The organism is Pseudomonas sp. rhizo66 (genome assembly GCF_031931925.1).
Taxonomy (GTDB): Bacteria; Pseudomonadota; Gammaproteobacteria; order Pseudomonadales; family Pseudomonadaceae; genus Aquipseudomonas.
In genome coordinates this window covers 1-101,923 of record NZ_JAUJWZ010000022.1, presented here as the reverse complement: position 1 = coordinate 101,923, position 101,923 = coordinate 1, and the positions used below count along the sequence as shown (strand labels likewise).

At 59.5% G+C, this 101,923-nt stretch carries 86 protein-coding genes and 1 tRNA gene; 38 read left to right on the top strand and 49 right to left on the bottom strand.

Features of this window, described 5'->3' with window-relative positions; genetic code table 11:
- Nucleotides 1-116 precede the first annotated feature (116 nt).
- Both QZR14_RS23830 and QZR14_RS23825 read right to left on the bottom strand, forming a co-directional pair.
- The gene (locus tag QZR14_RS23830) at nt 117-824 is read right to left on the bottom strand and encodes a 3'-5' exonuclease (protein ID WP_250608354.1); all 708 of its coding nucleotides are present in this window, start codon (nt 822-824) and stop codon (nt 117-119) included.
- The gene (locus QZR14_RS23825; RefSeq protein ID WP_311997903.1) at nt 821-2,755 is read right to left on the bottom strand and encodes a putative nucleotidyltransferase substrate binding domain-containing protein; all 1,935 of its coding nucleotides are present in this window, start codon (nt 2,753-2,755) and stop codon (nt 821-823) included. Before QZR14_RS23825 ends, QZR14_RS23830 begins: the two co-directional genes overlap by 4 nt.
- A gap of 259 nt (nt 2,756-3,014) precedes the next feature.
- Between QZR14_RS23825 and QZR14_RS23820 the strand changes: the two genes are divergently transcribed.
- On the top strand, nt 3,015-3,461 hold the full coding sequence (locus tag QZR14_RS23820; RefSeq protein WP_250608358.1) for a response regulator: 447 nt from the start codon (nt 3,015-3,017) through the stop codon (nt 3,459-3,461).
- Nucleotides 3,462-3,784: 323 nt separating this feature from the next.
- Here the strand turns inward: QZR14_RS23820 and QZR14_RS23815 are convergent, their stop codons facing one another.
- Nucleotides 3,785-5,962, bottom strand: a complete 2,178-nt coding sequence (locus QZR14_RS23815) for a malate synthase G (protein WP_311997902.1) — start codon at nt 5,960-5,962, stop codon at nt 3,785-3,787.
- Nucleotides 5,963-6,465: 503 nt separating this feature from the next.
- On the opposite strand from QZR14_RS23815, the gene QZR14_RS23810 reads away from it, so the two are divergent.
- Nucleotides 6,466-6,984 (top strand): glycine cleavage system protein R, encoded by a 519-nt coding sequence (locus tag QZR14_RS23810; protein ID WP_311997901.1) that lies wholly within the window; start codon nt 6,466-6,468, stop codon nt 6,982-6,984.
- Nucleotides 6,985-7,207: 223 nt separating this feature from the next.
- On the opposite strand, the gene rarD is transcribed toward QZR14_RS23810, so the two are convergent.
- The 5 genes from rarD to QZR14_RS23785 all read right to left on the bottom strand — a co-directional run bounded on the left by rarD (nt 7,208) and on the right by QZR14_RS23785 (nt 13,058).
- Nucleotides 7,208-8,095 (bottom strand): EamA family transporter RarD, encoded by an 888-nt coding sequence (rarD, locus tag QZR14_RS23805; protein WP_250607881.1) that lies wholly within the window; start codon nt 8,093-8,095, stop codon nt 7,208-7,210.
- A 160-nt stretch (nt 8,096-8,255) separates the two neighbouring features.
- The gene (locus QZR14_RS23800) at nt 8,256-9,230 is read right to left on the bottom strand and encodes a serine/threonine protein kinase (protein WP_110720743.1); all 975 of its coding nucleotides are present in this window, start codon (nt 9,228-9,230) and stop codon (nt 8,256-8,258) included.
- A 167-nt stretch (nt 9,231-9,397) separates the two neighbouring features.
- Complete coding sequence (locus QZR14_RS23795; protein WP_250607883.1) at nt 9,398-11,299, bottom strand: PhoX family protein; 1,902 nt, start codon at nt 11,297-11,299, stop codon at nt 9,398-9,400.
- A 70-nt stretch (nt 11,300-11,369) separates the two neighbouring features.
- A complete protein-coding gene (locus QZR14_RS23790; protein WP_250607885.1) occupies nt 11,370-12,134 on the bottom strand; it encodes a TOBE domain-containing protein in 765 nt (254 codons plus the stop codon).
- Nucleotides 12,135-12,323: 189 nt separating this feature from the next.
- Nucleotides 12,324-13,058, bottom strand: coding sequence for a ComF family protein (locus QZR14_RS23785; protein ID WP_311997900.1), 735 nt, complete (start codon nt 13,056-13,058; stop codon nt 12,324-12,326).
- 91 nt (nt 13,059-13,149) lie between these two features.
- Here QZR14_RS23785 and bioB point away from each other — a divergent pair, with 91 nt between their 5' ends.
- The 10 genes from bioB (at nt 13,150) to QZR14_RS23735 (ending at nt 25,560) form a co-directional block, all read left to right on the top strand.
- On the top strand, nt 13,150-14,205 hold the full coding sequence (bioB, locus tag QZR14_RS23780) for a biotin synthase BioB (RefSeq protein ID WP_007910031.1): 1,056 nt from the start codon (nt 13,150-13,152) through the stop codon (nt 14,203-14,205).
- A gap of 131 nt (nt 14,206-14,336) precedes the next feature.
- Nucleotides 14,337-15,515 carry an 8-amino-7-oxononanoate synthase gene (gene bioF / locus QZR14_RS23775; RefSeq protein ID WP_311997899.1) on the top strand — a complete coding sequence of 393 codons (1,179 nt, stop codon included), beginning with the start codon at nt 14,337-14,339 and terminating at the stop codon, nt 15,513-15,515.
- Nucleotides 15,508-16,239: an alpha/beta fold hydrolase gene (locus tag QZR14_RS23770; protein WP_311997898.1), complete on the top strand. Its 732-nt coding sequence runs from the start codon at nt 15,508-15,510 to the stop codon at nt 16,237-16,239. The genes bioF and QZR14_RS23770 overlap by 8 nt, the downstream gene beginning before the upstream one ends.
- Nucleotides 16,232-17,038: a malonyl-ACP O-methyltransferase BioC gene (bioC, locus tag QZR14_RS23765; RefSeq protein ID WP_311997897.1), complete on the top strand. Its 807-nt coding sequence runs from the start codon at nt 16,232-16,234 to the stop codon at nt 17,036-17,038. Before QZR14_RS23770 ends, bioC begins: the two co-directional genes overlap by 8 nt.
- A complete protein-coding gene (bioD, locus tag QZR14_RS23760; RefSeq protein ID WP_250607895.1) occupies nt 17,035-17,715 on the top strand; it encodes a dethiobiotin synthase in 681 nt (226 codons plus the stop codon). The genes bioC and bioD overlap by 4 nt, the downstream gene beginning before the upstream one ends.
- A gap of 107 nt (nt 17,716-17,822) precedes the next feature.
- Nucleotides 17,823-18,119, top strand: a complete 297-nt coding sequence (locus QZR14_RS23755) for a pyrroloquinoline quinone biosynthesis protein PqqE (protein WP_093429944.1) — start codon at nt 17,823-17,825, stop codon at nt 18,117-18,119.
- Between the two features lie 274 nt (nt 18,120-18,393).
- Nucleotides 18,394-20,199, top strand: a complete 1,806-nt coding sequence (locus tag QZR14_RS23750) for a phenylacyl-CoA dehydrogenase (RefSeq protein WP_250607897.1) — start codon at nt 18,394-18,396, stop codon at nt 20,197-20,199.
- Between the two features lie 192 nt (nt 20,200-20,391).
- Nucleotides 20,392-21,681, top strand: a complete 1,290-nt coding sequence (locus tag QZR14_RS23745) for a GGDEF domain-containing protein (protein ID WP_250607899.1) — start codon at nt 20,392-20,394, stop codon at nt 21,679-21,681.
- Between the two features lie 90 nt (nt 21,682-21,771).
- The gene (locus QZR14_RS23740; RefSeq protein ID WP_311997896.1) at nt 21,772-23,568 is read left to right on the top strand and encodes an acyl-CoA dehydrogenase C-terminal domain-containing protein; all 1,797 of its coding nucleotides are present in this window, start codon (nt 21,772-21,774) and stop codon (nt 23,566-23,568) included.
- Nucleotides 23,569-23,781: 213 nt separating this feature from the next.
- A complete protein-coding gene (locus tag QZR14_RS23735; protein WP_311997895.1) occupies nt 23,782-25,560 on the top strand; it encodes an acyl-CoA dehydrogenase C-terminal domain-containing protein in 1,779 nt (592 codons plus the stop codon).
- A gap of 227 nt (nt 25,561-25,787) precedes the next feature.
- Here QZR14_RS23735 and QZR14_RS23730 read toward each other — a convergent pair whose 3' ends face one another.
- On the bottom strand, nt 25,788-26,702 hold the full coding sequence (locus QZR14_RS23730; protein WP_311997894.1) for a LysR family transcriptional regulator: 915 nt from the start codon (nt 26,700-26,702) through the stop codon (nt 25,788-25,790).
- A 169-nt stretch (nt 26,703-26,871) separates the two neighbouring features.
- On the opposite strand from QZR14_RS23730, the gene QZR14_RS23725 reads away from it, so the two are divergent.
- Both QZR14_RS23725 and QZR14_RS23720 read left to right on the top strand, forming a co-directional pair.
- Nucleotides 26,872-28,155 (top strand): aspartate aminotransferase family protein, encoded by a 1,284-nt coding sequence (locus tag QZR14_RS23725; protein ID WP_311997893.1) that lies wholly within the window; start codon nt 26,872-26,874, stop codon nt 28,153-28,155.
- Nucleotides 28,156-28,349: 194 nt separating this feature from the next.
- Nucleotides 28,350-28,508, top strand: a complete 159-nt coding sequence (locus QZR14_RS23720) for a YqaE/Pmp3 family membrane protein (RefSeq protein WP_003228885.1) — start codon at nt 28,350-28,352, stop codon at nt 28,506-28,508.
- Between the two features lie 111 nt (nt 28,509-28,619).
- On the opposite strand, the gene QZR14_RS23715 is transcribed toward QZR14_RS23720, so the two are convergent.
- From QZR14_RS23715 to rpsU, 17 genes are all read right to left on the bottom strand, one after another.
- Nucleotides 28,620-30,431 carry an alpha/beta hydrolase family protein gene (locus QZR14_RS23715; protein ID WP_311997892.1) on the bottom strand — a complete coding sequence of 604 codons (1,812 nt, stop codon included), beginning with the start codon at nt 30,429-30,431 and terminating at the stop codon, nt 28,620-28,622.
- The gene (pqqE, locus tag QZR14_RS23710; RefSeq protein WP_442967421.1) at nt 30,397-31,536 is read right to left on the bottom strand and encodes a pyrroloquinoline quinone biosynthesis protein PqqE; all 1,140 of its coding nucleotides are present in this window, start codon (nt 31,534-31,536) and stop codon (nt 30,397-30,399) included. The genes QZR14_RS23715 and pqqE overlap by 35 nt, the downstream gene beginning before the upstream one ends.
- Complete coding sequence (gene pqqD, locus QZR14_RS23705) at nt 31,529-31,804, bottom strand: pyrroloquinoline quinone biosynthesis peptide chaperone PqqD (RefSeq protein WP_311997890.1); 276 nt, start codon at nt 31,802-31,804, stop codon at nt 31,529-31,531. Before pqqD ends, pqqE begins: the two co-directional genes overlap by 8 nt.
- Nucleotides 31,801-32,553, bottom strand: coding sequence for a pyrroloquinoline-quinone synthase PqqC (gene pqqC / locus QZR14_RS23700; RefSeq protein WP_311997889.1), 753 nt, complete (start codon nt 32,551-32,553; stop codon nt 31,801-31,803). Before pqqC ends, pqqD begins: the two co-directional genes overlap by 4 nt.
- Before the next feature lie 135 nt (nt 32,554-32,688).
- Nucleotides 32,689-33,600, bottom strand: a complete 912-nt coding sequence (gene pqqB / locus QZR14_RS23695) for a pyrroloquinoline quinone biosynthesis protein PqqB (protein WP_311997888.1) — start codon at nt 33,598-33,600, stop codon at nt 32,689-32,691.
- Between the two features lie 81 nt (nt 33,601-33,681).
- A complete protein-coding gene (gene pqqA / locus QZR14_RS23690) occupies nt 33,682-33,756 on the bottom strand; it encodes a pyrroloquinoline quinone precursor peptide PqqA (RefSeq protein WP_003422658.1) in 75 nt (24 codons plus the stop codon).
- Nucleotides 33,757-33,912: 156 nt separating this feature from the next.
- Nucleotides 33,913-36,327: a pyrroloquinoline quinone biosynthesis protein PqqF gene (gene pqqF / locus QZR14_RS23685; protein WP_311997887.1), complete on the bottom strand. Its 2,415-nt coding sequence runs from the start codon at nt 36,325-36,327 to the stop codon at nt 33,913-33,915.
- Between the two features lie 38 nt (nt 36,328-36,365).
- Nucleotides 36,366-37,160: a carbon-nitrogen hydrolase family protein gene (locus QZR14_RS23680; RefSeq protein WP_250607920.1), complete on the bottom strand. Its 795-nt coding sequence runs from the start codon at nt 37,158-37,160 to the stop codon at nt 36,366-36,368.
- 12 nt (nt 37,161-37,172) lie between these two features.
- The gene (locus QZR14_RS23675; RefSeq protein ID WP_311997886.1) at nt 37,173-38,855 is read right to left on the bottom strand and encodes a flavin monoamine oxidase family protein; all 1,683 of its coding nucleotides are present in this window, start codon (nt 38,853-38,855) and stop codon (nt 37,173-37,175) included.
- Between the two features lie 223 nt (nt 38,856-39,078).
- A complete protein-coding gene (locus QZR14_RS23670) occupies nt 39,079-39,540 on the bottom strand; it encodes an Lrp/AsnC family transcriptional regulator (RefSeq protein WP_007910086.1) in 462 nt (153 codons plus the stop codon).
- Nucleotides 39,541-39,685: 145 nt separating this feature from the next.
- The gene (gene ptaA, locus QZR14_RS23665; protein ID WP_311997885.1) at nt 39,686-40,780 is read right to left on the bottom strand and encodes a pyoverdine biosynthesis transaminase PtaA; all 1,095 of its coding nucleotides are present in this window, start codon (nt 40,778-40,780) and stop codon (nt 39,686-39,688) included.
- A gap of 175 nt (nt 40,781-40,955) precedes the next feature.
- The gene (locus tag QZR14_RS23660) at nt 40,956-42,059 is read right to left on the bottom strand and encodes an acyltransferase family protein (protein ID WP_250607925.1); all 1,104 of its coding nucleotides are present in this window, start codon (nt 42,057-42,059) and stop codon (nt 40,956-40,958) included.
- Between the two features lie 211 nt (nt 42,060-42,270).
- Nucleotides 42,271-42,347, bottom strand: a tRNA-Ile gene (locus tag QZR14_RS23655).
- A 15-nt stretch (nt 42,348-42,362) separates the two neighbouring features.
- A complete protein-coding gene (locus QZR14_RS23650; RefSeq protein ID WP_311997884.1) occupies nt 42,363-46,109 on the bottom strand; it encodes a bifunctional diguanylate cyclase/phosphodiesterase in 3,747 nt (1,248 codons plus the stop codon).
- Nucleotides 46,110-46,235: 126 nt separating this feature from the next.
- Nucleotides 46,236-48,080, bottom strand: coding sequence for an RNA polymerase sigma factor RpoD (rpoD, locus tag QZR14_RS23645; RefSeq protein ID WP_250607927.1), 1,845 nt, complete (start codon nt 48,078-48,080; stop codon nt 46,236-46,238).
- 67 nt (nt 48,081-48,147) lie between these two features.
- Complete coding sequence (dnaG, locus tag QZR14_RS23640) at nt 48,148-50,112, bottom strand: DNA primase (protein WP_250607928.1); 1,965 nt, start codon at nt 50,110-50,112, stop codon at nt 48,148-48,150.
- Between the two features lie 485 nt (nt 50,113-50,597).
- The gene (gene rpsU, locus QZR14_RS23635) at nt 50,598-50,813 is read right to left on the bottom strand and encodes a 30S ribosomal protein S21 (protein WP_002551877.1); all 216 of its coding nucleotides are present in this window, start codon (nt 50,811-50,813) and stop codon (nt 50,598-50,600) included.
- A gap of 199 nt (nt 50,814-51,012) precedes the next feature.
- Here rpsU and tsaD point away from each other — a divergent pair, with 199 nt between their 5' ends.
- A complete protein-coding gene (gene tsaD, locus QZR14_RS23630; RefSeq protein ID WP_311997883.1) occupies nt 51,013-52,038 on the top strand; it encodes a tRNA (adenosine(37)-N6)-threonylcarbamoyltransferase complex transferase subunit TsaD in 1,026 nt (341 codons plus the stop codon).
- A gap of 23 nt (nt 52,039-52,061) precedes the next feature.
- Here tsaD and plsY read toward each other — a convergent pair whose 3' ends face one another.
- Nucleotides 52,062-52,631, bottom strand: a complete 570-nt coding sequence (gene plsY / locus QZR14_RS23625) for a glycerol-3-phosphate 1-O-acyltransferase PlsY (protein ID WP_064390790.1) — start codon at nt 52,629-52,631, stop codon at nt 52,062-52,064.
- Nucleotides 52,632-52,705: 74 nt separating this feature from the next.
- Between plsY and folB the strand changes: the two genes are divergently transcribed.
- Nucleotides 52,706-53,062, top strand: a complete 357-nt coding sequence (gene folB, locus QZR14_RS23620) for a dihydroneopterin aldolase (protein WP_064390789.1) — start codon at nt 52,706-52,708, stop codon at nt 53,060-53,062.
- Nucleotides 53,053-53,568: a 2-amino-4-hydroxy-6-hydroxymethyldihydropteridine diphosphokinase gene (folK, locus tag QZR14_RS23615; protein ID WP_250607929.1), complete on the top strand. Its 516-nt coding sequence runs from the start codon at nt 53,053-53,055 to the stop codon at nt 53,566-53,568. The genes folB and folK overlap by 10 nt, the downstream gene beginning before the upstream one ends.
- A 90-nt stretch (nt 53,569-53,658) precedes the next feature.
- On the opposite strand, the gene QZR14_RS23610 is transcribed toward folK, so the two are convergent.
- The 11 genes from QZR14_RS23610 to QZR14_RS23560 all read right to left on the bottom strand — a co-directional run bounded on the left by QZR14_RS23610 (nt 53,659) and on the right by QZR14_RS23560 (nt 67,752).
- Entirely contained in the window at nt 53,659-54,882 is a 1,224-nt protein-coding gene (locus tag QZR14_RS23610) for a multifunctional CCA addition/repair protein (protein ID WP_250607930.1), read from the bottom strand.
- A 63-nt stretch (nt 54,883-54,945) separates the two neighbouring features.
- The gene (locus QZR14_RS23605; protein ID WP_311997882.1) at nt 54,946-56,508 is read right to left on the bottom strand and encodes a SpoVR family protein; all 1,563 of its coding nucleotides are present in this window, start codon (nt 56,506-56,508) and stop codon (nt 54,946-54,948) included.
- The gene (locus QZR14_RS23600) at nt 56,505-57,776 is read right to left on the bottom strand and encodes a YeaH/YhbH family protein (RefSeq protein ID WP_250607932.1); all 1,272 of its coding nucleotides are present in this window, start codon (nt 57,774-57,776) and stop codon (nt 56,505-56,507) included. Before QZR14_RS23600 ends, QZR14_RS23605 begins: the two co-directional genes overlap by 4 nt.
- 117 nt (nt 57,777-57,893) lie before the next feature.
- A complete protein-coding gene (locus tag QZR14_RS23595) occupies nt 57,894-59,816 on the bottom strand; it encodes a PrkA family serine protein kinase (protein ID WP_007910115.1) in 1,923 nt (640 codons plus the stop codon).
- A gap of 298 nt (nt 59,817-60,114) precedes the next feature.
- Nucleotides 60,115-60,444, bottom strand: a complete 330-nt coding sequence (gene glpE, locus QZR14_RS23590) for a thiosulfate sulfurtransferase GlpE (protein ID WP_311997881.1) — start codon at nt 60,442-60,444, stop codon at nt 60,115-60,117.
- A 33-nt stretch (nt 60,445-60,477) separates the two neighbouring features.
- Nucleotides 60,478-61,359, bottom strand: a complete 882-nt coding sequence (locus QZR14_RS23585) for a symmetrical bis(5'-nucleosyl)-tetraphosphatase (protein WP_250607934.1) — start codon at nt 61,357-61,359, stop codon at nt 60,478-60,480.
- Entirely contained in the window at nt 61,359-61,739 is a 381-nt protein-coding gene (gene apaG / locus QZR14_RS23580; RefSeq protein ID WP_250607936.1) for a Co2+/Mg2+ efflux protein ApaG, read from the bottom strand. The genes QZR14_RS23585 and apaG overlap by 1 nt, the downstream gene beginning before the upstream one ends.
- A gap of 113 nt (nt 61,740-61,852) precedes the next feature.
- The gene (rsmA, locus tag QZR14_RS23575) at nt 61,853-62,671 is read right to left on the bottom strand and encodes a 16S rRNA (adenine(1518)-N(6)/adenine(1519)-N(6))-dimethyltransferase RsmA (protein WP_122604309.1); all 819 of its coding nucleotides are present in this window, start codon (nt 62,669-62,671) and stop codon (nt 61,853-61,855) included.
- Nucleotides 62,668-63,657, bottom strand: coding sequence for a 4-hydroxythreonine-4-phosphate dehydrogenase PdxA (pdxA, locus tag QZR14_RS23570; RefSeq protein ID WP_311997880.1), 990 nt, complete (start codon nt 63,655-63,657; stop codon nt 62,668-62,670). The genes rsmA and pdxA overlap by 4 nt, the downstream gene beginning before the upstream one ends.
- Nucleotides 63,654-64,970, bottom strand: coding sequence for a peptidylprolyl isomerase SurA (gene surA, locus QZR14_RS23565; RefSeq protein ID WP_442967420.1), 1,317 nt, complete (start codon nt 64,968-64,970; stop codon nt 63,654-63,656). Before surA ends, pdxA begins: the two co-directional genes overlap by 4 nt.
- Complete coding sequence (locus QZR14_RS23560) at nt 64,951-67,752, bottom strand: LPS-assembly protein LptD (protein ID WP_311997879.1); 2,802 nt, start codon at nt 67,750-67,752, stop codon at nt 64,951-64,953. Before QZR14_RS23560 ends, surA begins: the two co-directional genes overlap by 20 nt.
- Before the next feature lie 130 nt (nt 67,753-67,882).
- Between QZR14_RS23560 and QZR14_RS23555 the strand changes: the two genes are divergently transcribed.
- The 3 genes from QZR14_RS23555 to QZR14_RS23545 are packed head-to-tail and all read left to right on the top strand — an operon-like array spanning nt 67,883 to nt 70,339.
- Entirely contained in the window at nt 67,883-68,902 is a 1,020-nt protein-coding gene (locus QZR14_RS23555) for an aminoglycoside phosphotransferase family protein (protein WP_311997878.1), read from the top strand.
- A complete protein-coding gene (murU, locus tag QZR14_RS23550) occupies nt 68,899-69,570 on the top strand; it encodes an N-acetylmuramate alpha-1-phosphate uridylyltransferase MurU (protein ID WP_311997877.1) in 672 nt (223 codons plus the stop codon). Before QZR14_RS23555 ends, murU begins: the two co-directional genes overlap by 4 nt.
- A 1-nt stretch (nt 69,571) precedes the next feature.
- On the top strand, nt 69,572-70,339 hold the full coding sequence (locus tag QZR14_RS23545) for a TerB family tellurite resistance protein (RefSeq protein WP_250607945.1): 768 nt from the start codon (nt 69,572-69,574) through the stop codon (nt 70,337-70,339).
- Between the two features lie 123 nt (nt 70,340-70,462).
- On the opposite strand, the gene QZR14_RS23540 is transcribed toward QZR14_RS23545, so the two are convergent.
- Nucleotides 70,463-71,446 (bottom strand): alpha/beta hydrolase family protein, encoded by a 984-nt coding sequence (locus QZR14_RS23540; protein WP_311997876.1) that lies wholly within the window; start codon nt 71,444-71,446, stop codon nt 70,463-70,465.
- Between the two features lie 73 nt (nt 71,447-71,519).
- On the opposite strand from QZR14_RS23540, the gene QZR14_RS23535 reads away from it, so the two are divergent.
- From QZR14_RS23535 to trpE, 10 genes are all read left to right on the top strand, one after another.
- Nucleotides 71,520-73,913, top strand: a complete 2,394-nt coding sequence (locus tag QZR14_RS23535; RefSeq protein WP_311997875.1) for a PAS domain-containing sensor histidine kinase — start codon at nt 71,520-71,522, stop codon at nt 73,911-73,913.
- Nucleotides 73,914-74,017: 104 nt separating this feature from the next.
- Nucleotides 74,018-74,647 (top strand): response regulator, encoded by a 630-nt coding sequence (locus QZR14_RS23530; protein WP_093441901.1) that lies wholly within the window; start codon nt 74,018-74,020, stop codon nt 74,645-74,647.
- 287 nt (nt 74,648-74,934) lie between these two features.
- On the top strand, nt 74,935-76,059 hold the full coding sequence (locus QZR14_RS23525; protein ID WP_311997874.1) for an ABC transporter ATP-binding protein: 1,125 nt from the start codon (nt 74,935-74,937) through the stop codon (nt 76,057-76,059).
- Between the two features lie 48 nt (nt 76,060-76,107).
- Nucleotides 76,108-77,151, top strand: coding sequence for an ABC transporter substrate-binding protein (locus QZR14_RS23520; RefSeq protein WP_123454004.1), 1,044 nt, complete (start codon nt 76,108-76,110; stop codon nt 77,149-77,151).
- A 178-nt stretch (nt 77,152-77,329) separates the two neighbouring features.
- Nucleotides 77,330-78,577, top strand: coding sequence for an ABC transporter permease (locus tag QZR14_RS23515; protein ID WP_311997873.1), 1,248 nt, complete (start codon nt 77,330-77,332; stop codon nt 78,575-78,577).
- A gap of 12 nt (nt 78,578-78,589) precedes the next feature.
- A complete protein-coding gene (locus QZR14_RS23510) occupies nt 78,590-79,414 on the top strand; it encodes an ABC transporter permease (RefSeq protein WP_093097808.1) in 825 nt (274 codons plus the stop codon).
- 391 nt (nt 79,415-79,805) lie between these two features.
- Complete coding sequence (locus QZR14_RS23505) at nt 79,806-80,954, top strand: iron-containing alcohol dehydrogenase (protein WP_311997872.1); 1,149 nt, start codon at nt 79,806-79,808, stop codon at nt 80,952-80,954.
- Nucleotides 80,955-81,068: 114 nt separating this feature from the next.
- A complete protein-coding gene (gene rpe / locus QZR14_RS23500) occupies nt 81,069-81,743 on the top strand; it encodes a ribulose-phosphate 3-epimerase (protein WP_311997871.1) in 675 nt (224 codons plus the stop codon).
- Complete coding sequence (locus QZR14_RS23495; protein WP_250607950.1) at nt 81,740-82,558, top strand: phosphoglycolate phosphatase; 819 nt, start codon at nt 81,740-81,742, stop codon at nt 82,556-82,558. Before rpe ends, QZR14_RS23495 begins: the two co-directional genes overlap by 4 nt.
- 71 nt (nt 82,559-82,629) lie before the next feature.
- The gene (gene trpE, locus QZR14_RS23490; RefSeq protein ID WP_311997870.1) at nt 82,630-84,111 is read left to right on the top strand and encodes an anthranilate synthase component I; all 1,482 of its coding nucleotides are present in this window, start codon (nt 82,630-82,632) and stop codon (nt 84,109-84,111) included.
- Between the two features lie 170 nt (nt 84,112-84,281).
- Here the strand turns inward: trpE and estP are convergent, their stop codons facing one another.
- Nucleotides 84,282-86,189 carry an esterase EstP gene (gene estP / locus QZR14_RS23485; protein ID WP_250607954.1) on the bottom strand — a complete coding sequence of 636 codons (1,908 nt, stop codon included), beginning with the start codon at nt 86,187-86,189 and terminating at the stop codon, nt 84,282-84,284.
- Between the two features lie 408 nt (nt 86,190-86,597).
- On the opposite strand from estP, the gene QZR14_RS23480 reads away from it, so the two are divergent.
- From QZR14_RS23480 to QZR14_RS23465, 4 genes are all read left to right on the top strand, one after another.
- On the top strand, nt 86,598-87,191 hold the full coding sequence (locus tag QZR14_RS23480) for an aminodeoxychorismate/anthranilate synthase component II (protein WP_311997869.1): 594 nt from the start codon (nt 86,598-86,600) through the stop codon (nt 87,189-87,191).
- Nucleotides 87,192-87,200: 9 nt separating this feature from the next.
- Nucleotides 87,201-88,250 carry an anthranilate phosphoribosyltransferase gene (gene trpD, locus QZR14_RS23475; RefSeq protein WP_096817925.1) on the top strand — a complete coding sequence of 350 codons (1,050 nt, stop codon included), beginning with the start codon at nt 87,201-87,203 and terminating at the stop codon, nt 88,248-88,250.
- Nucleotides 88,247-89,083, top strand: coding sequence for an indole-3-glycerol phosphate synthase TrpC (trpC, locus tag QZR14_RS23470; RefSeq protein WP_311997868.1), 837 nt, complete (start codon nt 88,247-88,249; stop codon nt 89,081-89,083). The genes trpD and trpC overlap by 4 nt, the downstream gene beginning before the upstream one ends.
- A 142-nt stretch (nt 89,084-89,225) precedes the next feature.
- Nucleotides 89,226-89,927, top strand: a complete 702-nt coding sequence (locus QZR14_RS23465) for a lipoate--protein ligase family protein (protein ID WP_250607956.1) — start codon at nt 89,226-89,228, stop codon at nt 89,925-89,927.
- Between the two features lie 9 nt (nt 89,928-89,936).
- On the opposite strand, the gene crp is transcribed toward QZR14_RS23465, so the two are convergent.
- On the bottom strand, nt 89,937-90,581 hold the full coding sequence (crp, locus tag QZR14_RS23460) for a cAMP-activated global transcriptional regulator CRP (protein WP_095122650.1): 645 nt from the start codon (nt 90,579-90,581) through the stop codon (nt 89,937-89,939).
- A 238-nt stretch (nt 90,582-90,819) separates the two neighbouring features.
- Here crp and QZR14_RS23455 point away from each other — a divergent pair, with 238 nt between their 5' ends.
- The gene (locus QZR14_RS23455) at nt 90,820-91,242 is read left to right on the top strand and encodes an OsmC family protein (RefSeq protein ID WP_016772921.1); all 423 of its coding nucleotides are present in this window, start codon (nt 90,820-90,822) and stop codon (nt 91,240-91,242) included.
- Nucleotides 91,243-91,626: 384 nt separating this feature from the next.
- Here the strand turns inward: QZR14_RS23455 and coq7 are convergent, their stop codons facing one another.
- The 6 genes from coq7 to hemJ form a co-directional block, all read right to left on the bottom strand.
- A complete protein-coding gene (gene coq7 / locus QZR14_RS23445) occupies nt 91,627-92,274 on the bottom strand; it encodes a 2-polyprenyl-3-methyl-6-methoxy-1,4-benzoquinone monooxygenase (protein ID WP_250607957.1) in 648 nt (215 codons plus the stop codon).
- 128 nt (nt 92,275-92,402) lie between these two features.
- Nucleotides 92,403-92,741, bottom strand: a complete 339-nt coding sequence (locus tag QZR14_RS23440; protein ID WP_053124353.1) for a histidine triad nucleotide-binding protein — start codon at nt 92,739-92,741, stop codon at nt 92,403-92,405.
- A gap of 57 nt (nt 92,742-92,798) precedes the next feature.
- Nucleotides 92,799-93,587, bottom strand: a complete 789-nt coding sequence (locus QZR14_RS23435; RefSeq protein WP_250607958.1) for an SDR family NAD(P)-dependent oxidoreductase — start codon at nt 93,585-93,587, stop codon at nt 92,799-92,801.
- 61 nt (nt 93,588-93,648) lie between these two features.
- A complete protein-coding gene (locus tag QZR14_RS23430; protein WP_311997867.1) occupies nt 93,649-94,599 on the bottom strand; it encodes a DUF805 domain-containing protein in 951 nt (316 codons plus the stop codon).
- Between the two features lie 78 nt (nt 94,600-94,677).
- Complete coding sequence (locus tag QZR14_RS23425) at nt 94,678-95,646, bottom strand: NAD(P)H-dependent flavin oxidoreductase (protein ID WP_250607960.1); 969 nt, start codon at nt 95,644-95,646, stop codon at nt 94,678-94,680.
- 33 nt (nt 95,647-95,679) lie between these two features.
- Nucleotides 95,680-96,108, bottom strand: coding sequence for a protoporphyrinogen oxidase HemJ (gene hemJ / locus QZR14_RS23420; RefSeq protein WP_123453979.1), 429 nt, complete (start codon nt 96,106-96,108; stop codon nt 95,680-95,682).
- Between the two features lie 134 nt (nt 96,109-96,242).
- On the opposite strand from hemJ, the gene argC reads away from it, so the two are divergent.
- Complete coding sequence (gene argC / locus QZR14_RS23415; RefSeq protein WP_090286789.1) at nt 96,243-97,277, top strand: N-acetyl-gamma-glutamyl-phosphate reductase; 1,035 nt, start codon at nt 96,243-96,245, stop codon at nt 97,275-97,277.
- Between the two features lie 168 nt (nt 97,278-97,445).
- Nucleotides 97,446-97,796 (top strand): iron-sulfur cluster insertion protein ErpA, encoded by a 351-nt coding sequence (gene erpA, locus QZR14_RS23410; RefSeq protein ID WP_007918905.1) that lies wholly within the window; start codon nt 97,446-97,448, stop codon nt 97,794-97,796.
- 71 nt (nt 97,797-97,867) lie between these two features.
- Here erpA and QZR14_RS23405 read toward each other — a convergent pair whose 3' ends face one another.
- Nucleotides 97,868-98,959: an anhydro-N-acetylmuramic acid kinase gene (locus QZR14_RS23405; protein WP_311997866.1), complete on the bottom strand. Its 1,092-nt coding sequence runs from the start codon at nt 98,957-98,959 to the stop codon at nt 97,868-97,870.
- 3 nt (nt 98,960-98,962) lie between these two features.
- The gene (locus QZR14_RS23400; RefSeq protein ID WP_250607963.1) at nt 98,963-100,381 is read right to left on the bottom strand and encodes a peptidoglycan DD-metalloendopeptidase family protein; all 1,419 of its coding nucleotides are present in this window, start codon (nt 100,379-100,381) and stop codon (nt 98,963-98,965) included.
- Nucleotides 100,382-100,593: 212 nt separating this feature from the next.
- Between QZR14_RS23400 and tyrS the strand changes: the two genes are divergently transcribed.
- The gene (tyrS, locus tag QZR14_RS23395) at nt 100,594-101,793 is read left to right on the top strand and encodes a tyrosine--tRNA ligase (protein ID WP_311997865.1); all 1,200 of its coding nucleotides are present in this window, start codon (nt 100,594-100,596) and stop codon (nt 101,791-101,793) included.
- Nucleotides 101,794-101,923 lie beyond the last annotated feature (130 nt).

Below are 101,923 nucleotides of genomic sequence, written 5' to 3'. Positions count from 1 at the left end.
AATCGACTCGATTTCTCAGGTCGATGAAAAGCCCGAGACACCTCGGTCGGCTCCCTCTCCCTCCGGGAGAGGGCTGGGGTGAGGGTGATGGATCTTGGACTAAACTCAACTCAACTTCAGAACGACGGCGCCTGCTGCCGCCGCTTCCACTGACTCAACCGCTGCTGCAAATTCAACGGACTATGAATCTGCTGCCCCCGCGCCCGGCTGAACAGAATCAACGCCAACTCCGCAGTGGCCAGTGCGTCGGCGCTCGCGTTGTGCCGCTCGAACACCTCAAGCTTGAACCAGTCGATCCACTCATCCAGCCCGGCCTCACGAATGTTCGCTTGCGGACACAGCAGCGGTGCAATGTCGGCGACATCCAGAAACACCGGCTGCAACTTGTGCCCCAGATGTTCCTTCAAGGCACGCCCGAGCATGTGCTGATCGAACGGCGCATGAAACGCCAGCACCGGGCTGTCGCCGATAAATTCCATGAGCTCCAGCAACGCCTCGGCTGGTTCACTGCCCGCCGCAATCGCGTTCGGCCCCAAGCCGTGAATCAACACGCTGGGACTGAGCTTCAGCTCGCGACATTGCAGCGTGCGTTCGAACTGCTGGCTGAAGTCGATCGCGCCATCCTCGATCACCACCGCCCCGATCGACAACACCCGGTCCTTGTTCAGATTCAGCCCGGTGGTTTCCAGATCCAGCACCACCCAGCGTTGTTCACGCAGGCTGCATTCGCTGAGTTCGCGGTGCACCGGCAGCTTCGCAAGACGCTGTTGCAGTTCCACCGGCAACACCGGGCTGGCCGGACGCAGCCACGAGAACAGGCTCATAGCTGATACCGCAAGGTCAGGCTGCTCTGCAGGCGCTGGGCCTGGCGCAGGGATTCACGCAGGATGCGCCGGTCGAGATGGTTGAGGCTGTCCGGGTCGACACGGTTGGAGTAGGGCAGGTTCTCCCGGGTCTGCAGTTGATGCTGTTGCATGCGCGTTTGCTGAATGAAGTGGTACGCCTCTTCATACGCCGCGCCATCCAATCGTTCGATGACTTCTTTCTCGACCAACTGACGGAAGCGCTCGAGGGTATTGTTGGCGTCGATACCGTTGGCCAGCGCCAGCAATCGCGCGCCATCCACGAACGGCGTCAGGCCCTGTACCTTGAGGTCCAGCGTGGCTTTCTCGCCATTCTTGCGTGCCAGCACAAACTCGCGGAAACGTCCCACCGGCGGACGATTGCGCAGGGCGTTCTCGGCCATCATGCGCTGGAACAAACGGTTGTCGCCGACCTGATCGAGAATGCCGCGGCGCAATTGTTCGCAGCTTTTTTCATCGCCCCAGACCACGCGAAGATCGAAATAGATACTCGAGCCAAGCAGATTCTCCGGCGTCGCCTCACGAATAAACGCTGCAAAACGCCGCGCCCATTCCGCCCGCGACAGACACAGCTCGGGATTGCCGGCCATGATGTTGCCCTTGCACAGGGTGAAACCGCACAGCGCCAGGCTTTGGTTGATCTGCTGGGCAATCGGCAGCAGCTTGCCGCGAATCTCCGCCGCGTGTGCTGCGTCCCGCGCGTCAAACAGAATGCCGTTGTCCTGATCGGTGTGCAGCGTCTGCTCGCGGCGACCTTCGCTGCCGAAACACAGCCAACTGAACGGCACACCGGGATCGCCTTTTTCCGCGAGGGTCAGCTCGATCACGCGGCACACGGTGTGGTCGTTGAGCAGGGTGATGATGTGAGTGATCTGTGTTGAGGACGCGCCGTGGGCGAGCATGCGTTCGACCAGTTGGCCGATCTCGCCGCGCAGGCTCACCAGTTGTTCGACGCGCTGGGCGCTGCGGATGGTCCGGGCCAGATGCACCAGGTCGACCCGCTGCAGCGAGAACAGATCGCGCTCGGAGACCACGCCGCACAGGCGCTGATCCTTGACCAGACAGACGTGCGCGATGTGCCGTTCGGTCATGGCAATCGCCGCATCGAACGCGCTGTGATCCGGCGACAAGTAGAAGGGCGCGGGCGTCATGTGGCGCTCGATGGCTTCGCTGAAGTCGCCGACGCCGGCGGCCACCACATGCCGCAGATCGCGCAGGGTGAAAATCCCCAGTGGGGCTTTGTGTTCATCCACCGCCACGATGCTGCCGACCTGCTGCTCGTGCATCAGTTTCACTGCTTCACGCAATGGTGTGTCGGGGCCGCAGGTCACCGGGTGACGCATCGCCAGTTCGCCCAGTCGGGTATTCAGCGAGTACTGCGTGCCGAGGGTTTCCACGGCTTTCTGCTGCACTTGCTGGTTGACTTGATCGAGCAGGCTGCTGACCCCGCGCAAGGCGAAGTCGCGAAAGGCGTTGGAGAGGGCGAACAGTTTGATGAACGCCAGTTTGTTCAGTTGCAGGCAGAAGGTGTCTTCGCCGGCCAGGTGTTCGGTGCGGGTTGCGCGTTCGCCGAGCAGCGCGGCCAGCGGAAAGCATTCGCCGGTGGTGATTTCAAACGTGGTTTCGGTGCCGGGTTTGGTGATGTGCTGACGTTCGCCGACCACCCGACCTTGCTTGACGATATAGAAGTGTTCGACCGGGCCGTCGGCGGGTTTGATGATGCTTTCGCCCTGGCCGTAGAAACGCAGCTGACATTGCTCCACCAGATAGGCCAGGTGGGCGTGTTCCATTTGATTGAAAGGCGGGAATCGCTGAAGGAATTGCAGGGTGCCCTGGATGTTTTGCAATACCGCGGTTTTCCCTGCCTGGGTGAAGGCGTCCGCTTTACTCATAACCATTACCGCAGTCTTTTTCGAATTGTTGTTGTCGGATCGTTCTGGCCATGGTCGACCCCTGCGAGCGGAGTGCCCATTGGACGTAAGTCTAGGTTTGAGCTGCCGTTGGGCACATTTGGGAAGTGCCCTACAAAAACAGTCGGAAATTCGCCCGTGAGCCTATTGGAAAAAAATCCGACGAAGTGCACATTGAAGCTCTGCTTAGCGATGTCTGACGACTGTGCCAGGTGATTGATTTGAAAACGTAGAGAATGCCATGTCCGACCACGATATTTTGAGCGACGCCGAGCGTGAAGCGCTCAGCGCTGTAATGCTCGAACCCGACTTGCCGCCGCAGCGTGTACTGATCGTCGATGACGACAAGGATGCCCGGGAGCTGTTGTCGGAGATTCTCGCGTTGGATGGCATTCGGTGCATGACCGCGGCCAGCGGCGAAACGGCACTGAAGATGCTCGATGAAAAACCTTCGATCGGGTTGGTGATTACCGATTTGCGCATGGGCAATGTCGATGGCCTTGAGCTGATTCGGCAGGTGCGTGAATCGGTGCGGGCGGCGCTGCCGATCATCATTGTGTCCGGCGATGCGGATGTGAAAGACGCGATTGCGGCGATGCATCTGAGCGTGGTGGATTTTCTGCTCAAGCCGATTGATACGGGCAAGTTGTTGGCGTTGGTGAAGCATGAACTGGGGATAGAACCCTAAGAGCCCCTCACCCTAACCCTCTCCCAGAGGGAGAGGGGACTGACCGGGGTGGATGTACGAGGTACACCGACTTGATCGTCCTCAGTCGAACTCCGGTTTTGAAAAGCACAAAGATCGGCCCCCTTTCCCCTCTACCCTGGCAATTCCTGAGCCGAACTCAGATTTTGAAAAGCATATAAATCTGCTCCCTTTCCCCCTCTACCCCCTGGGGGAGAGGGTTGGGGTGAGGGGGATGGATCTCAAGCCGACTACAAACCCAATCCCAGCGCACAAACAAAAAAGCCCTGATCTTTCGATCAGGGCTTTTTCACATCTACGCAAATTTACAGGCCGTTGGCAGCCTTGAACTCGCGACGACGACGGTGCAGCACCGGCTCGGTATAACCGTTCGGCTGTTTGGTGCCTTCGATCACCAGTTCGACCGCCGCCTGGAAGGCGATGTTGCTGTCGAAGTCCGGTGCCAGCGGACGGTACAGCGGGTCGTTGGCGTTCTGACGGTCCACCACTGGCGCCATGCGCTTGAGGCTTTCCATCACTTGCGCTTCGGTGACCACACCGTGGCGCAGCCAGTTGGCGATGTGCTGGCTGGAGATACGCAGCGTGGCACGGTCTTCCATCAGGCCGACGTCGTTGATATCCGGCACTTTCGAGCAACCCACACCCTGGTCGATCCAGCGCACCACATAACCGAGAATGCCCTGGGCGTTGTTGTCCAGTTCGTTCTTGATCTGCTCCGGCGTCCAGTTCGGGTTGACCGCCAGCGGGATGGTCAGGATGTCGTCCACCGAAGCACGAGCACGTTTGGCCAGTTCGGCCTGACGGGCGAACACATCAACCTTGTGGTAGTGCAGCGCGTGCAGCGCAGCCGCAGTCGGCGACGGCACCCAAGCGGTGTTGGCACCGGCCATTGGGTGAGCGATTTTCTGCTCAAGCATCGCGGCCATCAGGTCGGGCATCGCCCACATGCCTTTACCGATTTGCGCGCGACCTTGCAGGCCAGTGCTCAGACCGATATCGACGTTCCAGTTTTCGTAAGCGCCGATCCACTTTTCAGCCTTCATGTCGGCCTTGCGTACCACCGGGCCGGCTTCCATGGAGGTGTGGATTTCGTCGCCGGTGCGGTCGAGGAAACCGGTGTTGATGAACACCACGCGCTCGCTGGCTGCCTTGATGCACGCCTTGAGGTTGACCGTGGTGCGGCGCTCCTCGTCCATGATCCCGACTTTCAGGGTGTTGCGCGCAAGGCCCAGCACGTCTTCGATGCGACCGAACAGCTCGTTGGTGAACGCCGCTTCTTCCGGGCCGTGCATCTTCGGTTTAACGATGTAGACCGAGCCGGTGCGGGTGTTACGACGCGAGGTGTTGCCGTTGAGGTTGTGCATCGCCGCCAGACAAGTGACCAGACCGTCGAGGATGCCTTCCGGCACTTCGTTGCCTTGACTGTCGAGGATCGCGTCGATGGTCATCAAGTGGCCAACGTTGCGCACGAACAACAGCGAACGGCCATGCAGAGTTACTTCACCGCCATTCGGCGCGGTGTAGGTGCGATCCGGGTTCATGGTGCGGGTAAAGGTCTGGCCGCCCTTGGACACGGATTCCGCGAGGTCGCCCTTCATCAGGCCGAGCCAGTTGCGGTAAATCACCACTTTGTCGTCGGCATCGACGGCAGCCACGGAGTCTTCGCAGTCCATGATGGTGGTCAGGGCCGCTTCCATCAGGATGTCTTTGACGCCGGCGGCGTCGGTCTGGCCGACCGGGGTGCTGGCGTCGACCTGGATTTCGAAATGCAGGCCGTTGTGTTTCAGCAGGATGGCGATTGGCGCATTGGCGTCGCCCTGGAAACCGATCAGTTGCGCGTCGTCGCGCAGGCCACTGTTGCTGCCGCCCTTGAGGGTGACCAGCAGTTTGCCGTCAGCGATTTTGTAGGCGGTCGAATCGACATGGGAGCCAGCAGCCAATGGCGCAGCTTCGTCGAGGAACGCACGGGCGAAGGCGATGACTTTGTCGCCACGCACCTTGTTGTAGCCTTTGCCTTTTTCCGCGCCACCGTCTTCGCTGATCGCGTCGGTGCCGTAGAGGGCGTCGTACAGCGAACCCCAGCGGGCGTTCGAGGCATTGAGAGCGAAGCGGGCGTTCATCACCGGTACAACAAGTTGTGGGCCGGCGGTGCGAGCGATTTCGTCATCGACGTTTTGCGTCGTTGCCTGGAAATCAGCCGCTTCTGGCAGCAGATAACCGATTTCCTGCAGGAACGCTTTGTAGGCTACGGCGTCGTGCGCCTGACCGGCGCGTTCCTGGTGCCAGGCATCAATGCGAGCCTGGAAGTCATCGCGTTTGGCGAGTAGGGCTTTGTTCTTCGGCGCCAGGTCATGAATGACCTTGTCGGCACCTTCCCAGAATTTGTCGGCGGTGAGGCCGGTACCGGGAATGGCTTCGTTGTTCACGAAGTCGAACAGGACTTTGGCGACCTGCAGGCCACCGACTTGAACGTGTTCAGTCATTGCTTGCCTCACTCTGCTCAGCTATTTCGCTTTTCAGCTCTTCAATTTGACAATGAAGCCTCTGGCCATTTAAACCACAAACCTGCCGACCAGTACATGCCATTGCGGGCGGCTGGGCTGGGACCAATCAACGGCTTGGGGCCTTGCTGACGGGGCTTTCAGGGTTGCGAACAGGCCTTGGGCAGACATCGATCCGGCGTTATGTAGTGCGCGCTGCGGCATACTACATGATGAGTTGCGCTTGTGAAAATCAGACTAATTACGTCGTTCTGCGACCTCATGTCGCATTGCGGTCACATCGCGGAACGGGATGTTCTCAAAAAACCATTGGATTGTTCCAGCTAAATATAAAAAGTTGTACACATAAATGGTATTTGGCTGCTATGGCGCCGGTTTATGTGGGAGCGAGCCTGCTCGCGAAAGCGTCGGTCGCCTCAACGCAAAATCGACCCTTGCCTATACTTGCCCTTCTACAACAAAAGTCATGACAAGAGGGCTGCGCCATGGACCATCTCGTACTCACCGTATTCGCCCCGGACAAACCCGGGCAGGTCGAGCGCATCGCCCAATGCATCGCCGAACACGGTGGTAACTGGCTGGAAAGCCGCATGTCGCGGATGGCCGGGCAGTTCGCCGGGATTCTTCGCGTGGGGGTGCCGGCAGAGGCTTACGACGAATTAGTCGATGCCCTACAAGCGCTGTCGGCTCACGGCATCCGCGTGCTGATTGCCGAGAGCGGCATCGAGCAGTCCTGTACCTGGAAACCGATCGCCATGGAATTGGTGGGTAACGATCGCCCGGGGATTGTGCGCGACATCACCCGGCTGTTGAGCGAGCAGGGCGTTAATCTGGAAAGACTGGTAACAGAAGTGCGCCCGGCGCCAATGAGCAGCGAGCCGCTGTTTCACGCCGAAGCGATTCTCGCGGTGCCGCTGACCCTGTCGCTGGATGTATTGCAGTCGCGGCTGGAAACCCTGGCCGATGATTTGATGGTCGAACTGGTGTTACGCACAGACATTTAAGCCCTGACCGGGTTATCCAGTTTTAACGTGCACCTGCCTGTGGATAACCTGTAGAGACCGGGCGCAGCGCCACGCCGGCCGGGGCTTGTGTGAAACTGATCAAAAAACCGCCAACATTCAGTGACTTGCGCACAAACGGCGGGGATCACGCTGTGGATAACCTTGGGAAGGAACGATGCAGGCCACGAGAACCGTGGCCTGTGAAGGTTTGTGTGTTTTTTGATCAGCTGCGCCGACGCAAACTGATCACCGCATCGACGCTGTAAACGGCCAGACCGGCCCAGATGAAGATGAACGCGATCAACGTGCTCGACGACAAGTGTTCGCCGAACAGCAGCACCGCTTGCAGCAGCACCAGGGTCGGCGCCAGGTATTGCAGGAAACCGATGGTGGTGTAGGGCAGGTGTCGGGTGGCGGCGTTGAAGCACACCAGCGGCACCAGCGTCACCGGGCCGGCCGCTACCAGCCACCAGGCTTGCGAGGTGGTCCAGAACTCTGGCTGCGCACTGGTGGCGGTCTGGTTGAACAGCAGCCAGGCCAGCGCTATCGGCACCAGCATCCAGGTTTCCACCACCAGCCCCGGCAATGCCTTGACCGGCGCCTGCTTGCGGATCAAGCCGTAGAAGCCGAACGTCAGCGCCAGCACCAGCGACACCCAGGGCAGACTGCCGACCTGCCACACCTGTTGCGCCACACCAACCGCCGCCAGGCCGACCGCGAGCCACTGCATGCGGCGCAGGCGTTCGCCGAGAATCAACATCCCCAACAGCACGTTTACCAACGGGTTGATGTAGTAACCGAGGCTCGCCTCCAGCATGCGTCCGTTATTCACCGACCATACGTAGGTCAACCAGTTGGCCGCGATCAATGTGCCGCTCAGGGCCAGAATCGCCAGGCGTTTGGGGTTGTCGAGCAGTTCGCGCAACCAGCCCGGGTGTTTCCACACCATCAGCAACAGCGCACCGAACAGCGCCGACCACAGCACCCGATGGATGATGATTTCGACGGCCGGCACTTCGGCGATGGCTTTGAAGTAGATCGGGAACAGGCCCCAGATGATGTAGGCACTCAGGCCCAGAATGTACCCGCGACGCGGGTTGGCGGCTTGCATGCAGAATCCTTGCTTAGGCAGCTAACAAAGGAGGGATTGTAAGGAGGTTGTATAGATGTGTCGTGTCAGAAAGCGAAAAGATCGCAGCCATCGGCAGCTCCTACAGGGGAATGCGATCCATGTAGGAGCTGCCGAAGGCTGCGATCTTTTGATCTTTAATTCAGAACAACTTCAAAGGTTCTTCGTTAAGCGCTGATAGCTGCTCACGCAACGCCAGCACCTGATCGCCCCAATAACGCTCGGTGCCGAACCACGGAAAGCTGTGCGGGAACGCCGGGTCGTCCCAGCGCCGCGCGAGCCAGGCGCTGTAATGCATCAGGCGCAACGCGCGCAATGGTTCGATCAGCGCCAGTTCGCGCGGGTCGAAGTCATGGAATTCGTTGTAGCCGTCCATCAGTTCCGACAACTGCCCCAGGCATTCCTGACGATCACCGGCGAGCATCATCCAGATGTCCTGCACCGCCGGGCCCATGCGGCAGTCGTCGAGGTCGACGATGTGGAACATCTCGTCGCGGCACATCATGTTGCCGGGGTGGCAGTCGCCGTGCATGCGGATGTTCTGGTGCGGTGTGTTGGCGTAAGCATCTTCCACGCGTTTAAGCAGGTCGCGGGCGACGGACTCGTAGGCCGGCAGCAGGCTTTTCGGAATGAAATTGCCTTCGAGCAAAGTATTCAGCGAAGCGTGGCCGAAGTTCTGCACAGCGAGGGCTTCACGATGTTCGAACGGCTTGGTCGCACCGACCGCGTGAATACGTCCGAGTAACTGACCGAGGCGATACAGTTGATCGAGATTGCCCGGCTCCGGCGCGCGGCCGCCGCGACGCGGGAACAGGGTGAAACGGAAACCGGCGTGTTCGTGCAGGGTTTCGCCGTTGTGGATCAGCGGCGCCACCACCGGGATTTCGACGTCGGCCAGTTCAAAGGTGAATTGGTGTTCTTCGAGTATGGCCTCGTTGGTCCAGCGTTGCGGGCGGTAGAACTTGGCGATCAGCGGTTCGGAGTCTTCGATGCCGACCTGATAGACGCGGTTTTCGTAGCTGTTGAGCGCCAGAATGCGCGCATCACTGAGGAAGCCGATGCTTTCAACGGCATCGAGCACGAGGTCGGGGGTGAGGGTTTCAAACGGGTGGGCCATGCTGACTCCTGCGCGCAGCAGGCTGCCGCGTCCGGCCCAGCATGGTAGCGCAGATGGCAGCGGGGGAGGTGGTTGGTGTCTTCGCTAAAGCCATCGCGAGCAGGCTTACTCCCACATTAGGAAAGCGATCCCCCTGTGGGAGCGAGCCTGCTCGCGAAAGCGGTTTATCAGGCGCCGACGATCCCGCCATCCTCGCGGGTAATCGCCATCACCGAAGATCGCGGCTTGCCATTCGGCAAATGCTCAGGGAAGGTCGAACCACCGTTCTCTCCCGGATGCTGAATCCCGACAAACAGGGTTTTCTGATCCGGCGAGAAGCTGATCCCCGTCACTTCACAACCAATCGGCCCGACCATGAAGCGGCGGATCTCACCGGTCTTCGGATCGGCGCAAAGCATTTGGTTATTGCCCATCCCGGCAAAGTCGCCGGCGTTGCTCGAATCACCGTCAGTGAGAATCCACAGGCGCCCGGCCTTGTCGAAGCCCAGACCATCCGGGCTGTTGAACATGTTCTGCGGGGTGATATTCGACGAGCCGCCCTTCGGCGTCCCGGCATGTACGCCCGGATTGCCGGCGACCACGAACAGGTCCCAGGCAAACGTCTTCGACGCGTGATCGTCGCGGTCGGTGCGCCAGCGCAGGATCTGCCCGTAGACGTTCTTCTCACGCGGGTTTGGTCCGCCTACCGGCTGACCGTCTTCGCCGCGCTTGGCATTGTTGGTCAGGGTGCAATAGACCTGGCCGTCTTTCGGACTGACGACGATCCACTCCGGACGGTCCATGCGCGTCGCGCCAACGACGCTGGCGGCGAGGCGCGCATGGATCAGCACTTCGGCCTGATCGGCGAAGCCGCTGCTGGCGTCGATGCCGTTCTTGCCGTGGGTCAGTTCGATCCACTGGCCCTGGCCTTTCGGGTGATCAGGGTTGCCGTCGCCGGCATCGAACCTGGCCACGTACAAGGTGCCGTGATCGAGGATGTCGCGGTTGGCCTTGGCGTTGCGATGGTTGATGCGATCGCGGCTGACGAATTTGTAGATGAACTCGCCACGCTCGTCGTCGCCCATGTACACCACGGCGCGACCGTCGTCGGTCTCGGCGAGGGCGGCGTTCTCATGCTTGAAGCGGCCCAGCGCCGTACGTTTGACCGGGGTCGATTGCGGATCGAACGGATCGATCTCGACCACCCAGCCGTGACGGTTGAGTTCGTTGGGGTTCTTCGCCATGTCGAAGCGCGGGTCGTACGGGTGCCAGTTGATCTCGCGGCTGGCGACCGAGACGCCGTAACGCTTCTGCGCCGGGTCGAACTGCTGCTGGGCATTGCTGCTGCCGAAGCAGTCGGTGAAGTTTTCTTCGCAGGTCAGGTAAGTGCCCCACGGGGTTTTGCCGTTGGCGCAGTTCTGGAAGGTGCCGAGGACTTTCTTGCCGTGTTTGTCGGCGGCGGTTTTCATCAAGTCGTGACCGGCCGCCGGGCCGCTGATGCGCAGCGGCGAGTTGCCGTGAATCCGGCGGTTGTAGCGCGAGCCCTGGACGAACTGCCACTGACCGTTCTTGCGCTGCACTTCAATCACCGACACGCCCTCGCAGGCCAGTGCCTTGCGCACGTCTTCGGCCGATTGCGGCATGCCGCCATGCGGGTAGAGGTAGCGGTAGTTGGTGTATTCGTTGTTGATTGCCATCAACGCGCGGTTGCGGTCGTCGGGGAAGGCGAACAGGCTCATGCCGTCATTGTTGTCGCCGAACTGCACTTCCTGGGCGGCGGCGGTGCCGTTGCCGCTCGGGTCGAAGGCCGGGCCGTTCTTGTGCAGGGGCTGGCCCCAACTGATCAGCACCGAAGACTTGTAGCCTTTGGGCAGGCTGATCACATCAGTGGTTGCCGCCGGAATACTCTCGAAACCGAGCAGACGGCTGTTGCCGGCGCTGACGCCAGTGGCCAGCGCGCTGCGGCTCAACAGGCTACCGCCGAGGAACATCGCCGCGCCGCACAGCGCGCCGGCGCCGATGAAACCGCGACGGCTGAGGCCGACCATTTTTTCCAGGTCTGTGGATTGGTTTTCTTCTAATAGGCTCACATCAGGCTCCCTGCATGGTTTTGGCAGCCACCTTAATGAGCGTCGATGACGCTTTCGTTGCAGCGCCCGATTACAGCGGTGTGCCGATCAGCACATTGGACGGCGAAAACTGCACCTGCACCGGTTGTGCGACGCCCAGCCCGCGAGTGCGCAGGTCCAGCGGTTCCGCCAGGGCACAGAGGGTATGGCCGTTGGGCAGGGTAATGCGCACTTCGCTCGGGCCATCCTCGGCGTCGAGAATCGCTTCGATGATGCCGCTGAGAAGATTGTGACCAGACGTTGCAGGCTGCTCGTTGCTGAGCAATTCCAGCCAACCGGCCTTGATCAGCGCCACCACTTCGGTGCCGGCTTGCAGCTCCAGGTGCACGGTGCTGTCGTGGGTGATCTGCGCGTCGAGGCACAGCCCTTCGGCCAGTTCGAGGCGGATCAGGTCATTGCGGCCCTGCGCTTTGATCGCCACGACCTTGCCGTGCAACTGATTGCGCGCACTGGTTCTGAGCATCAAACGACCGAGCAGATCGAGGTCGCTGGCGTCTTCCGCTGCCTCCAGCACCTGGGCCTGCAAGGCCTGCAGTTTTTGGTACAGGCGCAAAACGCGCTCGCCTTCGCTGGACAGTTTCGCGCCGCCGCCACCCTTGCCACCGACGGCGCGTTCGACCAATGGTTTTTGCGCCAGGTTGTTCAGCTCATCGATGGCGTCCCACGCCGCTTTGTAGCTCAGACCAGCGCTTTTCGCCGCGCGGGTGATCGAACCCTGTTCGGCGATGTGTTGCAGCAAGGCGATGCGCTGCGGACGACGGACGATGTGCTGGGAGAGCAGGGAAGGCATGGACATGGATGGATGCTTTTTTTTGCTTTGGCGGTGAGGAGGGAAGTTGGCCGCTTGCAACGGGAGAGTCAAGCCCGACACAGAACCCTGTGGGAGCGAGCCTGCTCGCGAAGGCGGCGTGTCAGTCAACATTGATTTTGAATGTGCTGGCCACTTCGCGAGCAGGCTCGCTCCCACATGAGGATCGCGCTGACCTCAGCTACCGGGTTTCGGCGTGCGGGCCAGGCAATAGACATCAACCCGCGCCGCCCCGGCGTTCATCAGCAAGCGGGCGATTGCCTCGGCGGTGGCACCCGTAGTCAGCACATCATCGATCAACGCCAGATGCCGGCCTTTCACATCGGAGTCGGGTATCAGGCTGAAGGCATTGCGCAGATTACCTTTACGCGCCTTGGCATCGAGAACCTGCTGGGCGTCGGTATCCTTGGTTCGTCGCAAAAGCTGTTCTTCGCAGGGCAGATCCAGCGACTCACTCAACCAGCGCGCCAACATTGCGGCCTGGTTAAACCCGCGTTGGCGCAGACGTTTGTTCGCCAGCGGCACCGGCAACAACACATCAGGCCTCGGCAAGCCCTCATCGAAGCGATGTTGCAGGTATTGCCCGAGAACGTCGGCGAGCAGGTGACCAAACGGCCATTTTGCGTTGTGTTTAAAACGCGTAATCAAACTGTCGACCGGGAAGCCATAGCGCCACGGCACTACCACCTGCTCGAACGCCGGCGGCTCTAGCAGGCACTCGCCACAGGTCAGGGCGGCGGCGCAGAGTGGCAGGGCGCAGGTCTGGCAGTGGTCGCCGAGCCACGGCAAATCAGTTTCGCAAGCCACGCAGATTGGCATTTCTGCTTCTGCCGGCTCATCGCAAAGCAAGCAGCTCTGTACATTATTTAAACAGATGTAAACCTGTCCTTCGTATCGTGGTTGACAGCGCATCACTCTTCCTTAAATATGCCGAACATCCGTGTCGCGCCTGTGGGTATTCCATTCCCGCAGCCGCCAGCCAAGCATAACCAAGGAACTCCCCATGAGCGCGAGCACCACTGCCACCCTGCGTCACGACTGGTCTCTGGCCGAAGTCAAAGCACTCTTCGTACAGCCATTCAACGACTTGCTGTTCCAGGCGCAGACGGTGCACCGCGCACATTTCAACGCCAACCGCGTTCAGGTTTCGACCCTGCTGTCGATCAAGACCGGCGCCTGCCCGGAAGACTGCAAGTACTGCCCGCAGTCCGGTCACTACAACACCGGTCTTGAAAAAGAAAAGCTGATGGAAGTGCAGAAGGTCCTCGAAGAGGCTGCACGCGCCAAGGCCATCGGCTCGACACGTTTCTGCATGGGCGCGGCGTGGAAGCACCCGTCGGCGAAAGACATGCCGTACGTGCTGAAAATGGTTGAAGGCGTAAAGGCCATGGGCCTGGAGACCTGCATGACCCTCGGCCGTCTCGACCAGGATCAGACCGAAGCACTGGCCAAGGCCGGTCTCGATTACTACAACCACAACCTCGACACGTCGCCCGAGTTCTACGGCAGCATCATCACCACCCGTACTTACAGCGAACGTCTGCAAACGCTGGCCTATGTGCGTGAATCGGGGATGAAGATCTGCTCCGGCGGCATCCTTGGCATGGGCGAGTCGCTGGATGACCGCGCCAATCTGCTGATCCAGTTGGCCAATCTGCCGGAGCATCCGGAATCGGTGCCGATCAACATGTTGGTGAAGGTCGCCGGTACGCCTTTGGAAAACGCCGAAGACGTCGACCCGTTCGACTTCATCCGCATGCTCGCCGTGGCCCGCATCCTCATGCCGCAATCCCACGTGCGCCTGTCCGCCGGCCGCGAAGCGATGAACGAGCAGATGCAGGCCCTGGCCTTCTTCGCCGGCGCCAACTCGATTTTCTACGGCGACAAGTTGCTGACCACCGCCAACCCGCAGGCCGACAAGGACATGCAGCTGTTTGCGCGTTTGGGTATTCAACCGGAAGCCCGTGAAGAACATTCCGATGAGGTTCACCAGGCCGCAATCGAACAGGCGCTGGTGGAGCAGAAGAGCAGCGAGCAGTTCTATAACGCTGCCGTCTGATCGCCATACGGATTCCATGTAGGAGCTGCCGAAGGCAGCGATCTTTTGATCTTGTCTTTTAAAAAAACAACATCAAAAGATCGCAGCCTTCGGCAGCTCCTACACAGTCATTTTTCAGATGTGAGGCCTGCATGTCTTTCGATCTCGCCGCACGCCTTGCTGCCCGTCGTGCCGAAAACCTCTATCGCCAGCGGCCGCTGCTCGAATCCCCGCAGGGGCCGCAAGTGGTGGTCGACGGCCAACCGTTGCTCGCCTTCTGCAATAACGATTACCTCGGTCTGGCCAATCACCCGCAAGTGATCGAAGCCTGGCGCGCCGGCGCTGAGCGCTGGGGTGTCGGCGGTGGCGCCTCGCATCTGGTGATCGGCCACAGCGGCCCGCATCACGCGCTGGAAGAAGCACTCGCTGATCTCACCGGGCGCCCGCGTGCGCTGCTGTTCACCACCGGCTACATGGCCAACCTTGGCGCGGTCACGGCGCTGGTCGGGCAGGGCGATACGGTGCTGGAAGATCGCCTCAACCACGCTTCGCTGCTCGACGCGGGGCTGTTGTCCGGCGCGCGTTTCAGTCGTTATCTGCACAACGACGCAGTGAGTCTGGGCAAACGTCTGGAGAAAGCTACCGGTAATACACTGGTGGTCACTGACGGTGTGTTCAGCATGGACGGCGATCTCGCTGACCTGCCGGCGCTGGCCCGTGAAGCCAAGGCCAAAGGCGCGTGGTTGATGGTCGATGACGCTCACGGTTTCGGCCCGCTGGGTGCGAACGGCGGGGGCATCGTCGAGCATTTCGGTTTGAGCCAGGAGGACGTGCCGGTGCTGGTCGGCACCCTCGGCAAAGCGTTTGGCACGGCGGGGGCATTTGTTGCCGGCAACGAGGAGCTGATCGAGAGCCTGATCCAGTTCGCCCGTCCGTACATCTACACCACCAGCCAGCCACCGGCGCTGGCCTGCGCGACCCTGAGAAGTCTGCAGTTGCTGCGCACTGAACACTGGCGCCGTGAACATCTGCAGACCTTGATTCGCCAATTCCGCCAGGGCGCCGAGCAGATCGGTCTGGAGTTGATGGACAGCTTCACGCCGATCCAGCCGATCATGATCGGCGATGCCGGCCGCGCGGTGCGGTTGTCGCAAATGTTGCGCGAGCGCGGGCTGATGGTCACCGCGATTCGTCCGCCGACCGTGCCCGCCGGCAGCGCGCGCTTGCGCGTGACCCTGACCGCCGCCCACAGCGAGGCGCAGGTGCAGCTATTGTTAGAGGGACTGGCCGATTGCTTTGCCCAACTGTCGTCGGAGCCAAGCCATGCGTAATCGCCTGATTCTGCTGCCCGGCTGGGGCCTCGGCGTGTCGCCGATGGAGCCGCTGGCCGCCGCTTTGCAAGGACTCGACGAACATCTGAAGGTTGAAATCGAGCCATTGCCAGAGCTGGATTCCAGCGACCTGCAAGACTGGCTGGATGAACTCGATGAACGCATTCCTCAAGACGTCTGGCTGGGTGGCTGGTCCCTGGGCGGCATGCTCGCGTCCGAATTGGCGGCGCGCCGTGGTGAGCGTTGCTGCGGTTTGCTGACACTGGCGAGCAATCCTTCCTTCGTTGCCCATGAGCAGTGGCCGAACGCGATGCCGGGCGAGACCTTCGATGCATTTCTCGCCGGTTGTCAGGCCGATCCACGGATGACCCTCAAACGGTTTTCGCTGCTCTGTGCTCAAGGTGCGCAGGACCCGCGCGGGTTGTCGCGGTTGATGGCGGGCGGCGCGCCGAATACCGCGCCGTCGGCGTTGATGGCGGGATTGGAATTGCTTGCGCAAATGGACACTCGCGAAGCGCTGCAGGCTTTTCGTGGCCCGCAGTTTCATTTGTTCGCCGGACAGGACGCTCTGGTCCCGGCGGAAGCGGCGGGGGCGTTGTTCGCCCTGTTGCCGGATATCGAAATTGGCCTGATCGAACAGGCCAGCCATGCCTTTCTTCTGGAAGACCCCCACGGACTGGCGGGCGCTATCCAGGCTTTTCTCCATGAGTGCGGTGATGACTGATTTGTCTCTAGTGCTGCCTGGCGGCTTGCCTGACAAACGTCAGGTCGCGGCCTCTTTCTCCCGCGCGGCGGCCAGTTACGACAGTGTCGCCGAGTTGCAACGTGATGTCGGTACACAGCTGCTTCAGCGCCTGCCGCCATTCGTGCCCGCGCGTTGGCTGGATCTGGGCTGCGGCACCGGTTATTTCACCCGGGCACTGGCCGCGCGTTTTGCCGAGGGACAAGGCCTGGCGCTGGACATTGCCGAGGGCATGCTGACTCACGCACGGCCACTGGGCGGCGCCGAACATTTCATTGCCGGTGATGCGGAGCGGCTGCCGTTGCAGGATTCGACCTGCGACCTGATTTTCTCCAGCCTCGCCGTGCAGTGGTGCGCGGACTTCGATGCGGTGCTCAGCGAAGCCTTTCGCGTACTGAAACCGGGTGGGATTTTTGCGTTTGCTAGTCTTTGTGTCGGGACGTTGTTCGAGTTGCGCGACAGCTGGCGGCAGGTCGACGGGCTGGTGCACGTCAACCGCTTCCGCGAGTTCGCCCGTTATGAGCAACTGTGTGCGGCCAGTGGCTTGCGTACGTTGAGCCTGGAGAATCAGCCTCACGTGTTGCATTACCCGGATGTGCGCAGCCTGACCCATGAATTGAAGGCCTTGGGTGCGCACAATCTGAATCCCGGGCGGCCGGGCGGTTTGACCGGGCGCGCGCGGATTCTCGGGCTGGTCGATGCTTACGAGCAGTTCCGTGAGGCGTCGGGGTTGCCGGCGACTTATCAGGTGGTCTACGCCGTGTTGGAGAAACCCGTATGAGCACAGCCTATTTCATCACCGGCACGGACACCGATGTCGGCAAGACCACGGTGGCCGCCGGACTGCTGCATGCGGCGCGTTCGGCGGGGCTGAGTACTGCGGCGGGCAAACCGGTGGCGTCCGGATGTGACGTCACGCCCAAGGGGTTGCGCAATGCCGATGCGCTGGCGCTTTTGGCTGAGTGTTCTTTGCCGCTGACTTATCAACAGGTCAATCCGGTGGCGTTCGAGCCGGCGATTGCTCCGCATCTGGCGGCGCGCGAAGCGGGTGTGGCGCTGACCGTACAATCGTTGCTGGCGCCGATGCGCGAGATTCTGGCGATGAATGCCGATTTCACCTTGATCGAAGGCGCGGGTGGCTGGCGCGTGCCGTTGGCGGATCAGGACAATCTGTCGGATCTGGCAATTGCGTTGAAGCTGCCGGTGATTCTGGTGGTGGGCGTGCGGCTGGGATGTATCAGTCATGCCTTGCTGACGGCCGAGGCGATTGCCCGTGATGGGCTGCAACTGGCCGGGTGGGTGGCGAATATCATCGATCCGAAGACTTCGCGGCTGGAGGAGAACCTCGCCACATTGGCCGAGCGGATTCCGGCGCCGTGCCTGGGGCGCGTGCCGAAGCTCAAGGCCTTGACCGCAGAGGCGGTGGCGGATCATTTACAACTGGATCTGCTCGACTAAGCTTTTCTCTATGGGCAGGCACTGTGCCATTAGTGTTTTTGACGGGTGTTTTTCTGGCGCCTCTGGTTCAATGGCGCCATTGATCCTTCCCAAGGATGAGAACTGTTATGGAAATCTCCGGTAACACAGCTTTTTATGCAGGTCTGAGCTCGATTCAGAGCGGGCAGAACCGCGTCGATCAGGCCGCCAGCCAGATTGCCAACAACACCATTGAGCGTTCGGTCACCAGCCAGTCTTCGGAAGCGCAGGTCGACCGTCTGCGCGGCGTTGATCGCAGCCAGCAAATGGATCTGGGCAGCGACATGGTTCAAATGGCTCAAGGCAAATTTCAAGTGGAACTGGGCGTGAAAGTCGCCAAAGCTTCCGACGAAATGCTCGGTACGATCATCGACACCTTCGCCTGATTTTTCGCCAACTGCATTCTGAACGCCGCGCTTTGTCGCGGCGTTTTTCGTTGTAAGTCCTTCTCCCTCAACTAATCTTTTTTCAGCGCCCGTGGCTCGTTCGAGCGCATGGCGGTTTGCTGTGTCCGACGTTTGAAAATTCTGATGACGAACGGCAAAAGATCGACGCTTGACAAGATTTCAGCGTAAACGTATGTTTCAAACAACTGTTTGACCGTCACAACAAATCAACACGGTCGTTCATTCCCGGTTACATCAGCAGAGGTTTATCGCTATGCCTGACTACAAGGCCCCCTTGCGTGATATTCGCTTCGTTCGTGACGAACTGCTCGGCTACGAAGCGCACTATCAGAGCCTTCCGGCTTGCGCAGACGCAACTCCGGACATGGTTGACGCCATTCTCGAAGAAGGCGCCAAGTTTTGTGAGCAGGTACTGGCGCCGCTGAACCGCGTGGGCGACCTCGAAGGTTGCACCTGGAGCGAGTCCGGCGTGAAAACCCCGACCGGCTTCAAAGAGGCTTACAAGCAATTCGTTGAAGGTGGCTGGCCAAGCCTCGCTCACGACGTTGAGCACGGCGGCCAAGGCTTGCCTGAATCGCTGGGTCTGGCAGTGAGCGAAATGGTTGGCGAAGCCAACTGGTCGTGGGGCATGTACCCAGGCCTGTCGCACGGCGCGATGAACACCATCTCCGAGCACGGCACCCCTGAGCAGCAAGAAGCCTATCTGACCAAACTGGTTTCCGGTGAATGGACCGGCACCATGTGCCTGACCGAACCGCACTGCGGCACCGACCTGGGCATGCTGCGCACCAAGGCCGAACCTCAGGCTGATGGCTCCTATAAAGTCTCCGGCACCAAGATCTTCATCTCGGCCGGTGAACACGACATGGCCGATAACATCGTCCACATCGTGCTGGCACGCCTGCCGGATGCACCGGCTGGCACCAAAGGCATCTCGCTGTTCATCGTTCCAAAGTTCCTGCCGAACGCCGATGGCACCGTCGGTGCACGCAACGCAGTGAGCTGCGGTTCGCTGGAACACAAGATGGGCATCCACGGCAACGCCACCTGCGTGATGAACTTCGACGGCGCTACCGGTTTCCTGATCGGCCCGGCGAACAAAGGCCTGAACTGCATGTTCACCTTTATGAACACCGCTCGCCTGGGTACCGCGCTGCAAGGTCTGGCCCACGCCGAAATCGGGTTCCAGGGTGGCCTGAAATACGCTCGCGATCGTCTGCAGATGCGCTCCCTGACTGGCCCGAAAGCGCCGGACAAAGCCGCTGACCCGATCATCGTGCACCCAGACGTACGCCGCATGCTGTTGACCATGAAGGCGTTCGCCGAAGGTAACCGTGCGATGGTGTACTTCACCGCCAAACAGGTCGACATCGTCAAATACGGCGTCGATGAAGAAGAGAAAAAGAAAGCCGACGCACTGCTGGCCTTCATGACTCCGATCGCCAAGGCGTTCATGACCGAAGTCGGTTTCGAAGCCGCCAACCACGGCGTACAGATCTACGGCGGTCATGGTTTCATCGCCGAATGGGGCATGGAACAGAACGTTCGCGACAGCCGCATTTCGATGCTGTACGAAGGCACCACCGGTATCCAGGCTCTCGACCTGCTCGGCCGTAAAGTGTTGATGACGCAAGGCGAGGCTCTGAAAGGCTTCACCAAGATTGTCCACAAGTTCTGCCAGAACAACGAAGGCAACGAAGCGGTTAAAGAGTTCGTCGCACCGCTGGCTGCCATCAACAAGGAATGGGGCGAGCTGACCATGAAGGTTGGTATGGCTGCCATGAAAGATCGCGAAGAAGTCGGCGCGGCCTCCGTGGACTACCTGATGTACTCCGGTTATGCCTGCCTGGCTTACTTCTGGGCCGACATGGCACGTCTGGCAGCTGAAAAGCTGGCAGAAGGCACTGGCGACGCAGCGTTCTACACCGCCAAGCTGCAAACCGCGCGCTTCTACTTCCAGCGCATCCTGCCACGTACTCGTACCCACGTGGCCACCATGCTGTCGGGCGCCAACAACCTGATGGACATGAAAGAAGAAGACTTCGCACTGGGCTACTAAGCTTTAGCGCCGTCTCATGAAAACCGCTGCTCCTGTTAGGGGGCAGCGGTTTTTTTGTTGGTGAATCGCTCAGATAGTCGGGCTTCCGGCCGTTAAAGAGACAGTGTGTGATCTGGATCACATTGTGTGGGCTTGGTCGCACTTTGCAGGCACAATGCCATCTCTTTGCTATGACGGGTCGGAGCTTTACCCTTGCCGCGTTCTTCCGCTGTACGTTTCAGCCATTTCCTGCCATCACTGCTGTTGTTACTTGCGGGGTTGGCGGCTGCGTACGTCAAAGACCTCAGTGTGTTCTTCACTTCGCTGTTCAACGTGTTGCCGACGTTGGTGCTGTTGTTGGGCGGTGCGTATTGCGCGGTTTACCGACGTCAGCGCGAACTGTTTCTGATGCTCACGGTGTACATCGCCTACTTTCTGCTCGACACCCAGACCGACTATTACCGCGACAACGGCAAGGTCCGCGAAGACGCTGCGGTGGTGTTTCATCTCGTGTGTCTGCTGTTGCCGTTATTGTTCGGCCTGTTCGCCGCATGGCAGGAGCGCACCCACCTGTTTCAGGACATGGTCGCGCGGTTTGCTGTGTTGCTGGCCTTCGGCAGCGTGGCGTTGGGGCTTGAGCAAAGTTATCCCCAGGCATTGCTGATCTGGCTGTCGGAGATCCGCTGGCCAGCACTGCACGGCGCGTGGATGAGTTTGATTCAGTTGTCCTATCCGGTGTTTATCTCGGCGTTCCTGCTCTTGGCCTGGCAGTACTGGCGCAACCCGCGCCCGCTGCACGCGGCGCAGCTGGTCGGCCTGCTCGGCGTGTTCTGGATGCTGCCGAAAACCTTCATTCTGCCGTTCACACTCAACATCATGTGCAGTCAGGTGATGTTGATGATCGCCGCGGCGGTTGCGCACGAGGCTTATCAAATGGCCTTCCGCGATGAGCTCACTGGTCTGCCGGGCCGTCGCGCGCTCAATGAACGCATGCAGCGCTTGGGTCGCAACTATGTATTGGCGATGAGCGACGTCGATCACTTCAAGAAATTCAACGACACCCATGGTCACGATGTCGGTGACCAGGTGTTGCGTCTGGTCGCCAGCAAGCTGTCGAAAATCGGTGGCGGTGGTAGGGCATATCGCTATGGCGGTGAGGAATTCGCTTTGGTGTTTGCAGGCAAAACCCTTGAGGAGTGCATGCCGCACCTTGAGGTGATCCGCGAATCGATTGCTTCCTACAACATTCAACTGCGCAATCAGGAAAATCGCCCGCAGGATGACCAACAAGGTCGGCAGCGCCGCGCCGGCTCCGGTGCCTCCAGCGTTTCCGTCACGGTGAGCATTGGCGTCGCCGAACGAGTGGAGCAGCGCAACCCGGAACAAGTGCTCAAGTCTGCCGACGAGGCGCTCTACGCCGCGAAAGGCGCGGGGCGTAACTGCGTGATGGCGTACGGACAAAACCGCCGTGGCGCGGTGCGCATGGACGCTGCCGCAGGTTGAGTGATAACGGCGCATTCAGCGTCTGCACAATGATTGTGGGGTGTGGTGTCCGGCAGTAGGTTGAAGAAATCTGCTGACGGAGAAGCCACCATGCCTGAGTACAAAGCTCCCCTGCGCGACATGCGCTTTCTGATCGACCACGTTTTCGACTTCCACAGCAACTACGCCGCCCTCGGCGCGCACGACGCCAGCCCGGACATGATCAACGCGATCCTCGAAGAGGGCGCGAAGTTCTGCGAGAACGTTCTGGCGCCACTCAATCGCAGCGGTGACGAAGAGGGCTGCCATTTCGACAACGGTGTGGTGACAACGCCTACAGGCTTCAAGCAAGCCTTCGCACAATACGTCGAAGGCGGCTGGCACGGTCTGGCGGCAGATCCGGCTTACGGTGGCCAAGGCCTGCCGAGTTCGCTGGGGCTGGTGATCAGCGAGATGGTTGGCTCGAGCAATACGTCCTGGGGCATGTACCCAGGCCTGACCCACGGCGCGATGTCGGCGATCCATGCCCATGGCAGCGCCGAGCAGAAAGACACCTACCTGAGCAAACTCACTGCCGGCCAATGGACCGGCACCATGTGCCTGACCGAAGCTCATTGCGGCACTGACCTGGGGATCATCAAGACCCGCGCCGTGCCCCAGGCCGACGGCAGTTATGCGGTCACCGGCAGCAAGATTTTCATTTCTGCCGGCGAGCACGACATGAGCGACAACATCATCCATCTGGTGCTGGCAAAACTGCCGGATGCGCCGGCCGGGACCAAAGGCATTTCGCTGTTTATCGTGCCGAAGTTCCTGCCGGACGCTGCCGGTGAGGCGGGCGTGCGCAACGATGTGTCCTGCGGTTCGATCGAACACAAAATGGGCATCAAGGCCTCGGCCACCTGCGTGCTCAATTTCGACGGCGCCAAGGGCTACCTGATCGGCGAGCCGAACAAGGGCCTCAACTGCATGTTCACCATGATGAACCACGCACGCCTCGGCACCGGCATGCAGGGTTTGTGTCTGGGCGAAGCGAGCTTCCAGGGCGCGATCAAATACGCCAACGACCGCCTGCAGATGCGCGCGCTGACCGGCGCCAAAGCCCCGGATAAACCTGCCGACCCGATCATCGTCCACCCGGACGTGCGGCGCATGCTGCTGACCATGAAGGCCTTCAACGAGGGCAACCGTGCGCTGACCTATTTCACCGCGCAATTGCTCGATGTCGCGCATCTGAGCAGCGATGCCGAGGCGCGTCAGGAGGCCGACGACCTGTTGGCGTTCCTCACGCCGATCTGCAAGGCGTTCATGACCGACACCGGCCTGGAAGTGACCAACCACGGCATGCAGGTGTTCGGTGGCCACGGCTTCATTCGTGAATGGGGCATGGAGCAACTGGTTCGCGATTGCCGGATTGCGCCGATCTACGAAGGCACCAACGGCATTCAGGCGCTGGACCTGTTAGGTCGCAAGGTTCTCGGCAGTCAGGGCAAGTTGTTGCGCGGCTTCACCAAAATCGTCCATAAGTTCTGCGCGGCCAACGCCGAACACCCGCAACTGGGCAGTTTCGTTGCGCAGCTCAACGAGCTCAATCAGCAGTGGGGTGACCTGACCATGAAGGTCGGCATGGCGGCGATGAAAAACCCGGATGAAGTGGGCGCGGCATCGGTGGATTATCTGATGTACAGCGGTTACATCATCCTTGGCTATCTCTGGCTGCGCATGGCACTGGTGGCGCAGACGCAACTGGAGGCGGGCGAGGGTGAGGCGGATTACCTGCGGGGTAAATTGGCGACGTGCGAATTTTACTTCAAGCGCCTGTTGCCGCGTACGGCAGCGCATCGGGCGGCGATTGAGGCGGGTAGTGATTGCCTGATGAGACTGCCTTCCGAAATGTTTGCGCTTTAAGGAAGATCAAAAGATCGCAGCCTGCGACAGCTCCTGCACGGGATCGAGTTTTACCTGTAGGCGCTGGCGAAGGCTGCGATCTTTTTCTGGTGACTAAAAATAACAAATCGGTCACCGGTTGACCCTATGTGTCGCAAAAGTTGTTGAGGTACACTCAGGCTCAACGAAAACATCATTCCACGAATCACCTGTTTAGATCTTGCGAGGTTTGCCATGGCTGACTACAAAGCGCCGCTGCGCGATATGCGCTTCGTCCTCAATGAAGTGTTCGAGGTCGCCAAACTCTGGGCTGAACTGCCAGCCCTGGCGGAGACTGTCGACGCCGAAACCGTTGAAGCCATTCTCGAAGAGGCCGGCAAGGTCACCAGCAAAAGCATCGCGCCACTGAGCCGTGCCGCTGACGAAGAAGGCTGCCACTGGGCAGACGGTGCCGTGACTACCCCGGCCGGTTTCCCACAGGCTTATCAGACTTACGCTGAAGGCGGTTGGGTCGGTGTCGGCGGTGATCCGGCCTACGGCGGCATGGGCATGCCCAAAGCCGTATCGGCGCAGGTTGAAGAAATGGTCAACTCCGCCAGCCTGTCCTTCGGTCTGTACCCGATGCTGACCGCCGGCGCCTGCCTGTCGATCAACGCTCACGCCAGCGAAGAGCTGAAAGCTGCGTACCTGCCGAACATGTACGCCGGTGTCTGGGCAGGCTCCATGTGCCTGACCGAGCCGCACGCCGGTACTGACCTGGGGATTATCCGTACCAAGGCCGAGCCTCAGGCCGACGGTTCCTACAAGGTCAGCGGCACCAAGATCTTCATCACCGGTGGCGAGCATGACCTGACCGAAAACATCATTCACCTGGTGCTAGCCAAACTGCCGGACGCCCCGGCGGGCCCGAAAGGCATTTCGCTGTTCCTGGTACCGAAGTTCATGGTCAATGCCGACGGCAGCCTGGGCGCGCGCAACCCGGCGAACTGCGGTTCGATCGAACACAAAATGGGTATCCAGGCGTCCGCGACCTGTGTGATGAACTTCGACGAAGCCGTGGGTTATCTGGTCGGCGAGCCGAACAAAGGCCTGGCCGCGATGTTCACCATGATGAACTACGAGCGTTTGGGCGTGGGCATCCAAGGTCTGGCCACCGGCGAGCGCTCCTATCAGAACGCCGTCGAATACGCCCGTGACCGTCTGCAAAGCCGTTCGCCAACCGGCGCACAGAACAAAGACAAAGCCGCTGACCCGATCATCGTCCACCCGGACGTGCGGCGCATGCTGTTGACCATGAAAGCCTCGAACGAGGGCGGCCGTGCGTTCTCCACCTACGTGGCGATGCAACTCGACACCGCCAAGTTCAGCGAAGACGCCACCACCCGCAAGCGTGCGGAAGACCTGGTCGCGTTGCTGACACCTGTGGCCAAAGCGTTCCTCACCGACCTGGGTCTGGAAACCACCGTACACGGCCAGCAAATTTTCGGCGGCCATGGCTACATCCGCGAGTGGGGCCAGGAGCAACTGGTGCGTGACGTGCGCATCACCCAGATCTACGAAGGCACCAACGGCATTCAGGCGCTGGACCTGGTCGGTCGCAAGATCGTCGGCAGCGGTGGCGCGTTCTACAAGCTGTTTGCCGACGAGATCCGCCATTTCACCGCGACGGCCAGCGCCGATCTGGGTGAATTCACCAAGCCGCTGAACGCCGCCGTCGACACCCTCGACGAACTGACCTCGTGGTTGCTGGACCGGGCAAAAAACAACCCGAACGAAATTGGCGCGGCCTCGGTCGAATATTTGCAAGCATTCGGATACACGGCGTATGCCTACATGTGGGCATTGATGGCCAAAGCTTCGCTGGGCAAAGAAGCGCAAGACGATTTCTATGCCAGTAAACTGGGCACCGCGCGCTTCTACTTCGCCCGTTTGCTGCCGCGTATTCACTCGTTGAGTGCGTCGGTGAAGGCCGGTAGCGAGTCACTGTTCCTGCTGGATGCGGCGCAATTCTGATGCGATGACGTCATGTAAGCATTGTCTTACATGACGTGCTGCTGTTCTCCCATAGGCGTAGATTGGATCCACGGCTAATCTACATTTCATGGACGTCGCGCAGGAAGCGCAAAGCAACAACACGGACACGTAGGATTCTGCCAGGGTGGCGGAGTGAAATGGATGTCAGGGAAACAGTCTGCAAAGCCCCGCTTCGGCGGGGTTTTCTTTTGCCCGAAGAAAAGTGATCAGGCCAAGGGATCCAGCGCCGGTCTCACCTCACGCTCCATCACTTCTTCGAGCAGCGTCCGCAGTAACGCCAAAGACGCCTGCTGGCGTTGCACATCACGACACACCAGACCCACCTTTAGCGGCACCCGTGGTTCGCTCAGCGGTTTCCACAGCAGATCCTGATCGTCGTACTCCTTTTGCGAACGCCCCGGTAGCACCGTCGCCAGTTTGGTATGCGGCAGGCTGTCGAGAATCCCCACCATATTGTTCAACTCGGCCTGCACCTGCGGACGTCGTCCGAGGTTTGTCAGTTGCGCCTGCCAGATCTGGCGGATCTGAAACTCCTCGCCCAGCAGTAACATCGGCAGCTCGGCAGCCTGGCGCATCGAGACTTTCTTGAATTCACGCAGCGGATGATCCGCCGGAATCACCAGCGTCAGCTCATCTTCGTAGAGCATCACGCCGTGCAGGCCAGGTTGGCGCGGCGGCAGGTAACTGATGCCAATGTCCAAAGAACCATTGAGCAGCCGCCGTTCGATCTCAAGTCCGGTCAATTCATAGATCTGCACCACCAGATGTGGCTGTGCCTTGCGCACCCGCTCAAGCATTTGCGGCACCAGACTGGTGTGAACCGTTTGCAGCACGCCGATCGCCAGCGTGCGCAAGGCCTGGCCCTTGAAGTTGCCCAACGCCTCACGCGCCCGCTGCAATCCGTCGAGCAGCGGCAGGGCGTGGTTGTACAAGGTGTGCGAGGCGAGGGTCGGCAGCAGGCGCTTGCTGCTGCGTTCGAACAGGGTGACATCGAGGTTCTGCTCGAGTTGGCGGATCTGCTGCGACAGTGCCGGTTGCGAGATCGACAGCCGTTCAGCGGCGCGCCCGACATGGCCTTCTTCGTAGACCGCGACGAAATAACGCAGTTGTTTGAAATCCATAAGTAACGCTTATCGAAAATGCTGAAAAATCGAAATGGCCCGTAGGCCTCCGTGAGCCTAGTCTAACCGCATTCACAAGGCTTACAGGGCCAGAAAGCGCGATGAATAGCGTTCGCTTCGACAGTGTTTGCATAGGCAGTTCAAAACACCTTCAACGAGGTGTTTTTCAATGAATCTGTTCAGTCTGCGGCGTCAGGCGCCGAGTCTTGATGACCTCGCCTTTGAGGTTGATCCTTCTGATATCAACGAAAATCTGGGCACCGAACGCCTGATGCCCAGCGTCGAACGGCCGCAACAGGTGTTCGTGCGTGGTCAGGGTTCGTGGCTGTGGGACAGCAATGACCGCGCGTACCTCGATTTTTCCCAGGCCGGTGGCGCCAACAGTCTTGGTCACAGCCCATCAGCGCTGGTCAAAGCGATTGCCAGCCAGGCGCAGGCGCTGATCAATCCCGGCTTCAATCTGCACAATCGCGGCATGCTCAGCCTCGCTGAACGGCTGTGCGCCAGCACCTCCAGCGATCAGGCCTATCTGCTCAACAGCGGCAGCGAAGCTTGTGAAGCGGCGATCAAACTGGCGCGCAAATGGGGCCAACTGCATCGTGGCGGCGCTTCGCGAATCATTGTGGCGAAGCAAGGCTGTCATGGCCGCAGTCTGGCGACGATTTCCGCGTCGGACAGTTGCAATCTGCACAATCGTTTTGCGCCGTTGCTGCCGGGTTTCGATCTGGTGCCGTTTAATGACTTGCCGGCGCTCCACGCGACGGTCGATGCGCAAACCGTGGCGATCATGCTTGAGCCGATCCAGAGCGACGCCGGGGTAGTGCCGGCGACCGAGCATTACCTCAAAGGTGTTGAGCGGTTGTGCCGTGAATTGGGCATTTTGCTGATTCTGGACGAAGTGCAAACCGGCATCGGCCGTTGTGGCACCTTGCTCGCCGAACAGTCCTACGGCGTACGCGCCGATATCGTCGTGCTCGGCAAAGGCTTGGGCGGCGGCGTGCCCTTGGCGGCGCTGCTGGCGCGGGGCAAGGCATGCTGTTTCGACGCTGGCGAACTCGGCGGCACTCATCACGGCAACGCACTGATGACCGCGGCGGGACTGGTGGTGCTCGACAGCGTGCACGACCGCAGCTTCCTGCAGCAGGTCAACGATAATGGCCAGCATCTGCGCGAAGGCCTGGCACGATTGGCGCACCGCTACGACCACGGCGAACTGCGCGGCCAAGGCCTGTTCTACGGACTCACCCTGTCGGACGATTCCGCCGAGGCCGTGGTCCACGCCGCCCTGCACGAAGGCCTGCTGCTCAACGCCCCGCAAGCCAACTGTCTGCGCTTCACCCCGGCGCTGACCGTCAGCAAAACCAATATCGACGAAATGCTCCTGCGCCTGGGCCGCGCATTCTCGCGAGTGCGCACCGCACAACTGCAATGCCGCAAAGGGATTGCCGTCTGAGCTGAAGTTTCCTACCCGTTTTCCAGAACCGTCTCGCGGTATAACGCACGCCCTACGCCTGATTTTTTTGGCGTGGGGCGTTTTTTTGTGAGGTGGTGGCGATCAAATGGCAGTTGCACTGAACCCTGACGAACGGTGCAGGTCGATTAGCTTGTATGGCTCATGTGAGCCAACCCCCATTCAGGAGCTGACCTATGGACTTCATTCGCATCATCATCGCCATTCTGTTGCCGCCGCTGGGTGTGTTTCTGCAGGTCGGGTTTGGCGGGGCGTTCTGGTTGAACATTCTGCTGACGCTGTGCGGGTACATTCCGGGGATCGTGCATGCGGTGTATATCATCGCCAAGCGCTGAGTCAGCGGCATAAACCTGTAGGAGCTGCGGCACGCTGCGATCTTTTGATTTTAATTCGAGGATCAGGATCAAAAGATCGCAGCGTGCCGCAGCTCCTACAGGAAGAGGGTTTCAGTCTGTAAATCCCATCACCCGCCGATAGAACTTCCATTCCTGCTCCAGCGCATGCGCCTGATTGGCGGCGCGGCGGAAGCCGTGGCGTTCGTCGGGGTAGTAATGCGCTTCGACCGCGATGCCGTTCTGCTCCAGCGCCGTGACCATGTCGCGGGTCTGTTGCGGCACGACCACGGCGTCCAGTTCACCCTGAAAGAAGATCACCGGCACGCGGATGTTGCTCGCGTGCAGCAAGGGGGTGCGGGCGGCGTAGCGTTCGGCGTCTTGCTCGGGATCGCCGATCAGCCAGTCCAGATAATCACCCTCGAATTTATGTGTTGCCCGAGCCAATGCAACCGGGTCGCTGACGCCGTACAAACTCGCTCCAGCGCGGAAGACTTGCTTGAACGCCAGCGCACATAACGTGGTGTAGCCACCTGCGCTGCCGCCACGAATGAATGCGCGATCACCGTCGATCAAACCCTGGCCGGCGAGATGACTCACCACGGCGCAAGCATCCTCGACATCCACCTCGCCCCAGCTCAGATGCAAGGCCTGCCGATATTCGCGGCCATAACCGCTGCTGCCGCGATAGTTGAGATCGGCGACGGCAAAGCCGCGTTGCGTCCAGTACTGGATGCGTGGATCGAGCATCGGGTAGCAGGCCGATGTCGGGCCGCCGTGGATGAACACCACCAGTGGTGGTTTTATCTCGCCGCTCATGGCCGGATAAAAGAACCCGTGTGCTTCGCTTGAACCGCTTGGATAACGCAGTGTTTGCGGGCGGCTGATGCGATCTGCGGGCAAGGGCGCTACGCCACCGGCCAGTACGTTCACTTTGCGCGTCGCCCGATCAATGGCGATGACCGCTGCTGGGCTGATCGGCGAGGCGGCAATGCAGTAGATAAATTGTGCATCCAAAGCGAGATGACGGAAGCGGCTGTAGTCGCCGGTGAAGTCTTCATCACCGAGGGTCAGGCGACCAAAACCGCCTTCGCTCCAACTGGCGATAAACGAATCGCCAACCGGTAACCAGGTGCAGCCGCCCAGTTGCCACGGCGCGGGCGCATGATCGGCCGGCGCAGCGGGCATGGGTTTCAAACCGTCGGCAGTCTCTAGCCACGGTTGCCAGAATCCACCGCGATCGGTCAGGCAATACAGGCGACCTTCGGCATCGAAGCGCGGTTGTTGAATGGATTCTTCAAGCTCAGCACCGGCAATGCATCGCGGCGTATTAAAAGCGCCATCAGTTGAACGCTTGGCCACCATCAACCGGGTCGACGTCCACGGCTGATGTGGTCGACTCCACTCGATCCACGCCAAGCGCTGGCCATCCGGGCTGAGGGTTGGCGCCGCATAAAAATCCGCGCCCTCAGCCAACAAATGCCGCATACCGTCTGCCAGATCAATCGCTATGAGTCGATGTTGATCCTGCTGTTCTTCCACCGCCAGAACCTGGCCAAAAGCAAAATGGAGATCGCCATAACGGCACTCTCCCGACGTCAGCGCCTCTGGCTCACCACTCAGCGTCTGGTGATACAACTGCTGATCCGCCTCAGCAACGAAAACCACCCCCTCCGGCGTCAGACAAAACGCCCCACCGCCATATTCGTACACGCGACTGCGCACACTGAAACCATTCGGCGTCAGACATTTCGCCACGCCATCGCGCCAATGCCAGATCCGGCACGCGGCATCTTCAGGACGATATTCATTCCAGAACAGCCCGTTGGCGCCAAGTTGCAGTTCGGCAAAGTCCATCCCGGCCGCGACGGCTTGCGAGGCGCTGAAAGGTTCAGCCCTTGGCGATGAGGCGCGAGTTTCGTTCATTGCGGAAGGCCAGTTGTTCGATGGTTTGAGTGGCAGTCTCGGCTTCTTCGCGGGCCTTGAGAATCACGCCGTGATGTTCGGACTTGCTGCACACCGGGTCGGCATTGCTCGCATCACCGGTGAGCATGAACGCCTGACAGCGGCAGCCGCCGAAGTCTTTTTCTTTCTCGTCACAGGAGCGGCACGGCTCGGGCATCCAGTCGTAACCGCGAAAGCGATTGAAGCCGAACGAGTCGTACCAGATGTGCTGCATGCTGTGATCGCGCACATTGGGGAATTGCACCGGCAGCTGTCGGGCGCCATGACAGGGCAGGGCGGTGCCATCCGGGGTGACTGTCAGAAAGATGCTGCCCCAGCCATTCATGCAGGCTTTCGGGCGTTCTTCGTAGTAGTCGGGGGTGACGAAAATCAGTTTGCACGGATGCCCTTCGGCTTCCAGTTTCGCCCGATATTCGTTGGTGACGCGTTCAGCGCGCACCAGTTGTTCCTTGGTCGGCAACAGGCCGACCCGATTGAGCTGCGCCCAACCGTAAAACTGGCAGGTGGCGAGTTCGACAAAGTCGGCCTCAAGCGCAATGCACAGCTCGATAATGCGGTCGATCTTGTCGATGTTGTGCCGGTGGGTGACGAAGTTCAACACCATCGGATAGCCGTGGGCCTTCACCGCGCGGGCCATTTCCAGTTTCTGCGCGAAGGCCTTTTTAGAGCCAGCGAGCAGGTTGTTCACTTGCTCGTCGCTAGCCTGGAAACTGATCTGGATGTGATCGAGGCCGGCCTTCTTGAAGTCGCTGATTTTCTGTTCGGTCAGGCCGATGCCGGAGGTGATCAGGTTGGTGTAGAAACCCAACTGCCGCGCCTCGCGGATCAGCTCGGCCAGGTCCTGACGCACCAGCGGTTCGCCGCCGGAAAATCCCAGTTGCGCCGCACCCATCTCCCGCGCCTCGCGGAACACCTTGATCCATTGTTCGGTGCTCAACTCCTTGCCCTGCTCGGCAAAATCCAGCGGATTGGAGCAGTACGGGCATTGCAGCGGGCAGCGGTAGGTCAGCTCGGCGAGCAGCCACAGCGGCAGGCCGACCTCGGGCTTGGGCGGCAGATCAGTCAAGGGTGATCCAGTGCTGCGCACGGGCAACCTCCATGAATTGCTCGATGTCGTCACCGAGCTCGGGCACGCCGGGGAACTGCTCATCGAGTTTGGCGATGATTGTCGCGACATCGCTTTGACCGTCAATCAAACCACCGATCAGCGCGGCGCTTTCGTTGAGCTTGATCATGCCCTCGGGGTACAGCAGCACGTGGCCTTTCTGCGCCGGTTCGAACTGGAAGCGGTAGCCGGGACGCCAGGTTGGGGTCTTGCTGCGATCGAAACTCATAGGGTGATTCCTTTATGCCAGACGCGTTGTTCGGTCACGCTGTGATACGGCGGGCGGTTCAGTTCGTAAGCCATGCTCATGGCATCGAGCATGCTCCAAAGAATGTCCAGTTTGAACTGGAGAATTTCCAGCATGCGCTCCTGGCCTTCGCGAGTCTTGTAGTGCTCGAGCGTGATCGCCAGACCGTGCTCGACATCACGCCGCGCCTGACCGAGGCGGGTGCGGAAGTATTCGTAACCGGCCGGGTCAATCCACGGGTAATGCTGTGGCCAACTGTCGAGGCGCGATTGGTGGATCTGCGGCGCAAACAGTTCGGTCAGCGAGCTGCTGGCGGCTTCCTGCCAACTGGCGCGACGGGCGAAATTGACGTAGGCATCGACAGCGAAACGCACACCGGGCAGCACCAGTTCCTGGGAGCGCAATTGATCCGGGTCGAGGCCGACCGCTTGACCGAGGCGCAGCCAGGCTTCGATACCGCCATCCTCACCGGGAGCGCCGTCGTGGTCGAGCAAGCGTTGAATCCACTCGCGGCGGATTTCCCGGTCGGGGCAGTTGGCGAGAATTGCCGCGTCTTTCAGGGGGATGTTCACCTGGTAGTAGAAGCGGTTGGCGACCCAGCCCTGAATCTGCTTACGGGTGGCGCGGCCTTCGTACATTGCCACGTGGTACGGGTGGTAGATGTGGTAATAGGCGCCCTTGGCGCGCAGGGCCGCTTCGAATTCGCTGGGGGACAGCGGTTGGTCGGTCATTGCGGTTCTCCGGGGAACAACCGTTGAAATCTTTGGTGTCTATTCGGACGTCATCGCTGGCAAGCCAGCTCACACAGTTTTTGTGTACGCCACAGAACCCTGTGGGAGCTGGCTTGCCAGCGATGAGGCGATCAGTTACAGCACAATACTCATGCCATCGAACGCCACTTCAACATTACGCCGCGCCAGTTCCGCGCGCTCCGGCGAATCCTCATCAAGAATCGGATTGGTGTTGTTGATGTGGATAAGTACTTTGCGCTGCTCAGGCAGTTGCTCCAGCACTTCGAGCATGCCGCCAGGCCCGTTCTGCGCCAGGTGGCCCATCTCGCGGCCGGTGCGGGTGCCGACGCCACGACGCTGCATCTCGTCGTCATCCCACATCGTGCCGTCCACCAGCAGGCAATCGCTGCCGGCCATGATCTCCAGCAACGGCGCATCGACCTTGCCCAGGCCCGGCGCATAGAACAATTTGCCGCCGGTGTTCAGGTCTTCAACAATCAAACCGATGTTGTCGCCCGGGTGCGGGTCGAAGCGGTGCGGCGAGTACGGCGGCGCGGCGCTGCGCAAGGGCAGCGGGGTGAAACGCAGGTTCGGGCACGCGGCCACGGTGAAGCTTTGGTCGAGTTCGATGCGGTTCCAGTTCAACCCGCCATTCCAGTGGGTGAGCATCTTGAACAGCGGGAAACCGGTGCTGAGGTCTTCGTGAACCATGTCCGTGCACCAGACCTGATGCGGGCAGCCTTCGCGCAGGCTGAGCAGGCCGGTGGTGTGGTCGATCTGGCTGTCCATCAGGATGATCGCGTTGATGCCGGTATCACGCAGAGCGCGGCCCGGTTGCATCGGGGCGAAGCTTTGCAGCTGCGCGCGAATGTCTGGCGAGGCGTTGCACAGCACCCAGTTCACGCCGTCATCGGAAATCGCGATGGACGATTGGGTGCGGGCCTTGGCATTCAGGCTGCCGTCGCGAAAACCTGCGCAATTGACGCAGTTGCAGTTCCACTGCGGAAAACCGCCGCCAGCGGCCGAACCCAGAATCTGGACGAACATGAACGCTCCATCATTTCAACGCGGAAAATAAAACGCCCCGGCGAGCCGAGGCGTTGCACTGCAATTCTACGTACGCAGAACTCAGCGGCTGGCGAAGTACATGGTGACTTCGAAGCCGATACGCAGGTCGGTGTAAGCCGGTTTAGTCCAGGACATAGGGTGTCTCCTCAGGTTGGGTGGGATAGCGCTATCCATAGGTATAGTCCACGGCAGCGCGAAGATGTTCCAAGTAGTTAGGCGGCTATGTTACTCAAAATTTCACAGGGTTTGCCCGTGAATATTCGAGAAAGCTCCTTGCAGCCTCGGTAATGATCAATTTGTCGTTTGCCATGGGGTGCCGGGCGCGGGGTCGCTGGCGAGACAGAGCCAGCCACCTTCGGCGTTGATCAAGCGCTGCGCAGCGTTATACAAAGCCTGGCGCTGGAGTTGGCCGATGGCGGCGAGCAATCGCTCAAGATAATCCGACGAGTGGCCAGCGAGTCTTGCCTGCCAGAGCAGTTCGGCAGCGTCTTTGCTGGACAGATTGGCAACGTCGAATTGATCCGCGAGGTTTTGCCGCTGCTGGTTGAGGCTGGCCTCATCAAGCCGTTCGATCAGCGCGGGCATACCGTTGAAGTACTGTTGAATGTGCTCAAACAACTCCGCAGTTCTGGCACTCGGGGATTGCACGCCAAACAGCAGAGCGGTTTGGCCATTCATCTGGCGAAGCGCACTGAAAACCGCATAGCCCAATTGCAATTCGACGCGCAGGCGCTGGTAGAACGGCGTCTGGCACACCTGCGCCAACAGTCGCCACGCTGCTTCGTCGGCGATGTCGTGACTGGCGGCCGGACAGAACAGCAGCACGGCGTGTTCGCTGGAGGCGGTATCGACATGGCGCCAGTGTTTTTGCGCGGTGATCGTCGCCGGTACTGCCAGCTGGTTGTCCGGGATTCCGGGAACCCGGCTCAGGGCCAGGCCCATGGCGGATTGAGTCTGTTGGTTCAGTCCCAACGCGAGGCCGTCCCAGTGCGAAGTTGTCCACAGGCGTTTGGCGTCGTCGCTGGTTTTAGATGATTCCTGCGTCTGTTCCGGCAGCGCTTTAAGCAACTGGCGAATGGGAATCAGCGGCTGTTCCTGCTCACTACGCGGCGAATTGGCGTCAACGTGCGTCAGGCATTTCAGCGCATGCTCAAGGACGCTGGGCATTGGCTCCTGCAGGCCGGTGAGCTTGAGCAGCCATTGATTGTTGGCAGCATTGAACGACAATTCGACCCCGGCCTCACGGGCATCTTGCTGCGTTTGCCGAAGGCTGCGTTGCAGGCGCGATTGCAGATCAGCACTGGCGGCGGCCTCGACCTGCCAACGCAGGTAAATCGCACCATCTTCGCCGTTGTCCGGCAGCGCCTGACTGAACTGCATCGGCGATCGTTCGCGCCGGCCGCGCGAACGATCCTGAGCAAACGTGCGCAGGCCGCGGTGAGCGCTGGTCTGGCCACGGATCAGGCCCGCATTGGCAAGCGGTTCGCTGGCGCGCAGGAATGGATTGGCAGCGGGTAAGCGCCAGTGGGCGCTGAAGTTATCCACAACGCCAATTTCACGGAGCAAATGTTGGAGGGCGCAGACGCCGCTATCGGACAGACCCCTCTCTTGTTGCTCGCAGTCGAGTCTTGCCAGTTGCAGAGCGCCGCTGACTTGCTGCTGGCGCTGAAGCAGGGCTGCATATTGCGCACGCAGCGACGTCCAGTCCTGTTGCGCGAAGAAGCTCAGCCAATCCGAAACGTGCTCGCCAATCGCGCTCATTGATTTGGCGGGAGCGGTGAACTGCAGATGCAGCAAGGCTTGTCCGGCAAAGCAATACAGCGGTGCGGCTTTCAGATCATCCGCCAGATGCTGTTCCTGCAGATGCGCCAGCAACCCACCGGGCTTGGCACTGTTCAGCCAATGGCAGAGGAATGCCATTGCCTCGCCGGAAGACTCCGGCAAATCTTCAAAAGCAAATAACAGATTGCCGTGTCGCTCACCGACCTGTTGATAACTTTTCACCGCTAACGGCGGGGGCGCAGCCTGCGTAATTTTATCCCCAACCGGCAACGTCGCTGCGAACTGCTCGGCCAGCGCGTGCAGCTCTTCAAGGCTCTGCGGCCCCACCAGGCTCAGGGTCATTTGCCCGGTTTGATAGAACTGCTGGTGGAAATCCTTCAACGCCTGTTGAAACGCCGGCGACTCCACTTTCAGGCTGTCCCGATTCCCCGCATGAAATCCGCGCAACGGGTGCTCTGCCGGTAGACCCTCATACAACGCAAACTGTTGCTGAGCCGCAGGATCCTGTGACCAGGCGACAAATTCCGCCTGCAGCACTTCCCGTTCCCGCAATTGATCGTCCGGATTCATACGCGGCCTGGTGAGCATGTCTGACAGACGCTGCAGCCCGGCGCTGAACGAACACGTCGGCAGTTCGAAGAAAAAGTCAGTGGTGCGTTCGCGAGTGCTGGCATTCACCTGGCCACCGTGCCGCTGTACGTAGGCCATCAACCCTTCGTCCGCCGGAAAACGCTCAGTGCCGAGAAACAGCAAATGCTCAAGGAAATGCGCCAGCCCCGGCCACGCCAATGGCACGTCATGGCTACCGGCAGCCACCCGCAGGGCAGCGGCACTGCGCTTGAGGCCTGGCGCATGACGCAGGGTCACGCGCAAGCCATTGGCCAGGGTTTCGGTATAAGGGCGGGGGTGAGTCGGCGCAGGCATGGGCACTTCCAGAACAGTGAAGTGCCCATGCTAGCGGATTAGCGCTTGTTCAGCGCGCCGTAAAGCTCCGGGCGGCGGTCGCTGAGGTAGCGATTGGCCGCGCGTGAATCGATCATCAACTGCCGATCCAGTTCGCCGACAATCAACGCTTCGTCAAGACCCGCCTGGGCGATGCGGCTGCCGTCCGGCGCGGCGATGCTGCTTTGCCCACAGTAATGGATCTCGCCTTCATGGCCGCAGTAGTTGGCGTAGGCCACATAGCACTGGTTTTCGAAAGCCCGGGAACGCACGGTGACGTCGGCGACGAAATCAAATGGAATCATGTTCGCCGTCGGCACCAGAATCAGCTCGGCGCCGTCGAGGGCCAGGCGTCGGGTGTTTTCCGGGAATTCCAGGTCGTAGCAGATCAGGAAACCGAGTTTCCAGCCGTTCAATTCAACCACCGGAAAATCGCCTTCGCCGGGGCTGAACATCGAGCGATCAAGATCACCGAACAGATGCGTCTTGCGGTAGTTGCACAGGCGTTCACCGTTGGCGTCGATCAACTGCACGGCGTTGTAGATCTGCCCGTCCGCCGTCCGTTCTGGATAGCCATAGACAATCGCCAGACCGGCTGATTTGGCGATGCGGCCGATCTGTTGCGCCCATTCCCCGTTGTAGACCTCGGCCAAGGTGCTGACCGCTTCGGCGCCAATGTTGTAGCCGGTCATGAACATCTCCGGCAGCACCAGCAGATCGGCGCCCTTGGCCTCCATCGCCACTTGATGCAGGCGTTGCAGGTTGGCGGCGGGGTCCAGGGGCAGCGGTGGACATTGATAAAGGGCTACACGCATCAGGGATTCCTCTTACTCGGGCAGGGCGATAGGGCCGATGTCTTTGAACACATCACCCGGGCCCGGGTTCGCTTTATGTGTCGAACCGCCGAAATGCTTCATGATCCCCCACACCGCGTTGAGCGACGTCTGCACCGCGCCTTCAACCCACGCGGGTGTCCACGACACATCGTCACCGGCGATGAAAATCCCACGCTGCTCGGCGGGCATCTCGTCCTGCATGAAGTGCGCGTACATGCGCTGGTTGTAGCGGTAGTGGCCGGGCAGGGCGCCCTTGAACGCACCGAGGAAGTACGGATCGGCTTCCCACGACACGGTGATCGGATCGCCGATGATGCGCGCGGCGATGTCGACTTTCGGGTAGATCTTTTTCAACGCGTTCAACGCCAGCTCAACGCGCTTTTCCACCGGGTGCGGGAGCATCTTCAACGCGTCGCTCATCCACGAGTACGACAGGCAGATCACCCCCGGTTTGTCGTCGCCGTTGTCGAACAGATAGGTGCCACGGGTCAGGCGATCAGTGAGGGTCATGCTCATCAGGTCGCGGCCGGTTTCCGGGTCTTTGTCTTTCCAGAATGGCCGGTCGACCATCACGAAAGTCTTCGACGACTGCATATAGCGGGTGCGGTCGAGGGCCATCCACATCTTCTGTGAGAACAGGGTTTCGTCACATTCGATCTGGGTGGTCAGCAGCCAGCTCTGGCAAGTGGTCAGCACCGCGGCGTATTCGCGGGTGTCGCCGTTATTGTCGGTGACCGCGAAACGGCCATCCGGCGCGTGAGCAATCTTCTTCACGCCGGAACGCGGCGCGCCACGGTGCAGCGATTTCAGGCTGGTGCCTTCAGGCCAGTGCACACAGCGTTCCGGCACATGCCGCCAGATGCCTTGCGGCACTTGCTCGACGCCGCCGACTACAAGGTGCTGGTGATCGTCGCAGTTGGTCATCACCACGCGGAAGATTTCCAGCATCGAGTTGGGGAAGTCCGAATCCCAGCCGCCGGTGCCGAAACCGACCTGCCCGAACACTTCGCGGTGATGGAACGACAGTTTGGCGAAGGTCTCGGACGTGGCGACGAAGTCGTAAAAGGTGCGGTCGTCCCACAGCGGCACCAGGGTATTCCACAGCTCTTTCAGGCGTGGCACATCGCGATCGCGGATGGCTTGCTGGATATCGGCGAACTGCGAGCCGGCTTCCAGTGCGTCCGCCCAGGCGTCAGCCACTTCCTGAAACAGTGCAGGAAGATCCTTCAGGCTTTGTGCGTAATGGGTTTTGCCTTCCAGGTCGATCACGGTGCTGCCGGAGGCCGGCGTCAGCGGGTTCGGGAAAGGTTTGGTTTCCAGGCCGAGCTTGTCGACGTAGTGATAGAACGCGGTGGAGGACACCGGGAAACGCATGCCACCCAGTTCCGCGACGATGCCGTCAGTGCCGTTGAACGCCTGCGAACGCAGACGCCCGCCAAGCTTCGAAGCCTCGTAAACCACCGGTTTCAGGCCGAGCTTCATCAGCTCGTAAGCCGCTACCAGGCCGGCGATGCCAGCGCCGACGATCGCCACTTCGGCGCCGTGATTGTGCTCAGGAATGCTGCCGAGGCCGGCCGGGTGTTCAATCCAGTCGTCGAACGCGAACGGAAAGTCCGGACCGAAAATGGTGACTGGTTTCTTACCGTCTGCAGGATGGCGATTGTTCTTGTTCATGGCTGACCTTGCTGGCGACCCGACGCAGGATGCGCGTCTGAGTATAGGAAAAGATGCCAGCCATTCTAGGGAGCGTAGAACACGTTAATAAGACGCAAAGTGCCGTCGTTTTGCCAAATTAGCGATCAATATGACGAGCGGATACTGCATACCGATCAGAATGTGGGAGCGAGCCTACTCGCGAAGAGGCCCTGAAACTCGCCCGAGAAGCCCGATCAAAACCTTAAACCGGCTGCCCCCGATCAATCTTGCTGCTCAAAATAATCGACGTGGTCGTCTTCTCCACCCCGTCCACACTGCCAATCTGATCGAGCAACTGGTCCAGTTGCTCCGGCGAATCCGTACGCAACCACGCCACATAATCAAATTCGCCACTCACCGCACACAACTGCTGCACCTGTGCCATTGCACTCAATCGACGCAACACCTCTTTGCCCGAGCGCGGCTGCACCTTGATCCCGACATACGCCTGCAACCCACCATCGACCACTCGCTGGCCGAGACGCACGCCATAACCGGTGATCACTTTGGCTTTTTCCAGCCGCGCCAGACGCGACGTCACGGTGGTGCGCGCAATGCCCAATTGCCGGGCGAGCATGGCCACGCTCTCACGGGCATTGATCTGCAGGGCGGCGATCAACTGGCGGTCGATTTCATCAAGCACGGGCGGGCGGATGTCTGGCAAGGTGGGCTCCATTGGCGCGGATCGGTGGTTGGCGAATGTTACAGGCTCAATCGTGGGGACGCTTGCAGGCGATGATTGGATTCTCACCTGAGTGTCGACGTTATTGTTCTGCTGGAATCTGGCCGTTCATTCGCGCCTGTGTTGCCTACGCCAATACCTCGGCAAACGCCTCTCGGAACCGGCGCATGTCATCGTCCGTGCCGACACTCACCCGAACCCAGGTCGGCCATTCTTTCCATACGCGACCGACATGCACACGACGCTCGGCGAGTGCCTTGACCACTTCACTCGCCGGGCGTCTGACGTCGATCATGAAGCAATTGGCCTGGGACGCCGTGCAGCGAAAACCGCGCGCATCCAGCCACGCGACGGTTTCCTCGCGCAGGCGCGTATTGTTGTGTTTCCGTTGGCTCAACAGCGACGCGTCTTCAAGGCTGGCAATTGCTCCCAACAGGGACGATGCGGCCGGGACGTTGTAGTTGCCGAACACCTCCAGTTGTTTCAACAGCGCTGGGTTGCCCACGGCGATCCCGAGCCTTGCGCCGGCCATGCCGTAGATTTTCGAAAAGGTACGCAGCACCAGCAGGTCGGGGTGATCCTTGACCAGGGGAATGCACGTCGTGGCCTGCGAAAAATCAATGTAGGCCTCATCGACCAACAGAATCGAGCCTTTGGGTTTGTCCTTCAGGGCACGTTCGATATCGCTGCGGGCCGTGAGAGTGCCGGTCGGATTGTTCGGGTTGCAGATGTAGATCAAACCGGGCTGAGGGTCGGCAGCCAGCATGCGCGGCAGGTCGTGGGCATGCTCGGCGTTCAGAGGCACTTCGTGGACGGTGACTTTCCTGCCATGAGCCGTCTGGGCGGGATCTTCGTAGGACGGCGCGGCGACCACCAGGCTGCCCTGCTGCGTGAAGGCATGCACGGCATGCTGCAAGGCCTGTTTGGAGCCGCAATACGTCTGGACGAAATCCTCGGAAATGCCTTGCTGGCGGGCAAACAGTGCATTGAGTCGGTACTGGATCTTGTAGGGATAACGCCCCGACAGGGCGATACCTTCCTGCATCGCGAGCCGGGCTGCCGCTGAGGGGCCCCAAGGACTTTCGTTGAAGTTGATCAGCACGTCATCAGAAGTTGCCGTTGTCGAGGCGGTTTCAATGTGAGCCTGTGCCCATGGGTTGTGAGCCAGCAGGGGCAGGGTCGCGGCGAATCCAACGAATGAGCGTCGAGTAACATCAACCATGAAAACTCCCTTTTCGGATCATCAGATTCACCACGGCGGTGTGGCCCGGATACTGAGGTAACGAACTGGTTAATGGTTGATTTACCGTTGTGCAGTCCCACCACGGTATGCCCTGTTCGGTCCTGAAAGAGGAGTGAGCCTGTTTTCGGGCACAAGGCCTTGTCAGCTGGGCTTTTCAGGGCGTAGTGGCTTTTTCAAGAGAGACGGGTAAAGGCTTTATTATCCGGTGAGCAAACTGCATCACACGACGTTCAATGAGTTGATAACTGATGAACGACACGAGAATGACTGCACTATACGACAGGGTCCAGAACAGTACGGCACTCCACGTACCTGCACTGGCGTAACCCAGCATGCTCCAGACGCGACCGCAGACACTTAGCGTGAGAATGTGCGAGAGATACATTGAATAGGAGATGTCGCCGAAAAACGCGAGCATCCGGGGGGCGCGTTTTCTGCTTATGAATTCTTGCAAGGCACAAGCCAGCAATAAGAGCGCATAGCCACCACCCACTAGAAAAGCTCTTTCCAGCGATATCGCCTGAATGACATCCGCACTGCCCACTGTTTCACCGAGAAAAGCGTAAAGCAGACTGGTAATTCCCGAAGCTGCCAGTAATACCGGCAATAGCTTTTTCAAGGCGGGACGATGCACAACCTTCAGATAAGCGATAGCCGCCAGCGCGCCGAGAATGAACTCTATGGAAAATTCGTGAGTGATAATCCGCAGGTAAGGTGCGCCAGTCGCGGGAATGAAAAAAGACGCGAAGACAATCGCAAGTAACCAGGCCATCAACGAAACCGAAACATATTTTATTTGCAGCTGCAATATTAAGGCGAACACCAGATAAAACCATAATTCATGCGTCAGCGACCAGGCAACCATCACCAGGGGCGCTGATTCTTCTGGTAGTAATAGAAAGGAAGAAAGGAGATTTGAATCGCCGTTCTGAGAGTTATTTACCATCTCGGGCTTGATAGTGAAAACGAGTAGTACTGCAAAAAAATAAACCCAATAAGTTGGGTAGATTCGGAAAAAACGCCCCTTGAGAAAGTTTAATGTCTCGCCTCGGAAACCAAACTTGTTGCGGAAGGCGATAATCATCACGAATCCGCTGAGTGCAAAAAAGAGATCAACGCCTGTTTGTCCGTATACAAAAAAATCGGGAGTGATCGAATCGCCTTGAATATATTTTGCATTTATGAACATAGAGTGGAATGCGACAACCAGAAGAGCAGCCAAGCCCCTGGCAGCCTGTAGCGAAGAAAGTTTATGCACGCGATTTCGTTCCTTGATCGGGAGGTACATCCTGTTCCGGCATTTGGTATTAATGCATCCTTTGATGCAAGCACGATGTGCAGGCCGGGTCGTTTCTCTATGCGGTAGTTGAAATCTAAAAGCTGCAACGCTACGGCGGATTCTGGGCATAGCGGTTTGAGCTGCTCCCGCGCCAGAAACGCGAAAGCCGCGCATTGCGCGGCTTTCAATTTGGTGGGCCCACACGGACTTGAACCGTGGACCAAAGGATTATGAGTCCTCTGCTCTAACCAACTGAGCTATAGGCCCTCAGTAGGTCGCGGATTATAGCGACGGTTTCTCGGCTGTGCTATCCGAAAAATCCGATACGGTTACATGAAGAAACGTTGCCGCAAATTCTTCCGGCGGCAGCGGCAGGCTGACGATGTAGCCCTGGATCTGTTCACAGCCCTCGGCGGCGAGAAATTGTTGTTGCGCCTGGGTTTCCACACCCTCGGCGATAACCGTGAATTGCATGCTCCGGCCCAGCGCGATGATGGCCCGCACAATGGCTGCATCGTGGGGGTCGTCGGGCAGTCCGCGGACAAACGACTGGTCGATTTTGAGGATGTCCAGTGGCAGGCGTTTGAGGTAACTGAGCGAAGAGTATCCGGTGCCGAAGTCATCGATCGCCAATTGAACGCCGAGGTGTTTGAGTTGGTGCAGCACCGCCAGCGCCTCTTCGGCCTGACTCATGATGAAATTCTCGGTAATTTCCAGTTGCAGTAAATCCGGCTGCAGGCGGTTGTCGTTGAGCAACTGCTCAATGCGTACGAGCAGATTCGGCTGCCGCAGTTGCGCGCCGGCGAGGTTTACTGACAGCGGACCGAGGCTGTCATAGACCTGACTCCATTCGAACATTTGCCGGCACGCCGTTTCGAGCACCCAGTCACCGATCTGCAGGATCATGCCGTTCTCTTCGGCCAGCGGAATGAAGTGCTCAGGCGGCACGTCGCCGAAGGTCGGGTGACGCCAGCGGATCAGCGCTTCGGCTCCGACCAGACGATGATCGTCGAGGCTGATTTTCGGTTGGTAGTAGAGGAACAGTTCATCGCGCTCGATGGCCCGGCGCAGTTCGTGCTCAAGCGCAATACGCTCGCTGGCCTGGGCGGTGAGGTCGCGAGTGTAGCTCTCGACGCGGTTGCGGCCTTTGGCCTTGGAACGGTACATCGCCGCGTCGGCGTTTTTCACCAGCGTGGCGACATCGCAGCCGTCCCTCGGATAGAGACTGGTGCCGATGCTGGCGCTGATGAAGAACTCATGCTCGCCGGCCTGGAACGGTGCTCCGAAGCAATTGAGCAGTTTGGTGGCGATGTTGTCGGCGTCGCTGGCCTGTTGCAGGCCGGGCAGCAGGATGATGAATTCGTCACCGCCCAGACGCGCCACGGTATCGATGTCGCGCAACTGCTCTTTGAGGCGCACGGCGATGCCCTTGAGCAGCAGGTCGCCGACCGGGTGGCCGAGGCTGTCATTGATGTGTTTGAAACGGTCAAGATCGAGAAACAGCACGGCGCCCTGACCGCCATTTTCCTGCTGGCTGTTCAGTGCCATCAGCAAGCGGTTTTCGAACAGCGTGCGGTTTGGCAGACCGGTGAGTGGGTCGTGGTGCGCCTGATAGTCGAGCTTGGCTTGCGCGTGCTTGAGGCTGGAGATGTCGGCAAACACCGCGACAAAGTGGGTAATGAACTTGTCGCGGTTGCGCACGGCGCTGATGGTCAGCCAGCTCGGGTATAACTCGCCATTCTTGCGCCGGTTGGAGATCTCGCCTTGCCAGTGGCCCTCGTCGGTCAACTGGTGCCACATTGCCGCGTAAAAGGCGCTGTCATGCAGGCCTGAGGCGAGCAGACGCGGTGTATGCCCGAGCGCTTCGCTTTCGCTATAGCCGGTGATTTCTGTAAAGGCGCGGTTGACCGCACTGATGTGCTGTTGGGTGTCGGTGATCAGTACGCCTTCAGCGGTACTTTCGAACACGGTGGCGGCCTGTTGCAGTTTTTCCTGCATCAGATGCCGCTCGGTGATGTCGCGGGCGATGGTCAGCATGCAGTCTTCTTCGCCGATCGGCAGCGGACGGCTGGACACTTCGCAGAGGCGGATCTGCCCGTCGCTGCGGCGGATATGGCAGGTGAAGTCACGGACGAAGCCGTCACGATGCAAAAGATCGAGCATCTGTTTGCGTTCATTGAGGTTGACCCAGATCCCCAGATCCAGCGCCGAGCGATCCACCGACATGGCGCTATTGAAACCGGTGATACGGCTGAAACCTTCGTTGACCTCCAGCAGCAGGCCATCGCTCTGGCGTGACAGCAACAAGCCGTCCGGCGAGGCGTGGAAGGCTTTGGCGAACTTCTCTTCGGAGGTTTGCAGTTGCTGTTGGGTTTCCTTGAGCTGGGAGATGTCACGCACTACGACAACCAGCGCGGGGGTGGTGTCGAGGTCAAACGGCTCGGCGGAAATCAGGCCGGTAAACAGCTGACCATTGTTGCGGCGAAAGGGCATTTCCAGATTGCGAATGCTGCCCGCTTGCAAGCGCTGTAGCAGCCCCGGCCCGACGCCGGGAATCCCCCAGATATTCAGATCGGTCGCGGTTTGCCCCAGGACTTCTTCGGCTTTCAGCCCGATCTGCTCTTCAAACGCTTCGTTAACCTCCAGCAGACAGCCATCGGACAGCCGTGCAATCACCAGAATGTCCGGGCATTGCTGGAACACTGAGGCGAATTTTTGCTCCGACAGCCGCAATGCCTCTTCCGTGCGTTTGATTTCGCTGATGTCGATCATCAAGCCACGCATGACTGGTTCATGACCGTGTTCGATCAGGCTGACGATGTCGCGCACCCACAGGCAGCGGCCATCAGCGGTGATCACGCGATAGTCGACGATGTGATCGCGACCCTGGCGAAGCGCTTCTTTGCAGTAACTCTGCGTACGGGTCAGGTCGGCCGGGTGAATGATGTTGTGCCAAAACCCGGGGATCAACCAGTGTGATTGCGGATAGCCAAGCAAGTCTTCGGCGTGGGGTGAGACATAGCTATAGGTGAAGTCGCTCATCCGCGCTTCCCAGGCGATGGCCGACAGGCTCTCGACCAGGCCGCGATAGTGGTATTCGCTGCTGCGCAGTTCCTGTTCGAGGTCGATGCGGCGGGCGATTTCCGAACTGAGGCGGCGGTTGATGCGGATCACCACGGCGAGAATCGCCACCAACAGCAACAGACCCGGCAAACCGTAGATCAGCAGATCCGACCAGAATGTCCGATGATCAAGGACGTTACCGACCCAATGTTCCTGAATGCTGCTGATTTCATCAGGGCTCATGTCCGCGAGGACTTTGTCGAGAATTCCCACCAGCACCTTGTTGTCACGGGGCACGGCCATCGCCAGTTGGTAGCGATACGGGGTTTCGCCGCTGACGTACAGGCCGTCGAGCTTGAGTTGGCGCAGGCTCCAGACGCTGGACGCGAGGTCGCCGACGACGGCGTCCACTTCGTCGGTCGCCAGCGCCTGCAATGCCGAGCTGACGTTGGGCATGGCCACCAGATTCAGATCGGGATGGTGAGTGCGCAGCAGTTCGTGGGGCGCGTAGTTCTCCACCACGGCGATCTTCAAACCATACAGGTCGTCGAGCTTGCGCGGTTGCGCGCCGCCGATGTGGGCGAGAATGACGATCGGAAAATCAAGATAAGGGCGGGTGAACGACAGGTAGGTCTGGCGCTCGGGGGTGGACATGATGCCGGGCAGAAGGTCGATCTTGCCCTGTTTGACCTGCTCCAGCACCAGCGTCCAGCTCACCGGTTCGATGGGCGTCAATTTGATCGCCAAGCGTTGGCGAATCACGTCGATATAGTCTGCCGCCAGGCCCTGATAACGGTTCTGGTCATCGCGAAACTCAAAGGGCGGCCACGACGCATCGACACCCAGGTGCAAGTCCGGGTGAGCCGCCAGCCAGCTACGTTCTTCATCGGTCAGAGTCAGCGCGTCAGCCGTTGCGGTCCAGATCATCAGTGACAGCAAAAAAAGCACGGACGCCAATCTGGGCATAACGCTCTCGTTATGGCTCGGGGATGATTGTTTCGAGTGTAGACGGGGTATGCGGGGGAGGGGGGCTGCGAAGGATTTAATCTGCCCTATAAACAAAACCCCCGGCCTGGGCCGGGGGTTCTGGTATCACTCGTCGAGGAAGGAGCGCAGATGCTCGCTTCGCGTCGGGTGGCGCAGCTTGCGCAGCGCCTTGGCTTCGATCTGACGGATCCGCTCACGCGTTACGTCAAACTGTTTGCCCACTTCTTCGAGCGTATGGTCGGTGTTCATGTCGATACCGAAACGCATGCGCAGTACTTTGGCTTCACGGGCAGTAAGGCCGGACAGCACTTCGCGAGTCGCTTCTTTCAGGCTCTCAACAGTGGCGACATCGATTGGCGACTGCATGGTCGAGTCTTCGATGAAGTCACCCAGATGGGAGTCTTCGTCATCACCGATCGGGGTTTCCATGGAGATCGGCTCTTTAGCGATCTTCAATACCTTGCGGATCTTGTCCTCAGGCATTTCCATGCGTTCGCCCAGCTCTTCCGGGGTCGGTTCGCGACCCATTTCCTGCAACATCTGCCGGGAAATACGGTTGAGCTTGTTGATCGTCTCGATCATGTGCACCGGAATACGGATGGTGCGGGCCTGGTCGGCGATCGAGCGAGTGATCGCCTGACGGATCCACCAGGTGGCATAAGTCGAGAACTTGTAACCACGACGGTATTCGAACTTGTCCACCGCTTTCATCAGACCGATGTTGCCTTCCTGGATCAGATCGAGGAATTGCAGGCCGCGGTTGGTGTACTTCTTGGCGATCGAGATCACCAGACGCAGGTTGGCTTCAACCATCTCTTTCTTCGCGCGGCGGGCCTTGGCCTCACCGATCGACATGCGACGGTTGATGTCCTTGATTTCTGCGATGGTCAGACCGGTTTCGGTTTCCAGCGCGATCAGTTTCTGCTGGCAACGAATGATGTCCGGTTGTACGCGACCAATGGCTTCAGCGTATTTGCTCTTGCCTTTGGCCAGGGCGTCGGACCAGCTTTCGTCGACTTCATTGCCCGGGAACTGACGCAGGAAATCGGCGCGTGGCATACGTGCATCCCGTACGCACAGTTGCATGATCGCGCGCTCTTGCTGACGCAGACGATCCAGGGCACTGCGAACACGCTCGACCAGGCCTTCGAATTGCTTCGGTACCAGTTTGATCGGCATGAACAGCTCGGCCAGTGCGAGCAACTCGGCAATCGCTGCCTTGTTGTTGCGACCGTGCTTTTTCAGGGCCTTGCGGGTGATTTCCATCTGGTCAGCCACGGCGCCGAAGCGCTGGGCAGCGATGACCGGATCCGGACCGCTTTCGGCTTCTTCTTCGTCGTCGGAAGATTCGGCTTCATCGTCGTCGGTGTCGTCGTCGGCTTTCGCTGCTTTCGCTTCGATCGGCGGCGGCACTTCGGCAGGCGGCGCAATGCCGTCATCCGGGTCGATATAACCGCTCAGGACGTCGGACAGGCGACCACCTTCGGTGGTGACGCGGGTGTACTCGGAGAGAATGTGGTCAACCGTGCCAGGGAAGTGCGCGATTGCGCTCATCACTTCACGGATGCCCTCTTCGATACGTTTGGCGATTTCGATTTCGCCTTCACGAGTCAGAAGCTCGACCGTACCCATTTCACGCATGTACATGCGCACAGGGTCAGTGGTGCGACCGATATCGGTCTCCACCGCTGCCAACGCAGCGGCTGCTTCTTCCGCAGCGGCCTCGTCGGTATCGGCGTCGGCCAACATAAGGGCGTCCGCATCCGGAGCACTCTCGTGTACGGGGATCCCCATGTCGTTAATCATGCGGATGATGTCTTCCACCTGCTCAGGATCTGAAATATCCTCGGGCAGGTGGTCGTTGACCTCGGCGTAAGTCAGATACTTCTGCTCACGACCCAGTTTGATCAACTCAATAATACGAGACTGCTGTTGCGCTTTTCCGGACATAACACCCTATCCACTGAAGGTCTTGGCGGGCAAAAAACAAGCCGAGGATTATACCTGAGCTATGACCTCACGCGCCAGTTGAGGTCGGGTTTGATGCGGAAACATTGCGACTTAGTAGGTCGCGCAGTTGATTTTTCTCTTCGATACTCAGTTCGCTTTGACGCGCTTTCCTGAGCAACTGTTCCAGATTTCGCTCGCGTTGGCGGGCTGACAAGCTAGTAATGGTGTCGAAAAACTGTTGTTCAAGGTTATCGCCGTCAATCAGCCACTCCTTTTCTGCCAGTGCCTTGAGCAAGCGTCCCTGTTCGGTGCCGTGCCATCGCGCGATCAACTGAAATGAGTTTAGCTTGGGATTCTTCTGTACGGCTTCGAGCAGCGCCACAAGCAACTGGGCGTTGGTCTGATTTTCGTCCGCAATGTGCCCGGCATCTTCGACGCGTTCGGCCAGTTGCGGGTGATGAAGCAGTGTGCGCAGGGCGGTCAGGGTCGGCGACTCTACGCCAATCGGTGTGCGCGGGCGCTGCTGGTCGCGATCACCGCCACGTTTGCCGTTCTTGTCCCAGGGCTTTTTGTCCCACTTCTTGCCGCCAGCGCCGGGCTTCTTCGGTGTCCACTCCTGCTGCGGCACATACATGTCCTGTGCCTGCGGCTGATGGTAGTCGCTGTAGTCCGGCATTGCGTCGTAATCGATGCCCGGATCGTAGGCAGGCGGCGCTTCCTGCGGTGCATTTTGTGCGAGCTGACTGACGGTTTCACTGCTCAGGCCGGTGATTTCGGTCAGGCGCTGACGCATCAGAATCCTCAGGTTGGCACCCGGAACCTTGTCGATCAGCGGTGCGGCGAGGGTGGCCAGATGGGCCTTGCCTTCGAGCGACCGCGGATCGGCCTCTTCGGTCAGTTGCTGGAAGAAATAATCCGCCAGCGGCTGAGCGTGCTGATTGATCCGGGCCTTGAAGGCATCAGTGCCTTCGGCGCGCACCAAGGTATCCGGGTCTTCGCCTTCGGGCAGAAACAGGAAGCGTGCGCGGCGCCCGTCCTGCAGGCTTGAAAGCGTGGCTTCCAGGGCGCGCCAGGCGGCATTACGGCCGGCCTGGTCGCCGTCGAAGCAGAACAATACGTTCGGTACGACGCGGAACAGGCGCTTCATGTGTTCTTCGCTGGTCGCGGTGCCCAGCGTCGCGACGGCGTTCTTCAGCCCCTGCTGAGCGAGGGCGATGACGTCCATGTAGCCTTCGACGACGATGATTTCGTCGAGGTTGCGGTTGTTCTTGCGTGCTTCATAGAGGCCGTAGAGTTCCTGGCCTTTATGGAATACCGGGGTTTCCGGTGAGTTCAGGTATTTCGGCTTGTCGTCGCCGAGCACGCGGCCGCCGAAAGCGATGATGCGCCCACGGGTGTCGCGGATCGGGAACATCACGCGATCGCGGAAGCGGTCATAGCGTTTGCCGGTTTCGGCGTTCTCGATCAGCAGGCCGGCGTCGATCATGGCCTTCTGCTGCAAAGTGTCGCTGCTCAAGTGCTTGAACAGGTTGTCCCAGCCCGGCGGCGCGAAGCCGAGACCGAAATCCCGGGCGATCTCGCCAGTCAAGCCGCGGCCCTTGAGGTAATCCACTGCGGCTTTGCGTGCCGGATGGCTCTTGAGCGCCTGCCGGTAAAAGTCGGCGGCGGCAGTGAGCAGTGGATACAGCGGCGAATCGGTCGGCTGCCGTGGCTTGCGCTCGCGGCCGCTTTCTTCGCGGGGGATTTCCATGCCGGCAGCTTTGGCCAGATCTTCGACAGCCTGGGGGAAATCCAGGTTGTCGTGATCCATGAGAAAGCCGAGGGCATTGCCGCCGGCACCGCAGCCGAAGCAGTAATAGAACTGCTTGTCGGGGCTGACGCTGAAGGACGGGGTTTTCTCTTTGTGAAACGGGCAGCAGGCGGTGTAGTTTTTGCCGGCCTTCTTCAATTGCACGCGCGAACTGACCACGTCGACGATGTCGGTGCGGTTCAGCAGGTCGTCAATGAAGCTCTGGGGAATCAGCCCGGCCATGGCGTTCTCATCGTCTGCGCTGTAATAAGTCCGATGCGAAAGGCTGCCGGACGCGGGTCATTGTTTGAAGCGCGCAAAATGTGCGGCTCGACCAGTGTCGTCTGCGTAATCGCTGTCGGGAAGTGTATCTGCCGAAAATCCACTGACGTTAGTACTCATCAGTCGTCGACTATTTGAAAGTGTTGCGCTGAATCCGCTGACGGCCGGTTCAGGGCCTCGGATAGCTCAATAAAGCGGGCACGCATGCAGGTGCCTTGGGCTGATCGTCGTAAGAGGAATCAGTGGGTGTGCTCGTCAGTAGCCTTGAAAGGCTCGTCAGAAAAGACGTGCACCGCTGGCAAAAGAGCCAGGTCTGACGCGTGAAGCAGATTTGTCTCGGTCGCGTGTGCGGCTTCGACGGTGAAGCATCAAGCGTTTTACGCAAATGCCATTAGCCCGGCTGAGAGCCGGGCTTAGGCAAGAAGCTTGCTACGAACGTCTGTGTATTAGTACAGACGAACGGCGCGGCGCTGTTCGCGCTGAACTTTCTTGGCGTGACGCTTAACAGCGGCTGCTGCTTTGCGCTTACGCTCAGAAGTTGGCTTCTCGTAAAATTCGCGGCTACGAACTTCAGCCAGTACACCGGCTTTTTCGCAGGAGCGCTTGAAACGACGCAGAGCTACGTCGAAGGGTTCGTTCTCTTTAACTTTGACGGCTGGCATCCAGAGCTACCTTCATTCATTACCGGGGTCAACATCCTCGCGGCAAAAGAGCACTTGAAGACGTCGGTTTTTAAGGGTTGCGGATGTTAACCCCTCATCGCTCGGAATGCAAAGCCTCTGATCGAAAACCGCTGGTCGGGGCATCACGCGGCGACTATTATGCGCGCCTTCGAATTCAGCCTAAACAAGGCGCAAACCCATGCTAGTACTGGGATTAGAAACCTCCTGCGACGAAACCGGTGTCGCATTATATGACAGCGAACGCGGCCTGCTGGCCGATGCACTGTTTAGCCAGATCGACCTGCACCGCGCTTATGGTGGCGTAGTGCCGGAGCTGGCCTCGCGTGACCATGTCAAACGCATGCTGCCCTTGATTCGTCAGGTGTTGGCCGAGGCCGACTGCGTGCCGACCGAGATCGATGCGATCGCCTATACCGCTGGCCCCGGCCTGGTTGGCGCGTTGCTGGTCGGTGCCTCCTGCGCTCAGGCGCTGGCGTTTGCCTGGGGCATTCCGGCGCTCGGCGTGCACCACATGGAAGGCCACTTGCTGGCGCCGATGCTGGAGCCAAAACCACCGGAATTCCCGTTCGTCGCTTTGTTGGTCTCCGGCGGTCATACGCAGCTGGTTCAGGTGGATGGCATCGGCCAGTACAGCCTGCTCGGCGAGACGCTCGACGACGCCGCTGGTGAAGCGTTCGACAAAACCGCGAAGATGATGGGCCTCAATTATCCGGGCGGCCCGGAAATCGCCAAACTGGCCGAGAAGGGCGTCGCAGGACGTTTTACCTTCCCGCGTCCGATGTGCGATCGCCCGGGCCTGGATTTCAGCTTTAGCGGCTTGAAAACCTTCGCCCTCAATACCTGGCAGCAATGCGTCAGCGCCGGGGACGACAACGAGCAAGCCCGTTGCGACATCGCGCTGGCGTTCCAGCAGGCCGTGGTGGAGACTTTGACCATCAAGTGCAAGCGTGCCCTGAAGCAGGCCGGCATGAAGCGTCTGGTGATCGCTGGCGGCGTCAGTGCCAATAAGGCATTGCGCGTGTCGCTGGAGAAGATGCTCGGCGACATGAAGGGTGATGTGTTCTACGCCCGTCCCGAGTTCTGCACCGACAATGGCGCGATGATCGCGTTTGCCGGTTGCCAGCGCTTGCAGGCCGGTCAGCAGGAAAGTCTGGCAATCAGCGTGCAGGCGCGCTGGCCGATGGAGCAATTGTCGCCGTTGTGATCAGCGGCGTTCATGGCCGGTATTTAAAAATGCCGTTCGCGCCCGGCAAACAGGTCGCGTAGATTGCCGCGGTGGCGCCAGACGATCAGCAGGGTCAGCGCGCTCATCGGTAGCAGCGCTTCCGGTTCCTGCCAGGCCAGCAGCGGCAGGGTCAAGGGAGTGGCGATCAGTGCTGCGAGCGAGCTGGTGCGGGTCAGGTAGAACGTCAGCAGCCAGGCGCACACGGCCAGCAGCGCGGCGGGCGGATACAGGCCCAGCAGCATGCCGGCAGCGGTGGCGACACCCTTGCCGCCACGAAAGCGAAAGTACAGCGGGAACAGGTGACCGATCACGGCGCACACGCCGATCCACGCCTGATCCTGCAGCGAAAGGCCGACAGCCGAGGCGATCAGCACCGGCACCAGGCCTTTGCACAGATCACCCAGCAAGGTCAGGATCGCCAGTTTGCGACCGGCCAGGCGCAGCATGTTGGTGGCGCCGGCATTGCCCGAGCCACTCATTCGCGGATCCGGGTTTCCGGTCAGGCGGCTGAGCAAAATGGCGAAGGACAGCGAGCCGAGCAGGTAGGCGAGAGTCGCCAGTAACCAAAACATGCTAACTATTCCGGGCGAGGACGCCCTGATTCTAACGGCGCATTGCGCCCTTGTCGTGCAGCGGAGAGAAGTGCTTGGACAGAGTGTTTATCGAGGGCCTGGAAGTCGACACCGTGATCGGTGCCTACGACTGGGAGCGCGGCATCCGCCAGTGTCTGCGACTTGATCTGAGCTTCGCCTGGGACAATCGCCCGGCCGCCGCCGGAGATGACCTGACCCTGGCGCTCGACTACGCCAGCGTATCCACGCGGATTCAGGCGTTTGCCGAGCAAGCGCAGTTTCAGTTGGTCGAGACCTTCGCCGAGCGTCTGGTTGAAGTGCTGATGAGCGAATTCAAGATCACTTGGGTACGCCTGAAGCTGACCAAGCCCGGCGCCGTTCCGGCTGCCAAGGGTGGTGTGGGCGTGGAGATCGAGCGCGGATGTCGCTGACTCAGGTCTACCTCGGGCTCGGTAGCAATATCGAGCGCGAAAGTCATTTGCGCGCCGGGCTCGACGCTTTGGCGACATTTCTGGTGGATATCCGCTGTTCGGCGGTGTTCGAAAGCGCGCCTGTGGGGATCAAAAGCGGGCCGTTCTTCAACTTTGTGGTGTCGGCGTATACCGACCTGCCGTTGATCGAGCTGGACCGGCGCTTGAAATTCATCGAGGCGGATAACGGTCGCTATGCACCGGATCGCAAGGGCTTGCCGCTGGATATCGACGTGCTGCTGTATGGCGATCTGGTGGGGAATTTCGACGGTCTGGTCTTGCCGCGTGCGGAAATTCTGAAAAATGCTTTTGTGTTGTGGCCGTTGTCGTTGATTGCGCCGGATCGCGTGCATCCGGGCGTGGGAAAAAGCTTCGCGACATTGTGGGCTGAAGCGCAGATTGATCAGGTGCTGGCGCCGGTGGCGTTCGAGTGGCGTGGCGCGCAACTGACCCCGCAGAATCTTTAAGGCAAAAGATCGTAGCCTGCGGCAGATCCTACAGAGAAACGCATATTCCCGTGTAGGAGCTGCCGCAGGCTGCGATCTTTGGATCTTGCTTCAGGCGTTCTCTTTGTAGGCTTTCAACGCCTTGAGCCGTTCACGCTTCAGCGCTTCGCCCAGTTCCGGGCCTTTGAATCCCTTCTCCAGCAACGGCTGCACCGCAACTTCGCGCGCAGCCTTCGCCGCGCCACGCAAGTAATCCGCCTGTGGATAATTTCTCTGCTCCAGCCCCTTGCGTCCGCGGGCATCCATTTCGCACGCGGCGATGAACTCTTCAAACCGCTGCGGTCGGCGATACACGTCAAAACTCTGCAGCAGTTCCAGCAGCGTCGAAGCTTTCAGCTCCAGCGCGCGGTGGCCATGGGTGTGGTACTGGCCGACCAGCAACGCCAGTTCCTGGCAATCCTTCGGCGCCTTGAAGCGTTCGCTGACTGCTTTGATCAGCTTCAACCCGGTGTGTTCATGGGCGATGTGCCGCGGCCACTCTGCTTGCGGGGTCAGGCCTTTGCCGAGGTCGTGCAGCAGACAGGCCCAACGAACCGTCAGCGGTTGTTTGTGCAGCGCTGATTGTTCCAGCACGCTGAGGGTGTGCAGGCCGGTATCGATTTCCGGGTGATGCGCTTCCGGTTGTGGCACACCGAAAAGTGCGTCGACTTCCGGCATCAGTACTTTCAGCGCGCCGCAGTCGCGCAGCACCTGAATGAACACCTGCGGCTGATCTTCCATCAGTGCTCGGGAGATTTCTTTCCAGTTGCGTTCGGCGGTCAGCGCTTCCAGTTCGCCGGACTCGCTGAGCTTTCGCATCAATTCCAGCGTCTCCGGCGCGACAGTAAAGCCCAGCCCGGCATAACGCGCAGCGAAACGGGCAACGCGCAGTACACGGAGGGGATCTTCGGCGAACGCCGGAGAAACGTGGCGCAGGATCCGGGCTTCCAAGTCGCGCTGGCCATGATAGGGATCGGTCAGATTGTGTTGATCGTCCTCGGCCATGGCGTTGATGGTCAGGTCGCGGCGAATCAGGTCTTCTTCGAGCGTCACTTCGGGGCTGGCGTGAAAGGTGAAGCCGCCATAGCCGCGTCCGCTCTTGCGTTCCGTGCGGGCGAGGGCGTACTCCTCGCCGCTTTTGGGATGAAGAAACACCGGGAAATCCGCGCCAACCGGGCGATAACCCTGGGCGAGCATTTCGTCCGTGGTGGCACCGACCACCACCCAATCGATGTCCGTGACCGGTTTGCCCAGCAAGCGGTCACGTACGGCACCGCCAACCTTGAAAATCTGCATAAAAAACCTCCGTTAGCCCGACAGGATAACCCTTGCGTCAGACTTTCGGAGGCCAGAACCGGATCAAAGATGAATCACGGCAAGATCAAGCCGACCGTAATCGCCTTCGCTGTGTTCGCTGCGCGGCGGAACGTGATGGGTTTTCATGATCTGGTCGCCTTGCAGGGTTTCCAGATGAATATCGAAGCCCCACAAACGATGCAGGTGTTTAAGCACCTCTTCAGTGGAATCACCCAGTGGTTTGCGGTCGTGCTGCTGGTGACGCAGGGTCAGTGAGCGGTCGCCGCGCCGATCGATGCTGTAAATCTGCACGTTCGGTTCACGGTTGCCGAGGTTGTATTGCGCCGCCAGGGTTTCGCGGATGATCCGGTAACCGGGTTCATCGTGGATGGCCGGCACCAGCAGATCGTCCTTTTGGTCGTCATCGAGGATACTGAACAGTTTCAAGTCACGGATCACTTTCGGTGACAGGTACTGCAGGATGAAGCTCTCATCCTTGAAGCTGCTCATGGCGAACTTGATGGTCGACAGCCAGTCGGTCCCGGCGATTTCCGGGAACCAGTGACGATCCTCCTCGGTTGGTTCTTCGCACATGCGCCGGATGTCGCGATACATCGCAAAACCAAGCGCGTAGGGGTTGATGCCGTTGTAGTAGGGACTATCGAAACCTGGCTGGAACACCACGCTGGTGTGCGAAGTCAGGAACTCCATCATGAAGCCGTCAGTAACCAGCCCTTCGTCATACAGGTCGTTCATCAGCGTGTAATGCCAGAACGTTGCCCAGCCTTCATTCATTACTTGGGTCTGGCGTTGTGGATAGAAATACTGGGCGATCTTGCGCACGATCCGCACGATCTCGCGCTGCCACGGTTCCAGCAACGGCGCGTGTTTCTCGATGAAATACAGGATGTTTTCCTGCGGCTCTGCCGGGAAGCGGGCATTGTCCTTGTCGCTGTACTTGTCCGCACCTTTGGGAATGGTGCGCCACAGATCGTTGATCTGCTTCTGCATGTGTTCTTCGCGATCCTTTTGCCGGCGGCGTTCTTCTTCGGCGGAGATCGGGTAAGGACGCTTGTAGCGGTCGACGCCGTAGTTCATCAGCGCATGGCAGGAGTCGAGCAGATCTTCCACCGCATCGATGCCGTGGCGCTCCTCGCACTGCATGATGTACTGCTTGGCAAACACCAGGTAATCGATGATAGAACTCGCGTCGGTCCAGGTGCGGAACAGGTAATTGCCCTTGAAGAAACTGTTGTGGCCGTAGCAGGCATGGGCCACTACCAGCGCCTGCATGCAGATGGTGTTTTCCTCCATTAGATAGGCGATGCACGGGTCGGAGTTGATCACGATTTCGTAGGCCAGGCCCATCTGCCCACGGCTGTAGGATTTTTCAGTGCTGAGGAAGTGTTTGCCGTAGGACCAGTGGTGGTAACCCAGCGGCATGCCCACCGAGGCATAGGCGTCCATCATCTGCTCGGCGGTAATCACTTCGATCTGATTGGGGTAGGTATCCAGCGCATAGCGGGCCGCGATCCGGGCGATCTCGCGGTCGTAGGTCTGGATCAGCTCGAACGTCCATTCGGAGCCGGTGGAAATGGGTTGGCGCTTCTGCTCTTTGGCGGTCATGTCACTAACCTGCGCTGGAAGAGTTCACGGAAGACCGGATAGATATCCCCGGCCGAGACCAGTTGCTGCTGGGCAAAAGTGTCAGAGAAAGCTTCGGCGATGCGTTCGTATTCGTACCACAAGGCCTGATGTTCGCGCGGGGTGATCTCCACATAAGTGTAGTACTGCACAAACGGCATGATCTGGTTGATCAGGATGTCACGGCAGATCGGCGAGTCATCGTTCCAGTTGTCGCCGTCGGAAGCCTGCGCCGCGTAGATGTTCCACTCGTTGCTCGGATAGCGCTCGGCCATGATTTCCTGCATCAGTTTCAGGGCGCTGGAAACGATGGTGCCGCCGGTTTCCCGTGAATAGAAAAACTCCTCTTCGTCGACTTCCCGGGCGCTGGTGTGATGGCGGATGAACACCACGTCGATTTTGTCGTAGTTCCGTTTCAGGAACAGATACAACAGGATGAAAAAGCGCTTGGCGATATCCTTCGTCGCCTGGGTCATGGAGCCGGAGACGTCCATCAGGCAGAACATCACCGCTTTTGAGCTCGGATTCGGTTGTTTGATCAGCAGGTTGTATTTCAAGTCAAAAGTGTCGAGGAACGGCACGCGATGAATGCGCGCGCTGAGTTTCTCCATTTCTGCCTCGAGCTCCTGAATATCGCCGAAGTTGTCTGGTTCTTCGCGTCTCAGGCGTTCAAGTTCGGCTTTGACTTCGCGCAGTTTCGCCCGGCTGCTGCCGGACAGGGCAATGCGCCGTGCGTGGGCTGAACGCAGGGTACGGATGATGTTGATCCGCGACGGATTACCCTCGTTGCTGATTCCCGCACGTACGGTTTTGAAGGTGTCGGTGCCGCTCAGGTTGCGTTTGACCAGATTCGGCAGTTCGAGGTCTTCGAACATAAACTCGAGGAATTCTTCCTGGGTGATCTGGAAGACGAATTCGTCCATGCCCTCGCCGGAGTTGCCGGCCTTGCCCGGACCACGTCCGCCACCTCCTCCCGGCGGGCGGGCGATGTGTTCGCCGGCGGTGAATTCCTTGTTGCCGGGATGCACAACAGTCTGCTTGCCGCCGCGACCATGGTGAAGCACCGGTTCGTCGATGTCGCGACCGGGAATACTGATCTGTTCGCCGTGCTCCATATCGGTAATGGAACGCCGGCTGACCGCCTCTTCGACAGCCTTCTTGATGTGGTCACGGTAACGCCGCAGGAACCGCTGGCGGTTTACCGTGCTCTTGTTCTTGCCATTGAGACGTCGGTCGATCACATAGCTCATAGACCCCTCCGGGGAGCTTCAAGTCATAAGCTTCAAGCTACAAGTGAAAGCTCTCCCGTTCCCGAGACCGGTCTCTGCTGTTCTCTTGCAGCTTGTCGCTAGAAGCTTGCAGCTGCTTTATTGCGATTTGCGGACCCGTAGGTACCATTCGGAAAGAAGCCGTACCTGTTTGTCGGTGTAGCCGCGTTCGACCATTCGAGTGACGAAGTCGTTGTGCTTTTGCTGATCCTCTTTGCTTGCCTTGGCATTGAAACTGATGACTGGCAGCAGGTCCTCGGTGTTCGAGAACATTTTCTTCTCGATGACCACCCGCAGTTTTTCGTAGCTGAGCCAGGTCGGGTTCTTGCCGTTGTTGTTGGCCCGTGCGCGCAATACGAAGTTGACGATCTCGTTGCGGAAATCCTTCGGATTGCTGATGCCGGCCGGTTTTTCGATTTTTTCCAGTTCTTCGTTGAGCGCGACGCGGTTGAGGATCTCGCCGGTTTCCGGATCGCGGTATTCCTGATCCTGAATCCAGAAGTCCGCGTACAGCACGTAGCGGTCGAAGATGTTCTGGCCGTACTCGCTGTAAGACTCGAGGTACGCGGTCTGGATCTCCTTGCCGATGAATTCGATATAACGCGGTGCCAGGTATTCCTTCAGATAGCGCAAATAGCGTTCGCGCGTCTCGGCCTGGAACTGTTCCTGTTCGATCTGCTGTTCCAGCACATAGAGCAGGTGCACCGGGTTGGCGGCGATTTCATGCGGGTCGAAGTTGAACACCTTGGAGAGGATCTTGAACGCAAACCGGGTCGACAGACCGTTCATGCCTTCGTCGACGCCTGCCGAGTCGCGGTATTCCTGAATCGACTTGGCCTTCGGATCGGTGTCCTTGAGGTTTTCGCCGTCGTAGACGCGCATCTTCGAATAGATGTTGGAGTTTTCCGGCTCCTTGAGGCGTGACAGCACCGTGAACTGCGCGAGCATTTTCAAGGTGTCAGGCGCGCAATGGGCCTTGGCCAGCGAGCTGTTGAACAGCAATTTGTCGTAAATCTTCACTTCGTCACTGACGCGCAGGCAATACGGCACTTTGACGATGTAGATCCGGTCGATGAACGCTTCGTTGTTCTTGTTGTTGCGGAAAGTGTGCCATTCCGATTCGTTGGAGTGGGCGAGGAGGATCCCGGTGAACGGAATCGCCCCGAGGCCTTCGGTACTGTTGTAGTTGCCTTCCTGCGTCGCGGTCAGCAATGGGTGCAGCACCTTGATCGGTGCCTTGAACATTTCGACGAATTCCATCAGGCCCTGGTTGGCCCGGCACAGCGCACCGGAGTAGCTGTAGGCGTCGGCGTCGTTCTGTGGGTATTCCTCAAGTTTGCGGATGTCGACTTTACCGACCAGTGCGGAAATGTCCTGGTTGTTCTCGTCGCCCGGTTCGGTCTTGGCCACGGCGATCTGGTTGAGGATCGACGGGTAGAGTTTGACCACGCGGAACTGGCTGATGTCGCCGCCAAATTCGGCCAGGCGCTTGGTCGCCCATGGCGACATGATGGTGTTCAGGTAACGCCGTGGAATGCCGAAGTCTTCCTCGAGGATCGCGCCATCTTCAGTGGCGTTGAACAGACCCAGAGGCGATTCGAATACCGGCGAGCCCTTGATCGCATAGAAGGGCACTTTTTCGATCAATTGTTTCAGCTTCTCGGCCAGGGACGATTTACCGCCACCGACGGGGCCGAGCAGATAGAGGATTTGTTTCTTCTCTTCCAGGCCTTGGGCGGCGTGGCGGAAATACGAGACGATCTGGTCGATGCATTCTTCCATCCCGTGGAAGTCTTCAAAGGCCGGATAGCGACGGATCACCTTGTTGGAGAAGATGCGTGACAGCCTCGAATTGGTCGAGGTGTCGAGCAGTTCCGGCTCACCGATGGCCAGTAATAGACGCTCGGCGGCGGAAACGTAGGCGCTACGGTCTTTCTTGCACAGCTCCAGGTACTCTTGCAGCGAGAGTTCTTCCTGGCGTGTGGACTCGAAGCGTTGTTGGAAGTGGCTAAAGATACTCATGACGTCACCTCGCTCGATACGTGGAGCCGACGCCGGATCACTCAGTCGATGCTGGCAAACAACTGTTGTGGCAGCTGTTTGTTTACCCCCCAGAACACTTTCACGATCGACAATCGCGAAAGTCACTCCCGATGACCCGTGCGCCGGTGTACCGGCTCTCCCCTGTTTTGGATGGCCTGGGCTTAAGGATAGTTGGGAATTCGGGAGGTAAAGGCGAGATACGTAATTATGTGTGGCAAGACCGTTCGTCTGCCGGCGCAGGCCCACGTCAGCCGGGGCCTGCGCGTGACAAAAAAAATTATTCGGCGGTGCCTTGCGCGGTTTCTGAGGGATACGTCGTACGCCACAACTCAAAGCCGCCGTCCATGCTGTAGACGTCGGAGAAGCCCTGGCTGATCAGGTACGCCGCGGCACCCTGGCTGGAATTGCCGTGGTAGCAGACGACTACAGTTGGCGCATCGAGGTCGGCACCTTGAATGAAAGCGTGCAGCGAGTGATTGTCCAGATGCTTTGAGCCACTGATGTGCAGCGCGGCAAAAGTGGCCGGGTCGCGAACGTCGACGACAACGGCACCTTGCTCACGCAGGGCCTGGGCATGTTCCGGGGGGATTCGTTTGAATTCGCTCATGGCGGGTTCCTGTTGCTCGGCTGAAAGCGCAGTCTAACGCGGTGTGCTGACTGGCGAAGTTTCGGGGATAAGTGGTGCGACGGTCGGGGCGAGGCCGCCGTGTTCATCGCATTTGCACGACACGCGCTCGCCGCTGTCGACGTTCATCAGGGTCAGGCTGCCGCCCCAGACACAACCGGTGTCCAGCGCCGAGATACCTGGCTCATGGATATTCCCTTCAAGCGCCGCCCAGTGGCCGAAGATGATGCGCAGGCCTTTGGTCTTGCGCTCCTTGTGCTGAAACCAGGGTTTGTAGCCGGGCGGGGCAGTGTCGAGGCCTTCCTTGCTCTTGAGGTCGAGTTTGCCTTCGGCGGTGCAGAAGCGCATGCGCGTGAAATAGTTGGTGATCACACGAAGGCGGGCCACGCCTTTGAGATCGTTGTCCCATTTCGCTGGCTCGTTGCCATACATGCCGTCGAGGTAGGCGAGCAGCATGTTGTCGTCTCGCAGGGCCGTCTGGACTTCATCAGCGCACTTCAAGGCGCGGCGTAACGACCACTGCGGTGGAATGCCAGCGTGGACCATGGCGACATCGCGCTGCTCGTCGTAGTGCATGAGCTTTTGTTGACGCACCCATTCCAGCAGTTCGGCACTGTCCGGTGCTTCGAGAATCTCGCGCAGGGTATCGGACTTTTTCAAACGCTCGATGTTTTTCGCCGCTGCCAGCAGGTGCAGGTCGTGATTACCGAGTACGCAGACCAGCGACTCGCGCATGCCATATAGAAAGCGCAGGGTTTCCAGCGACTGCGGGCCACGGTTGACCAGATCGCCGACCAGCCACAGACGATCGAGCCTGGTGTCGAACGCTACTTGCTTGAGCAGGCACTTGAGCGGTTCGAGGCAGCCTTGCAGGTCGCCGACGGCATACGTCGTCATCAGTGCAAGGCTCCAGGCACGGCGAGGCGGAAAGGTTTGATGATAGCGTCGAAATGCTTGCCGTCGTCGGCAACCATTTCGTAGGTGCCCTGCATAGTGCCGACCTTGGTGGTCATCACCGTGCCGCTGCTGTACGTGTGGCTTTGGCCAGCGTCGATCAAAGGTTGCTGGCCGACGACGCCTGCGCCGCGAACTTCTTCGACATGTCCGTCACCGTCGGTGATCACCCAGTGACGCGACATCAGGCGGGCGGGCTGCTCACCATTGTTCTGCACGGTGATGGTGTAGGCGAAGGCGAAGCGGTGTTGCTCGGGCTGCGATTGGTCTGCCAGATAGTGAGTAACGACACTGACATCGACCTGATAACGGGAATCGGACATGCAAGAGGCCTTAAACGAAGCGGAACGCGGGGCGTAGCTGATGGGGAATCAGTCTAGGCAAGTATCGGGCAGTAAACCAGAGTGGCGTCCTGCCCGATAGCGTTCATCGTCTATCAGTCGGCGGCGGGGGAGGCCGGAACTTGTACCGCGAGCTGGTCGGCCAGACGTACGAACGCAGCCAGATCCAGTTGCTCCGGACGCAGACTGCCATCGACGCCGGCGGCTTCGATTTCAGCGTTGCTGAGCAATTGCTTGAGGGTGTTGCGCAATGTTTTACGACGCTGGTTGAAGGCTTCGCGCACGACGCGCTCCAGCAACTTGTGATCCTTGGCCGGGTGCGGCAGTACTGCGTGCGGCACCAGTCGGACGATGGCCGAATCGACTTTGGGCGGTGGATTGAACGCACCTGGGCCGACGTTGAACAGGTGTTCCACGCGGCAATGATACTGAACCATGATCGACAGACGACCCCAGTCACCGCCGCCCGGGCCTGCGGCCAAGCGCTCGACAACTTCTTTCTGCAGCATGAAGTGCATGTCGCGAATGATGCCGGCGTTGTTCAGCAGATGAAAAATCAGCGGCGTGGAGATGTTGTACGGCAGGTTGCCGACCACACGCAGACTATTCGGCGCGGCGTTCAGGCTGTTGAAGTCGAACTTCAGTGCATCGCCCTGATGCAGGTTGAAGTTGCTCTTGCCGGCAAACTGCTGGTTGAGGATCGGGATCAGATCCTTGTCCAGCTCCACCACGTCCAGTTGTGCGCCGGAGGACAGCAGGCCGGCGGTCAGTGCGCCCTGGCCCGGGCCGATTTCCAGCAGGCGGTCTTCAGACTTGGCGCTGATGGAGCGCAGGATGCGGTCGATAACGCCGGCATCGTGCAGGAAGTTCTGGCCAAAGCGTTTGCGCGCCTTGTGTTGGTATTGCTCTGTCATAAACGGGTCTCGGCCATCTGGTAGGCGGTTTCCAGGGCGACTTGCAGGCTGCCGGTGTCGATCTTGCCGCTGCCGGCCAGATCCAGGGCGGTGCCGTGATCAACCGACGTGCGGATGATCGGCAGGCCGAGGGTCACGTTGACGGCAGCGCCGAAGCCTTTGTACTTAAGCACAGGCAAACCCTGGTCGTGGTACATCGCCAGCACTGCGTCGCAGTGCTCCAGATATTTGGGGGTAAACAGAGTGTCGGCAGGCAGCGGGCCACGAAGGTCCATGCCCTCGCCGCGCAGGCGCTCTAATGTCGGTTCAATGATGTCGATTTCTTCATGGCCCAGGTGGCCGCCTTCACCAGCGTGCGGGTTAAGTCCGCAAACCAGGATGCGTGGCTGGGCGATGCCGAATTTGTTTTGCAGGTCGCTGTGCAGGATCCGCGTCACGCGTTCCAGCCGTTCTGGCGTGATTGCATCGGCAATTTCGCGCAGAGGCAGGTGAGTGGTGACCAGTGCCACGCGCAAACCACGAGTGGCGAGCATCATCACCACTTGGGCGGTGTGGGTCAGGTCAGCGAGAAATTCCGTGTGCCCGGAGAAGGCGATGCCGGACTCGTTGATCACGCCTTTGTGCACGGGGGCGGTAATCATCCCGGCGAAGTCGCCGTTCAGGCAGCCGTTGCCGGCGCGGGTCAGGGTTTCGAGAACGAAAGCCGCATTGGCCTTGTCCAGGTGCCCAGCCACCACGGGGGCGCTAAGCGGAGTATCCCAGACATACAGGCTGTTGGCGGGCGCCGGGGCATCCGGCCAACTGCCAGGCGCAACATCCAGCAAAGTGACGGCCAGCCCCAGTTGCGCGGCCCGCTCAAGGAGCAGGTCGCGGCTGGTGATGGCAATCAGGGGATGTGGCTGGGCTCGCGAGGCGAGCAGCAGGCACAGGTCGGGACCGATGCCGGCTGGTTCGCCGGGTGTCAGCGCGAAACGCTTGGGTTTCACTGCGCTGCCTGGTCTGCACCAGGGAGTTTGATCTCTACGTACGCTTCGTCACGGATCTGACGCAGCCAGGTTTGTAGCTCTTCGTCGTATTTGCGGTTACGCAGTACGGTCATGGCTTGCTGCTCGCGGGCCTGCTCGGTGCTGTCGGTGGCGCGACGGCCAAGGACTTCCAGAACGTGCCAGCCATATTGAGTCTGGAATGGCTTGGACAGCTGACCTTGTGGAGTCTTGGCCATCACTTCGCGGAATTCCGGAACCAGTACGTTCGGGTCGATCCAGTTCAGGTCGCCGCCGTTGAGCGCCGAACCCGGGTCTTCGGAGTAGCTTTTTGCCAGAGTGGCGAAATCTTCACCGGCCAGAATGCGCTCGTACAAGGATTGAACCAGAGCCTTGGTCTTCGCTTCATCGCGAATCGGGCTTGGTTTCACCAGAATGTGACGTACATGCACTTCGTCGCGCATCTGCGCTTCGCCACCACGTTTGGCCAGCAGCTTGAGGATGATGAAACCACCCGGCGTGCGTGCAGGTTGGGTGATGTCGCCAACAGCCATGCTGCTCAACTCGCGGTCGAACGGCGGTGGCAGTTGCGCGGCTTTACGCCAGCCCATGTCGCCGCCTTCCAGCGCGTTGTCGCTGCCCGACTTGGCCACGGCCATCTGGCCGAAGTCAGCGCCTTGCTTGAGTTGCTGGTAAACCTCCATGGCCTGACGGGCAGCACTCTGAATCGCATCAGAGTTGGCGCTTTCCGGCGTCGGGATCAGGATGTTGGCCAGGTGCAGCTCTTCGGACAGTTGCATTTTGCCCAGATCGGAAGCGAGGAAGTTCTTCACTTCCTGCTCGGAGACTTGAATGCGCTCCGCCACCCGACGCTGACGTACACGGCTGATGATCATTTCGCGCTTGATCTGATCACGGGCGTCGTCGTAGGACAAACCGTCGCGAGCCAGAGCGGCACGGAACTGCTCAACCGACATGTTGTTGCGCTGGGCGATGGTGCCGACCGCCTGGTTCAGTTCTTCATCGGTGATGCGGATGCCGGAACGTTCGCCGATCTGCAATTGCAGGTTTTCGACGATCAGGCGCTCAAGCACCTGTTGATCCAGTACGCCAGGAGGCGGCAAGCCGCCGCCACGCTTGGCGATGGTCTGCTGCACTTCGTGGACGCGCTGGTCCAGTTGGCTCTGCATGACCACATCGTTGTCGACGATCGCTACTACTTTATCGATGGACTGTACTGCGGCGTTGGCCGCAGTACCCAGGAACAGCGCGCCCAGCATCAGCGGGCGCAGACAATCAGAAAGCTTGGTCTTCACGTTCACGATAACCTTGAATGCCTTTGTCGAGGAAGCTCTCTACCTTGGCGCCGGTCAGGCCGCCGAGTCCCTTCAGAACAATTTGGAGGAAGACGCCATGGTCGCCTTTTTCGTTTTGCGGAGCTTCCTGGCTGAACTCGTCATAGGAAACCCAGTAACGGTTGATCAGGCGCAGTTTCCAGCAGCAGTTGTCGTACTCGAAACCACCGAAGGCTTCCAGCGTACGGTTGCGGTTGTAGTCGTACTGCCAGCGGCTGATCGCGTTCCACTGCGGAACGATCGGCCAGATGACCGAGAAGTCATGCTGCTGGATCTTGTAGTAGTCCTTCACGTAGCCAGGTTGGCCAGGAGTGCCATAGTCACCACCACCCACCGACCATTTACCGGTGTTCTGGTCGTAACGAACCTGGTCGTTGCGATAGCGATAGCCGGCGTTGATAACCTTGTTCGGGTTGTCTTCAGGCTGGTAGTGGAACATCGCACTGCCGGAACGTGGGCTGCGGCTGTCCGGATCCCAGTTGTAGTCGGCCGTGGTGCGCCAGTCGCGGTTCCAGCGGTATTCGTATTCCAGTGCGTATGGCGAAACATCGGACTGGGCATCTTTGCGATCCTTGAACGCGATGCCTGGCAGTTGTACTTCACGATCCTTGAAGTAGTAAGCCTGACCGACGCTGATGCGTTGACGCTCGAAACCGTTGTCTTCGATCCAGCGGCTGGTTACACCCAGCGACAGTTTGTTCTCATCGCCGACACGGTCGGCGCCGGAGAAGCGGTTGTCACGGAACAGCGAGGCGTAGTTGAAGGTGTATTCGCTGGTGTCGAATACTGGAATGTCTTCCTGATCGACCTTGGGTACATAGAGGTAGAACAGACGTGGTTCCAGGGTCTGGCGGTAGTTCTTGCCGAAGTACGACGTGTTGCGGTCGAAATACAGGCCGCTGTCGATGCTGGCAATCGGTACGCCACGGTTCTGGCTGCTGTCGAATTCGCCGTTAAGTTTTTTCTGTTCGGCAGTCATCGCATCGATCTGCGATTTACCGGTGTTATCCAGGTCCAGCTGGTACTGGGTGTACTGGTACTTCAGCGACGGCTTCAGGAAGCCGTAAGTCCAGTTCATCGGCAGACTGACGCCCGGTTTCAGATTCAAACGGTCGCCATTGGCACGAGCCAGACCCGTAATGTTGTTGTCCAGGCGCGGTTCGGTTGTTACGCCGTCTTCCTGCACAAAAGTGCCACTTCTCAGATCACGGTCGAAACGGACTAGCTCCGTCTCATAATCGAAATTCAAGCCTTCAGGATGATACGGCAGCTGTCCATTGAAGGTGATCTGCGGCAGACGATCGTAAGGCGTGATGTTCGAAACGGTCGCCAGCTGATAGGCCTGAGCATTCAGGCGCGCTGTGTAGCTGTCACCACGATAGGTGATCGAACCCTGCTGATTGACGAAATCTTCGCTCTTGACGCCGATCTGATCGGTTTGCAGGTCCTGGAAGTAATACGGATCGCTGATCTTGGTGTAATCAACCTGGGTGAGCACACGGGAGTCGAGACCGCCCTTGTGCTGCCAGTTGTACATGTAGCGAGTCTCGCTGTAGTCGGACTGACGCTTGCGCTCATCGTCTTCGTCGTTCAAATACGCCGCACCAAACTGACCCTCACTCGACTTGGTCAGGTAACGGAATTCGCCTTCCACCAACATGCCACGCTTGCTCATGTAGCGCGGGTACAACGTGGCGTCGTAGTTCGGGGCCAGGTTGAAGTAGTACGGCGTGACCAGCATGAAGCCGGTGTCGCTGCCGCTGCCGATGGTCGGCGGCAGGAAGCCCGACTGACGACGGTCGTCGATCGGGAAGTAGATGTACGGCGTGTACAGAATCGGAATGTCTTTTACGCGCAGCGTCACGTTGGTCGCGGTGCCGAAACCGGTGGCCGGGTTCAGGGTGATGTTGTTGCCCTTGAGCTGCCAGGCGTTGCTGTTCGGTTCGCACGTGGTGTACGTGCCGTCCTTCAGACGGATGATCGCGTTTTCGGCACGCTTGGCGTACAGCGCGTTACCACGGATGCGCGATTTGTGCATCACGTATTCCGCGTTGTCGACCTTGGCTTCACCGGTGTCGAGCTGTACATCGGCGTGGTCGCCGACGATCAGCGCGCCGTTGTCGCGGATACGTACATCGCCATTGAGTTCGGCGCGGCTCTCGGCCTGATACAGGCTGGCCTCGTCGGATTCGACCTGCATGCTGCCCTGACGCAGGACCACATCACCGGCCAGCGTACCGACTTGATCATCGGTGTTATAGCGCGAGGCTTTTGCGCCGATAAAGGTCGGAGCATCGCTTTTATTCGTCTTGTCATTCATGCCAGGACGAATCGGTTCGATATAGGCACCAGAGCAGTAAGGCCCGGTCTCGGCCAGTTGAGCGGCGGTGAGCTTCTCGCGCGGAACCCAGTCGAGGTGACTGAAGTCTTCGCTACGGGATTTCAAACCGCGGCCCTTGGCTTCGGTGACCAGCGCCGTTTTAGGAGCTGTGTCTGCACCCGAACCGTTCTCGGTCGCCGCTTCGCCGCTAGCGCTGACGGCACTGCCGTCATGCACCGGACGCGGTGGCAACGCAGCAGCGGTTGATTTGGGCGCACAGGCCCAACCACCCGAAGCCGAGACGGAGCAGTCATACTGCTCGGCGGCAACAACGAATTGACTGGCCAGAGGTTGCATAGCCAGCAGACTGCCGGTTACCAACAACGGAAATTTTTTACGAAACGCGGGGGATTTCAATGCCATCTTATTAGTCCGGGCTTCCTGCGTGCCATCTGCCCGCGGTGTGGGCCGCACGCCTCTCGATGGTCTGAAAAAGATGCTGGATAATAAAGCATGACCCGCTTGACGGCTAGCGCCGTCGGAGACCCTTGCAATGCCTGACCAAGATGTACGCTTGCAACACCTGAAAGTTTGGCTCGATGAGCAGTTGGCAATCCTGTTTGCAGATCAGGGCTGGGGCACCGTGCCCCCGGCCACGTTGACTGCGGCCAGCAGCGACGCGAGTTTCCGCCGTTACTTCCGCTGGGAAGGCGAGGGTCGCAGCTTCGTCGTGATGGACGCTCCGCCACCCCAGGAAAACTGCAAACCGTTCGTGGATATCGCGTTTTTGCTGGCGAAATCCGGAATTAATGTGCCGAAAATTTATGCCGAGGACCTTGAGCGCGGATTTCTTTTGCTCAATGACCTGGGCAACAAGACCTATCTTGACGTGATCGATGGCGAAAATGCCGACGCATTGTTCGCCGATGCCCTGCAAGCGCTGCTGGCTTTTCAGCAGTTGCCGATGGTCGCACCGTTGCCAGGTTACGACGTTGCCTTGCTGCGCCGAGAGCTGGAACTGTTCCCCGAGTGGTACGTGAAGCGTGAACTCGGTATCGAATTCGACTCGGCCCAGCAACAACAGTGGCAGCAGGTCAGCGACCTGCTGATCGACAGCGCACTCGCTCAACCCAAAGTGCTGGTGCACCGCGACTACATGCCGCGCAACCTGATGCTCAGCGAACCGAATCCCGGCGTGCTGGATTTCCAGGACGCAGTCTACGGCCCGGTGACCTACGACGTGACTTGCCTGTTCAAGGACGCGTTCCTCAGCTGGCCCGAAGAACGTGTGCGCGGCTGGCTGGAAAAATACTGGCAGCAAGCCTCGGCGCTGAACATTCCAGTGCAGCCGGATTTCGAAGACTTCCTGCGCGCCAGCGATCTGATGGGCGTGCAGCGTCATCTGAAAGTCATCGGGATCTTCGCGCGCATTTGCCACCGCGACGGCAAGCCGCGTTATCTGGCCGACGTGCCACGTTTCTTCTCCTATATAGAAGCGGTGATTGCGCGTCGTCCTGAACTGGCGGAACTGCAAGCGCTGTTCACCAGCCTGCGGGGTGGAGCAACAGCATGAAGGCAATGATTCTGGCGGCGGGCAAAGGCGAGCGCATGCGCCCGCTGACCCTGACCACGCCGAAACCGCTGGTACGTGCGGGTGGCGTGCCCTTGATCGAATATCACCTGCGCGCCCTCGCGGCCGCCGGATTCAACGAGATCGTGATCAACCACGCCTGGCTCGGTCAGCAGATCGAGGATTATCTGGGTGACGGTTCGCAGTTTGGCGTGAGCATTCAGTACTCACCGGAAGGCGAACCACTGGAAACCGGCGGCGGGATTTTCCGTGCCTTGCCGTTGCTCGGTGACGATGCCTTTCTTGTGGTCAATGGCGATATCTGGACCGATTACGACTTCAGCGTCCTGCACCAGCCGATCAACGGACTCGCGCATCTGGTACTGGCCGACAACCCGGCGCATCACCCGAGCGGTGATTTCACTTTGCTCGACGGTCAGGTAATCGACGGCCAGCCGGACGCGGAAACCCTGACCTACAGCGGCATCGCCGTGTTGCATCCACAGCTGTTCGACGGCTGCACTGACGGCGCCTTCAAACTGGCACCACTGTTGCGCAACGCCATGGCAGCTGGCGAAGTCACGGGCGAGCGTCTGAAAGGTCACTGGGTGGACGTCGGCACGCACGAGCGTCTGGCCGAAGCTGAAGCATTGATAGAAGCGAGTCGCTGACATGTTGTGGCCAGGGACTCTGATTGGAGCCGGAGCGGGTTTTGCGATTGCCAGCATTCCGGGGGCCATGCTGGGGGCATTGTTGGGGCAGGCGCTGGATCGGCGCCTGAACCTGCAAAGCTTTGGGCATCTGCGGGAAAAGCTCGGCGGTCGGCCGATGTTGCGCAACGACGAGCTGCTGTTTGTGTTGCTCGGGCGTCTGGCCAAAAGTGACGGGCGGGTTACCGACGGGCATATCCAGCAGGCGCGTAACGAGATGCGTGCGCTGGAGATGAGTGAGCCAGCGACGCGACGCGCCATTGCGGCGTTCAACCGTGGCAAGTCTGGAAATGACAATCTGCGCGGTTATCTGCGGCGCTTGAGCGCTCAGCCCCATGCGGCCGAAGGTGTCTTGCGGGCGTGTTGGCGGATGGTCTGGGCCGATGGCCGCGCGGGCGTCAGCGAGCGTGAGTTGTTGGCGCAATGGGGCAAGTGGCTCGGCTGGACGACGCATCAGGTGCAGGCGCTGGCCAGTGATTACGAACCGGGCAAGCGTCCGATCGTCAGTGCTGCGGTGAGCTATCAGGAGGCGATGCGTTTATTGGGCGTGTCGGCGTCCAGTGAACCGGCGCAGATCAAACGGGCCTATCGGCGCCTGCTCAGTCGTCATCACCCGGACAAGATTGCCGGTACGGGAGCGACGCCAGCGCAGGTGCGTGAAGCGACCGAGAAAACCCGGGAGCTGCACACTGCCTACACGTTGATTCGTGAACGGCGGGATTTTCGCTAACCGTTAGATGTGTATCGTCTGCGCTGGCCTCTTCGCGAGCAGGCTCGCTCCCACAATGGATTGTGTGCGCAGATCCAATGTGGGAGCGAGCCTGCTCGCGAAGGGGGCGACGCGGTTTGTCGGTCAGTCTGTGTTCTGTGGACTCAACCAGCCACGCACCCGACGGAACAACTGTTCCTGCTCAGCCTTGTTGTCCGGCAAAGCCTTCAGCGCAACCTGGCTGAACGCCGACGTCTTCAAACGCTTGCTCGCCTGCATGCGCTCCAGTGCGGCGTTGCGATCCAGCGGTTTGTCCATATAGAAGATATCCGCCGTTGGCAGCTTCAGTGTCGGCGTCAGCTCGGCCAGTGGCGGCTTGGCTTTGGCTGGCATCTGCGCATCGACCATGACGAACTTCTCTACCTGCGCCGTTTGTTTCTCGCTCAGGTATCGTGCGGCCCAATAGGCGCCAGTGCCGTGTCCGAGCACGACAATGCTGCGTGCGCTCTGCTGCTCGGCGTAGGCAACCGCGGCGTCGATGCGCGCAAAGATTCGTTCGGCGTCTGCCTTGGATTGTTCTTCAGTGGTTTCGGCGACCACTTGATCCGCCACCTCGGCTTCGCCGCCGGCGGCTTGCTCGATCGGCTGCGCGGTGGTGGCGTCCTTGCTGCCTGACTCCGGCGCTTTCGGCGCAGCCGGCGCTGCAACCACGCGCGGTGCGATGGCGTCGCTTTGCAGGTCGGGCAGGGTGATACTCAGGCTGCTCCACTTTGCATCGGGCAATTTGTGCCGCAATGGACCGACTGCCTGCGGCCAGTCAGCCGTTTCGCCGGCGCCGGGGATGATGATCACCGCGCCTTTCGGTTCGGCGGTGTTGGCCGGTTTCCACAGGGCGAGGAAGGTGTCGGTGCCGGCCTGCAACTGTTGCTGTTCTTGCGCCGGGACTTTACGTTCCAGTGCGGCGGCCTCTTCCTGACTACGCTCAAGCAGTGGCTGGCGTTCGGCCGGTTGTTCTTCTGCCGGTTTTTCCGCCGCAGGGGCGGGGTCGGCGGCGTTGACGGAAAACGCACAAGGCAGGAGCAGCGACAGGCACAATGCTGGCATTGCCAGGCGGTAGACAGAGGGCATCGGTTATTCCAGGCCAGAAAGTATCCCGGCAGCCTAATGGGTTGGTCAGAATTTGTCAGTGTATGAGACTTCAATGAAGCGATTTTGCTGCCTGTGGGTTATCGGCTGTTTATGGGTTCCCTTGATGGGCTGGGCGGCGCCTGCGCTGCCGTCACATCTCGCACAGTTGTCGGCGAGCCAGCAGCAATGGCTGGCACAACACAATGAATTGCGCGTCGGTCTGGTGTTGCAAGCGCCCTATGCGCAATACGATCGGCGTTTGCAGCGGCTGTCCGGGGCCAACGTCGAGCTGATGAAGTTGTTGGCCAGGACGCTCAATGTCGAATTGAGCTGGCGCAATTTTCAGGATCTCGCACAACTGGAAACCGCCGTGCGTGAGGGCGAGATCGATATCGCTCCGGGCTTGAGTCAAACCCCGAGTGCATTGCGTCTATGGCAGTTCTCCGATCCCTACATGCGCGTGCCGCAACTGGTGGTCAGTGAGCAGAAGGCCAGTGGCGTGGTCGATCTGGAAAAACTCGACAGCCAGGTCCGTGTCGCCGTGCGCATGCCCAGCTCCACCGCGGACTATCTGCGCAGCAACTATCCACACCTGAACCTGCAAGGCGTGCCGCTGGAGCGTCAAGCCTTGCAGTTGCTGCTGAGTCAGCAGGCCGCCTACGCCGTGGTCGATGAGGCGCAACTCGGACGTTTGTCTGTCGAGCCGGAGTTCGCCGAGCTGGTGGTGGTCGGCGATATCGGCCTGCCGCAACTGCTGCGCGTCGGCTCGCGCCGCGATTGGCCGGAGCTGGCCGGCATCGTGCAAAGTGCCTTGCGCGCGATCCCGGCCAAGGATCTGGAGCAATTGCACAACCAATGGCTGCAACCGAAATACCCGCGACTGTCGGAGTCGCCCGGCTTCTGGCAGAACCTCAGTCTGTTGTTTGCGGTGATGCTGTTCAGTTGTGTCGCGATCGTGTTCTGGCAACGCCGCCAACAGCACAGCCTTGAGCAGCGATTACTGGCTGCCCGGGAAGACATCGCCTTGCGCGCGGCCAGCGAAGAAGCGCTGCGGTTGACGCAGTTCTCCATCGATCAAAGTACCGTCGGTATCCTCTGGGTCAACTGGGACAGCCATGTGCGCTACGCCAATCGCGCGGCGGAAATCATGCTCGGCTATCCCTCCGGCGGACTGATCGAACGGCCATTGATCGACTTCGAGCCGGGGCTGCACATGGACCGCTGGCTCAATCTGTGGAAGCGCGCGCGGGCCAGCGAAGAAGGGCCGCTGAGTTTCGAAACCAGTTGCGTGCGCGCCGACGGCAGTGTTCTGCCTGCTGACGTGTCACTGAGTTTTCTGCGCTTTCGCGACAGCGAATACCTGGTGGTTTACCTCACCGATGTGACCGAGCGTCGACGCGCATTGGCGGCGTTGCAGGAAAGCGAGGCGCGTCTGCAAGGTATCGCCGCCAACGTGCCGGGGCTGGTGTTCCGGCTGGAGCGGGCGCCGGTGACCGGGCAGATCGACTTTGCCTACATCAGCGAGGGCAGTGAAACGCTGGTCGGTTACGCCCCGGCTGCTATTGCCCATCGCGACATGGGCTTGCGCAGCCTGGTGCATCCCGACGATAAGGCGAGTTATCACCGCACTCAGGATCAGGCGCTGGACACCGACAGTGACTGGTCATGGCAGGGCCGGATCCTCACGCGTCAGGGCGAGCAGCGCTGGGCCGAGATCAAGGCGATCACCCGGCAACTGGAGGATGGCGCTTACGTCTGGGACGGCATCGTCTGGGACATCTCCGAGAGCAAGCGTATCGAACTGGAGCTGGCGGCCTCCCGTGAGCAACTGCGCGAACTGTCGGCGCACCTTGAAAGCGTGCGCGAAGAAGAAAAGGCGCGAATTGCCCGTGAGGTTCACGATGAGCTGGGGCAAATGTTGACGGTGCTGAAACTGGAAACTTCGATGTGCGAATTGGCCTACGCGCAACTCGATCCCGGTCTGAACGAACGGTTGAACAGCATGAAACGCCTGATTGCCCAGTTGTTTCAATTGGTGCGCGATGTGGCGACGGCGCTGCGCCCGCCGATTCTCGATGCCGGGATTGCCTCGGCGATCGAGTGGCAAGCGCGGCGCTTCGAGGCGCGTACGCAGATCCCGTGTCTGGTGCAGGTGCCGGACAATCTGCCGGCGCTCAGTGATGCCAAGGCAATTGGTCTGTTCCGGATTCTGCAGGAAGCGCTGACCAATGTGATGCGCCATGCCCAGGCGCATACTGTGGAACTGACGCTGGCGCTTGCGGGCGACGAATTGTGTCTGACGGTCAGTGATGATGGCGTAGGATTTGTCCCCGCTGCCGGTCGGCCGACTTCGTTTGGTCTGGTGGGCATGCGCGAGCGGGTGCTGATCATGGGCGGGCGGTTGACGCTGGAGAGTGAGCCGGGGGAGGGCACCAGCCTTAAAGTGTGGGTGCCGGTAGATCGCTGAAACATCGCAGCCTTCGGCAGCTCCTGCATTGATCGCGTTCCCCTGTAGGAGCTGCCGAAGGCTGCGATCTTTTGCTCTTAAAACAACAACCGAGGAGAGTGCAAGTGATCCGTGTACTGGTAGCCGAAGACCACACCATCGTTCGCGAAGGCATCAAGCAGTTGATCGGCCTCGCCAAGGATCTGCAAGTGGTGGGCGAGGCGAGCAATGGTGAGCAATTGCTCGAGACCCTGCGCAATGTGCCATGCGAAGTGGTGCTGCTCGACATCTCCATGCCCGGGGTCAATGGTCTTGAGGCGATCCCGCGAATCCGGGCGTTGAACAATCCACCGGCGATCCTGGTGCTGTCGATGCACGACGAAGCGCAGATGGCCGCGCGGGCGCTGAAGGTCGGCGCGGCCGGGTATGCGACCAAGGACAGTGATCCGGCGCTGTTGCTCACGGCCATTCGCAAAGTCGCGGCGGGTGGGCGATACATTGATCCGGATCTGGCCGATCGCATGGTCTTCGAAGTCGGCCTGACCGATGCTCGGCCGCTGCATTCGTTGCTGTCCGAGCGCGAGTTCTCGGTGTTCGAGCGCCTGGCCCAGGGCGCCAACGTCAACGACATCGCCCAGCAACTGGCCCTGAGCAGCAAAACCATCAGCACTCACAAGGCGCGGCTGATGCAGAAGCTCAACATCACCTCGCTGGCCGAACTGGTCAAATACGCGATGGAACACAAACTCCTTTAAGCAGCACTGTTCCCCCTGTGGGAGCGAGCAGGCTCGCTCCCACAAGGGATCTGCTTTGGATCCGGATTGTGCGCATATCCCTAAGCGACACGCGTTTTTGCCATTGCTTGTGGCTCGCAGCTTGTCGCTTGTCACTGCCTTATCCATTAGCGCCATCCTTGTAGGGCAATCCCTACCCCCAACCTTCCATCCGGCTGAGGCGATTCTCTCCTGCGCCCCGATTTGCGCGGCTGTCAGCAGCCACTAGGCTTAACCCACAAGCAGTCATCAACAACAAAGGTGTGGGTATGAGCCAGGTCGAAACAAACGCAGGGGCCAGCGATGTGCTGGTCAGCTTTCGTGGAGTGCAGAAGAGCTACGACGGCGAGAACCTGATCGTCAAAGACCTCAACCTGGACATTCGCAAAGGCGAATTCCTCACCCTGCTCGGGCCGTCCGGTTCCGGCAAGACCACCAGCCTGATGATGCTTGCCGGTTTCGAAACACCGACCGCTGGCGAGATTCTGCTGGCCGGGCGCTCTATCAATAACGTGCCGCCGCACAAGCGCGACATCGGCATGGTGTTCCAGAACTACGCGCTGTTCCCGCACATGACTGTCGCGGAAAACCTCGCATTCCCGCTGACCGTGCGTGGGCTGAACAAAAGTGATGTCAGCGACCGCGTGAAGAAAGTCCTCAGCATGGTTCAGCTCGACGCGTTTGCCTCGCGCTACCCGGCGCAGTTGTCCGGCGGTCAGCAACAGCGTGTGGCCTTGGCCCGCGCGCTGGTGTTCGAACCGCAACTGGTGCTGATGGACGAACCCCTCGGCGCCCTCGACAAGCAACTGCGTGAACACATGCAGATGGAAATCAAACACCTGCACCAGCGCCTCGGCGTGACCGTGGTCTACGTGACCCACGATCAGGGTGAAGCACTGACCATGTCCGACCGCGTGGCGGTATTCCATCAAGGCGAAATCCAGCAAATCGCGCCTCCACGCACCCTTTACGAAGAGCCGAAAAACACCTTCGTTGCCAATTTCATCGGTGAGAACAACCGTCTCAACGGCCGCTTGCTCAGCCAGAGCGGCGAGCGCTGCGTGGTCGAGTTGGGCCGTGGCGAAAAGGTCGAGGCGCTGGCGGTCAACGTCGGCCAGACCGGCGAACCGGTGACCCTGTCGATCCGTCCGGAGCGCGTCAGCCTCAACGGCTCGAGCGATCAATGTGTCAACCGCTTCTCAGGGAGGGTGGCGGAATTCATCTATCTGGGCGACCACGTCCGGGTGCGCCTGGAAGTCTGTGGCAAGACCGACTTCTTCGTGAAACAACCGATTGCCGAGCTCGATCCAGCGCTCGCGGTCGGGGACGTGGTTCCGCTTGGCTGGCAGATCGAGCACGTGCGCGCGCTTGATCCTCTTCTAGAGGCGAACTGATCGCCCCGGCAATACCAACACCAACCCTGCACGTGGAGAGAACAATAAATGTTGAGATCCCTGAAGTTCACCGCCCTGACCCTGGGCCTGATGGGTGCGGCCAGCGCGATGGCGGCTGGCCCGGATTTGACCGTGGTGTCGTTTGGCGGGGCGAACAAGGCGGCGCAAGTCAAAGCCTTCTATGCACCGTGGGAAGCAGCGGGCAACGGCAAGATCGTCGCTGGCGAATACAACGGCGAAATGGCCAAGGTCAAAGCCATGGTCGATACCAAGAGCGTGTCGTGGGACTTGGTCGAAGTTGAATCGCCAGAGCTGTCCCGTGGTTGCGACGAAGACATGTTCGAACAACTCGATCCGGCACTGTTCGGCAAGACTGAAGACTACGTCAAAGGCGCGATCCAGCCGTGCGGCGTGGGCTTTTTCGTCTGGTCGACCGTACTGGCTTACAACGCCGACAAGCTGAAAACCGCGCCAACCAGTTGGGCGGATTTCTGGGACACCAAGAAATTCCCGGGCAAACGTGGTCTGCGCAAAGGCGCCAAGTACACCCTCGAATTCGCTTTGATGGCCGACGGTGTGGCGCCGAAAGACGTTTACAAAGTGCTCGCCGGCAAGGACGGTCAGGACCGTGCGTTCAAGAAACTCGATGAGCTGAAACCAAGCATTCAATGGTGGGAAGCCGGCGCGCAACCGCCGCAATACCTCGCTTCCGGTGACGTGGTGATGAGCTCGGCCTACAACGGTCGCATCGCGGCGGTGCAGAAAGAATCCAACCTGAAAGTGGTGTGGAACGGCGGCATCTACGACTTCGACGCCTGGGCCATCCCGAAAGGTCTGGACGCCAAGCGCGCGGAAGCGGCGAAGAAGTTCATCGCCTTCTCGGTACAGCCACAGCAGCAGAAGACCTACTCGGAAAACATCGCCTACGGCCCGGCCAACACCCAAGCCGTACCGCTGTTGGCCAAGGATGTTCTGAAAGACATGCCGACCACCCCGGAAAACATCGCCAACCAGGTGCAGATCGATGTCAGCTTCTGGGCTGACAACGGCGAGCAACTGGAGCAGCGCTTCAACTCCTGGGCTGCGAAGTAATCCTTCGTCTGTAGGAGCTGCCGAAGGCTGCGATCTTTTGATTTGCCTTTCAAGATCAACAGATCGCAGCCTCGTTGCACTCGACAGCTCCTACAGGGGTGGTGTGATTTTTGAGTGTTGATGTAATGCGGCATCACAGTGCGTGATGCCGCCCATCCAGAGATTTGCGGAGTACGTCATGGCCATCGCCGTTCCCCTGAACGAGGTCAACAGCCCCACCTTGAAGCAGAAGCTCAAGCACGCCGAGCGGGTCAACCGCTGGAAGGCGCAGGCGCTGATTGCGCCGCTGGTGCTGTTTCTGTTGCTGGTGTTTCTGGTGCCGATCGTGGCGCTGCTCTACAAAAGCGTCGGCAACCCCGAAGTGGTCGGCGGCATGCCGCGCACCGTGGCGGCCATCGCCAGTTGGGACGGCCGTGGCCTGCCCGCTGAACCGGTCTACAAAGCTGCCGGCGAAGACCTCGCCGAAGCGCGCAAAAACCAGACGCTGGGCGATCTGTCCAAGCGCTTGAACATGGAGCTGGCCGGCTATCGCAGCCTGCTGACCAAAACCGCCCGGGCGCTGCCGTTCGCCAGCGAACCGGCCTCCTATAAAGAAGCACTGGAAGGCCTCGACGAGCGTTGGGGCGATCCGGCCTACTGGCAAGCGGTGAAACGCAACACCAGCAGCATCACCCCGTATTACCTGTTGGCGGCAGTCGACCATCGCATCGACGACCTCGGCGAAATCGCTCCGGCCACCCCCGATCAGGCGATCTACCTCGACATCTTCGCCCGCACCTTCTGGATGGGTCTGGTCATCACCGTGATCTGCCTGCTGCTCGCGTATCCACTGGCTTACCTGCTGGCGAACCTGCCATCGCGGCAAAGCAACCTGCTGATGATTCTGGTGCTGCTGCCGTTCTGGACTTCGATTCTGGTACGCGTCGCGGCGTGGATCGTGTTGCTGCAATCGGGCGGGCTGATCAACAGCGCGCTGATGGCGATGGGCATCATCGATAAACCGCTGGAACTGGTGTTCAACCGCACCGGCGTGTACATCTCGATGGTGCACATCCTGCTGCCGTTCATGATCCTGCCGATCTACAGCGTGATGAAAGGCATCTCGCCGACCTACATGCGCGCGGCGATTTCTCTCGGCTGCCATCCGTTTGCAAGTTTCTGGCGGGTGTACTTCCCGCAGACCTATGCCGGTGTCGGCGCCGGTTGCCTGTTGGTGTTCATCCTCGCCATCGGCTACTACATCACCCCGGCGCTGCTCGGCAGCCCGAACGATCAAATGGTCAGCTACTTCGTCGCTTTCTACACCAACACCAGCATCAACTGGGGCATGGCCACCGCGCTGGGCGGGCTGTTGCTGCTGGCGACCGTGGTGCTTTATCTGATTTACAGCTGGCTGGTCGGCGCCAGTCGCCTGCGCCTGAGCTAAGGGGAATTCGAAATGCTGAGTCCTTACATGTCGCCCATCGAACGGGTGTGGTTCTACAGCCTGCGGATTCTCTGCGGCCTGATTCTGTTGTTCCTGATTCTGCCGGTACTGGTGATCGTGCCGCTGTCGTTCAACTCGGGCAGTTTTCTGGTCTATCCGCTGCAAGGCTTTTCGCTGCAGTGGTATCACGACTTTTTCGCTTCGGCGGAATGGATGCGCGCGCTGAAGAACAGCATCATCGTCGCCCCGGCGGCGACGGTGCTGGCGATGATTTTCGGTACGCTGGCGGCGATCGGCCTGACCCGTGGCGACTTCCCCGGCAAATCCTTGGTGATGGCGTTGGTGATTTCGCCGATGGTGGTGCCGGTGGTGATCATCGGCGTGGCGAGTTATCTGTTCTTCGCGCCGTTGGGTTTGGGTAACAGCTTCTTCTCGCTGATTGTCGTGCACGCGGTACTGGGCGTGCCGTTTGTGATCATCACGGTGTCGGCGACGTTGCAGGGGTTTAACCACAATCTGGTGCGTGCGGCGGCGAGTCTTGGCGCATCGCCACTGACGGCGTTCCGCCGGGTGACCTTGCCGCTGATTGCGCCGGGGGTGATTTCCGGGGCGCTGTTTGCCTTTGCGACTTCGTTTGATGAGGTGGTGGTGACGCTGTTTCTCGCCGGGCCTGAGCAGGCGACGTTGCCTCGGCAGATGTTTAGCGGGATTCGCGAGAACTTGAGTCCGACGATTGCGGCTGCCGCCACGTTGCTGATCGCCTTTTCCGTCATCCTGCTGCTGACCCTGGAATGGCTGCGCGGGCGTAGCGAAAAACTACGTACCGCCCAGGTTTAACGGCCAGATCAAAAGCCACCCCCTCACCCCAGCCCTCTCCCCCAGGGGGGGCGAGGGGGAAGGGAGCAGATCGTTGTGCTTTTCATAGTTTGTATTCGACTCGGTATCGCAAGTCGGTGCGCCTCTCCCATCCACCTCGGTCAGTCTTTTTACCTTCAGGGGAACGGGAGCAGATCTTTATGGTTTTCAAAACCTGAGTTCGACTAGGTAATTCAGGTCGGTGTATTGCGAGAGTACAACTCGGTCAGTCCCCTCTCCCTCGGGGAGAGGGCTAGGGTGAGGGGCTCTTGCTCTTGCCCTCAATGGGTCATTCACCACCTGAATAGCAGACAACCCCAAATCCCCAGCTAATCTTGTGCCCAGCTCCCACATCTATAAGAGGCTGCGCACGATGAGTCTGTCCCAGTTCAAAATCGCTCATAAACTGATCACCGGCGCCGCCGCCATCGAACAACTGGCCGCTGAGCTCACGCGTCTGGATATCGACAACCCACTGATCGTCACCGACGCCGCGCTGGTCAAATCCGGCACCGTGGAGCTGGCGCTGGTGCAACTCGGTGGGCGCGACTACGAGATTTTCGACCGCGTGCTGCCCGACCCGGAAATCGCCATCGTCGAAGACTGCATGCGCGTTTACCGCGAAGGCGGGCATGACGGCTTGATCGGCCTCGGTGGCGGCAGTGCCATCGACATTGCCAAAAGTGTTGCCGCGTACGCCGGTTATCACGGTGCGCTGGAAGACCTGTTCGGTGTCGACCAAGTGCCACGCAAGGGCCCGCCGCTGATCGCCATCCCGACCACCGCCGGCACCGGTTCGGAAGTGACCAATGTCGCCATCCTTTCCGACAAAGTCGCGCAACTGAAGAAAGGCATCGTCAGCGACTTTCTATTACCGGACGTGGCGCTGGTCAGTCCGCAGATGACCCTGACCTGTCCGCGCAGCGTCACTGCCGCCAGTGGCGTCGACGCGTTGGTGCACGCCATCGAATCCTATCTGTCGGTGAATGCCTCGCCGATCACCGACTCTTTGGCCCTCGGCGCCATCAAGCTGATCGCCAAGGCTCTGCCCAAAGCCTATGCCAACGGTGCCAACCTGCAGGCCCGCGAAGACATGGCCACCGCCAGCCTGATGGCCGGCATGGCATTCGGCAATGCCGGGGTCGGCGCGGTGCATGCGCTGGCGTATCCGCTGGGCGGGCGATTCAACATTGCCCATGGCGTCAGCAATGCCTTGCTGCTGCCGTATGTCATGACCTGGAACAAGATGGCCTGCGTCGAACGCATGCAGGATGTTGCCGAAGCCATGGGGGTGAAGACTGCTCATCTGAGCGCAGCCGAAGCGGCAGACAAAGCCGTGCAGGCGATGACCGATTTGTGCGCGGCGGTGGAAATTCCGGCCGGCCTGCGCAGTTTCGGTGTCCCGGAAGAAGCGATCCCGGCGATGGCCGTAGAGGCGGCGGGCATTGAGCGGTTGATGCGCAACAACCCGCGCAAACTCAGCGCTGTCGACATCGAGAAGATTTATCGCGCGGCGTATTGAGTCAGCGCCGCTCATCCGTCATGGCATAACCCAATCATCGCGGTCACGGTGCGCGCTTGGAAACTTGAGGTATACAATGCGCGCCATCGTGATTTAGCTCAGAAAAGGTGCGTCATGCAGCCCTTCGTAATTGCTCCGTCGATTCTCTCCGCCGACTTCGCCCGCCTTGGCGAGGAAGTAGACAACGTTCTCGCCGCGGGCGCCGACTTCGTCCACTTCGACGTCATGGACAACCACTACGTGCCAAACCTGACCATCGGTCCGATGGTCTGCGCGGCATTGCGCAAGTACGGCGTCACCGCGCCGATCGATGCGCACCTGATGGTCAGCCCGGTGGATCGTATCGTTGGCGACTTCATCGAAGCCGGCGCGACTTACATCACTTTCCACCCGGAAGCCACGCTGCACGTTGATCGTTCGCTGCAACTGATCCGTGAAGGCGGCTGCAAATCCGGTCTGGTGTTCAACCCGGCGACGCCGCTGGACGTGCTCAAGTACGTGATCGACAAGGTCGACATGGTCTTGCTGATGAGCGTCAACCCGGGCTTCGGCGGGCAGAAGTTCATTCCCGGCACCCTCGACAAATTGCGCGAAGCGCGGGCGATCATCGATGCCTCGGGCCGCGACATCCGTCTGGAAATCGACGGTGGCGTCAACGTCAACAACATCCGCGAAATCGCCGCTGCTGGCGCTGACACTTTTGTTGCCGGCTCGGCAATCTTCAACACGCCGAACTATCAGGAAGTCATCGACAAGATGCGTTCCGAACTGGCGCTGGCTCGCCCATGAGCGGTTTTGAGCAGCTGTTCCCGGGGAAACTGCCACGGCTGGTGATGTTCGATCTGGATGGCACACTGATCGACTCGGTTCCGGACCTGGCAGCCGCGGTGGACACCATGCTGCTCTCCCTCGGCCGTCAACCGGTGGGCATCGACTCGGTGCGCGAGTGGGTGGGCAACGGCGCGCCGGTCCTGGTGCGCCGCGCCTTGGCCGGTGGCATCGATCATTCGGCGGTCGATGACGTCGAAGCCGAGCACGCTCTGGAAGTATTCATGGACGCCTACGGTGCCAGCCATGAGCTGACCGTGGTCTATCCCGGCGTGCGCGAAACCCTCAAGTGGCTGCACAAGCAAGGCGTGGCCATGGCGCTGATCACCAACAAGCCGGAGCGTTTCGTCGCGCCGCTGCTCGATCAGATGAAGATCGGCCGCTATTTCAAGTGGATCATCGGTGGCGATACCTTGCCGCAGAAGAAGCCTGACCCAGCGGCGCTGTTCTTTGTGATGAAAATGGCCAGCATCCCGGCCTCGCAATCGCTGTTCGTCGGCGACTCACGCAGCGACGTGCTGGCGGCGAAAGCGGCGGGGGTCAAATGCGTGGCGCTGAGCTATGGCTACAACCACGGCCGACCGATTGCCGAAGAATCACCGGCGCTGGTCATCGACGATCTGCGCAAGCTAATTCCCGGTTGCCTCGGTTCGGCCGCTGAGATAACGTTGCCCGACGCTGCTCAATCCCATTCTGGAAACGCCATCGTGGTGGTCACTCGCAAACTCTGGATGAAAGTCATCAAGGCCCTGGCCCGCTGGCGTTGGCGCGCCTGACTTGTTCCTGGCCGGCCTGCCGGCGCGTTTGCATACCTGACTGATTTGCCCCTCACACCACGAGGCACCTTATGATCCGCGAAGAATTCCTGCGCTTGGCCGCTGAAGGCTACAACCGCATTCCGCTGGCCTGCGAAACCCTGGCCGACTTCGATACGCCGCTGTCGATCTACCTGAAACTGGCCGACCAGCCCAACTCCTACCTGCTCGAATCGGTACAGGGCGGCGAGAAATGGGGCCGTTACTCGATCATCGGCCTGCCGTGCCGCACGGTGCTGCGGGTTCACGACCATCACGTGAGCATTACCGTCGATGGCGTCGAGACCGAAAGCCACGACGTTGAAGACCCGCTGGCGTTCGTTGAAACCTTCAAGGCGCGCTACAACGTGCCGACCATCGCCGGTCTGCCGCGCTTCAATGGCGGTCTGGTCGGTTACTTCGGTTACGACTGTGTGCGCTATGTCGAGAAGCGCTTGGGCAAGTGCCCGAATCCGGATCCGTTGGGTGTGCCGGACATTCTGCTGATGGTTTCCGACGCCGTCGTGGTGTTCGACAACCTCGCCGGCAAGATGCACGCCATCGTGCTGGCCGACCCTGCGCAGGCGGATGCCTTCGAACAGGGTCAGGCGCAATTGCAGGCGTTGCTCGAGAAACTGCGCCAGCCGATCACTCCGCGCCGAGGCTTGGATTTCAGCAAGCAGCAAGCGACTGATCCGGTGTTCCGCTCCAGTTTCACCCAGAATGATTACGAAAAAGCCGTCGACATTATCAAGGAATACATTCTGGCCGGTGACTGCATGCAGGTCGTGCCGTCGCAGCGTATGTCGATCGACTTCAAGGCTGCGCCAATCGATCTCTACCGTGCGCTGCGTTGCTTCAACCCGACGCCGTACATGTACTTCTTCAACTTCGGCGACTTCCACGTCGTTGGCAGTTCGCCGGAAGTGCTGGTGCGGGTTGAAGACAATCTGATCACTGTGCGTCCGATTGCCGGTACTCGCCCACGTGGCGCAACCGAAGAAGCGGATCTGGCGCTGGAAGAAGACCTGCTGTCGGATGACAAGGAAATCGCTGAGCACTTGATGCTGATCGATCTCGGTCGTAACGATACGGGGCGCGTTTCGGAAATCGGCTCGGTGAAGCTCACGGAGAAAATGGTTATCGAGCGTTATTCCAACGTGATGCACATCGTCTCCAACGTCACCGGCCAGTTAAAACAAGGGCTGACGGCGATGGACGCACTGCGGGCGATTCTGCCGGCGGGCACCTTGTCGGGCGCGCCGAAGATTCGTGCGATGGAGATCATCGATGAATTGGAGCCGGTCAAGCGTGGTGTGTATGGCGGTGCGGTCGGTTACTTTGCCTGGAACGGCAACATGGACACCGCGATTGCCATTCGCACGGCGGTGATCAAGAACGGCGAGCTGCACGTGCAGGCCGGTGGCGGCATCGTCGCCGACTCGGTGCCGGCGCTGGAATGGGAAGAAACCCTGAACAAACGCCGCGCGATGTTCCGCGCCGTAGCCTTGGCCGAGCAAACCCCGGAAGCCTGACCAACACAAAACCTTGTGGGAGCGAGCCTGCTCGCGAAAGCGTTGTGTCAGCCAACATTAATGGCGACTGACCCACCCTCTTCGCGAGCAGGCTCGCTCCCACAGTTGGCTTTGCGTTCGGCCATAAAAAAGCGGCGCCTGTGAGAGCGCCGCTTTTTTTTGCCTGCGATTTAGAAGTCCAGAACGACCCCGACGTTAACGCCTTGCTGGGTAAAGTCATCATCCTTGCGCAGCGAGTAGCCGCCACGCAACGCCAGATCCGCCGTGAGTTTGTGGCTGACGCCCAGGCTCAAACGGTTCAAATGACTCTGCGGCGTGTAGCCCTCAAGTTTGAAGTCGTTGGCCGGCAAGGTATTGAGCGCGATGTTGACTTTCTGCACGTCGTCTTCGTACTCACGCTCGTGAGCGTACTCGCCGAATACCTGGGTTTGCGGGGTGATGTTGTACTTGCCCTGCAAGCCCAGCCCCAGGCGTTTCGAGTCGCGGGTCTGATCATCGAAGGTCAGCGCCGTGGCGCGGTTGCCCTTCTCTGAGTAGCCGTCGACATCGACGCTGGCGTAGTCGGCGCTGACGAATGGCGACAGGTGCCACTCGCTGCCCGGCTGGGCAATGTCGTAACCGACACGAGCGCTGAAGGCCCAAAGGCTGCCGTCAGTGTCGCCTTTCTCCGCGCCTTCGCTGGCGCCGAGATCGAACTTGCGCTTGAGGTTGTCGTAGTCGAGTTTGCCGCCGGTCAACGCTGCGTCAGCCCACCAGCGATTTTGCTGATATTGGGCAAATGCCGTGGCCATGTAGCTGTTGAGTTTGTAGTCGGAATCGTTATGCCCGGCCTCCAGATTCTGCCGGTAGAAACCGCCTGCCACGCCGACGCGCCAGGCTTCATTCAAGCGATAGCTGCCGCCGACGTTGAGGTTGTATCCGCTGCCATCGGCGCTGGCGCCGCTGCTTTGGCTGTCGACATCCAGATGCTGGCCGCCTGCCGAAACAAGGGCGCGCCATTGACCGACCGCTTGCCAGTTCTCCCAGTCTGCTTGCCATTGGTTGCGCAGTTCGTCCTGGTGCGCGCGCACGGTGGCGTTGGCCATTTCCGGCAACAGCGTCAGTTCCCAAGGCGCGGCGAGCAGGGAGTAGGCGTAATCGGAGATCAGTTTTTGCCCGGCCTCGGTCGGATGCACACCGTCGTTGTAGATCAGCTTGGTCGGATCCGGCGTTGCACTGTTGATCCCGTACCGGGCGTTCTCGGTGCAGCCGCTGCCACTGAAGCAGGTCGCGGTCAGGTTCTGGTCGGTCGCGAGACCAAAGCGTCCTGGATCGGCAAACACTTCTGAGAGCAGGACCGGAATATTCAACGGAATGACTTCGGCGTTGATGCCTTGCAGGCGTGTGACCAATTGACTGTTGAACTGAGTGGCGAGCTGGCTGCTGAAGGCTTGCAGCGGCGTACCGTTGATGGCCGGGGTCAGGCCCACATCCGGCAACAGCCAGACCATCACGTATTTGGCGCCGGCGGTTTGCAGGGTTTGTACGCTGTCGGCCAGTCGATCAGCGGCAGCGTTGGCTTGCGGCAGGCTGAGAATGCGACCCTGCAGGAAATCGTTACCGCCGCCGGAGATGTAATACAGCGCATTCGGGTCGGCGCGAAAGCCATTGGAGGGCAGGTAACCGGGGCGGGTGCGTTCGCCCGTGGCAGATTGCGTCGTGATCGAATCGAGGATCTGGTCGGTGCGATAACCGCCCACCGCCCAGTTGTTGCCGTCCGGCTGGCCGTTTTCGGCACGCACTGCGGAGCTGGAAGAGGCTGTCTGGTCTGCGGAAAACCCCAGGCGCCCGCCGAGTAGTTGCGTGGAATTTAACGAATACAGTTCACCGCTGCCATTCTGATAGATCGGCCCGGTCCGGTTGGTGTAACGCTCGGTGGAGCCGGCCGGGCCGCCGGTGTCGGTAAAGGTCCCGGCATCGTTCAGGCTGTCGCCGAAAACGATGAAATTCGAATAAGGATTGGGTGCAGCATTCGCTTGGGCGCAGGCCAGTGCGAGCAGGCAGCCAGCCAGCGGTACAAACAACGTCTGTTTGATCATGAGCAAGTCCGTTTATTTATTGTTGTAGGTGAACGAAACGACAGTACCAAAAACTCCCGGCGTTTTGCCATCGGTCGCGAATCCTCCCCCGGTTTTATCTCCCGCAGCCCCGGCCATATTGCACGCTCCGCCCAGCTAAGTTACTGTGCCGGAACGTATGAACGAGACCTTCCCCGTGTTGATCACCAGCAAACTTCTGGATCAAGTCATCAAGGCACACGCCCGCTGGCGTTGGCGCGCCTGAATCTTTTCTGCCGGCCCCGCCGGATCTGTATCGCTTTGCCTTCCTTGCCTGTTTGAAATGCCGCTGTGCCGACGCGTCCAACTGCGTCCGACATCGTGCAGCGCCCTGCGGGCAAGTGATCTGAAGGCTGTTTTCAAATCAGAATTCAAGAGGTTCGACACGCCATGTTGCTGATGATCGACAACTACGACTCCTTTACTTACAACGTTGTGCAATACCTCGGCGAGCTGGGTGCCGAAGTCAAAGTCGTGCGCAACGACGAACTGACCATTGCCGAAATCGAAGCACTCCAGCCTGAGCGCATCGTGGTTTCCCCTGGCCCCTGCACGCCGACCGAAGCCGGCATCTCCCTTGATGCGATCAAGCACTTTGCCGGCAAGCTGCCGATTCTCGGCGTGTGCCTCGGCCACCAGTCCATCGGCCAGGCCTTTGGCGGCGACGTAGTGCGCGCGCGTCAGGTGATGCACGGTAAGACTAGTCCGGTATTCCACGAGGACAAGGGCGTCTTTGCTGGCCTGAATCATCCGCTGACCGTCACCCGCTACCATTCGCTGATCGTCAAGCACGATACGTTGCCCGATTGCCTGGAGCTGACCGCGTGGACCCAGCACGATGACGGCTCGGTCGACGAGATCATGGGCCTGCGTCACAAGACCCTGAACATTGAGGGCGTACAGTTCCACCCCGAGTCGATCCTGACCGAGCAGGGCCATGAACTGTTTGCCAACTTCCTCAAACAAACCGGCGGCACGCGCTAAGGACTTCCCATGAATATCAAGACAGCCCTGAGCCGTATCGTCGATCACCTCGACCTCAGCACCGATGAAATGCGCGACGTGATGCGCGAAATCATGACCGGCCAATGCACTGACGCGCAGATTGGCGCGTTCATGATGGCCATGCGCATGAAGAGCGAGAGCATCGATGAAATCGTCGGTGCCGTGTCGGTGATGCGTGAGCTGGCCGATCAGGTTGAACTGAAGACCCTCGACGGCGTGGTCGATGTGGTCGGCACCGGCGGTGACGGCGCGAACATCTTCAACGTGTCGACCGCCTCTTCGTTTGTCGTCGCGGCGGCCGGTTGCACTGTGGCCAAGCACGGCAATCGCGCCGTGTCGGGCAAGAGCGGCAGTGCCGACTTGCTGGAAGCCGCTGGCATCTACCTGAACCTGACGCCGGTGCAGGTCGCCCGTTGCATCGACAACGTCGGTATCGGTTTCATGTTTGCCCAGACCCATCACAAAGCCATGAAGTACGCCGCCGGCCCGCGCCGCGATCTCGGCCTGCGTACACTGTTCAACATGCTCGGCCCGCTTACGAATCCGGCCGGGGTGAAACATCAGGTGGTGGGCGTGTTCACGCAGGCATTGTGCCGGCCATTGGCCGAAGTCTTGCAACGCCTGGGCAGTAAGCATGTGCTGGTGGTGCATTCAAAGGACGGCCTGGACGAGTTCAGCCTCGCCGCACCGACCTTCGTTGCCGAGTTGAAGAACAACGAAATTACTGAATATTGGGTCGAACCGGAAGATCTCGGCATGAAGAGCCAGAGCCTGCACGGTCTGTCGGTCGAAGGCCCGGAAGCGTCGCTGGCATTGATCCGTGACGCACTCGGCAAGCGCAAGACCGAAAACGGTCAGAAAGCCGCTGAAATGATTGTGCTCAATGCCGGTGCAGCGCTGTACGCCGCCGACCTGGCCACAAGTTTGAAAGAAGGCGTGGCGCTTGCGCACGACGCTCTGCACACCGGCCTCGCTCGGGAAAAACTCGAGGAGCTGGGTGCCTTTACCGCGGTATTCAAAGTGGAGAATGAGGGATGAGTGTACCGACGGTTCTGGAAAACATTCTGGCCCGCAAGGTTCAGGAAGTCGCCGAGCGTAGCGCTCGCGTCAGCCTGAGCGAGCTGGAAAGTCTGGCCAAGGCGGCCGATGCACCCCGTGGTTTTGCCCAGGCATTGCTGGCGCAGGCGAAGAAGAAACAGCCTGCGGTGATTGCCGAAATCAAAAAGGCTTCGCCAAGCAAAGGCGTGATCCGCGAGAACTTCGTTCCCGCCGACATCGCCAAAAGCTACGAGAAGGGCGGGGCAACCTGCCTGTCCGTGCTGACCGACATCGATTACTTCCAGGGCGCCGATGCCTACCTGCAACAGGCCCGTGCCGCGTGCAGCCTGCCGGTGATCCGCAAAGACTTCATGATCGATCCTTACCAGATCGTTGAAGCCCGCGCGTTGGGCGCCGACTGCGTACTGCTGATCGTCTCCGCACTGGATGACGTGAAAATGGCCGAGCTGGCCAATGTCGCCCAAAGCGTCGGTCTCGATGTGTTGGTCGAAGTACACGATGGTGATGAACTGGAGCGTGCGTTGAAAACCCTCGACACGCCGCTGGTCGGGGTCAACAACCGTAATCTGCACACCTTCGACGTCAGCCTGGAAACCACACTTGATCTGCTACCGCGCATTCCGCGTGATCGTCTGGTGATCACTGAGAGCGGCATCCTCAATCGCGCCGATGTCGAACTGATGGAAATCAGTGACGTGTATTCGTTCCTGGTTGGTGAAGCATTCATGCGCGCGGAAAACCCGGGCACCGAACTGCAGCGCCTGTTCTTCCCGGAGCGTGGTACTTCGATCAGCGGTTCGACCCTCGACTGATTCGAGTCGACTCATTCGCGAGCAGGTCGAATCGTCGCACCGTCGCTCCCACATTTGGAATGCATTTCCCCCTGTGGGAGCGAGCCTGCTCGCGAAGGGGCCATCGAAACCGCTAAAGATCTCCATGTTGCCGGAGCCTGTTATGTCGCTGCCAACCCCGCTGACCATCGAAGCCGGCCTGCAAGCCGAACAGGACTTGCTGGCCTCGGTCTGCGCCGGCGACGCAGAGTTCGGCCTGCTGTTCTGGCAACCCAGCGATCGCGCCCTGGTCATGCCGCGCCGCCTCAATCGTCTGCCCGGTTTCGAGCACGCCTGCGAAGTCTCTGCCGCCGCTGGCTGGCCGGTGCTATTGCGCGAAACTGGCGGCGAGCCCGTCCCGCAATCCGCCGCGACAATCAATATCGCCCTGGTCTATGCGCCACCACGCAGCGAAGGCGATTTGAACCGTATCGAAACCGGCTACCGACGTCTGTGCGATCCGATCTGTCAGTTGCTCGACGAGTTGGGCGGCACATCATCGTTGGGCGAAATCGCTGGCGCATTCTGCGACGGTCGCTTCAACGTCAATCTCGATGGACGCAAAATGGTCGGCACGGCCCAGCGCTGGCGCCAGAGCCAGGGCGGGCAGCGTCCGGTCGGCCTGGTGCACGGGGCGATGCTGATGGATAACGAACGGGATTCGATGGTTGCAGCGGTCAATCGCTTCAACCAAGCCTGTGGTCTGGAGCCGCGGGTGCGGGCGGAAAGCCACATTGCCCTGCACGAGAAATTCAACGCGCCCCAAGCTTTGGCGCGTCTCGATGAGTTGTTTCGTTTAATGCTGGCGCAGATCTATAGCGCCTGACTGTCGGGCTTAGCGCGTACCGAAGACCACCATGGTCTTGCCTTTCACATCAACCAGGTTGCGTTCCTCAAGGTCCTTGAGCACGCGACCGACCATCTCTCGCGAACAACCGACAATCCGGCCGATTTCCTGACGGGTCACCTTGATCTGCATGCCGTCCGGGTGGGTCATCGCGTCGGGTTGCTTGCACAGTTCCAACAGGCAGCGTGCCACTCGGCCGGTCACGTCGAAGAACGCCAGATCGCCGACCTTGCGCGTGGTGTTTCGCAGGCGTTGTGCGATTTGTCCGCTGAGCACGTAAAGAATGTCTGGATCCTGTTGCGATAATTCGCGGAACTTGGCGTAGCTGATTTCCGCCGTTTCGCATTCGACCTTGGCCCGCACCCAGGCACTGCGTTGCTGTTCCTGGCCCGCTTGCTCGAACAAGCCCAGTTCGCCAAAGAAATCCCCGGCGTTGAGGTACGCGATGATCATTTCGCGGCCGTCGTCATCCTCGATGAGGATCGTCACCGAACCCTTGATGATGAAATACAGGGTGTCCGAGCGATCGCCCGCACAGATGATGTTGCTCTTGGCCGCATGGCGACGGCGCTGGCAATGCATCAACAGCTTGTCGAGGTTCTTGATTTTGGGGGTGGGGGTAATAGCAACCATGGTTGTATCCCGAAAAGACTGCACGGTGATGTTTGATTTTTTATGAGGCGCTGAAGGCGGTCGCTACACAGGCTGACAATTGGCGCCAGCGAATTGGCGCCAGCTTAACAGACACTTCGTCGCAAATTCGAGAAATTACCTACAACGCAGAGGCATCCTGTCCTAGGAGCGTTGCTCGTTGTCCGGGCAAAACCCTGTGCTAAGCTGGCGACCCTTTTTTTACAGTGGAGTCTGGGCGATGAAGGCACGCATCCAATGGGCTGGCGAAGCCATGTTCCTCGGCGAATCCGGTAGCGGTCATGTCGTGGTAATGGACGGTCCGCCGGACGCCGGTGGTCGTAATCTGGGTGTTCGTCCGATGGAAATGCTTCTGCTGGGTGTCGGTGGTTGCAGCAACTTCGACGTGGTCAGCATTCTGAAGAAGTCTCGCCAGGCCGTTGAAAGCTGCGAAGCCTTCCTCGACGCTGAGCGCGCGACCGAAGATCCGAAGGTGTTCACCAAGATCCACATGCACTTTGTGGTCAAGGGCCGTGGCCTGAAAGAAGCCCAGGTCAAACGCGCCATCGAATTGTCCGCAGAGAAGTACTGCTCCGCCTCGATCATGCTTGGCGCGGCTGGCGTGGCGATCACCCACGACTACGAAATCGTCGAACTTGGTTGAAACGACATTCAACTATCACAAAAGCAGTGCAGACTCTGGCGATCCCCCCGCTGACGTCTGCATATTGCGCCGTTTTTTTCAGGGCAGGGATCGGTCAGCCGATGGATCAACTGCCTGAACAGATAACCAGAATCGCCCATCGCGAAGCGGTGTTAACCGTCCTGCTCAGGTGCGTCGTTCGCCCAGAACTACCTCTCCGAAGACACTCGCGACGCGTACCAGATGATCGACGTGAGCGTGTATCAGGAAAACCTGCGCGCAACATGTCGATCCAAGATTCCCGGGCACAAAAAAGGCGACCTTGCGGTCGCCTTTTTTATTTCTGCAAAAAACCCTGTGGGGGCGAGCCTGCTCGCGAACGGGCCCTCTGTAGCAATATAGATCTCAGATCCTGTAAGTACTCTTGGTCATCACCTTGGCCAGCAGACTCATCCCGAACTTCACCGGCGCCGGAAAACGAAAACCTCCAGCCTCCAGCGCACTCTCCGCATGATGTTCTTCATCAATACGCATTTGCTCAAGAATCGCCCGGGACTTCTCGTCCTCAGCCGGCAGCTGTTCCAAATGTTCGTTCAAGTGCTTGCACACCTGATGCTCGGTCGCTGCAACGAACCCGAGGCTGACCTTGTCGCTGATCAGCCCGGCGACGGCGCCGATCCCGAACGACATACCGTAGAACAGCGGATTCAAAACGCTGGTATGGCTGCCCAACTGATGAATGCGTTGTTCGCACCAGACCAGATGATCGATCTCTTCTTCGGCGGCGTGCTCCATTGCTTCGCGTACCTGTGGCAGCTTGGCGGTCAACGCCTGCCCCTGATACAGCGCCTGGGCGCAGACTTCACCGGTGTGGTTGATGCGCATCAGACCGGCGACGTGGCGGGTGTCTTCGTCGCTCATTTGCGTATCCGGTTGCAAAATCGCCGGCGACGGACGGTACGGCTGGCCACTGAAGGGCAGCAGCGTGCGCATCGCGGCATCCGCTTGCAGCAGAAGACGGTCAATCGGCGAGTAGTGACGTTGGGTAGTCATGCTGACCTCCGGGAAGAATCTCGGCGCCCAGTTTAACCGAATCGGCCGGGGAAGGTTTGCGTTGGGTCATTTGCCGCGCGGTCATGCTTTTTTGTGGGAGCGAGCAGGCTCGCTCCCACAAAGGGGAATTAGCCCGGCGGCCAGTTCATCTGACGCTGGCCGAGTACGTGCATATGAATGTGATAGACGGTCTGCCCACCCTTTTCATTGCAGTTCATCACCACGCGGAAACCATCTTCGCAGCCCAGTTCCAGCGCCAGACGCTGCGCAGTAAACAGGATGTGCCCGGCCAGTGCCTTGTCGTCTTCGGTCAGGTCATTGAGGGTGCGCACCGGTTTTTTCGGGATCACCAGGAAATGCACCGGTGCCTGAGGGGCGATGTCATGGAAGGCCAGAACCTGGTCGTCCTCGTAAATGATCTTGGCCGGGATTTCCCGGTTGATGATCTTGGTGAACAGAGTATCCACTGCTGTTTTCTCCGTTGTTTGGGCTGAATCGAGTTTAGCGCGATGAATCCGGATTCTTTAGCGCGGGCAGTAAGCTTTATTGACCATGCCGACGATGGTGCGGTTGAGCCAGCGCGAACCCAGTCGCGGCAGGAAGGCGAACCAGCGGTTACGCCGCCCCGGAATGATGATGGCGCGGTTCCTGTCGAGGGCGCGCACGGTGTACAGCGCGACTTCCTCGGGACTCATCATTAACTTGCTGTCTTTGAGTTTGTCGCTGTTCAACTGGGCGGTGCGAAAAAATGCCGTGCGTGTCGGGCCGGGGCAAAGCACTGAAACCTTTACCGCACTCTGTTTCAGTTCAACTCGCAAGGCTTCGGAGAAGTGCAGCACATACGCCTTGCTGGCGTAGTAAGTGCTCATCCATGGGCCGGGATTGAAGGCGGCCACCGAGGCGACATTGAGAATCTGCCCGCCGCCCTGCAGCGCCATGCTGTTGCCGATGGCGTGGCAGAGACGGGTCAGGGCGAGGATATTCACTTCGATCAGATCCTGTTCGGTCATCCAGTCCTGCGCGAGAAACGGGCCGCAGGTGCCAATGCCGGCGCAATTGACCAGCAAGTCGATCTGCCGGTCACCTTCTTCAAGCTCCAACAAAAAACCGGACAGACGCAATGGCTCGCCCAGATCGCAGGCGCGAAATAACACTTCTACGCCAAAGCGTTGAGTCAGCTCTATCGCAATACTTTCCAGCTGATCACGTTGTCGTGCCACCAGAATCAGGCTGCGGCCGCGCCGGGCCAGTGCTTCGGCCAGTGCCAGACCGATGCCGCTGGAGGCTCCAGTGATCAGAGCGTAACGGGTCATGCAATTCTCCATCGCAACAGCTCCGCGCCGTCGACGCGGGTGTCACGGCGGGGAGCGCTGTTCATTCTTTCGCAGAGTCTACAGGGGCCTGCGCCGCTTCGGCGGCTTCGTCGGCGGAATCCACGGGTGATTCGACTTCTACTTCGACTTCATCAGTGGTTACCGAGCCACTTTCGTAGCTGCTTTCCAGATTGCTTTCGTACTCCTGCTGGATCGCCGAGATCCCCCCCAGCATTCCACCGGCAAAGATCAGCGCGAAGAACACGATCCACAGGGAGCACAGCACTTTCACGGCGGTGCTGTTGGGCGGCGGGGGAGGGCCATAGCGATTCGCGCCGGTGTTGCCCGGGACGACCATGATCACCAGCGGAAAGAAACTGCCCACAAACGGCACCAGGTTCAGCAGCCAGAGCCAGCCCGACCAGCCGATATCGTGCAGACGCTGGACGCTGAACAGAATGCTGACGATCAGGAAGGCGATAAACAGGAAGAAGGCGAAGATCCCGCCGATGATCAGGCCGGTGGTGGAGTCACCGCTGACCAGCCCCAGAGCCAACAGCGCGAACACGCCGACGATGGGCAGGGTCACCAGGCTCAAGACCATTGTCCAGGCGAGAAAACGCAACCGGCCAATTCGCCCTTCGACGCTGAACGGCTTGAGCGTGGCGAACGCCGGTAGAATCTCGCCGACACTGGCGCGCGGTGGGGCGTAAGGGGAGTCAGGTTCCGTCACAGCCGGCGCATGCTCATGCACATCGGCCAGGTTCAGTTCGATGGTTGTTTGCGCTTCGATGCGTGCATCGATCCCGGTTTTGTTCAGTGCTTGCAGATAGGTCTGGGCATCACTATGGGACAGGTCGCGCTTGAGGGCGATGGTCGTGCCGTTGAACAGGCGTTCAATGCCAGCGACATCGCTCTTGAACAGGGCCGCCAGATTGAGCTTGGCGGTGGTGATATCGACACCGGGCTGCAGAGCACCGTTGAATACGATCTTGTAACGGGGTTCGCTCATGGCCGAGGCATCCTTGTCGCGAATAGATTGAAAGGTCAGCAGTGTAAGGCCAGTCCACCGGGGCTGGCCTGATTTTTCTCAGCGTGGCCAGCGTTGCGGTAGCAGGGCTGCGCGCTTCTGTGCCTGGCGATACTCGGCGTCCAGCCGTGCGATCAATTGATCCACGCTCGGCAGGTCATCGATCTGTCCGACGCCTTGCCCGGCCGACCAGACGGTTTTCCAGGCTTTGGCTTCATCGTTGATCGGCTTGAGCTTGTCACCGAAATTCACCTCGCCTTTGCCTTGCAACGCAGCCATATCGAAACCGGCCGCCTCCAGGCTCTGGCGCATAAAGCTCGCCGGCACTCCCGAGACCGCTGGAGTATGAATGATGTCCGCAGCCTTGGCTGTCAGCAGCATCTGCTTGTAGGCGTCAGGCGCATGACTTTCCGTGGTGCCGATAAATCGCGTACCGAAGTAGGCCAAATCCGCACCGAGCAGCTGTGCGGCGAGAATCTCATGGCCGTGGTTAAGACATCCTGCAAGCAGCAGGGTTTTATCGAAAAACTCTCGGATCTCGGCGATCAGCGCAAACGGACTCCAGGTCCCGGCATGACCCCCGGCGCCGGCCGCCACGGCAATCAATCCGTCGACACCGGCCTCGGCCGCTTTCTCGGCATGTCGGCGAGTGGTGACGTCATGAAAGACCAGGCCGCCATAGCTGTGCACCGCGTCGACCAACTCCTTCACCGCGCCGAGGCTGGTGATGACGATCGGCACTTTGTGTTCGACGCAGATGTTCAGGTCTGCCTGCAAGCGCGGGTTGCTGTTGTGCACGATCAGGTTCACCGCGTAGGGCGCCGGGTTGTCCAGTGTCGCCAGCCCCGCTTCAATCTGTTCCAGCCAGGCTTTGAATCCGCTGCTTTCGCGTTGGTTCAGCGCTGGAAAACTCCCGACCACGCCATTGCGGCAGCAGGCGAGCACCAGTTCCGGGTTGGAAATCAGGAACATCGGCGCAGCCACGACAGGCAGGCGCAGACGTTGTTCGAGCAAAGCGGGCAGCGACATTATGAACACCCCAAGGATCTGTACTTGTTGAAGTTAGAACGGCTTGACCACGACCAGAATTACGATAGCCAGCAATATCAGAACCGGCACTTCATTGAACCAGCGATAAAAGACATGGCTGCGGGTGTTCTCGCCACGGGCAAAGCGTTTTACCTGCGCGCCGCACATGTGGTGGTAGCCGATCAGCAAAACGACCAGGGTCAGTTTGGCGTGGATCCAGCCGCCCATGCTGAAGATGCTCGGGTTCAGGTAAATCAGCCAGCCGCCGAAGATCAGCGTGGCGATCATCGCCGGTCCCATGATGCCGCGGTACAACTTGCGCTCCATGACGCTGAAGCGTTCTTTGCTGATCGTGTCTTCGCTTTGCGCGTGGTAAACGAACAGTCGCGGCAAGTAAAACAGTCCGGCAAACCAGCAAACGACGCTGACAATGTGCAACGCTTTGATCCATAGATAGAGCATTTTTGGTTATTCCCTCATTCACGGTAAGCCGGATAGTAGAGGCTTGAGCGTCCGCACGTCACCTTGACGGTTGTCGCAGGGCTGCGTGGCCCCTATTATCGACGGCTTTCCAGTGGGTTCTTTGAGGGCAGGTTATGGTCAAGGTCGGTATCGTCGGCGGCACGGGTTACACCGGTGTCGAACTGCTGCGTCTGTTGGCGCAGCATCCGCAGGCAGAAGTGGTGGTGATCACTTCCCGATCCGAGGCCGGTCTGGCCGTGGCTGACATGTACCCGAACCTGCGCGGCCACTACGACGGCCTGGCCTTCAGCGTGCCGGACGTCAAGACCCTCGGCGCTTGCGACGTAGTGTTCTTCGCCACTCCGCACGGTGTGGCTCACGCATTGGCCGGTGAATTGCTGGCGGCGGGCACCAAGGTCATCGACCTGTCCGCCGATTTCCGTCTGCAAGACGCTGAAGAGTGGGCCAAGTGGTACGGTCAGCCGCACGGCGCGCCTGAGTTGCTCGATGAAGCGGTTTACGGTCTGCCGGAAGTCAATCGCGAGCAAATCAAGAAGGCTCGCCTGATCGCGGTGCCGGGTTGCTATCCGACCGCTACCCAGTTGGGTTTTCTGCCGTTGCTCGAAGCCGGTCTGGCGGATGCTTCGCGTTTGATCGCTGACTGCAAATCCGGTGTCAGTGGTGCCGGTCGCGGTGCGGCTGTCGGTTCGCTGTACTCCGAGACATCGGAAAGCATGAAGGCCTACGCGGTGAAAGGTCACCGTCACCTGCCGGAAATTCGCCAGGGTCTGCGTCGTGCAGCGGGTAAGGATGTTGGTCTGACCTTCGTTCCGCACCTGACCCCGATGATCCGTGGCATTCACTCGACGCTCTACGCGACCGTGGTTGATCGCTCGGTGGATCTGCAAGCGTTGTTTGAAAAACGTTATGCCAACGAACCGTTCGTCGATGTGATGCCGGCCGGCAGCCATCCGGAAACCCGTAGCGTGCGTGGTGCCAATGTCTGCCGTATCGCCGTTCACCGTCCGCAGGATGGCGATCTGGTGGTGGTGTTGTCGGTGATCGACAATCTGGTCAAAGGCGCGTCGGGTCAGGCGGTGCAGAACATGAACATCCTGTTTGGGCTGGATGAACGTTTTGGTCTGTCCCACGCCGGTATGCTGCCGTAAGACTTTATCCGGCACAGCAAAAAGGCCCGTTGAACGGGCCTTTTTGCATTCAGAACCGGTGATCGGGTTTATTGATATACCGTAACAATAGTTGACCGATTTTCTCGGACAAGCGGATAATGCGCGTCATCACGCATTATGGCGGCGTAACGCCGGGAGATAGTCAGCATGAGCGTCGAATCCTTCACCCCCACGGCTTTGCAATTCACTCAAGGTGCTGCGCACAAGGTGAAGAGCCTGGTCGATGAAGAGGGGAATGATCGCTTGAAGCTGCGCGTATTTGTTACGGGCGGTGGTTGTTCAGGGTTTCAGTACGGTTTCACCTTCGATGAAGATGTGGCCGATGACGACACGATCGTCGAGCGCGAAGGCGTGAGTCTGGTGGTTGATCCGATGAGCTTCCAGTACCTGGCCGGTGCTGAAGTGGATTACCAGGAAGGTCTGGAAGGTTCGCGCTTCGTGATCAAAAACCCGAATGCCACCACAACGTGTGGTTGCGGGTCTTCGTTCTCGATCTGATCGCACTGCGCTTCAGATAACAAAACGCCGCAGAGCCTCACGGTTCTGCGGCGTTTTGCTGTGCGTGATTTTTAAGCGGGGTAGATGGCGCCGAGTATCCGCAGTCCGCGTGCGCCGGTGACGCTTGGGCGGTTGGCGGCAATGCCTTCGAGGCAGCAATGGGCCAGCCAGGCGAAGGCCATGGCTTCGACCCAGTCTGGATCAACGCCGTGGGTGGCAGTGCTGGCGACTTTGGTGGTCGGCAGCAGCTCGGCCAGGCGCTTCATCAGCGTGGCGTTGTGTGCACCGCCGCCGCAGACCAACAGTTCCCGGGTATCGGTTTGGGCGTTTTGCAGAGATTCAACGATCGTCAACGCGGTCAGTTCAAGCAACGTAGCTTGCACATTCTCGGCAGCGAAGGCTGGCAGGTGCGAGAGATGTTGTTCCAGCCAAGACAGGTTGAACACTTCGCGGCCGGTGCTTTTCGGTCCCTTGGTGACGAAGAACGGATCGCTGAGGAGTGCGTTTAGCAGTGTCGGCTCGACTGTACCTGTTTTAGCCCAGTCGCCATTGCGATCATAGTTTTCGCCGCGCTGCTGGTGAATCCAGGCGTCCATCAGCACATTCCCTGGGCCGCAGTCGAAACCGGCTACAGGCTTGGTCGGCTCAATCAGACTCAGATTACTGAAACCGCCGACATTCAAGACAGCCTGGTTACCGGTACGCTCTTCAAATAATGCCTCATGAAATGCGGGCACCAGCGGAGCGCCTTGGCCGCCGGCCGCCACATCGCGGCTGCGGAAGTCGCTGACTACGGTGATACCGGTCAGCTCGGTCAGCAGAGCAGGGTTGCCGATCTGCACGGTGAAACCACGTGCCGGCTCATGGCGGATGGTCTGGCCGTGGCTGCCTATCGCACGAATGTCTTGCGGCTTGAGTGTCTGCTGATCGAGGAGGGTATGAATGCCCTGCGCAGCGAGAGTCACCCAGTTCTGTTGGGCAATCGCCGAGCGGGCGATCTCGTCAGGGCCGCTGGCGCACAAGCCAAGCAGCTCGGCGCGCAGGGATTCAGGCATGGGGATGTAGTGCGTGGCGACCAGTTTGATCGCCGAGGTCTGTTCGATCAGGGCGATGTCCAGACCATCGAGGCTGGTTCCGGACATCACGCCGATATACAGGGCCATGACTTAGCGCTTGCTCGAAGCCAGCATGGTGGCCTTCTCTTGATCCATGCGTGCCATCAGCGGCTGGCTCTGAGCGAGGAAGCGAGCGCGCTCGGCTTTGGCGATCGGGTCGGCCATTGGCAGTTTCTGGCCCAGCGGATCGACGTGAACGCCATTGACCTGGAACTCATAGTGCAAGTGTGGGCCTGTGGACAGGCCGGTCGTCCCTATGTATCCGATGACCTGGCCTTGCTTGACGGTGCCGCCGGTTTTCACGCCTTTGGCGAAGCCTTGCATATGGCCGTACAGCGTACGGTAGGTGTTGCCGTGCTGGATGATAACGGTGTTGCCGTAGCCACCACGACGTCCGGCCAGCAGCACCTTGCCGTCACCGGCAGCCTTGATTGGCGTACCGCGCGGCGCAGCGTAGTCAACGCCTTTGTGCGCGCGGATCTTGTTGAGGATCGGGTGCTTGCGGCCCATGGAGAACTTCGAACTGATACGAGCGAAGTCCACCGGCGTACGGATGAACGCCTTGCGCATGCTGTTGCCGTCAGCGGTGTAGTAGCTGCTGTTGCCTTGCTTGTTGGTGTAACGCACGGCGGTGTAGGTCTTGCCGCGGTTGGTGAAGCGGGCAGACAGGATCGGGCCATTACCGACCGCTTTACCGTTGACCACTTTCTGCTCGTAGATCACATCGAATTCATCACCCTGGCGAATGTCCTGAGCGAAGTCGACGTCGTAACCGAAAACGCTGGCCATATCCATGGTCAGGCTGTGGGAGAGACCGGCACGGGCTGCGGATTGTGAAAGTGAGCTATTGATGACGCCGTGCACGTAGGCGGTGCGAACGGTCGGTTTTGCGGTAACCCGGTTGAAGGCATAACCCTTGTCATTCTTGGTTAGGGTAATGGTTTCGACGTCACTGACCTTGCTGTGCAAACTGGTCAGTTGGCCTTCAGGAGTCAATTCGAATTCGAGTTTCTGGCCGTGCTTGAGCTGGCTGAACTGCTTGGCTTGTTTGTCGCTGGCCAGCACTTCATGGACGGAGGCGGCAGGCAGGCCTACCTTTTCGAACAGCGTCGACAGTGTATCGCCCTTGGCGACGATGACTTCACGATGGCCAGGTGCTTTTGGCTTTTCGGCGGCTGGTGCAGGTGCAACTTCTGCGGTTTGCGGGGTGTTTTCGCTGCTGTTTTCGATTTGAGCAAATGGCGAAGTCACTGGCTCATTTGTGGCTTGAGCCGCGTCAGCAGCGTCTTGATCTTGTGTCAGTTGGTCAGCAGGACTTTCCAGTTCAAGGCTCAGGGTCGTCTTTTTGGCTTCGACATCACTGGAAGGAAATACCAGGAGTGCCAGGCTGAGAAGGGCGGCGATACCACTTGCAGCGAGCAGGTGGGTCTTCGGGTAAAGCGGCGGCGCTTTAGACGGTTCTGTGGTCATAAGTAATTTTGACTTTGAAAAAAGATGGGTTGGAAAAGATGAATGACATGATGAAGATGAAATAACTGTATAAAATATAACCAAATCATCTCTGAAGCAAGTCTGCAGACATCGCGTCTGTGGATTGGTGTCCGTGCGCCGGGCAAAACTTGTAATTGGTGCACGATCTTGTATGGTTGGTTCCCTTTGAATCTGAGCCTTGCGGGTCTGTTATGAAGTCGGTTGAAGAGCAGCTAGCGCTGATTAAACGTGGTGCGGAAGAACTATTGGTCGAGTCCGAGCTGGTCGAGAAGCTCAAGCGCGGCCAACCGCTGCGTATCAAGGCTGGTTTCGATCCGACCGCTCCGGATCTGCACTTGGGTCACACGGTGCTTATTAATAAGCTGCGCCAGTTCCAGGAGCTGGGGCATCAGGTGATCTTCCTTATAGGTGACTTCACCGGGATGATCGGTGATCCGAGCGGTAAGAGTGCCACTCGCCCTCCATTGACTCGCGAGCAGGTTCTGGAAAACGCCGAGACCTACAAGACGCAGGTGTTCAAGATTCTCGACCCGGCTAAAACCGAGGTTGCGTTCAACTCCACCTGGATGGACAAGATGGGGCCGGCGGACTTCATTCGCCTCACTTCGCAGTACACCGTCGCGCGCATGCTTGAGCGCGATGACTTCGATAAGCGCTATACCACCAATCAGCCAATCGCTATTCACGAGTTCCTCTATCCGCTGGTTCAGGGTTACGACTCGGTAGCTCTGCGCGCGGATGTCGAGCTGGGTGGGACTGATCAGAAGTTCAACTTGCTGATGGGGCGTGAGTTGCAGCGAGGTTATGGGCAAGAGGCTCAATGCATCCTGACCATGCCGCTGCTCGAGGGGCTGGATGGCGTGAAGAAGATGTCCAAGTCCTTGGGCAACTACGTCGGCATTCAGGAAGCGGCGGGCGTCATGTACAGCAAGCTGGTTTCGATTCCGGATGCATTGATGTGGCGTTACTTTGAGTTGCTCAGCTTCCGCTCGATGGACGAGATCAACGCGTTGCGCGCAGATGTTGTAGCGGGTGCCAATCCGCGCGATGTCAAAATCAAGCTGGCTGAAGAAATCGTCGCGCGCTTCCATGGTGAGGAGGCTGCGGCCAATGCTCATCGTGCGGCGGGCAACCGTATGAAGGATGGTGAGTTGCCGGACGATCTGCCAGAGATCGAGTTGGCTTCTGCTGATGATATGCCGATCGCTGCTGTCCTTAATAAGGCAGGGTTGGTGAAGAACTCGGCGGCGGCGCGTGATCTGTTGGCGTCTGGTGGGGTGCGTGTCGATGGCGCGGTCGTTGATCGCTCCTTTATATATGTACTCGGCGCGACCCATGTCTGCCAAGCTGGCAAGAAGGCATTTGCGCGTATCACTCTGAAATCTGAGTGATTGCTGAAAATAAGGGTTGACGGCGAATTTCAGATGTCTATAATTCGCCCCACTTCCGGCGCAGTCGAAACGGAAAACTCCTTGAGATTCAATGAGTTGCGTAGGTTTCGACAGTGGGTTGCTTCAGTTT

Excerpts from the sequence above, each read along its gene's own strand:
- QZR14_RS23425 (WP_250607960.1), bottom strand. The coding sequence starts at position 95,646 with ATGTCGCTGCCCGCTTTGCTCGAACAACGTCTGCGCCTGCCTGTCGTG.
- bioC (WP_311997897.1), top strand. The coding sequence starts at position 16,232 with ATGACTGATTTGTCTCTAGTGCTGCCTGGCGGCTTGCCTGACAAACGT.
- bioB (WP_007910031.1), top strand. The coding sequence starts at position 13,150 with ATGAGCGCGAGCACCACTGCCACCCTGCGTCACGACTGGTCTCTGGCC.
- rsmA (WP_122604309.1), bottom strand. The coding sequence starts at position 62,671 with ATGACAGAGCAATACCAACACAAGGCGCGCAAACGCTTTGGCCAGAAC.
- crp (WP_095122650.1), bottom strand. The coding sequence starts at position 90,581 with ATGGTTGCTATTACCCCCACCCCCAAAATCAAGAACCTCGACAAGCTG.
- folK (WP_250607929.1), top strand. The coding sequence starts at position 53,053 with ATGTCGCTGACTCAGGTCTACCTCGGGCTCGGTAGCAATATCGAGCGC.
- trpC (WP_311997868.1), top strand. The coding sequence starts at position 88,247 with ATGAGTGTACCGACGGTTCTGGAAAACATTCTGGCCCGCAAGGTTCAG.
- QZR14_RS23535 (WP_311997875.1), top strand. The coding sequence starts at position 71,520 with ATGAAGCGATTTTGCTGCCTGTGGGTTATCGGCTGTTTATGGGTTCCC.
- QZR14_RS23715 (WP_311997892.1), bottom strand. The coding sequence starts at position 30,431 with ATGAACGAAACTCGCGCCTCATCGCCAAGGGCTGAACCTTTCAGCGCC.
- QZR14_RS23560 (WP_311997879.1), bottom strand. The coding sequence starts at position 67,752 with ATGGCATTGAAATCCCCCGCGTTTCGTAAAAAATTTCCGTTGTTGGTA.
- coq7 (WP_250607957.1), bottom strand. The coding sequence starts at position 92,274 with ATGACTACCCAACGTCACTACTCGCCGATTGACCGTCTTCTGCTGCAA.
- QZR14_RS23740 (WP_311997896.1), top strand. The coding sequence starts at position 21,772 with ATGCCTGAGTACAAAGCTCCCCTGCGCGACATGCGCTTTCTGATCGAC.
- QZR14_RS23430 (WP_311997867.1), bottom strand. The coding sequence starts at position 94,599 with ATGAGCGAACCCCGTTACAAGATCGTATTCAACGGTGCTCTGCAGCCC.
- QZR14_RS23725 (WP_311997893.1), top strand. The coding sequence starts at position 26,872 with ATGAATCTGTTCAGTCTGCGGCGTCAGGCGCCGAGTCTTGATGACCTC.
- QZR14_RS23825 (WP_311997903.1), bottom strand. The coding sequence starts at position 2,755 with ATGAGTAAAGCGGACGCCTTCACCCAGGCAGGGAAAACCGCGGTATTG.
- QZR14_RS23720 (WP_003228885.1), top strand. The coding sequence starts at position 28,350 with ATGGACTTCATTCGCATCATCATCGCCATTCTGTTGCCGCCGCTGGGT.
- QZR14_RS23755 (WP_093429944.1), top strand. The coding sequence starts at position 17,823 with ATGGAAATCTCCGGTAACACAGCTTTTTATGCAGGTCTGAGCTCGATT.
- rpe (WP_311997871.1), top strand. The coding sequence starts at position 81,069 with ATGCAGCCCTTCGTAATTGCTCCGTCGATTCTCTCCGCCGACTTCGCC.
- trpD (WP_096817925.1), top strand. The coding sequence starts at position 87,201 with ATGAATATCAAGACAGCCCTGAGCCGTATCGTCGATCACCTCGACCTC.
- hemJ (WP_123453979.1), bottom strand. The coding sequence starts at position 96,108 with ATGCTCTATCTATGGATCAAAGCGTTGCACATTGTCAGCGTCGTTTGC.
- trpE (WP_311997870.1), top strand. The coding sequence starts at position 82,630 with ATGATCCGCGAAGAATTCCTGCGCTTGGCCGCTGAAGGCTACAACCGC.
- argC (WP_090286789.1), top strand. The coding sequence starts at position 96,243 with ATGGTCAAGGTCGGTATCGTCGGCGGCACGGGTTACACCGGTGTCGAA.
- QZR14_RS23680 (WP_250607920.1), bottom strand. The coding sequence starts at position 37,160 with ATGCGTGTAGCCCTTTATCAATGTCCACCGCTGCCCCTGGACCCCGCC.
- pqqF (WP_311997887.1), bottom strand. The coding sequence starts at position 36,327 with ATGCCTGCGCCGACTCACCCCCGCCCTTATACCGAAACCCTGGCCAAT.
- rarD (WP_250607881.1), bottom strand. The coding sequence starts at position 8,095 with ATGCAAGCCGCCAACCCGCGTCGCGGGTACATTCTGGGCCTGAGTGCC.
- dnaG (WP_250607928.1), bottom strand. The coding sequence starts at position 50,112 with ATGGCCGGGCTGATTCCCCAGAGCTTCATTGACGACCTGCTGAACCGC.
- QZR14_RS23545 (WP_250607945.1), top strand. The coding sequence starts at position 69,572 with ATGTTGTGGCCAGGGACTCTGATTGGAGCCGGAGCGGGTTTTGCGATT.
- pqqB (WP_311997888.1), bottom strand. The coding sequence starts at position 33,600 with ATGTTCGTCCAGATTCTGGGTTCGGCCGCTGGCGGCGGTTTTCCGCAG.
- QZR14_RS23820 (WP_250608358.1), top strand. The coding sequence starts at position 3,015 with ATGTCCGACCACGATATTTTGAGCGACGCCGAGCGTGAAGCGCTCAGC.
- QZR14_RS23585 (WP_250607934.1), bottom strand. The coding sequence starts at position 61,359 with ATGACGACGTATGCCGTCGGCGACCTGCAAGGCTGCCTCGAACCGCTC.
- QZR14_RS23520 (WP_123454004.1), top strand. The coding sequence starts at position 76,108 with ATGTTGAGATCCCTGAAGTTCACCGCCCTGACCCTGGGCCTGATGGGT.
- QZR14_RS23400 (WP_250607963.1), bottom strand. The coding sequence starts at position 100,381 with ATGACCACAGAACCGTCTAAAGCGCCGCCGCTTTACCCGAAGACCCAC.
- rpoD (WP_250607927.1), bottom strand. The coding sequence starts at position 48,080 with ATGTCCGGAAAAGCGCAACAGCAGTCTCGTATTATTGAGTTGATCAAA.
- QZR14_RS23650 (WP_311997884.1), bottom strand. The coding sequence starts at position 46,109 with ATGCCCAGATTGGCGTCCGTGCTTTTTTTGCTGTCACTGATGATCTGG.
- bioD (WP_250607895.1), top strand. The coding sequence starts at position 17,035 with ATGAGCACAGCCTATTTCATCACCGGCACGGACACCGATGTCGGCAAG.
- QZR14_RS23800 (WP_110720743.1), bottom strand. The coding sequence starts at position 9,230 with ATGGCCCACCCGTTTGAAACCCTCACCCCCGACCTCGTGCTCGATGCC.
- QZR14_RS23540 (WP_311997876.1), bottom strand. The coding sequence starts at position 71,446 with ATGCCCTCTGTCTACCGCCTGGCAATGCCAGCATTGTGCCTGTCGCTG.
- QZR14_RS23750 (WP_250607897.1), top strand. The coding sequence starts at position 18,394 with ATGCCTGACTACAAGGCCCCCTTGCGTGATATTCGCTTCGTTCGTGAC.
- QZR14_RS23555 (WP_311997878.1), top strand. The coding sequence starts at position 67,883 with ATGCCTGACCAAGATGTACGCTTGCAACACCTGAAAGTTTGGCTCGAT.
- QZR14_RS23510 (WP_093097808.1), top strand. The coding sequence starts at position 78,590 with ATGCTGAGTCCTTACATGTCGCCCATCGAACGGGTGTGGTTCTACAGC.
- apaG (WP_250607936.1), bottom strand. The coding sequence starts at position 61,739 with ATGTCCGATTCCCGTTATCAGGTCGATGTCAGTGTCGTTACTCACTAT.
- QZR14_RS23810 (WP_311997901.1), top strand. The coding sequence starts at position 6,466 with ATGGACCATCTCGTACTCACCGTATTCGCCCCGGACAAACCCGGGCAG.
- murU (WP_311997877.1), top strand. The coding sequence starts at position 68,899 with ATGAAGGCAATGATTCTGGCGGCGGGCAAAGGCGAGCGCATGCGCCCG.
- QZR14_RS23605 (WP_311997882.1), bottom strand. The coding sequence starts at position 56,508 with ATGACCGCCAAAGAGCAGAAGCGCCAACCCATTTCCACCGGCTCCGAA.
- QZR14_RS23505 (WP_311997872.1), top strand. The coding sequence starts at position 79,806 with ATGAGTCTGTCCCAGTTCAAAATCGCTCATAAACTGATCACCGGCGCC.
- tyrS (WP_311997865.1), top strand. The coding sequence starts at position 100,594 with ATGAAGTCGGTTGAAGAGCAGCTAGCGCTGATTAAACGTGGTGCGGAA.
- QZR14_RS23525 (WP_311997874.1), top strand. The coding sequence starts at position 74,935 with ATGAGCCAGGTCGAAACAAACGCAGGGGCCAGCGATGTGCTGGTCAGC.
- QZR14_RS23595 (WP_007910115.1), bottom strand. The coding sequence starts at position 59,816 with ATGAGTATCTTTAGCCACTTCCAACAACGCTTCGAGTCCACACGCCAG.
- QZR14_RS23480 (WP_311997869.1), top strand. The coding sequence starts at position 86,598 with ATGTTGCTGATGATCGACAACTACGACTCCTTTACTTACAACGTTGTG.
- erpA (WP_007918905.1), top strand. The coding sequence starts at position 97,446 with ATGAGCGTCGAATCCTTCACCCCCACGGCTTTGCAATTCACTCAAGGT.
- QZR14_RS23435 (WP_250607958.1), bottom strand. The coding sequence starts at position 93,587 with ATGACCCGTTACGCTCTGATCACTGGAGCCTCCAGCGGCATCGGTCTG.
- QZR14_RS23815 (WP_311997902.1), bottom strand. The coding sequence starts at position 5,962 with ATGACTGAACACGTTCAAGTCGGTGGCCTGCAGGTCGCCAAAGTCCTG.
- glpE (WP_311997881.1), bottom strand. The coding sequence starts at position 60,444 with ATGAGCGAATTCAAACGAATCCCCCCGGAACATGCCCAGGCCCTGCGT.
- QZR14_RS23600 (WP_250607932.1), bottom strand. The coding sequence starts at position 57,776 with ATGAGCTATGTGATCGACCGACGTCTCAATGGCAAGAACAAGAGCACG.
- bioF (WP_311997899.1), top strand. The coding sequence starts at position 14,337 with ATGTCTTTCGATCTCGCCGCACGCCTTGCTGCCCGTCGTGCCGAAAAC.
- QZR14_RS23830 (WP_250608354.1), bottom strand. The coding sequence starts at position 824 with ATGAGCCTGTTCTCGTGGCTGCGTCCGGCCAGCCCGGTGTTGCCGGTG.
- QZR14_RS23455 (WP_016772921.1), top strand. The coding sequence starts at position 90,820 with ATGAAGGCACGCATCCAATGGGCTGGCGAAGCCATGTTCCTCGGCGAA.
- QZR14_RS23610 (WP_250607930.1), bottom strand. The coding sequence starts at position 54,882 with ATGCAGATTTTCAAGGTTGGCGGTGCCGTACGTGACCGCTTGCTGGGC.
- tsaD (WP_311997883.1), top strand. The coding sequence starts at position 51,013 with ATGCTAGTACTGGGATTAGAAACCTCCTGCGACGAAACCGGTGTCGCA.
- pqqC (WP_311997889.1), bottom strand. The coding sequence starts at position 32,553 with ATGACCGACCAACCGCTGTCCCCCAGCGAATTCGAAGCGGCCCTGCGC.
- QZR14_RS23675 (WP_311997886.1), bottom strand. The coding sequence starts at position 38,855 with ATGAACAAGAACAATCGCCATCCTGCAGACGGTAAGAAACCAGTCACC.
- QZR14_RS23730 (WP_311997894.1), bottom strand. The coding sequence starts at position 26,702 with ATGGATTTCAAACAACTGCGTTATTTCGTCGCGGTCTACGAAGAAGGC.
- QZR14_RS23465 (WP_250607956.1), top strand. The coding sequence starts at position 89,226 with ATGTCGCTGCCAACCCCGCTGACCATCGAAGCCGGCCTGCAAGCCGAA.
- QZR14_RS23790 (WP_250607885.1), bottom strand. The coding sequence starts at position 12,134 with ATGTCCATGCCTTCCCTGCTCTCCCAGCACATCGTCCGTCGTCCGCAG.
- plsY (WP_064390790.1), bottom strand. The coding sequence starts at position 52,631 with ATGTTTTGGTTACTGGCGACTCTCGCCTACCTGCTCGGCTCGCTGTCC.
- QZR14_RS23770 (WP_311997898.1), top strand. The coding sequence starts at position 15,508 with ATGCGTAATCGCCTGATTCTGCTGCCCGGCTGGGGCCTCGGCGTGTCG.
- QZR14_RS23405 (WP_311997866.1), bottom strand. The coding sequence starts at position 98,959 with ATGGCCCTGTATATCGGCGTGATGTCCGGAACCAGCCTCGATGGTCTG.
- QZR14_RS23785 (WP_311997900.1), bottom strand. The coding sequence starts at position 13,058 with ATGCGCTGTCAACCACGATACGAAGGACAGGTTTACATCTGTTTAAAT.
- QZR14_RS23515 (WP_311997873.1), top strand. The coding sequence starts at position 77,330 with ATGGCCATCGCCGTTCCCCTGAACGAGGTCAACAGCCCCACCTTGAAG.
- ptaA (WP_311997885.1), bottom strand. The coding sequence starts at position 40,780 with ATGGTTGATGTTACTCGACGCTCATTCGTTGGATTCGCCGCGACCCTG.
- QZR14_RS23495 (WP_250607950.1), top strand. The coding sequence starts at position 81,740 with ATGAGCGGTTTTGAGCAGCTGTTCCCGGGGAAACTGCCACGGCTGGTG.
- pqqD (WP_311997890.1), bottom strand. The coding sequence starts at position 31,804 with ATGAGTTTCGATCGCAGCAAGACCCCAACCTGGCGTCCCGGCTACCGC.
- rpsU (WP_002551877.1), bottom strand. The coding sequence starts at position 50,813 with ATGCCAGCCGTCAAAGTTAAAGAGAACGAACCCTTCGACGTAGCTCTG.
- QZR14_RS23735 (WP_311997895.1), top strand. The coding sequence starts at position 23,782 with ATGGCTGACTACAAAGCGCCGCTGCGCGATATGCGCTTCGTCCTCAAT.
- estP (WP_250607954.1), bottom strand. The coding sequence starts at position 86,189 with ATGATCAAACAGACGTTGTTTGTACCGCTGGCTGGCTGCCTGCTCGCA.